This window comes from Bacteroides sp. 1_1_14 (assembly GCF_000162515.1).
Lineage (GTDB): Bacteria > Bacteroidota > Bacteroidia > Bacteroidales > Bacteroidaceae > Bacteroides > Bacteroides thetaiotaomicron.
In genome coordinates, this window is record NZ_GG774702.1 from 65,504 (window position 1) to 165,741 (window position 100,238).

The following is a 100,238-nucleotide window of genomic DNA, read 5'->3' on the forward strand; positions in this document are numbered from 1 at the left end:
TGAAAGCCAACGTTGCGGAGATTGCCGCCACCTATCAGGGCGGCGTATCCCAACGCGCGTATTCTGTACGCTTCGGAGAAGGACTTTTCGACTGCCAACCGTGTGCGCTTCTTCAATAATATAAAGAACAACGACTACGATTGTGTCATCATGTCGCACGACCAGTTCGGCAAGATACCGCAGTCGCCGGAGTTGCAGCAGCGCATCCTGCAAGCGGAGCTTGACACGGTGGAGGAAAACCTCGAAGTGCTGCGGCAGCAGGGAAAGAACGTGTCGCGGGCTATGCTGAAAGGTCTGGAGAAGCGCAAACACAACCTTGAAGCGAAGCTGGAGAAGGTGGAACATGCCATAAAGTCACGCACGGACGACGTGGTGGATTTCAAGCAGATGGGCATCGACCACATCTTCATAGATGAGAGCCACCAGTTCAAAAATCTGACGTTCAACACGCGCCATGACCGTGTGGCGGGACTGGGCAACAGCGAGGGAAGCCAGAAGGCACTGAACATGCTCTTTGCCATACGCACCATACAGGAGCGCACGGGCAGAGACTTGGGAGCGACCTTCCTTTCGGGTACTACCATCAGCAACTCGCTGACGGAGTTGTATCTGCTGTTCAAGTATTTGCGTCCGAAGGAGCTGGAACGGCAGGACATCCGATGTTTCGACGCTTGGGCGGCGATATTCGCCAAGAAGACGACGGATTTTGAATTTAACGTGACGAACAACGTGGTTCAAAAGGAGCGTTTCCGCTACTTCATCAAGGTGCCGGAACTTGCCGCCTTCTATAATGAAATCACGGACTACCGCACGGCGGAGGACGTGGGCGTAGATCGTCCCAACAAGAATGAGATACTGCACCACATACCGCCCACGCCGGAACAGGAGGACTTCATACAGAAACTGATGCAGTTCGCAAAGACTGGCGATGCCACCCTGTTGGGCAGACTGCCGCTTTCGGAAACGGAGGAAAAGGCGAAGATGCTTATCGCCACGGACTATGCCCGCAAGATGGCACTCGACATGCGTATGATAGACCCGAATTATGAAGACCACCCCGACAACAAGGCGAGTCACTGTGCCAAGATGATCGCGGAGTATTACCAAAAATACGACGCGCAGAAAGGCACGCAGTTCGTTTTCTCGGACTTGGGGACATATCAGCCGGGCGACGGGTGGAACGTCTATTCGGAAATCAAGCGCAAGCTGACGGAGGATTACGGCATACCGCCAAGCGAGGTGCGCTTCATTCAGGAGTGCAAGACCGACAAGGCTCGGAAGGCGGTGATAGACGCCATGAATGCCGGAACAGTGCGTGTTCTGTTCGGCTCCACCTCCATGCTCGGAACGGGTGTGAACGCACAGAAAAGGTGTGTGGCAATTCATCATCTCGATACGCCGTGGCGACCGTCCGACCTGCAACAGCGTGACGGACGCGGAGTTAGAGCCGGAAACGAAATTGCCAAGCATTTCGCCGGGAACAACGTGGACGTAATCATCTACGCGGTGGAGAAGTCACTGGACAGCTACAAGTTCAACCTCCTGCACTGCAAGCAGACTTTCATCAGCCAGCTCAAAAGCGGTGCTATGGGGGCGCGTACCATCGACGAGGGGGCAATGGACGAGAAATCGGGCATGAACTTTTCGGAATATATGGCGTTGCTATCCGGCAACACCGACCTGCTGGACAAGGCGAAACTTGAAAAGCGCATCGCCTCGCTCGAAGGGGAACGCAAGTCGTTTAACAAGGGCAGGCGTGATTCGGAGTTCAAGCAGGAGTCAAAGACCGGCGAACTGCGCAACAACACGGCTTTCATAGATGCCATGACGGAGGACTGGAACCGCTTCCTTTCGGTGGTGCAGACCGACAAGGAGGGCAACCGCCTTAATATGATAAAGGTGGACGGTGTGGATTCCGCCGATGAGAAGGTCATCGGAAAGCGTTTGCAGGAGATAGCGAAAAACGCCACTACAGGCGGGCTTTACACGCAGGTCGGAGAACTTTACGGTTTTCCGATAAAGGTGGTGAGCGAAAGGATACTCAAAGAGGGATTGGAGTTCACCGACAACCGTTTCGTGGTCGAGGGGAACTACAAGTACACCTATAACAACGGACATCTGGCAATGGCTGACCCGTTGGCCGCCGCCCGCAATTTCCTCAACGCTTTGGAGCGCATCCCCTCCATCATCGACCAGTACAAGACTAAGAATGAAGTGCTGGAACGTGAGATACCGCAGTTGCAGGAGATAGCGGGCAAGGTGTGGAAGAAGGAGGAAGAACTGAAACAGTTGAAGTCTGAACTTGCCGCACTTGACCGAAAAATACAGCTGGAACTTGCGCCGCCCACGCCCGAAGTCGCCGAAAAGGAGAACGAAGGGCAACAGGTCAAGCCGGAAGCGGAAGATGTACGGAACAGGCAGGCGCAATATTCCGAAAATGCACCGCCGCAAATACGCAATCCATCGGAAAGTATTATCGCCAATCACACCATAACTGGGCATCCGGGGCTGTATGCCAAGGAGGAAACCCGGTCCAAAGGATTGAAAATATAACCTTAGGAATTTTATCTGAAGTATTAATAAGGGCTATCCCAAAAGGTCTAAAAGTAAATTTTATCCTTTCTGCAAGTATCTGTAGGATGGCAACTGCATTTTTTTCTTTTTGGGCAGCCCTTATTAAAATTTATTCTTATTTTAGGTTATATACATTCATGTCCATTTATGTAAAAAATTCCTGCTGACCTTGTTTATGTCTTATCAGTCACCATTTGCAAAACCATATTTGACCCTCAAAGAGGCTGAATTTGATAAGTAACTTGCTACATACTCATAATAAGGAGCTAAATAGAACACGAATGGGAAATACTCAAATGCCAAACTAAAGAAGATATTGGCCAAAATAAACGCTATACCGAGAGAGAAACTTGATTCTTCAACTTCCTAAAACGGTGTTGTTCAAACGTTTCTACTTATTTGTACTTACCAGTTGAACCTACGCTTCCCTAATAAAATGTCTATGGTAAAAAGTTAAAAAATCCTCCCACTTTTGTTAGATATATTTTTTTGTGTAATTTTGTAATCGTTATGCGGCAGTAATAATATACATATTAATACGAGTTAGTAATCCTGTAGTTCTCACATGCTACGAGGAGGTATTAAAAGGTGCGTTTCGACAATGCATCTATTGTAGTATATTATTGCTTAATCCAAATGAATATTATAAATTTAGGAATTCTTGCTCACATTGATGCAGGAAAAACTTCCGTAACCGAGAATCTGCTGTTTGCCAGTGGAGCAACGGAAAAGTGCGGCTGTGTGGATAATGGTGACACCATAACGGACTCTATGGATATAGAGAAACGTAGAGGAATTACTGTTCGGGCTTCTACGACATCTATTATCTGGAATGGTGTGAAATGCAATATCATTGACACTCCGGGACACATGGATTTTATTGCGGAAGTGGAGCGGACATTCAAAATGCTTGATGGAGCAGTCCTCATCTTATCCGCAAAGGAAGGCATACAAGCGCAGACAAAGTTGCTGTTCAATACTTTACAGAAGCTGCAAATCCCGACAATTATATTTATCAATAAAATTGACCGTGCCGGTGTGAATTTAGAGCGTTTGTATCTGGATATAAAAACAAATCTGTCGCAAGATGTCCTGTTTATGCAAACTGTTGTCGATGGATTGGTTTATCCGATTTGCTCCCAAACATATATAAAGGAAGAATACAAAGAATTTGTATGCAACCATGACGACAATATATTAGAACGGTATTTGGCGGATAGCGAAATTTCACCGGCTGATTATTGGAATACGATAATCGCTCTTGTGGAAAAAGCCAAAGTCTATCCGGTGCTACATGGATCAGCAATGTTCAATATCGGTATCAATGAGTTGTTGGACGCCATCTCTTCTTTTATACTTCCTCCGGCATCAGTCTCAAACAGACTTTCAGCTTATCTCTATAAGATAGAGCATGACCCCAAAGGACATAAAAGAAGTTTTCTAAAAATAATTGACGGAAGTCTGAGGCTTCGAGACGTTGTAAGAATCAACGATTCGGAAAAATTCATCAAGATTAAAAATCTAAAAACTATTTATCAGGGCAGAGAGATAAATGTTGATGAAGTGGGTGCCAATGATATCGCAATTGTAGAAGATATGGAAGATTTTCGAATCGGAGATTATTTAGGCGCTAAACCTTGTTTGATTCAAGGATTATCTCATCAGCATCCCGCTCTCAAATCCTCCGTCCGACCAGACAAGCCCGAAGAGAGAAGCAAGGTGATATCCGCTCTGAATACATTGTGGATTGAAGACCCGTCTTTGTCCTTTTCCATAAACTCATATAGTGATGAATTGGAAATCTCGTTATATGGTTTAACCCAAAAGGAAATCATACAGACATTGCTGGAAGAACGATTTTCCGTAAAGGTCCATTTTGATGAGATCAAGACTATCTACAAAGAACGACCTGTAAAAAAGGTCAATAAGATTATTCAGATCGAAGTGCCACCCAACCCTTATTGGGCCACAATAGGGCTGACTCTTGAACCCTTGCCGTTAGGGACAGGGTTGCAGATCGAAAGTGACATCTCCTATGGCTATCTGAACCATTCTTTTCAAAATGCCGTTTTTGAAGGAATTCGTATGTCTTGCCAATCGGGATTACATGGATGGGAAGTGACAGATTTGAAAGTAACTTTTACTCAAGCCGAGTATTATAGCCCGGTAAGTACACCTGCTGATTTCAGACAGCTGACCCCTTATGTCTTCAGGCTGGCTTTGCAACAGTCAGGTGTGGACATTCTCGAACCGATGCTCTGTTTTGAGTTGCAGATACCCCAAGTGGCAAGTTCCAAAGCTATTACAGATTTGCAAAAAATGATGTCTGAGATTGAAGACATCAGTTGTAATAATGAGTGGTGTCATATTAAAGGGAAAGTTCCATTAAATACAAGTAAAGACTATGCCTCAGAAGTAAGTTCATACACTAAGGGCTTAGGCATTTTTATGGTTAAGCCATGTGGGTATCAAATAACAAAAGGCGGTTATTCTGATAATATCCGCATGAACGAAAAAGATAAACTTTTATTCATGTTTCAAAAATCAATGTCATCAAAATAATGGAGCGGTCAGGAAATTTCTATAAGGCAATACGGTTGGGATATATACTTATCTCCATTCTTATCGGATGTATGGCATATAATAGCCTCTATGAATGGCAGGAGATAGAAGCATTAGAACTTGGCAATAAAAAAATAGACGAGTTCTGAAAAGAAATAAACAATATCAATATTCAAATGATAAAATTTTCTCTATTGGGTGAAACGATACTGGAATGGAACGATAAAGATATCGAGCATTACCATGCACGGCGTATGGCAATGGACAGTATGCTCTGCCGTTTCAAGGTCACCTATCCAGCAGAGCGCATCGATAGTGTGCGCAGTCTTTTAGAGGATAAGGAACGACAGATGTTCCAGATAGTCCGGTTAATGGATGAACAACAATCTATTAACAAGAAGATAGCCAATCAAATTCCGGTTATTGTGCAGAAAAGTGTGCAGGAACAGTCCAAAAAGCCAAAACGAAAAGGTTTCTTAGGCATATTCGGCAAAAAAAAGGAAGTAACTCCAGCAGTATCAACTACTATCCTTCATTCGGTCAATAGAAACGTAATCAGTGAACAGAAAGTGCAGGGTCGCCAATTGTCGGAACAAGCCGACAGCCTTGCAGCTCGTAATGTTGAACTTAACAGACAACTGCAAGAATTGATTTGCCAAATAGAAGAAAAGGTACAAACCGACCTGCAAAGCCGGGAAGACGAAATAGTTGCCATGCGTGAAAAGTCATTTATGCAAGTAGGCGGTTTAATGGGATTCGTTCTTCTATTGTTGTTAATTTCCTACATCATTATACATCGTGATGCCAAAAGCATTAAACAATACAAGCACAAGACAACTGATTTGATAAGGCAACTGGAACAATCCGTACAACGGAACGAGGCACTGATAACGTCAAGGAAGAAGGCGGTGCATACTATCACCCATGAACTGCGCACACCGCTGACAGCAATAACAGGCTATGCCGGACTGATACGGAAAGAACAGTGTGAGGATAAGTCCGGGCAGTATATCCAAAACATACTGCAATCCTCCGACCGTATGCGGGATATGCTCAACACTTTGCTTGACTTCTTCCGCCTGGACAACGGCAAGGAACAGCCCCGTCTGTCACCCTGCCGGATTTCTGCAATCACGCACACACTTGAAACGGAGTTCATGCCTGTTGCCGTGAACAAAGGGCTGTCCTTGTCCGTGAAGACTGGACACGATGCCATTGTATTGACCGACAAAGAGCGAATAATACAAATCGGGAATAACCTGCTGTCAAACGCTGTCAAGTTCACAGAAGAAGGCGGTGTTTCTTTGATTACTGAATATGATAATGGAGTTCTGACACTGGTCGTTGAAGATACAGGTACAGGCATGACAGAAGAGGAACAGAAACAAGCGTTCGGTGCGTTTGAACGTCTATCAAATGCCGCCGCAAAGGAGGGTTTCGGGCTTGGGCTTGCCATAATGCGTAATATTGTGTCGATGCTTGGCGGAACAATCCGTTTGGACAGCAAGAAAGGGAAAGGCAGTCGTTTCACAGTTGAAATTTCTATGCAGGAAGCTGAAGAACAGCTTGGATATACAAGCAATACACCTGTTTATCATAACAATAAATTCCATGATGTTGTCGCCATTGACAATGATGAGGTATTACTTCTGATGCTGAAAGAGATGTATTCCCAAGAAGGAATACACTGCGACACTTGCACCGATGCTGCGGCACTGATGGAAATGATACGCCAGAAAGAATACAGCCTGTTGCTGACAGACTTGAATATGCCCGGTATAAACGGTTTCGAATTGCTGGAACTGTTGCGTTCGTCCAACGTGGGCAATTCACCAACAATCCCGGTGGTTGTGGCAACCGCTTCGGGCAGTTGTAACAAAGGGGAACTATTGGCAAAAGGCTTTGCCGGATGCCTGTTCAAGCCGTTCTCCATATCGGAACTGATGGAGGTTTCCGACAGGTGTGCCATAAAAGAAACACCGGACGGGAAACCGGATTTTTCAGCCTTGTTGTCCTACGGCAATGAAGCCGTTATGCTGGAAAAGTTGATGACGGAAACTGAAAAAGAGATGCAGACAATACGGGAAGCGGCAACAGAAAAAGACCTGCAAAAGCTGGATTCCCTGACACACCACCTGCGCAGCTCGTGGGAGGTGCTACGTGCCGACCAACCGCTGAATGTACTTTACAGATTGCTTCATGGCGATGTACTCCCGGATGGTGAAGCGTTAAGCCATGCTGTGACTGCTGTGCTGGATAAGGGAGCGGAAATAATCCGGTTGGCAGAAGAGGAAAGGAGAAAATACGAAGATGGATAAGACAACAATAATTGTGGTAGAAGACAATATCGTGTACTGCGAGTTTGTCTGCAACATGCTGGCGCGGGAGGGCTACCGCACCGTGAAGGCTTACCACCTCTCAACCGCGAAGAAACATCTACAACAGGCGACAGATAATGACATCGTGGTTGCCGACCTGCGCCTGCCTGACGGCAGTGGCATAGACCTTTTGCGCTGGATGCGAAAGGAGGGAAAGATGCAGCCCTTCATCATTATGACCGACTACGCCGAAGTTAATACCGCCGTGGAAAGCATGAAACTCGGCTCGATAGACTATATTCCCAAACAGCTTGTGGAGGATAAACTTGTCCCCCTGATCCGTTCCATACTGAAAGAACGTCAGGCAGGACAACGCCGTATGCCTGTATTCGCCCGTGAAGGTTCCGCCTTTCAGAAAATCATGCACCGCATAAGACTGGTAGCCGCCACCGACATGAGCGTGATGATATTTGGTGAGAACGGCACGGGCAAGGAGCATATTGCCCACCTGTTGCATGACAAGAGCAAACGTGCAGGCAAGCCATTTGTGGCGGTGGACTGCGGTTCACTCTCCAAAGAGCTTGCACCGTCGGCTTTCTTCGGACACGTCAAAGGTGCATTTACAGGTGCGGACAATGCCAAGAAAGGATATTTCCATGAGGCGGAAAGCGGCACGTTATTTCTGGACGAGGTAGGAAACCTCGCGTTGGAAACCCAACAGATGTTGCTCCGTGCCATACAGGAGAGGCGGTATCGCCCGGTCGGAGACAAGGCAGACCGGAATTTCAATGTCCGCATCATCGCTGCTACCAATGAAGATTTGGAGGTAGCGGTGAATGAAAAGCGTTTTCGGCAGGATCTGCTTTACCGCCTGCACGACTTCGGGATAACCGTTCCTCCGTTGCGTGACTGTCAGGAAGACATCATGCCGCTGGCAGAGTTCTTCTGTGATATGGCAAACAGAGAGCTGGAGTGTAGCGTGAGCGGGTTCAGTTCCGAAGCACGTAAAGCGTTGCTGATACACGCATGGCCGGGCAACGTGCGGGAACTTCGGCAGAAAGTTATGGGTGCTGTATTGCAGGCGCAGGAAGGTGTTGTCATGAAAGAGCATCTGGAACTTGCCGTGACGAAACCGACCTCTACTGTCAGCTTCGCCTTGCGCAATGACGCGGAGGATAAGGAGCGGATATTGCGTGCGTTGAAACAGGCAAACGGCAACCGGAGTGTCGCCGCAGAACTGCTCGGCATAGGCAGGACAACACTATACAGCAAACTTGAAGAGTATGGACTTAAATATAAATTCAAGCAATCATAGCCCGTAATTCACTGAAATTCCATATATTTGCAATATTAATTGAGAATATGAGAGTAGATAGAGAAAACCCCAACAAATATTTTGATGAAAGTGATGCGAGCTATGAAGCTCGCAGAATTTGGTATGCGTTCAAGGATGTTGTACTTTACAAAGATCGTTTTTTTGTAAAACATCAACTTTTGGATATACTATCAAAATATGTATCTGAGAATATTGTTGAGGTTCATTCTGGTCAAATATTCTTTAGGTCAAGAATTATTGATGATAGTTGTATAAATGACCATATGGTATATAAATGTTTTAGTGCACCAGATGGAGAACGGTTAGATATAAGCTATCATAATAAATCGAATTCATTCAAAGGGCTCACAAAAGAAGCCTCTTTTGTCCCACCTAAAAATGTGAAAGTTTCAGATGGACGTGCGAACCCTAAATATATCAAGTATCTTTATGTTTCAGAAAGTCCTATCACAACATTATTTGAGGTGCGACCATTTATATTCGATGCAGTGAATATTGCACAAATAAGAGTTAATAGCCCTCTCAATATTGCTAATATTGCTGTTGGACTTGACTTGTCAGAAAATAAAAATGCAACAGTAGAAATGTATGTTATGAGAATGATACAGAGTGCATTTTCTAAACCGACTAACAATTCTGACGATTATATTCCATCCCAGATAATAGCGGAATATCTTAAAAATCTTGGATATGATGGTATAAGGTATAATAGTTCGTTACATTTTGGAGGCGTAAATTTGACTATATTTAATCATGAGAAATGCGAAGCCATATCTTCTCAAGATTTTAGAATAGAAGATATCAAACTAACGGCAAGAGCGGCTTTTGGTTGTGCTGACAATCAGGGTGATTTAGCGTATATTAAAGATAATGAGCCTTTATATCTCGATTATGAAAAGCTAATCTCAATAAAAAGTAATATCAGGTCAAAATAACCTTTAGCGTGAAAAAGCATTCTTAATTAAGTAAGAAAAATATATAAATTCAAGCAATCACAGCTCGTAATTAACTGAATTGGGCTATCTTTGCATAACATTTGAGAAAAACGGCGATTTGCAGGAGCTATTCGCCGCCAACATATAGGATAAGACCGCAAGGCGTTTCAAGCGAAAATCTGGTAAATTTAGTTATATCTCAAAATTTCACATCTTAATATCTTATAAATTAACAATTTATATTGTGATGTGTTTTTATCAAGGAACAAATTAGGAACAGAAACACGAATTATCATATTTTCTTGTTTTTTTATTTGCACTACCTTTCTTTCTCTTCACTTGTTCGTACTTTGAGTATTTTTCCAAGTCATTTCACACGATTTTCATCCTCTCGCCAAGAGTGATTGTTGCAGTCATCTATGGATGAATAACCACAGCCAAAAGAAAAAAGGACAAATCTCTGTTTCTTTCAAGGAACATTGTTTTTTGCAAAGGTAACCATTTCCCTCAAAACACCTATACAGGCAGTCCAATATATCTGCCTATATTTAGTTTACTTTAGTTTAGCATATATATAAGCTAATAGACTAAACTAAACCTTTACCGAAGTTCTCCCCCTTACTTTTATATTCACAGTCAAAAGAGAAGATAATCGCACCGATATTTTCTTTTTTCGCTGCATCCCAATTTTACGGAAGTTCCTTTTATCGTAACTTCTGCCATAGGCATTTTATCCTCGCATCCCAACTTTCGGTCTGCCTGATGAGAATTGTGTCGCAAAGGTACTTGTCATGTCTTTCTTGTATTCAAGGTCACAGCCTGACGGTTCCCGACAAAATCTCCACGCTCCGCTTTGCAGAGGTCGTATTTGGTCGTGAAACCCTGCATAAAGAGCCATAACACCTTTTGAGGCGACATAATTTTCAATCAAGCCCGAAAGTAGCTGAAATGCTAAAAGAGGGAAAATAAAAAACTTAAAACTTAGGATTATGGCAAACTATGCAACAAACATTTTCTACGCAAGGACGGAAAACAAAGCAGACCTCGACAAGATAGAGGCATTCTTGGATGACACTTTTGACGGCTTTGTCAATAGACACAGCGATAGCGTGGATGCGGAGTTTACCTCTCGTTGGGTTTATCCGGAAGAAGAAATCGACAGGCTGATAGCTTCGTTGGAAGCCAAAGACAAAACTTATATCAAAATTCTGTCCTACGAATTTGCAGACGAATACGTGAGCTTCAGAATCTTCTCACAGGGTAAATGGGATATCAAGTTGTAACCCTAAAATGACAAGACTATGTACGAATACGAAAAAGATAGCGAAATTATAGGTGCGCACTGCACCCTGCTTACCCCCTATAAAGGCTACTCCGAGGGAACAGTTGTCGGCGACTTCGGCAATAAAATAGTGGTACGTCTTAGCAGTGGCAAAGAGGTGGTCGAGTACCGTGATGAAGTGATTATTTACGATTAAATCCAAGAGCGATGCAACAGGTAGCAATGAAATTCGTCCAATGGGACGTACCCGAATTAGAAAAGCTGAAAGGCTGCAGGGTTTACCAGTTACGGGAACAACTTGATAACGGAGACAAGTTGAGCCGTGAAGACAAGAACTGGATTACCCGAAACGTGAAAGAGTGCATCCATTTCAAAAGAGGTATCGCATTGATGGGCTACTTCTTTGATTTCTCCGATGTTCTCAAACGATATTTCGTGAAACAGCACGGACATATCACCGAGTATTGCGCCATTGACAAGACTGCGTTGCGCTCTGTCTTGTATGGTCGAATAGAAGACGTAGTAGAAGTATAATTAAAATCAAAGAAACATGAAAGCAACGATTGAGCATAGCTTTTGTCCTTATTGTGACGAGGTAACAGAACTCTACTTCCGTATCATCAACACGATTCTTTTCTCAACCGATGAAACGGAACTGCGTACCGGCATGGAACGCCTACAAGAAAAAACACGTCTTGATGATTATTTCGTCTTCGGCTATGGCAAGCATCACCTATGGGTCTGCCAAAGACGTCCCAGTAATCAAAAAAAGATTTTCGAGCATCGGGTAATCATGGCAGAATTTTGATGATACAGGCAGGAACGGGATAATCTTCCATTCCTGCCACGCCGCATTCCCTTTTTTACATCTATCTCTCTCTTTTGGCTGCGCCATATCCTTTTGTAAAAACCAGCCATTCGTGAAAAGCTGCCGTCCGCTTTTCCGAAAAGCAGGGTTCTTTCCTTTTTCCCTTTTGTCCCCTATTCTTTCTGCCGGACGGGAACATGGCAGCACCCCGATACCCCGTTCCGCCTTTTGTCGCCACTTCGTTGATATTCCCTTCTGCGGTATCGCCACCTGTTGTCAGTTCAGTGTTCTGTTTGTAGCCACCTCTATTCAGTCCGACCGAATTACACGAAAATCCCTGCCGATTCTGCGGACTTACAGCCGAAACGCGCACCATTGTGCCGGTGGACGGATTGCTCTTTCACTTCCCCTGCAACTACGGCTTTCCGCTCATTTTCAGAATAGTTTTCCGCCGAAGTCATCATCATTTTCCGATGCAAAGATAGTATGCAGACGGGAACGACTTTGGAAGTCTTGACCAATGGCACAGCCGTACAATCTTCCTTTATCGAGCCTTCTGGTTTTGCCTACGGACAAAAATAAAGAGTATTGATGCGTCCGGCCTTGGTGCATTCCCTTAACTGCACCTACTTTTTGAGGCAGCGTAAAATTGATTTAATAACTTCTAAAAACAATTCATTATGAAAAAGATTGAAAACAATTTCGTAGTAACCGGTTTCGTAGGAAAGGATGCAGAAATCCGTCAGTTCACCAACGCAAGTGTAGCACGTTTCCCTCTGGCAGTAAGCCGACTGGAGAATAATGGCGAGGAATCCAAACGCGTTTCCGCCTTTATGAATTTTGAGGCGTGGCGTAAAAACGAGAACACCGGGTCGTTCGACCAACTGACCAAGGGTACGATGCTGACCGTCGAGGGGTATTTCAAGCCCGAAGAATGGAGCGACCAAAGCGGTGTGAAACACAACCGTATCGTGATAGTCGCCGTCAAGTTCTATCCGCCCGTCGAGAAGGAGGAGACTCCTGAAAAGCCGGCCAAACCAGCGAAAAAAGGCAAGAAATAATCCTTGCCTTATCACAACAAAAGCGGCCTTTGGGTCGCTTTTGTTTTACTCATTACGGTGTTGTTGCACCATCTGTACTTTTATACTCTACTTGTTCTCTTTTACCGCATTCAGAAATGCTTTGGCAGGTTTGAATGCAGGGATGTTGTGAGCGGGAATTTTAATTGTCGTATTCTTCGAAATGTTCCGGGCCGTCTTTTCAGCTCTCCGTTTTATAACAAAGCTGCCGAAGCCGCGCAAGAACACCTCGTTTCCCGCAACCATCGACTCTTTTACATTTTCCATGAATGATTCCACCACAGTCATCACAACCGTTTTCTCTATTCCGCTCTGCCGTGAGATCTGAGCGACAATTTCCGCTTTTGTCATATTGTTCTTGATTTTAATGAATACGGTGCAAAATTAACAAATATCCGCCTGTTATAACAATCCAAACTTATTTGTCATCCCGAAAACTGCTTTTACTGAATCCGCCGAAGACGCCCCTCAAGAGCCTGCCCACTACCAAAAATACCAACAATAAAATTATAATATCTCCCATAGGTCTTATTTTTTATAGTTATATCCAACTTAAAGATACGAAAAAATAATGAATTACGCAAGTAATCTACTGATTTTCAATATCCATATTTGATTTATAAGTTCTATTTCCGGATGCCCGGCACGCGTCCCGGTGTTCGGTTAAGCTGAACCTTGTATTTATTGAGAATGCTGTACACGGTGCTTTTACTCCGGACACCGCTCTCTTTCCAAATATCACGGATTGAATACCCATTGTTATACATATCCACGATTTTTTTGTCCCGTTCAGTTTTACTCATACTTTTTTTGGTAATCGGAATACTGATACTCTGCTGCAGGCGTATAATCTTATCTGACGACTTCCGCAAAACAGCCACTTCCTCCGGTAATGCCCCGAACATGGCCAATACTTCCGCCGGTGTCGTGTCCGGAAACAATTTGTTGTCGGTGTCAATTTTATCGTGAATGGAGATAATACGCACGACCTTGATGCGGCATAGCTCGATCAATGCCGATAGTTCCCGTAAACCACGCACGGCATTGCTGAATTTTGACACCACCAATTCGTCGCCTCTTTCAAGATTCGACATCAGTTGTTTCCATCTCGGTCTGAGCGTCTCGTGTCCGACCGATTCTTCAACCACTTGTACACACCCGTACTGGCGCATCCATTCCTTATCCGCATCAAACGCATCGTAGGAATTCGCCTCGAATATATAACCGACTTTTGCCATATCAATATACAATATTCATGATAACAAGTGCAAATATACAAGTTTTATTCGAGTATCTGAATCATACTATATTAAAAAACGAAAATCGTACATTTTTCATGTTTTTATCTTCACTTGTTTTCATTGGTAATCATACTATTAAGTACGATATTAAAAAATGCGCAAAATACGGTTTTTCGGATGCGAAGTATCAAAAATAATATATAGTTTTGCACTAAATAGTACGAAATAATATAGTATGAAAACATCAAAATCGAACTTAAAACAGCCGATAATCTTTGCCAAAATAATTGCCGTTTCGATTGCCGTATTCCTATGCGCGTCATGCGACAACGGCAATGGCAAACGATTGGCGAAAGCCAAGAATGACCCTGCCGGAACATACAGGGAATACCTGTCTGACATACGCAGGCAGAAAAGACTCTCCATTAAAGAATTGACCGGACACCTCAAGCAATGGCAAACATTGAGGGATTCCGTATTCCTGTATCTCGAATGTGATACGCTTGGCCGGCTTCATTCCACTGTAAGAGAAGAGTGTGAACAGATACATGATTCCATCCGCATGGAATTTTCACGGATGGTGCTGTCTCAAACACGCACTTATAAGGATATACTGTGGGTAAAAGAACAAATCTCGCCGCATCTTGAAGACAAAGAGTTGCATCGTGTGGCTGAAACAATCCGGCCGTTCTTTGCCTCATTGGATAACCAGCCCGTCAGTCAGAGAAACCGACAACATATTCTTGCCACTTATCGAGCTACCCTTGCTGAAACGATTGATTACGGTATTCATTGTATGGCAGACCTGACGACCTTTATCGAAAAGGAGGATGCTGTGTACCGGGCATTCCTTTCACGTCTGCCTGATTTCGACGGCGAGAATCTTTCCGACATCACGCATGACACGGAACGATGCTGCGCACAGGTATTTCTTGCCGCCGAACGGAACGACATCACCTATCGCAATGCCATGATTTATTTGGCCATGCGCACCAACCGCAGGCTGATTCAGAATGTCCGAACCTGTATCGACGACATCTGCAATCAAAAAGTCAAGACACCGGCACAGGCACAAGCCTACATCTGGATGCTTCTCCAGCCTTATTCGTCGTTGGACGGTTTCTGCTTGGCGTTGCTTTCAGCCGAAGAAAGAGAGCAACTCGATATGCTTGCCTCGCAGACACCCGACGCTTTCAGAGAGTTGGGCAGGATGCTGCACCCAGGAGACAACCGCTTGGACGAGCTGCCCGGAATGCTGATGGAAGCATTCATACACACGCTGTAAAATATGACAACAGAAAAATATATGAATATGTTACGACATTTTTATAATGACTTCATGGCATTCGTCCCCCTGCAACTTCCGCAGTTGCTCGATGTGACGACGATGGAAGAACCGCAGTTCTACGGCGACTATGTGCTGCTTACGTTTCCGTTGCGCACCCCTTACGAACTGGACGAAGTAATGGATATGTTCGAGGACGACATGGAGTTGATCACGCTTTACCACCATATCCCGATGCGGACGGAAAAATTCGGTCATAGCACTTGTGCATACTCGAATCCCGCTTTCGGACAGATGTTCAAGATGAACGCCAAGACTGATACGGAGGGTAATGTAAACAGCATCCTTGTTACCATCTATGATTCTTTGGAGCAGATGTACGGGGACCTATGCCTCGATTTGGAACTTCACTCCAAAAGCGGGTTCCTGAAATACAAGAAAGACAAGTCCGACGTGCTGATGAATTTCATATGAGAGAAAGTTTATACCGACAGATGGTCTATTGCATCAACACCTACCGGACGTGGATAGAGGTTGCCGATGACAATCTCTACAAGGAGCATATCATCTCAAGAACCGACCGCACCGATTACCTCGTTTCCCGTACATTGGTGCTGCGTGCCTTCAAGACGAACGGCATACACGCCGAGGGTACGACATGGACTATTCCCGAACACGAACTGGACAAGGCTTTGGCCATCTACCGAAAGCAAGACAGTACATTCAAGCAGCGCATCAAGAAAGCGGCCATGTACTTTTCGCCCAAGGATGCCGAAACCCTTATCCGACTGGCGACATACGGTATTGTCCAGTTGGAACTCATTGTGCGCCCCACTCCCATACCCGAAAAGCCCTATTACTTATGTTACTGAATATCCTGCTACTCATTTTCTGCGCGATACCTTTCGGGGTATCAATGTCATTGTACAAGAACAACAAGCGGTTCATGACACCCTTTTACATGGCAATGGCACGAAGCGGCAACGCCCGTAAACTGTATGTGCAAGTATGGCTGATATGCCTGCTTCTTTTCCATTATGTATATGCCTGTGGACATATGGGTGAGTTTGGAATCCTACTCTCTACCGGTGTCTGTGCCGCAATGTTCTCGTTCCGATGGACGGACAACTGGTTACGCAGGTTGCTTGACCGCCCCGGTGCATTTGTCACACTCGCATCGGTCGCACTGGTCATCGGCTTTGTGCCGCATCTGTACACCTTGGCGATAACCATTACCTATCTTCTTCTGGCAGCCCTGTTCTATCCCTCCGTTCGGGTCATGTCCGAATGCAAGGACACGGGGACACTTTCCGGATGGGCAAAGCATCCCGGAATGCTGTCAGAATCCTATCACGACAATCATCACGCAAATCTGCCGCATGAAGCGGACAGCGGCAACACTGACATATCCGCACAATATGAATCATTAAAACCGAATGAAAATGAAAAATAACCAAAAGATACCTGTTTCCATATTGGCAGACAGGGAGGTATTCGAATATCTCAAGGAGAAAGGGGATGAACGCAAGACACGCACCGAAGCGTACTGTGACCTGTTGGACAAATCACTGGCAGGTTTCGTTTCCCCGTTTTTAAGAAAGAAGGACTACGTGCTGCAACCCAACCAGTGCTACCTGACCGTTTCCGACCTCGCATCGGAGTGGCATTGGCACAGGGCTACCGTCCGTTCTTTTTGAGTGCAATGGAGGCATTCGGCTTGCTGACCCGCATCCAGCTTCCCAAAAGCGTGGTCATTACCATGACCGTACAATCCGGTCAGGCAGCACAGCCCCGCGATGCACAGGAGCAGCCGGACTTTGCCGGACAGCTCCGTGAGGTATTGTCCGATTGGGTAATCGGCAAAACGACCGCTGCCGAAACTGGCGTAATGTGTGGACAACTCGTAAGTCTGGCAAAGGCTGAAATTGCCGACCGTGACGCCGGACACTGTTCGGACACCCATTCCATCACGACCTCCGCACATTCCGGCACTTTGGTCACGGAACATCGTGAAACAGCCCTGTGCTGCATCGCCCACGCCGCCCTGCAAAAAATCCTGCACAAGTCGAGATTCGATGACAGTTCGCCGCTTGTGGATTTCTTCCGGCTTGACCTCGGCGAAGAATGGGCAGCTTTCATCGAGTCCGCCAAAGACCTCGCCGGGCTGATTCTCGACACCGAGGCATCAGTGACGGACTTCGACATGGACGAAGACCAAGAACGCCTCAAATCGCTTCGCAAACCCTTTTTATCGCTTCTGGCGAAGGCACAGGCGATGGTGGATTGAACCGGGAGTCGAAAACAGATTGTATAACGCGAACAATCCGCCTCCATCCCTTAACGGTCATCCTGCCGGTTATAGGAGGCACACGGGCTTGCCCGTCTGCCACGAAACAAAGGGAAGGGGGAGCCTAATACCCCGACCGTCTATCGACCGTCGGGAGGCTGTCCGGGCAAGCAGCAAGCTGGGACAGGACGGATTGTCCGAAACAACACGAAAAGAGTATGGCAGATCAAAAACAGGTACTTGATGTGAAGGTGTCGAAAGGCATCACCACAGCCCAAAGTAACGAACACTTGCGTGATCGCAGTGAAAGGGCGGAAAAGTACGCTATGAATAAGGGGAATTACGACCCCACACGCAAACACCTGAACTTCGAGATTGCACCCGGAGGCAAGGTACGTCCCATCGACACGAGCCGCAACATTCCCGAACGGATGGCGGACATATTGGAGAGGCGTGGAATCAAAGACCCCAACGAAGGACTGGCAGAACCGAAGTACCGCACGGTGGTGAACTTCATTTTCGGCGGTTCCCGTAAGCGGATGCACGAACTCGCATTCGGCACGCAGAAAGTGGATTTCGAGAAAGATGCGGACAATATCCATATCAAAAGAGAAAGCGATATTGAACGCTGGGCGAAAGACGTCTATTCATTCGTGAGTGGCAAATATGGCGAGCAGAACATCGCCGCATTCATCGTACACCTTGACGAATTGAATCCGCACGTCCACTGTACGCTCCTGCCAATCAAAGACGGTCGCTTTGCGTACAAGGAAATATTCGCCGGTAAGGACAAGTTTGAATACAGCGCAAGGATGAAACAGCTTCATACCGACTTTTTCACCGAAGTCAATACAAGGTGGGGAATGTCGAGAGGAACAAGCATATCCGAAACGGGCGCACGGCACAGGACTACCGAAGAATACCGCCGTATGCTATCGGAAGAATGTACGACCATCGAGGAAAATATCAGCCGTCATCAAAAAGTTCTGGCTGACCTCCAATCGGACATCCGTCTGGCAGAGCGCAGGGTCAAGGGGCTTACGACAATGGTCGATAACCTTGAGAAGTCGAAAGCCGAAAAAGAGGCCCTGCTATCGGCAGCCGAACAGGATTTGAAAGCGAACAAGGGTGATGCTGAACAATTAGCCGCACAAGTGAAAAGTCTGGAAAAAGAACTGGCCGGAATCAACAGGCAACTGGCAGATAAGCAGGAGAAGTTACAGACGGCTGACCGGCAGCTTGCCGAGCTGAAAGAGAACATGGATGCCATTGAGGAACGTACCGGGGAACTCAAGGAGGAAGCCTACAAATACTCCCATGATGTACATTCCAAAGTGGACACGTTGCTCAAGGATGTCCTGCTGGAAAATGTGGTCGGCGAGTATAGGAACGTATCGGCACAGATGGACGTGGCGGAACGGCAACTGTTCGACGGCTCGCTCGTCCAGTCCATAGCGGAACAAGGTACAGACGTGATGCACTGCGCGACGATGCTGTTTCTCGGTATGGTCGATGATGCCACCACTTTTGCCGAAACTCGTGGCGGCGGAGGTGGCGGCAGCGACCTGAAATGGGGACGCGACGAGGACGAGGACAACCGTGCATGGGCACTCCGCTGCATGAGGATGGCGAGCCGCATGATGCGCCCGGCCATTGGCAAGAAACCCAAACGGTAAGTGGCGTACGCCTTATTACAAATCAAAAAGTATAACGAATAATATCATTGGAATATGACGAAACAGATCTTTTTTATATTGGCCGTGCTTTGCACGTTGCAGGCGCAGGCAAGTGTACAACCCGTACAGGTGGATACTGTACAACATACACCGTACTATAATGTCTCGGAGGAACGGCAACCGATACAGCCCGTCTATCTTGACGGAGTGGTACTTCCGGCATCCCGGACTGGCAACTGGTTTGTCAGCATTGCCGGGGGTACGTCCGCCTTTCTCGGCACACCTCTCGGCTGCGAAGACCTCTTCGGACGCTTGAAACCCTCGTACAGTTTCGCAGTCGGAAAATGGTTCACTCCGTCCGTCGGTACACGTATCAATTACAGCGGTGTGCAGTTCAAAGATGGAACATTGTCCAATCAGGAATACCACCATATCCATGCGGATCTGCTGTGGAATGTCCTTGGCCGCAGATATGCCCGGCAAGAACAGGTACGCTGGAATCTTGCTCCCTTTGCCGGTGTCGGCCTGTTGCACAATGCTTCTAACGGGAATAATCCCTTTGCTGTTTCGTATGGCGTACAGGGAGAATATCGGATTTCCAAACGAGTAAGTGCCATGTTGGAACTCTCCGGCACGACCACCTTTCAGGACTTCGATGGTTACGGACGCCCGAACCGCCTCGGCGACCACATGGTATCGCTGACCGCCGGTTTCACGTTTCATCTCGGAAAGGTCGGTTGGAAACGCGCGGTTGATGCAACACCTTACATTCGTCAGAATGAGTGGCTCGTGGATTATGCCAATGTCTTGTCCGGAGAAAACAAGCGTTATAAAGACTGGTACGACCGCAACCGACGGACGCTCGCAGAATTGTTGAAAATTCTGGAAATAGAAGGCTTGCTTGACAAGTACGGTCATCTGGTTAATGACGATGAGACCGACCGCCGTCAAGGTTATCCCAGAAATAATTACAGCGGATTGAACTCACTTCGGGCAAGATTGAAAAACCGGCATTGGGATGGAATCTCGCCACTTGATTCTGCAAGTATTATATATGGCAACAACGGAGATGATTCCGAACAACCGGGCATAATCGTTTCTGAAAAGACGGAACTCATACAAGCCGGAAATTGCATCGGGTCGCCTGTCTATTTCTTTTTTAACCTCAATACGGCGCACCTGACGGATGCTTCCCAAATGCTTAACCTTGATGAACTGGCTCGCGTGGCCAAGAAATACGGATTATCCGTGAAAGTGACCGGCGCGGCCGACAGTTCGACTGGAACTCCCGTGCTTAATGGTTCATTAAGCACATTGAGAGCGGATCATATCGTTGCAGAATTAGAAAAGCGTGGCATACCGATCGAACGCATCGTCAAGGTAAGCAGGGGCGGCATAGCTGACCATGTGCCGGTCGAAGCCAACAGGCATACGAAAGTGGAGTTATTCTTTTAGAGCTTGTTTAAATTTTCCTGTTTGAAATAAAAAGAGTGCTTCTTCCTTCCTCGAAAATGCTTATTTTTAGTTACCAAGCTTCAAATAATTATGTATTCGACGGATTTAGAAGAAACACAGTGGCAAGTTATCAAGAAAATCTTGAACTTGCAAGAAAGGAAACGAAAATATGATTTGCGTGAAATATGGAATGCTATTTTCTATGTAGTCAAAACCGGGTGTCAATGGCGTATGCTTCCCTCTGATTTCGCTCCTTGGGAGTTGGTTTACTACTATTATCGCAAATGGTCTTCTTTGGGTGAATTTGATTTATTATTGAATAACTTACGAAATAAAGTTCGTGTAAAAATGGGACAGAAGGCAGAAGCAAGTTTGGGTATCATGGATAGTCAAAGTGTACGTTGGGGTGATAACCGTTCTCTTAATGGTATTGACGGGAACAAGAAAGTAAAAGGCGTTAAACGTCATGTAGTGGTAGATAAAAATGGCTTCCTGCTTGCAGTCATGGTGACGATTGCCTGTGTGCATGATAGCAAGGCGGCTTATCTGTTGGCAAGGTGTCTGAGGGAACTCTGTTGCAATATCAAAGTCATATTGGCAGATGCCGGATATCGTGGAGAAGTAGCTGAGAAGATTAAAAATGCTTTTGGATACATTCTTGAAGTAGTCGTCAGTGGTGATAAGGTAAAAGGCTTTAAACCAATAGGTAAAAGGTGGATTGTGGAAAGAACCTTTTCATGGTTTGACAATTATAGAAGGCTTTGCCGAAACTATGAATTAACATTCGATTCGGCAGAGGAAATGGTAAAACTGGCATCCATTAGGATGTTATTGAATAAAATTTAAACAGGCTCTTAGTTTTTACATTAACTTTCATCAAGTCCCTCAATCTATAATCCGGATTGCAGGGACTTTTTTGTGAATGGCTATCATAACGTTATCAATGAGAGTAATAAGATTATAGGTTTCCTGAATCCGGATTACGCTTCGTATGACTGATAATATTTTCTGTCGAGTTATGAAATAATCCGCTTACGAGCACAAGATATTCTGGTAAAATATCATTCTTTCCCCAAAGCAGTTCTATCCCGAAAAGTTCCGAGAGGGTACGTGCTATATCGAATCCGAATGCTTCAAGCGAGGGACGTACTTTGTCCGGATGCAGGCAAGGACGGTTGCATTTGCGGGCGCATTCGGAATCTGGACAGTATAGGCATTTTCCTACATAGGCGAATGCCCTGCCTCCGTATCTGTGCTCCAGTTCCAGCAACTCTTTTTCTATCCTGATTCGTTCTGGTCTGATTAACTCTTGTGATTTGTCTATCGGGATGCCTTTTTCGATAGGAATAATTTTGGTAGCCATAAGATAGGCATACTTGTACTGGCGCAGAAATTCTCCGGTATCGAAATCAAACGGCGGACATCCCCAACTGTTACCGTAATTAGGGCATTGCCTGCAAAACTCGACAAACCGTTTCTCATCCCGGAAACGTGAAATATATTCATCCACGCCGATGCCTGCCGTGAAATTCTCTATGATATATTTTTCAGTCATTGCTTCACTTTAATGAATCCTATTGTAGTGTCGAACTTCACGCAATTATTTCGGAACAGCCGTTCTATACAGCCGCTCAGGCGCATCTCCTTCGTCAGCAGAACCGGTAAATCGAGAAAAGGGCTATAAAGGTAATATCGAGTTATGTGCCGGTTTATCGGCTCGAGTCCATTGCAATGGTAAAATATTTGTTTGAGCATGCGCGTATAAATCAGATGATTTGGGTGAATAGGTCGAGTTGGTGCAGGAGCGTGACGGTAAAGAAGATGCCGACGACCAGACTCAGCGCAATGAGCAGTGCATCGAGTACGTGGGCCGAGGGTTTCGTCGGCCGGTCGGCGTTGCTTCGGACATACTCCCGAAAGAAGATGTAGAGTGCAGGTACGGTACTGCACGCCAGCAGGTAGTCTTCGGGTATGCCGAAGAAGTAGACTTTCGACAGTCCGATCAGCGCCCAGTGGCAGAGGAACATGGCCAGCACGATATTGACCTGCTCCGAGAAGGCGAGCATCAGTCCAATGGTGAAAACCGCCACCGAACAGGGCATGACGGGCGAGGTCATCATGGGGAATTCGTGGCCCAGCGCCAGCGAGCAGAGGGGATATATCAACGGCATGGCAAGGAGCAGGACAGCGAATGCGTTGTGCTGGCCGGTGCGTTCGAGCGAGGCGTGTTTCACCAGCAGGTCATAAATCCAGATTCCACCCATGATGGCCCAGAAGAGTGCTAACATGCCGTGATATTCGCGCGGTCGGCAATAGATCATGTAATAGACTCCGGCAATCCAAAAGTTGAGCATCGCCATGAAACTCTTCATGGCGATGCGCACAGTGTTTGTCGGCCGCAGGCAGAGCAACAGAAGCAGCAGGGTTGCAATGCCCGTAAAGACAATCTGCGCAGGCCAGGTTGCGGCATTGTAGGCCGCGATCGTGTTCCAAAAAATTTCCATAACCTAACTATTTTTTCGTGTGCGTCGGGTCATAGAGAAGGCCCGGCGCTTGAAGATGAATATCGGCAGCGTGGCACCGGCGGCAAGCAGCGCAATGACACTCAGCGATACGGTGGCATTGAGAAAAAACTGCTGCATGTAGCGCATCCCTTCGTCAGCCCGATCGAGCGACTGGAGGAACATGATGAGCGAGAAAACCGTCTTGTAGGCGTAGATGCCCGGCACCATCGGCAGCAGAGCCGGGATGTAGAGACAGGTCATCGGGCAGCGGACACCGCGGCCGAGCCATAGGCTGCCCATACCGATTGCAAAGGCCGCGAAAAGCGATGCGGTGGCGATATCCAGTGCGGAACAGTGCATCAGCGTGAAACGCAAGGCGTGGCCTATGGCGGCAAGCAGGGCGATGCGTGGAAAGGCTCGCATCGGCGGATCGGAGATGGCCCCGAATCCGATGGCGGCGACAGCGGCGAAGAGTCCGTCGAGCAGAATATCCGTCACGATCATAGCAGCGAATCTTTAACCATTAACAAAGTGGCCGACAAACCGACGGCGATGCAGACGATCAGCAGCATGGCGTTGACCAGCCGGCTGACACCCATAAGGACGTGTCCTTCCATGATGTCGATGACCCCGTTGATGAGCGGCACGCCCGGCACGAGAAACAGCGGACTGGTGGCCAAAGTGATCTCGGCTGTGCAGTCGAAACGCAAGGCGGCCGTGGCGCAGAGTGACGCGACGAAAGCCGAGCAGGCGAAGACGAGAAAGTGATTGACTGCGTGAGCCTGCATGCGCTGTTTGACGGCGAAGCCCACGAGTGTCGCCGTGAAGACGATGCCCACGGCCGTCCAGTCGCCGCCGAAGAGCTTGCAGAACGAGGCGTTGGCCAGTCCGACGAACACGAGCGTGAAGATCGGGTCCATGCGCGGTTTGTCAACCAGCGTCCGGTAACGGCTGCGGATTTCGTCGAGCAAGAGGCCCTCGTCCAATGCGTCCCAGCTCAAGGCACTCAAATCAGAGTTCCGCTCGAAACTGATGGGGAGCGACGGGATTGCCACCACACGGGTTGCGGACTCGCCGCTCCCGAGGTCGAGCACAGTCAGTATCGTACTCTTTTGGAAACTCGACAACTGAACGTCCACGCCCAGCGCTTCGCCGATCCGGCGTGAATTGCGGACCGCCCGCGAGGTGTGAACTCCCGAGCCGAGCTGATAGGTGGCGTATTCGGCGATGAAACCGAGTATATCGCAAAGTTCCTGCTGCGTTTTCATATGCGGATCATTGTTTATCGGACTTTTACCACACCTGTCGCAGTATCGAACGTCACGCATTTATTGCGGAACAGCCGTTCGATGCAGCCGCTCCGGCGCATCTCTTCGGTGGGCAAGCATACCAGTCGGGGCGGGTCGATAAGGGCTATCGCATCGGCGAGCGACATGGCGATATCGAGTTCGTGGGTCGAAAACAGGATACATTTCCCTTCGTCGTGTGCCAGCTGTGCCAGCAGCGTACACAATTCATAGCGGTTGGGCATATCGAGGAACGAGGTGGGTTCGTCGAGCAGAATAATCGGTGTATCCTGCGCCAACGCCCGCGCGATCATGATGCGCTGGCACTCGCCGTCCGACATCCTGTCCATCGTGCGTTCCGCATAGTCCTCCATGCCTACCGAGGCGAGCGACCGCATAACGATTTCCGTGTCGGCCTTCTGCATCCTTCCTATCCAATTGGTATAGGGTGCGCGGCCGATAGCCACGACGTCCTCGCATTTGAGGTTGGCGATGCGTGTGCGCTCGGTCGTGACGAACGCCAGCGTTCGGGCCATCTCTGCGGTTCGCGTATCGGCGGCGGGGCGTCCGTCGAGCAGGATTCGACCGGAATAACGGCGGTTCAGCCCGGCAATAGCCCGGAGCAGCGTCGATTTGCCCGTACCGTTGCGGCCGATTAGGGCTGTCAGTTTGCCCTTTTCGATTGTGGCTTCTACCTCGCTGAGCAAGGTTCGATCCCCGTAGCCTATGGATAAATCGTGTAATTCTATCATGCCGTAACGGATTTATTGCGCAAGACCACCCACACCACGATGGGGATTCCCAGCAGCGCGGTGATGGCGTTGATCGGCAGGGTGAACAGTTTGGAAACGAGGTCGCAAAGCAGCAGCACGGAAGCACCCGAAAGAACGGTGCCCGGCACGAGCACCCGATGGTCACTGTTGCGGAACAGCATCCGCGTGACGTGGGGCATGGCCAGCCCGATGAAACCTATCGGACCGCAAAAGGCGGTCACCGTGCCGGCCAGCGACGTCGTGGAGAGGAACAGCAGTCCGCGTGAGCGACGGACGTTCAGCCCCATCGTCACGGCATACTCCTCGCCGAACAGCAGCAGGTTGAGCGGCTTGATGGTGATTACGGCCAACAACAATCCGGCGATAATCGACGGGATGAGTACCGCAAGCTGATTGAAGGTCACGTCGCCGAGCGATCCCATCGTCCAGATGACGAACATTTTCAAGGATTCATCGTTGGCAACATACTGCAATATTTGGACGACCGCACCGATTCCCGACGAGAACATCATGCCGAGAATCAGAATTACCATGATATCTTTGATGCGGTGTCCGACGGCGGCGATGACAACCAACACGATTGCCGCTCCGAGCCATGCCGCCCCAGCGATGCCTATCGACGAGCCGACACCGGCAAGTACGACGAGTGCCACGCCGAGGCTCGCGCCCGAACTGATACCGAGCACGTAAGGCCCGGCAAGGGGATTGCGGAAGAGGGTCTGCATCTGAAGACCGCTGACCGACAGGGCGGCTCCGGCCAGCAACGCGACCACCGCCTTAATCAGTCGGATATTCAGTATGATTTTCGCCGTCGCTCGCGGACAATCGCCACCCGTCAGGGCCGCCCAAACATCGCCGAGCGGCACGGCGACAGCCCCCACCGCCAAATCCAGCAGAAACAGGAAGAGGGTGAGGGCAGCCAGTGCGGTAAATAATAGGACGGAACGGGAGCGCATTTATTTCAATTGCTTGTAATAGACGAAATCTTCTGCGACCAGTTCGGGGTGGAATATCTTTACGAGGTCTCGTAGCACGAGGTCGGGATTCACCACGGCCGACTCGTAGTAGTCGTTGCCGCCGGCGGCATTCGTGCGGGCGTTGTTGTTATAGACGTATCCGTTGCGGAAGCACCGGGTGTCGGTGAACTTCGGGCAGGCGGCTCGCAGTTCGTCGAGCGTGTTCGCCATACCCACATGCAGCCACATATCGACTTGCGAGGCCAGCAGATACGCCTCTTCGAGGTCGATGGGCGCGGAAGCGTTTCCCGTGTTCTTCTTGTAGATGTAATCGCCTCCGGCATCTTTGATCAACCGGGCGACATAGCTTTCGGTCGAGGGCATGAACCAATTGTCGCCGTAAGGCGTGTTGAGCATCACTGAAGGGGCATCGATGGCTGCATCGGTTACTCGCTTTTTCAAAGCGTTATAGCGAACCGGAATCTCGGCAAACACTTTCTCTCCCTCTGTCCGTTTTCCTGCAACCTCCGCCAATGCCACCAGCCATTCGGCTTTGCCCAGCGGCGACTCTTCCAGGTAATCGCCGACATACATGAACGGGATGTTCAGTTCTTTCAGTTTCCCTTCCATCGAGCTGGCCCCGTTCACGCCGTAAAGCAGTACGAGGTCGGGATCGAGCGAGAGCAGCAGCTCATAGTTAATGTTCCCCTCATAGCCCACGTCGCCGACGCTGTCGCGTCGTGCCTGAATATCGGGATTGGAAATGTAGTCGATACCCGATACCCCGACCACGCGCCCCGTTTCGCCGATCGCGTCAAGCATGGCGATATGGGTCGAAGACATGCAGACGATGCGTCCGGCATTCCCGTTGAGTACCTGACCGGTGAAATCTTCGGGAGCGGCTTCGCCGTCACGGGCGATGAACAGGCACGTGGTAATGCTGTCGGCTCCCTGCCAAGGGTTCGTGACGGTAACCAATACGCTCTTTCTGCTGTCAGCACCTTTTATGTTAAACCCCGAAGCGTATTCAGGTGTATAGGCCGTTCGGTTGAAATCGGCAAGTTTGGAACTCTTATCATGGCAGCCTGTGAATGTCAGTACAAGCAGCAATATCAGGCTCAGATTTTTCAATGCTTTCATATTGTTACAAATTTGTATTTACGGATTTCTTCTTATTTTTTCCGAACTTCGGGGTGATGCCGATGAACAGTTCGAAGTTGATACCGGGCATGGGGCGCGAGAGCACCGAAAGGTAGTCCTCGTTGAAGAGATTATTGACTGCAAATTTCAATTGAACGTCCACCGGTTTGAAAAACAGGTTTTTCTCCAAGGAGACGTTGCTCATGAAATATTCGGGCAGGTGTCCTGTCAGCGTGTAGTCGTTGCTTGACATGGTGAAACGCTCCGAGTAGAACGCCCACTTGTAAAGGAACGCCCACGACCGCCACGACAACCGTCCTGTCAGCGAGGCGGAATGCTCCGGCACGTAGGGCAGCTGTTTGCCCACCGACTGGTCAGCAGGTGACATTTTCTCGCCCTCGTTGATAGAGGGTGTCCACGAATAAGAGCCGTTCAGGTCGATGAGCCAATCCTTTGCCGGCTGCACGGCCAGGTTCGCTTTGACCTCGATGCCGTAGGCGTGTACCTTCTTCACGTTGCGGGGCGAAAAGAATCCTTTGGTGGTGGGCAGCCAGATAATCCAGTCGTCGATGTAGGAATCGAACCAGTTCACGCCGCCGTTCAACTTATAGGCATTTTCTTTGCCGACCTCGAAACTTACACCTGCATCGTAGCTGAAACCATGCTCGTTTCTCAGATTGGGATTGCCACCGGGCAGGAAATAGAGGTCATTCAGCGTCGGGAAACGGTAATTGCGTGAAACAGAAGCTTTGAGCATCACATTCCCTTTCGGAGAAATGATGCCGTCAATAAAAAAAGCCGGTATAAGTGGAGCCCACTCGGAACCGTACATTTCTTCTCGCAACACAACCGACATGCCAAGCCGGTCTATCGGTTGCCACTTGGCAGATACGGAGCCGGAAAGTTCCACGCGTCCTTTGTCATAGCCCACGATGGCCTTGCCTCCGTCCTGCAAAATGATATTCTTGTCCTCACTGCGTACCAAATGCTGGTGAGCCGATACGTTAGCGGTGAAAAACCAACGTTTTGTTGGACTGTATTCACCTTCAGCCTGCCCGTAGAACGTATTTACCTTGCTGCGCGAACGGGTCATCGACGCCCAGTTATCAGGTGCGACCTCACGCTTGTAGTCGTAGGCCATCCATGTGTGTATGTAACCGCCTTTCACGCCAAGTTTCCAATTGCTTTTGATATGATCCCACGAAAGGACACTGCGGAAAGTCTGTTCCCGCTGGCGGTTCTCGAAGTCGGTTGCATCTCCGTAGTCGGTCGTCAACATCGGAAGTTCCCGGTTGGAGTTGATATACCATGCGTTCAGGCCTAATTTGTCGCCTTTGCGGGTGTTGTAATAGACTTCTTGAAGCAGGTGCAGGTCCTTGAACGCACCGCTTCGGTTGCGCTCTACGGGGTGATACTGCCCGATGATGTTCTTGTCCTCGTCGTAGATATTTATCTTCTTGTCGTGGTTGGTGTACTTGTAATCGTTAGGCGAGGAAGAATAGACCGCACGGGTAGAGCCGTGCCACCGCTTGCTTCCGTAGGTGAAGCGAGCGAACTCGTCGAAGGTCTTGAACGAGCCGATGCCCTGCACGTACTGGGCGTTGAACCCTTCGGCGACTTCGGGAGCCGTGCCGAGCTTGACTAAACCGCCCAGTCCGCCGCCCGTTTCGTTCACCGACGAAGTGCCGTGCAGCAGCGACGCTTGGTCGATGAAGTAGGACGGGATAGTAGAAAAGTCGGTCATGCCGAGCATGGGGTTGTTGATGCGCATCCCGTTCCACGTCACCTGCGTATGGCTGGGCGACGTGCCGCGGAAGGCAACGGTCGAGAGCGTGGCGCGGCCGTAGCTTTTGACAAACACGGACGAGTTGAATGTCAGGATGTCCGCCATTGAGAGGGCGATGTTCTCTTTCAGTGCGAGTGAATCGAACTTCGTCTTCTGCACGCCGATTTCTTTCATCGGCCGATGTCCGATGACCGTGACTTCCGGTATGGTGAGATGCCAGCCTGACCGCTTTTTGCTTTCCGTCTGCTGCGCAAAAAGTGCCGTGGGGAGACATGCCGCCAAAGCGAATAACAGATATAGTCTTTTCATATTGCCTCCTTTCTTATTTCCAACAAAATGCACCAGGGATAATCCCAACATAAAATTCATCAATCAGTTCGCCGTCAAGTGAGTAGCGGTATATCATGCCCTGCTGTTGGTAGTCGATGGCATCAGCGATGTACACCTCCCCGTTAGCGGGGTTCACCGTCAAGCCGTAATAAATCGTACCGCTGTATTCGAGGAACGGGCGCACCGGCACACGGCTCGCCGTCACGTCCATGCACCAGATGTCTTTGTTAATCCAGTAGAGTTTGTCCCTGTCGCCGTTGAGCTGCACCTCCGAGGGCCAGTCGCCCAACTTGAACTTGAACTGCTTCTCCACAGTGAAGGTCTCGGCGTCGATGCGGTAGAGCGAGGGGGCTTCGTAACCGTAGGGGCTGCCCTCGTAGCCGCCGTCGGTAATCGTCCACATCTTGTTATACTTGTCCATGACCAACGATGTGGGCTGGATGCCGATTTTCAGTTCATCGACAACTTGGTCGGTCTCGGTGTCGATTTTGATGATACGGTTCTGGTAACTCCAACAGTTGCAATAGACGTATTTGCCGTACTGCACCATCTGCTCCGTCGAGCCGCTTTCCATCGTCATGTCCGGCACTTGGATATGCCCGGTGATTTCATACGTTCGCGGATTTATAATGAAGATGCGGTTGTCCCACAGTTGGGTGACATAGGCTTTCTCGTCGCTCAGGAAATGGATATAGCGCGGGGAGGTCAGATTCTCGATGCGTCCCACCTCCTTGAAGGTGTTCAGGTCGATGGCGAAAATCACGTGGGAGTTGTTCACCACGACCCAGCCCTTGTTGTCGTAGATGGTCATCGACTGTGCCACGTCGCCGAGCTTCATGCCGTTGGCACGGAAGAAGACCTCGTTCTGCACCTGTTTGGTCTCTGGGTCGTAGTAGCTCAGCGAGGCGTTGCCGTACTGGAAGTTGCCCTCGTTGGTAATGAACAGTCCGGCTCCCGTGGCGTTGAAATCCTCCACGGCATCGCCGTAGTCCCACTTCATGCAGGCGGTTAAGGATAGTGTCGCTCCGACAACTACGCTCCATAGCAGATATTTCAATTGGTGATGGGTCATACCGTTGTTTTTATAGTTAATCCCCGGTAGTCTTACCTTACGGCAAGCATACCGAGGATTGGCAGAAAATTTATTGTTTGGTTATCTATTCAGCGGGCTTGTACTTCCCGTCTATCATGTCTTGGTAGGTGGGGTTGTATTTGCAGCCACTTACAATCCAATTTGGTTCAGTAATTTGATTATCCTTGATAAAAGGCTCAAATATAGAAAAATCAGAAAAAGAAGTAAGCTTAACGAAATTCACTCCTGATAAACTTTTAAGCTTCGGCATATCAAAAGATGTTAATTTGGAAGCAGCATCTGCACTTAAAGATCCAGCTATAGAGACTAATTCAGGGCATGAGAAAGCGGAAAATCCATGAATCGTTATTCCCGCTCCTCCAACTTTTTCAAGCACAGGAAAAAGCTCATAAGTGGTTGTAGAACGGATATCTAATCCTCCATATGGAAGGTCGTCGGTTGACCACTTACCTTCTTTTGCATATGATGGATTTGAATTGCAACAAATCGATTTTAAATTACTAAAATTATGAACCATTTTAGGAGTATTAAGTGCCCCCTCCATAAAAAATTGACCGCCAATTTTTTCAAGTTTTGAAAATTCTAAGTTTGATGCCATCATATTAATTTTGAGATGCATATAGCCGTCAACAAATTTGAGATTATTTGCAACGATGCCAGATTTCATCCCTGCACCAAAATAAAAGTCGCCGTGTACCTCTTCAATTGGAAGGGTAAAAACTTTTTTGTCTGGTGTTATGTATGATAAATTCTTTACCTTTTTAAAATTGAAATCAACATAGTTATTCGCCCAGGCATCAATATAAATAGAAACATTCGAAAGATCATCTTTCGTTATAAGTTTTTGTAGTTTCTTACATTCCGAGATGCGTATAATGGATTCCTCTGAATCTTCATTAGAAAAACAGCATCACTAATGTCTATAGGAGAAGAACAACTTATTAGCTTCTCTAATTTTAACGATCCTATTCTTTTTAAGTTTTTAAGATTTGATAATGATGAAAGTTCATAGAAATAACAAATTGAAAGAAGGCCTGTTACGGTTGCCAGATTCGACATTTCATCAAGATTAGTAAGAGAAACATTTCCTGTAGTGGAAAACAAATCTCCTTGAATATAGTTCGAAATAATAAAACAATCTCCATTAACAACAGAAAGTTTGGGCATTGATAATTTTTCAAACTCGATAGGCAAAGATGAAAAATTAATACTTCCTGTTTCAATAAGCTCAGGGAAAGAGATAGATTTTAAAGTCGAAATCTCATTAATGCTTAACGAATTTTTAACAGTCTGTACTTTGGGAAATACCAATGTGCTAATTGCACCTTTACCCATACCGAAAATGTTTAATGCCCCTCCGACGTTTATCAGTTCGGGTATTTGAAGCGTTGTCAATGTGGACGAACTGATAACAAAATCACCCTCAATAGCTTTTAGCAGATCAAACTGAACGAATTTTACACCATTGTTGTACACATGGATATTGCCCGTTACCTCGTTCAATTTGGTCATGGAGACCATCTCCAGCGTTTCGTTCGCAGCCGGGTTTTCCTCCGAACCAATCGACAAACCGCCGATTTTGGTAATGTTGTCCAAACCGGTCAGCGTTCCACCGGTATAGCTGTTCTTTATTGTGATGGTTCCTTCGACTTCTTTAATAATACTAAGTCCAGAAATATCACTGATATTTTCTGCATTTTCTGCGTCCGAACCAATAATAAGATTACCTTTTATGATTGTAACGCCAGATTCAATAAAAGCAGCTACTTCTGAGTTTTTTTTCAGTTCTACATCACCCTCACTTCTTATCTCATCCTTCACAACAACATAAGTATAGTCATTGGTAGCTCCATTAAAAGAAGTAACACGGAAAGTACGTTCAGTGTTCCAATCAGTTATGGATGTTGGATCAGGGAATATCTTTGCAGAAGGTGTGTAAATGAAAGATGCCTTTGCTCCATCAAGAGAAACTGTGTATGGTACAGTCATCGTAATTGTGTTGTTCTCAATGACAGCATCATATGTCTTATCATTCACACTCAGTACCACGGATGTGATGAAATTATCATCAGCATCAACTGGAATTTCGTTCTTATCGGAACAGCCGACAGCCAAAATACCGAAGAAAAGGCCGAACAGCAAGTTAAAATTGATTGGTTTCATTTGTAATATGTTATTATTGTTTTTACTTTATGTTTAAATCTTGGAACGAAAATACTTCGGTAGAGATTTCTCCTAAAACGCCGCTTTTAGCCAAGGCTCCATTCTGAACTTTTATGAAGTCGATGTATTGGAGATTTACCGGAGAGCCGTCGTGATACATGGCATTAGATATTTTGAATCCGTTTTTCTGTCCAGAACCGTCATACGAATCACCAGCCAACATATCGGAACCGCAATTATCCACATACCCCCAGTCATAAGGAGAGTTACTCCAGTAACCTGTGGATGGACTTTGTGAATTGCGTGGCAATAGTCGAGTACCGTACAAAGTGTAGGAGTCGGCCGTAATCCACAACGGATAATAGTAAGGTTGCGTGTGGTAGGCATTGAAATCGACCCAGCCAGTGTTTCCCAAATTGTCAATCCAATAAGTGTGTGAACCATCCGAGGCCGGTCGGAAATAGGTCACCTCATAATCTTGAATGGTGGTGGGTTTCCCTGTTTCGCTGCCCCGCAGTTCGTACCACTCATCATCGGGAAGTCCATTGCCGTTGACATCCTGCATCACCCACACTATCCCCGGTTCATTGGAAGAATCAAAGGCATTGCCCTGAATAGCAAAATCATATCCACCCTTATTCTGAATGCTGTGGTCAAACCCTACTATGATGTAACCGCCAAAGGAGCCGAGAGATACATAACTTTGCTTGGCAATACGCTTGGAAGCATATTCGACGGCCGCTTCTCGGGTCGATTCGCTACCGGTAAAACCACCAGTATTGGTTTCGTTGATGAATTGTCCGGGAGCCGGCGTATATTCATACACTCTGTTGGAATAGGCCGAACTCGCACCTGAAGCAGCACGATATCCGGAAGATTCCGACCCGTTCACGCAAACTACGGTGACGGCGGATTCCACGGATATGCTATTTTGCATTTCGGTGACAGAGACGGTTATCCGGTATTCTCCGGCGGACGAAGGGGTGAACTTATACACCCGACCGGTTTCACCTTCCACGGGCTTACCGTCTATGCTCCAGCGGTATTGCGGATTCTCGAAATAGTCCAGCAATGGACGCAAGAACACTGGTCGCCCGGCAAACGTATAGCGTGTGGAAACAGACTGCTCATAAGACGGGGCAGGGAAAACAACCTCATAAGGCATATTCTCGACCACCTCTATCTCCAACTCTTTCTTGGTTTCACCATCCTCGTTGGATGCTGTTATGGTAATCGGAAAAACTCCCACCTGATTTTCCTTAAACGTATAGGTCGTATCGGTGGATACCACAACCCCTGCACGTACCCATTCCACCTTGAAACCGGCAAGGTCGCGATGGGCAATCACGGCAGTCAGGGTATTCTCTATGCCTTTTTGTACTTTCAATCCTTTGGCCGGCACATACAGATTGATGGCCGGGGGCAACAAATCCCTCACTTCCACTTTCACCTCTTCTTCGGCATGACCGTTTTCGTTGTCCACCCGCAGCGTAATAAAGACCTCCCCCGATTCATCCCACGTGTATTTCAGGGTCGGGTCTGTGGAAATCAGTTTCCCCTCTATGGTCCAGGCAAACAAGGCATGGTCTGCGTACCGGTAAGTCGGTGCGATGACCAGTTCCCGGCCAATCTTGACTGCATAGATACCGTCTTCACTATCGAGTTCAATCACTGGGGCTTGTCCGGATTCTGCAACGACAACCTCATCCCGATTGCAGGATATGAATAATACAGCGAGTGTAAAAAAAAATAATTTTTTGATTACCATGAATACAAGCTGGTTAGATTAAAAGACAACCACCACTTCCAAGTTTAAATTTCCTTGAAAGGGGTGGTTATAAAATTAGTTTTCAAAAACAATATCATCAATACAGAGGTATGCAGGGGTATTTAAGCCATACTCTCCTGTGTCGGAACCTGAAAAGTTAAATTTCACAAATCCTACTCCAGCTTGATTAATAGGCCAATATGTCCATGTAGTAACGGGATTTTCGTTCTTCCCATTTCTATAATCGGCTAATACCTTGGTGTATGTAGCTAACTTATTACCAGCAAAATCATAACATTCAAGTTCAACTTGGAAATACCCAATATGGTTTCCGCCTGCATCGACTTGTGCTGACAGCGGAGTAGCTACACCGGATGCGCCGAATTTATTACCATGCATGATTACACCATAGGTATATGATGAATTACAGAACCATAAACCTTTTAGAGTATATTCGCCTGTTAAATAGAATTCGGGTTGAGCCATCCATTCGGTATTATATTCATCAGAATAACCATAAACAACAGCAAAATTATTTCCGCTATGACCTGCACCTTCGTTAGAGCCATTAACAGAAGTCGTATCATAAACACTCATTTGATTGTTATAGGAATACCACCAATCACTCGGTATGGTATCACCGGTAATCGTAATTCCTTCGGCAGAAGATGGATTGGTACGGTAATTCCATTTAGACAATGCTAATCCACCACAAGAGAAATTGTTGAATGTTCCATAATTATTAGTCACAGTGTTAATCTCAGACATGAACACTCCATCTGGATCAGCAATTTCTTTTACTTGGGTATACGAACCCACATTTCCATAATAATTAGCACCGTAGGAAGTTGTCATAGCCATCATCGAAGAGGCAAAATCATCAAACGTGATGGTAGTCGTTCCATCGGGGTTAGGTGTTGCGCGGGTTTGAATCGCACTTTCTTCATACGGAGTAAGGAAGTCATCGTCGGACGAACATCCGGTGAACACTGTGGCGGCCATTGCTACAACGGCCATTGCCATAAACCTAAAATTCTTTTTCATAACTCAAGTATTAAAAGTTAAACAAAAAGTTTAATTACACATTCGTTTTCCTTGCGATAGATTTGCAACGAATGAGAAACCGGTTATCAAAAAGAATACAGGTGGTCTTTGGATGAGCCTCTGTTCATTTTGATCTAATGCCAATTATCCCGTGGTCACTAAATCATATCTTATCAAGCAGGTCTTCTGGCTCATCCCGCTTATCGCGCCTTCCCAGCTTTCACCAGTGGCAAAGAGTGCGATAAACTTTAATAGGACTTACAGCTGCGAGTACAGCTCCGGATTTTCACCGGGATTCCCTTTTAATTCCAATCGACACTTCGATAGGAAACTTAACTGGTGCAAAGTTAAGAGTTATTTTTTATATAATTTCTTTTTTCTCCATTTTTTTCTGATAACAGCTTTTATGAATATAAAAATGTACTCTTTCTACCATTTTTTAGTTGCGAATAACGATATGCCATTGCCCAATCATTTATTTTTTAATTCGTCTTCTCCCCTTATGTCGGCAATTCCTGTCGGGTGATTTTTATGCAAAGGTACAGCGTTCGGTCAATTGCCAAGAGCCGCAAATGCTAACGTTTTGCGAATTTTACAGCAGCCTTCCGCAAATCGCAGATTGGGGTATTCCGTAAAATCCGCCCGCCGTTCACTTGTCTTATTTGCCTCGATCCGTCTGTCAGTCCTGCATAAAAATCATTCCCCAACGAGAAGCCGAAAGAGCTTCAAGAAGAGGGAAATAAAAAGTTTAACAAATTAAAATTTACAATTATGCACAGCAGGATTTTTCAAATTTCAACGGAGCCGATAGACAAAGAAAACTATCTGAATGAGGACACACTCCAGCAAGGAGACGGGAGCTTCTATGACTATTGTTCAGAAATAGACGAGGAAAACCGTAAAGAGGATATTGCCAATTTGGTCAATTATGCCTTACCCAACGGAATGTTCGAGCTTATATCCGATGACACCATGCGCTATAATGGTGGCATAGAGCAATGGAAAGAGGAGTATGTCGCCAATATCAAAAAGAGAGCGGATGCTCTTACGGCAGATAATATGTTGGAATGGGGGTCGACCTATTATCTCAAACAGGCAGTGGAAAATCCGTTGGATGTCGCCTATCATTTCTATTTGGATGGCGACGGCTGCCAATCTTTTGCCGAACAGTCCTTTGCGTTTATGGAGTTTGTTTGTAGGCTTGAACCGGGAACGATACTCTACATCGGAGGAGTTGTTGATTACCACTTCTGATGTTTGTCCGAAACATTGGCAACCACCCGCTTTTGAGGCGGGTGGTTACTCTCTTTTTTGCACAGGCTCACCGGTTACTTTTATAAATATGCTCTGCAGAGCTTCCGCCACCGGTTTCACTGCCGGTATATTCCTTTTTTAAGGGTATAATCCCTTCACTACCCCGACATACGCCACAGGCTTGTTTTCGTGTGCAAAGGTACGGTGGACGAACATGGTTCAAGTACCGCTATCGCTACCTGAAATAAAATTTGATGACAACTTTCCGTAATCGGAGATAACGGTATTTCATAAAATTTCATCGCAGGTTCCTTGTCCGTCGTTCTTGTATCCCCCGTTTGGAACGCACATGAAAACAACCCTTTTGGGCGAAGTCAGAAGACTTCAAGAAAAGGGAAATAAAAAATCAATAAATCAAAAGACAATGAGCAAGTACGATTTCATCAAGCAAGGCAACCTCCTTTATTGGCACACTGCCGATAACGATGTAGAATGTCGAATTATCTCAACTCCCGAAAAAGTGGATAGCGACAGTATTATTTTAATCGCAACAGGTTCTTCAGAGATTGAAGTCTTGGCATCGGAGCTATCACCTATTGGCTCATCGAGAAGCCACAAAGAGGAATTTTTGCGCTGGAAAAAAGAGCGTGAAGCCGAGGGCATGGAGTTTTTCAACCGTCTTTCCGAAGTCATGGAAACAGACAATGATTTGGCTGTAGGCGATATGGTGGCGTTTACTAACGACTACGGGGTGGTATTTGGCCCCAAAGAAGTATTAGCTTTCAGAAAGCCTTGGAATGGCGGTAGATGCGTATATATCGACAGTGATGCCTATTGGTTCCCAGACCGTCCCGGACAACTCACCATACTCAGCAAAGGAGGTACAGAATGACAAACGAAGACAAAATCTTAAAACGGCTTTGCGGCAATATTGCCGCAGGTCGTTTCAACTGGCGGAAATACTGCACACCGCAACTTTACTTCGGTTGGGAGATTTGTGTTACCCCTCTGCATTGCTCTTACGGACAGATAGGTTACACCGTTCATTTCCCTTATACCAATATACCGGAAGTGGAATACGATTGGGAAATGGGCAAACTGACCATTGACGGCGAGAAGTGGAAAAGTTATTTGCGGAACGAATAATAAATATCAATATGGCACAGAATTTTTATACCAAATGGCAGAACGCTATCCTTGCAGATGCAGGAGGCTATGTTTCAAAAGAGTATCGCAGTTTCCAGACAGCATTGGTACGTGAGATTTCCAAATATGCAACGGCGGTCGGTGCACAGGTGGCATCCAACTTAAAAGGACATTATGATACCTCATGTTTCATCGAGCGCAACGGCAAGTTCGTTTACATCAGTCACTCTTCCACGTTAGCCCGAATGGGCGGCGGCGTAAGAGTTGAACTTGATTCGTTTCTGATACGGACAGCCCAACACGCAAAAGACTACAGAGGAGGATATAACCAATATTGTGACATGGCAAATTTGCAGTCCATGATGGATGATTTACTGAAAGAATAAAAAACCGAAAACAAGAAAAGATGCGGAGCCAACCGGTTCCGCATCTTTTTCTTTCCATCCTTACCGGCGCATACCGACGCTGTATTCAGCCTCTTGTAGCTCTGCCCGATACTCTTCCAGTTCGTTCAGCTTCTCGTTCACGGCTTGCAGGTTGGCATCCAACCCGATATTGTGGTCGTAAGGGAAACGATGCTGCGCGACCAGCCCGGCATTGGTGGGCTGCCCGACATCAAGCATATCGGAGTCCTTGTTATATTCGACATACAGCACGTCGCCGTTCGGCATCTCGAAGGCCGGAATCTTTTGATGCGCCAAAGCGGAGAACTGTTCCGCCGCCATCTCCCTGGCAACCTCTTTTATCGTCTCTCCGGCAATATCGACACCGTAACGCCGGATATGGTCGCGAATTTCCTGCTCCGTGAATTTCAACATCACCTCGTAGGTTCCCCCGACACTCCCGTTGTACACGACAGCGAAATTCTCATCCTCGGCAATTAGGCTGTCACCCTTGTTGTTCGTGGCTGATAAATAAGTATGCTGTTCGTTGATGCCGTTGCCGTCGTAATACTCCTTGGCAAGCGTCAGCAATCCCTCGCAATCGCCTTTCTCCCGGAGTTCGTCAAGCGGCCTCGTGTCATCCGAAAATTGGAGATACGCGACAGAGGAATAAAATGTCTTCTCCTTTGCCGCCGCTCCGTTTTCCTGCTTCTCGCCGACATTTTGTTCCAGTTCTTGCGCTATCTTATCCACCTTCTGGGTAATTATCGAGGTTGCCCTTTTCACGTCCAGGAGCGTTGTCTTGATGAATTGCGGCGATTCCTTCAGCTCATCGAGCCATCCTTTGAGGTATGCACAACTTTCTTCCTTGATATGCTTGGTCATGCCGTAACGCTGTGCGACCAGTGCGCTACCTAACTCTGCCACCAGTTCCTCACGGGCATATTCAGGAGAACCGAAGGTAGTCGGCTTGAACCGATCGAGAACACCCTCCGCACCGGTCGAGTGCGTCATCTCATGGAACAGTGTCCCGTAAAACGATTCTCCCGATCTGAACTGTTCCTTTTCCGGCACGATGATTTCATTCTTCGTGATGGAATAGTAGGCGTCATTCTGATATTTCGGCGTAATCGGACAAATCCACAGGTTATCCCTTATCATCGTATCGACTGGGGCAAAACTGTAATGCTCGCCCTCCTCGATTGCCGGACGCGAATTTTCCTGCTCCAGTTTTTGCCACAGCTCCGGTCGCGCTTCCTGCAAATTGGTCTGCGCAACATTGAAGACCCTGAAAACCTGCATCTTCGGATAAACATTGTACTGTTCCTTTTCGTCATCGGAGAGTTTCTTGTAATCGTCATACTTGATTTTCTCCTTGGTCTCCTTATGGATACAAGTGAACGTGGTGAGCATGACCGGAAAGGACTTCTCGCCACGAAGCACGGAGACACGCGGCAGTTCCTCTCCATCCTTGCCGGACTTATTGAGCTTCTGAACACAATCGAAGGTGCAGAAACGGGGAATCTTGTACCCTTCTTTCTCGCAGTGCAAAAGCAGCATAAAAGCATTCATCCCGTTGTACTCGCGCCCGTGAAGGTTGCGAGGCCACTGCAACGCACCCTCGGTAAACCAAGGCTTTTTCCAGTCCTTTTGAATGCCCTCGATTTTCTCGATCATCATTTCGGCGAACAGGTCGAGAGCCTTGTCCTCGCTGTTCGGTCCGTCGGCATTCTTCTTTCTGTAACCGGCCATATTACTTACTGATTATAGTTAGACGAATCCGCCACATATTGCGTCAGTTCCTCCACCTTGCAGGAAAGATTGATTTTCCCGTTATGTGCCGACAGGTTCATTTCACCTATGGCATCCACCTTTATACCCGGCTGTAGCCACGCATCGCGCTCCTTGCCGAAACAGAAGAAGCGCACCCACTGGTATTCGAAGCCGTCATCGACCTTCTCCGCACTGAACGCCGAGAACACCGTATAAGGCTGGTCTTTCTTATCCCTTTTCTCCTCGATATTCTGGCCGACTTTACCACGAAATGCCAGCTCACCCTTGACGCAATCCGCATCATCCGTAGCGGCATTGCAGATTTCATCGGCGAACAGGTTGAAATAGAGCTTGTCACCCCGGCGTTTGAGATACATCGTACCCCTCACTTCCACACGGGAGCCGTTCCGATAACCGGTGGCTTCTTCCTGACTGCACTCCTTGCGGACATCCACCTCGATAGTATGCCGTCCACCCGTTGCCGGAATCTGTACCCGGAGCGGAAATGCCATAAACTCCTTTTCCTCTCTGTTCTTGCGAACCGACGCATCGCGGCCGATAACGCCGCATACCGTAACATTACATTTAATCATCTGTTTTTTGTCTTTAATGATACATGGATCATCCGACAAGTGATACATGGGTTGATTGATGTTGAACTGTTGGAGGGTACGGTCAGTCAGGCGCACGTATCATCGCCCAGACCATCCATCCGGCGATGGCTAATTGCACGCCCACGACAACGAGCGTCCCGATCCACCCCAACAGCAGGTAGCAGAACCGGACGTGCAACGCAAGGATGGAGACTCCCGCCAGACATTTGCATAGCTGTATCATCACGCATTTTACCATATCGCCATGCCTTTATCTTCGCAGGTTTTCCGTCTGTCCCTGTTGCCGGGACATCTCTTGCTCGAAATTCTGTGAGGCCGCTTCCGACAGGATAACCGTATTCAGCATACCGGTTACACGCATCCGTTTGGTCTCTTCCGTGAGTGTGCCGTTGTTCAACGTGGCAGACAACCGGTTCAGCTCGGAAGCGGTCAGCTCCCGCGAGACACGCAGTTCCCCATTGTCCGCTTTCAGAATGGCCTTGCCGTTCTCGCCGATAGTCAGGTCGCAGTTCTTCATATTCGGCAACAACGGCTTCAGGTCGATGGTACGAAGATCCATCGCGGTGGATATCATCGCCTTCTGTTCCTCTTCGTTCCGGTTGTCAATCTGTGTGGCCAGCAGCATCAGGGAGGCGAAAGCGGTCATCGCCATCTCCACAATCGGGTCGTTGCATCCCGACATTCCCACACCGCTATCCTCCGACGAAAGGAGTTTTTTCATCCATCCGTCGGGCGAAAGGTTCTTTTCAGGCACGGTATCTTCCGCCGCCTTGTATTTGGCGAGCAGGTCATTCCCGTTGTGCAGCATTTGCAATTTGATATGTCCTTTCTGTGCGATTTCAGCCAGATACGCCGCAGGGTCTATATCCCGTTTCGTCCCGTCGGCATAGATATTCTTCACACCGAAATGCAGATGTTCCCCGGTCGTCCGTGTTCCCGTATTGCCCGATGTGCCGAGCCGTCCGCCGGCCTGTACCGTATCGCCGACCTTGACGGAAATCTCCTTGAGGTGCATATAGGTACATTGTACCTTGCTGCCGTCCGTCCGGGCATATTCCACCGTCAGCGACTTGCCGCCGGGCGTATTCTTGTTCTGGTTTACCGCCACGACCTTGCCGCCGTTCTCCGTAGCCAGTACCGCATCGCCTTTGCAACGTATATCCACGCCCTTGTGCATCTGTTGCTTTGTGCCGTCCAACGGGTCTTGCCGTGTTCCGAACGGAGAGGTAATGAACAGAAATTCCTCCCGTTCCACCGGGAACGAATACCCCGTTCCATGTTCCGCACCTTCGGAGGTCTGGAGCGGATTGTGTTCTACCCCGAACTGCCTGCCTTGTGCCGCCATCTCCTGCATCACCTGCCTGTCATACTTCTGCAAGCCGTTCTGCTCAATGATTTTTTGCAGGTTCTCGGCATACTTGCCGCCTGTGGCGTAACCGGCTTTCTCAATGCTTTGTGCCCAGCCCTTGTAATCGTCCGGGGAGAGTTTGAAGCAACCGGCATAGCGGCTGTTCTCCTTCAAAAAGCGGGAGTGATGCTCGTATGAATCACCCACGCTGTCATAGCTGCAGAACTTTTCATTCGGCTTATCATCGGTGTAGATTCCGTATTTGCCGCCTCCGGCAATCCACGAGGGTGTCGCCTTGATGCCGAAATGGTTGTTCTCGTTCCTCGCCAGACGGCTCTGTCCGTTGCTGCTTTCCAGTATGCCTTGCGCCAATGTGACGGAAGCCGGAATGCCATACCTGCGCATCTGTGCCATCGCATAATCCGCGTATTGCAGTGCATATTCCTGATTCTTGCTCATAATCGTCACTCCTTATCTATGAATACCCCTATGTGTTTCCTGCTCGTCCTGCCGTTTATCCTGTAGCTCTATCTCACTGATGGCGACACGCTCACCGGCACGGACAAGTTTGGGCAGATAGCTGTCCAGTTGCGTCCTTGGGAACTCTGCGAAAGTCGAAAATCCATGTTCCGGATATTCCTTGACCGTAATTCCCAGTATTTTTGCTCCCTTTGCCGCATCCTCATTATAAAGCCGGTACACTTCTCCTGCACGAATCAGATACAGGGCGTCGGGATGCTTTTCCTTGAGGTTGTCCCAAAACTGCCGTTTCGGAGACATATTTTCATCATTCGTCTCTTCCGACCGATTTTCCGGCACCGTCTCATTCTGTTGCCGTACCTGCTCTTCCGCTTTCTGTTCCCCGACGGATTGTCCCTTTTGCAGCACATCGGCAAACAGCGTGGCCGCCAAATGCCGCTTGTAGCCGTCCCGGTCTTCCGCCACCCACATCCGTTGCCACTGCTGTGGAGTGACGCTGCGGGGCTGCAGCTTTTGTCCGTCGATGGTTGCCACACACTGGATTCCATCCTGCCTGGTCTTGAAGATGGCAACACGCTGAATACGGTTCAGGTCAATCTCCGGCGTATCGCTGCCGAACAAATCCACTTTCAGGTCGGGCTTGACCTCCGCCAGTGCATAATACTTGTGCGCCAGCTCCATCCGTACCTTGTCGATGTTGTCCATCGCCTGCTTGAGCGTGGAGAAAAAACGGTTCACATCCTCCTTATCGGGATAGACGCTGTACCCCTCCTTGTTTTCCGGCTTGATATAGAGTGCCCAACGGTTCTTGTCGTCCTGAATCATCTGCACGGCATCGAACCCGACCTCATTCGCCCGTCTGACCGCCTCCGACACGTCCAGCGTGGAGAGCTTTTCCAACGTGTAGTTCCTTAACCGGGCCAGTGTCACCATTTTTTCATTGAAATAGCTGTCATCGGGTCTGTAGCCCAATGCACCGTCAGTATTATAGAAACGCACCTGCTCGATACCCTCTTTCTGCAATGCCCGTTCGATACGTCCCTTGTTCATGCCGGGAATCTCGTTGTTCGCCTCGGTCGAAGCTCCTGCCGGCAAAATGACATCTGCCGATTTTGCCTCCCGGTCTATGACGAGGACGATGCTTTTCGCCGCCTTGTCCGGGTGCTGGCGGATTTCATTCGCCACAAAGTAATGCTTGTGCATCTGTTCCTGCATGGTCGTGGTCTGCCGTCTGTTTCGCAGGGTGGCGTACTCAATTTTCTCGCCCCGTTCCGCTTTTCGGATAACATCAAGCGCATTGTTCACGTCGCTTTCGAGAGCGTCCATCATACACGGATTTTCCTTGAACTCCCGGCACCAGTAATCCACCGTCTTCAGGCTTGCATCGGACAGACGGGCGGGCAGTCCCAGTTCCAGCATTTTGATACCCGAAGCCAGTTCCACGACCAACCTTTCATATTTTACCGCATCCTCCGACGGGGCCACGCCGTTCTTCATGACCATGCCTTCACGGGCGAGCCGCTGTTGATGCCCCGTAGCACTCACGATCTGCCGCAAGGCTTCCTGCATATAATCGTGGTAATGTTCAAAATCCTTTTGACGCGGCATATAGACCGCATCTTTGTCCGTCTCGTAATGAGGAACTCCGCTACCGTCCGAGCGCACGGGAACGAGGTTGTCCCGCATCTTCAATAGAAAGTCGTTGAACCGGGTGCGCAACCTGCGGTTGTCCGCCTCGGTATATCCTCTTTCCTGAACACTGCCATCCTGCTTTACCGCATCCTCGTAAGCCGGCTTGTCAACGTAGGGCAACGTCGTCTGGTCGATATTGAAAAGCGTGCGGATCTCCCGGTTGTGGACACCCTTGAACTGTGCCTTATGCTCTTCGTCCAATTGGAGATAGGCGGTACGGTCGATGGTCTCATCCGGATTGTTCCGGTTGACATACTTGTTCCAGTTATAGAACAGGAACGGTACGCCCTGCTCATGCTCCCGCACCGCAGCACCCCGTACCTTGGTTTCACTGTAAAGCGTGAACAGGTTGGTCTTGCATCCGTTATTGTCCGAATGCAAGGCCATAAAGAGGGCATTGAACGGGCTGGCCGAGACCCCTTGCGGATAGAGCCGGGGAAATCCCTTGCCCGATACGTTGAGCCAATGGCCGCCAGCGTTCGACGCCCCGCTCAGTGCGGCAGACAGCAGTTCCGCCTGCCTTGCCTCGGCTTTCTTCTCGATTTGCGACTTTTCTTTCATATCATCATGCTTTTATTGTTCATGGAATTATTGGATGCCCCGTGTACGCACGACCGTTTCCCGCTGTCCGTCATCGTAATTCTGCGAAGCGATATGGCGCAACTGGTCGCTCTTGGCAAGCACGGCGTTCGCCAGCGTGTTCAGCGGCAATGCCCCTGCACGGTAAGCCTCCGCGACGGTCGGCGTGAGCTGGATGGTACAAGGCACACGGTCTATCGTGGCGATGAGCGTACTGCCTTGCAGTACCGGGTTCACAATACGGGGATTGAGCGGTTCATCGGGATAACGGCGGTACTGGTTCTCCGTCTGTTCGGCAGCGGACGGCATGGGTCGCCCCAAAGCCTCGTGTCCCGCCTTGTTCAGCAGGTTTGCGCCGCCCAGACCGACAAGGAGCATCTTCAGCAGCGGGTTACGCACGAACAGACCGGCCACAATACTCGCTATCGGCAGCAGGTTGTCTCCAAAGCGCAACGATTGTGTCTTGCCGGTAAAAGCCCCCAACAGGATGTCGGGCAGCATGGCCATGACATATCCGAGGTTGCCCGTGATATCGCCCAATCCCTCTAATCCCAACGTACTGAGCAATCCGCTCCATCCGTTCGTGTTGGTCTGCACAGCCTCTCTCTCTTGCTTTTCTTCCTCACGTGGAATAACCACCTGCCGTTCCTCTTTCTCCACTTTTTCCCTCTGTTCCGTCTCCGGCTGCGTTGATTCCTTTTTGGCAGTTACAGCCGTTGCATTCTTATATTTCTCCAAATGCTTCAAATAGGCTTCTTCCTGTCCGGGAGCGACGACCAGCGGCACATCCTTGTACCGTTCGGCACGTTCATTCTTCTTTTCAGGGTGTCCGGGTATTTCTGGCATTTGGAAAGGGGTAAACTTTGGTGTCTGCATCCACTTCGGGAAACTGAAATCCATCACCGGTATTTTCTTCTTCAACCGCTCGTTGGCGGCCACGATGAGCGCACTGTCACCCGTCTGTACCGTTGCAGCCTCCTTGCGGAAGTCCGTAAATACGTTCCGTTCGCTGCCGAACACCCCTTTGCTTATACACTCTTCCACAGAAAGCGTATCAGGCTTTTCAGGCTCGAAGCGTGAGGCGACTGCCGAGATAGCCACGTCCGCCCCGACAAACTTCGCCAGTGTTGCCCACGAACCCACGCCTCCCATCATCACGGTATCTGCCGTTGCGCCCAGTACCCGACCCGCGCCTTTTTCCCATCCTTTCGGACGGTAGGCGGCTTCGCCCCGTGCCTCGATTTCCACAGCAAGCGGCGAGCGGTTGAAGGTCTGCGAAAGTCCAAGCAGGCTTGATTCTGCGGCTTTGCGGATGATGTAGTCGGCTGACGATTTCGGCATACGCTCCTTGACCAGCCGGTCGATCATCAGTTCCTCCACCCGGTAGTCCATATAGGCATAGGCAAGGTCGCCGCCTAATTGTTCCGACAGTTCATCGTAACGCTTGCGCCCGATTTCCTGCACGACAGTATCGCGCCATTGCCCGGCCATGTATGCGAGGTCTTGCTGTATCTCTTTGGAGCCGGTAATCTCCGCCTTGCACATTCCGATATAGTCCTCCGTTGTCTTCGAGTTCCATTCGCCCGTGACCTTGAGTACCTGGTACGGGTCGCCCATCGGCTGTGCCGCAGACGCCATCGCGCTGAGTATGCCGCCCAAAGAGGTGGAATACTCCCTCATTTCCTCGCCCTGTTTCTTCGTGAGGTAAGCCTGTGTCTTCGACATGACGGGCGCAAGGTGGCAGTGGAAATAGTCGCTCACGAGGCGTTCCATTTCTGCGAATTGCCGGCTATGTTTGATTCCATCCATATTGTGTATTATATATTTATCTGTTTCAATAACTGTTCTTTCGTCTGCTCGATGGCGTTGTGGTAAACCTCCATCTGCCGGGGAAAGAACTCTTCCAGCCATGCGTCCTTTTCGATGTTGTCCTGCATGAACCGTATCGCCTGCTCCCGTTCGATTTCGACGGATGTCTCGCCCTCTTCCCTGTTGTTGAACCATGCCTTCGTCCACCAGCGCACACCCGCCCGGTCGGGATAGACCGTGACAAGCCTCGGTATGTCGAAACTCTGTATGTCGATGTCCAGTTCCGCCAACGGGTCTATGATGCCGCCATAGGTCAGGGCTTCGTCATGGAGTTTTTTTTTATGTCACTGCCCGCAGTGGAGAGGTACACATCATGCCGCAGGGCGAGGTAATGCAGGAAATCCGCAATCAGGAGGTTCTGCACCTTGCAGGCCAGCGGCATGGCCTTATGTCCCAGTCCGAGCGGATTGGCCATGCTCGGCATATTCTCGTAGAAATACTCCTTCATCGCACCCACCGTGAAGATGTGGCGTAGCGACTGCTCCGTATTTCGGGGCAAGGTGTATGCTCCATGCCGCAAATCCTCCATATAGTGCGGCAGGAAGCGCAGCATCAGTTCCTCTATCTCTCTCTTATCCCGGTCATAATCGGTTCCCAGTTCCATCTCTACACCGGAGGGATAGTCGGTTTCGTGTCCGCCGGCCTGACGCATTGCCTGGATATTCCCGTACAGCATTGTCAAGAATTCCAACGGATTCAGTTCCTCGCCCTTGAAGCGGACGGTCATGTGCAGTTTGTCACCGCTCAAAGCTACCGTCTGTCCGGCCTTTACACGCTGTCCGAATTGGGCGAAGACATTGGACAGGTTTCCGTATGTCACCTCATATTCCCCGTAGCGGATGGTCTGGCAGATGCCGTGTCCGGAATCGTTGCCCACGCCCGACACAATGCCGCTGGCAAGGGCGGAAAGCATATAGCACCGCACGTTGAAGTCAATGCCGTGATGAAAGAATTTCTCGCCCGTCACCGGGTCGGTCTGTTCGCCGTAGCCGAGCGACAGCTCCACGTCTTTGCCCTGCTGTTCCTCGAAAGGCATACAATAACCGCTATCGGATTGCAGGATCATTTCTTCTGTATATTTCATGCTGTTTCCATTTTGATTCGTATTCTATCTTCTCATTCCTCCGCCATGTGCCTGTTCCCCTGCCGAAAAGTCAGGTGTACGGGTACGTTGCACGTTTTCTGTCTCCGGCGTGCGGAAGACACCCGCATTGTTGCCGATGAGCATCATGCCGAGAAATGCGCCGGCAATCTTGCCCAGCCAGCCGAAGCGTCCGAATATGAGGAACGCCGCCGCAACCAGTCCGGCGATGCTCAACCCTGACACGTTGCCGCTGCCAAGGTTGCGGAAAAAGTTGCCGAACATATCAAGACCTCCGCCACCGGAGGCCTGTCGCAAAAAGTTCGACACGCCGTTCAGTTTGTTGTCGATGCCGGTTACCGCACCGCTGACCGAACTGACGGCTTCTCCGGCCTTGCCCGTTAGTTCACGCACGCCGTCCGCCGTGCCTGCAATGGTATCCGTGACGGATTCGCCCACAACGGCATCGCTCACGATACGCACCACGCTTTTGTCGGTGGTCAGCTTCTCCCAGCCCACATAACCGACCGCACCGCCGATAGTCGCTGTCTTGACTGCCTGTCCTGCACCACGCAAGGTCTGCGAAGGGTGCAGCACTGCCTTACCCATACTTTTGCCGGTAGCCGCCGTTGCCGTACCGACACCTTTTGCGGCCTTGCCGCCATATTTCAATAGTGTACTCCAAACGCCCATACATTGTCTGTTTTTTAAGGTCTTACATTTCTTCCAATCTGCCGCCAGCGTCGCTTGGCAGCTTCCACTATGTCCCGTTTGCCGGCCACCGGACGTGCTCCCTCGTCGATTTCACGCCAGATGTCGCCCATTGTCGTGTACTTCACCGCCTTGGTCAGCCGTTGCAGTTTCTTGTTCATCATCTTGAGCTTCGGACGGATGCCGAATACGATTTCCATGCGCTCTTTCTCCGTCATCTTGTTGTCCGAAAGGCACGCCATGCGGATGTCGTTCACAATCTCCACGCTGTTCATGATCAGTTCCCGGTAAATCCGGTTTCGTTGCGTGGAGAGGGCGACGGCCAACGCATGGGAGCTGTTCCGGCTCACCTGTCTGGTAAAGTCACCCATGTTATCCGTCAGCTTCGATATTTCGTGATAGAAACCGTATATCTGCGCCGCGTAGCAGACTATCGACCGGAAAGAGTCCAGATAGCTGTTGAACTCCCGTTGCAGGTCGGTCGTGGCTTTCACTTCCTCTTTCGTCCACAGGTGTCCGGTGGTCTGCATCAGCATGACTTTCTCCTGGTTCTTCAGCTCCTTTTCCGCCTTGTCGGTATAGAGCAGGATCATTCCGGCCAGTACAGGGTCGTTTTGTGCCCGTGCCTTGCCGATGCCGATGCACAACAATAAGATGCCTATCCAAATCGTCCGTTTCATTGTCAGTTCCGTTTTTATCGTGCGAGGACGGCAGCCCTGCGCCAACGGGTCATGGCCATCCGTGCCGCCTCCCCATTGTTGCGGTCGAGCATCCCGGCCGTCACATTGTTCCACATGTCATTGAGGGTATAGTATCGTATGCTCAGGTAGAGCAGGTGTAGCTTCCGGCTGAAAGCCGAAAGTTTGTCGTTCAACGCCCACAGGGTCTTGCTGCGTTCCGCTCCCGTGAGCATATTCTCTTTGCCGCCCTTGGCCACTGCGTCATTCAGGAGTGTGAAGACCGATACCAGTTCCGTTGCCGTCTCGATATAGAGGTTGTTCATGCTTATGGAGGCAATGATGCCCTGCGGGTTGTTCCTGATGGCGTTGCCCAGTTTCCCTAACGTGAGAAAGATTCTCACGCCGTCGTTGTAGAGGTGGGTGCAGGCTTTCAGCGACGAAGCGTAGCCGCTTGCCGTCTTGAGATAGCTGTTATATTGCTTCTCCCATTTGTGAATGCGGTTGAACTCGGCGGCGATGCTGTTCTGCAGCATCGCTGTCTTCGTCTGACCGTTTATCTGTTTCTCTATCTGGTCATTGATGACCTCGTTGCCCTCGGCCAACGCCATCCATTCCAACGGATTGGATGCCGTGATTTGTGCTTTCGCCCAGTGTGGCATCATGCAGACGGCAAAAATGACCAGGCTAATGATTCGTGATTTCATATATTCCCTTTTTTCGTTTGTTATACTCGACCCGTTCCCGGATAAGCGTTACCACATCGAAGTTGTGTCTGATACCTACCAAATCAAGCCGGGGCGTATTCCTGTCCATCGAGAATATGCGTACCGTCTTCAATCCGCAAAGCTGCTGCATGAGGTTTTGGTGTTCCACAAAGTCCACGATACGGTATTGTTCCATGTAGTCCGTCTTCCGGGACAGCACCCCATGCCTGCTGATAAGCTGCTCGCTACCGATGTGGTAGCGTGTCCGGCGCAGATAGATGAAACGGTACAGCAATACCAAAGCAAGCAATGCGGCAACCGATACGGCAAGAGCTGTCAGAGGCAGTCCCTCCATGCCACCATACACCCATGCTGCACAGCACAATACGATTGCGGGCAGCTCGTCGATAACGAACTGTCCGGCGTGCGGTTGCAGCACGATACTTTGGAAATGTCCTGTGGGTGCATCGGTCATCATCGGCGAAAGTGTGTTTGTTGTTCCTCTTCCGGTGACTGTTCTCTCGCCTGTGTCTCATCGACCGTCTCTTCCTGTTTCTGCTCGGCCAAAAGCTGTTCGTTCCAGTCCTTGTTGGGATAGGTAGGCTGTTCACGGACAAAAGAGGCGTCATTCGCCTTGTCCAGACCGAGGAACTCCCGCAATCCTTCACGGAACTCCTTGTAATTTCCGTTCATGATATCCGTCTGTTCCCGTATGTCGTCCGGATGGCACAGGCCGCTCGAACGCATCGACATGGCTTCTTCCCATGCGGATTCATATTTCCCGTAGCTCGACCGCAAAGCGTCGGGCAACAGGTCTATGTCACCTTCATCGAGGTTCTTGCCGTCAGTAACGGAATCCAGATAAGGCTTCCGCTCCGGTGTCTCCTCGATGGTGGAACGGACAACCCGGTACATCTCCTGTTGCAGGTTCTTGGCAAACTCGATTCCCGCAAGGTCGGTATCGAAACAGATGTGTTGCTTGGCAGGAAGCGAGAGCGTGAGGACACCCCGCATCTGTTCCACCGTCGGGTTACCACCGGTAGATATGAAGACCGCTTTCCGCAAATCCTTGTCGTTGGCCTGATGAAGCTGGTAATAGGCCATCGCGTCGTATGCACTCTCGAACCAGTAGATATGCTTGGCTTCGGTAAGCGTAGTTTTGGCTGGGCTGGCAATCCATAACCCTTGGCTCGAATTGCTCCCTTCCGCCTTCCCTTTATAACTGCCGCTGCCATCCATGCGAGGGCGACCTCGCTCTTCCAGACCGACAACCTGTCCCGTATCTTTCGGAACGGTCAGCGGAAAGGCGAGGTTGGTGTATTTCATGCCGTCCTCACGATGCTTCGTCGCCAGACAGAAGTTCCGATGAAAGGCATACTGCGTGTAAAGGTCGATGCCCCGATGCTTGAAGAACGGATAGAACTTCTTTTGTGTCGCCCGATCCTGCGGATTGAACTGGTGAATGTCGTAATCCGCCATGTCAAACGGCTTCACATCCCGTTTAGGCTGGATAATCCGGATGTCCCGGTCAGCGACGGGATGGTTCAGCAACCGGTTACAGACAAGGTTTACCAGTCGGTCGGGAGACACGCCTGTACGGTATTCCGCAAAAAAATGCGGATGCTCCTTGATAAAGGAAATGATGTTATACGACTTCTGCTGTTGCGGTTTGAAACAGCATTTCCCTTGCTGCGTGACAATGAACTTGTCGTTGCGGATGCGCCGCCCCTCGCTGTCCAACCGGACATACGAGGGATAGCGCAGGCCGTCGCGCCGGTTCAGGTGATAGCCCGCGTCGATAAGCACGTCCTGAATGTTCAGCCTGCGCAGAAAATCGTCATAAGTCAGTTCGCCCTCTCTCATGGTTTACCTCCCCATTCTCATATCATTGATTTCACGGTTCATCTCTGCCTCGAAACAACGGATGGCCATATCCCTCGGTGTATCGACCCCCAGCTTGATGTACGGGCGTGGCGGACCGCCGAAACGCTCGCCGTAGAACTCCGGGGCATGGCAGTGATGGTGGATGCCGTGCGCGACACCCGCCGCGACTACCGTACCTGCGGTGAGGGCGGCAAAGATTTTCGTACCGAGCCCCCGTTGTGCTTCCGGGCGTGTTTTCATGTCCACTTCGCTGAAAATCTTGGAAAAGAGCTTCATCCGGTGATAATCATCCACAGCAAGGAACTTGTCGTAATCCCGTTGGGTTATCTCATGGCTGATAGCCTGACCGTCGATAACAGCGGTCATCCTGTATTTCCCCTCGGTTTGTGCCGGTTGAACGGCTATCTGGCTCACTTCAACTTCCCGCCCGTGCTTCTCTTCCCGATACCATCCCTTGTTTTCATTCAGAAACTGGAGGTCACGCCCGTCCACTGCCGCACCGACATAGCCCTGTATGGATTCCTCTTGCTGTTGCAGCGAGGTTTCCACCGGCATGAAAGCCTCCTGCTCCTGCCGTTGGCGTTGTTCCAAATCCTGCTGTACTTCGGGATGCAGGCCGATAGCGATGCGTTGATCGCTGTTGAGAGCCTCCATCGTCACTTTGTCGGAAAAGTCAGCCCCGATAATGCCGTTCAGCAGTTCCAGACGTTTTTCTACGGGTTGTTCCTCGATGGGTGCGGCAACCAGTGTCCTCACTTCCTTTTCCGTCAGGTCATAGACCATATCGGCTTGGACGCTTTCCGACTGCACAGTCAGCGTCCGCCTTTCCGCATCCACGACAAGACCGTGCGAGGCAAGGCACTCCGCCAATTTCTCGTTGGAAAAATAGACCGGAGAGGCTATAAGCTCCTTGTACGACCGTGCCGGTTCCCCGCTGCGCGGACGGCTGACCATCGGCGTGATGACCGCCTGCAAGTCCTGCAGAACGTCCCGTTGCTGTACGGGTTGCGCCTGTTGATGCCCCTTGTAATAGAATCCGTAACCGCCCGATTGCAACTCGCCGGGCTTCATGCGCCCGTCGGGACGTTCGGGTACGATGGACGGCCCCGGAAAGAACAGTTGGCCGCCGACCCTGCGCAGGTGCAAGCCCCACTGGTTGCGTGGCGTCCAGCCGAGGAACGGCGGGGGCATTCCCATCCGTCCCATGCGACCGTACTCGCCGATGCCGATGCGGTAGCCGTGCAGCCCCATAGCCACACGCCCGTTGGCATTGCGGGCATGGACGAAGTTCTTGGGCATATAGAAGTCTTTGCCCACGATGCTCGTGAGCACGTTGTAGGCTTTCTTGTTGGCCGTATTGGTTCCCCAGTCCGTGAGTGCCAACATCTGACGTTCGCTTATCGGATAGACCAGCAGCGGAGAATTATGCCCCTGCACAATCAGCCGATACCCTGAACCATCAAGCGCAACATGGGCTTGCAGGCCGTTACGCATCAGCATATTGCGCATTTCGGGCTGCAAGTCCATCTGCCGGGGATTGGTATTCGTTCGTATCGCCATAGTCGGATTGTTTTCGTTATGCGTCGCCGCGTTCCATTGCTGCCTCCAGCTGTTCGTCCTTGAAGCGGACAAACTCGGCAGCGGATTCGTTGCCGACAGCAAGCCCCTTTTCCTCGCAGTAACGGGCGTATTCCTCCTGCCAGTCGGCGGAGAAATGATTGACGTAATCGAGCCAGCCGTATTCGCCGCTCTGCATCTTCCCGACAAGTACCTCTTCGGGATAATATTCGTTTTGTGCCATAATCTACGGATTGATTGTTTTTACTTGTGGAGGGCTGCCGCACGGTTGCGTTCGCCGCTCTTCTTCTGTTCGTTCCACAACTCCTCGGTGTAGTCCTCTTCCGAAACGTAGTCAAGGTTGCCGTCATCGTCCATGATCCAGCAACCGTAGCACCCGAAGGTGTATTTGTCCCACTCGCGCTTGGGCTGGTTGCGCCATTGCTGCGCGTCGCCCGAACAGAAGCGGATGCCGGTCTTGGCATGAAGGTCTATGCCCACTGTAGCAGACTCGCCGTCCACGACGACCGTCAGCGGCTCGCCGTGCTGCATCCCGTTTACCTCCACCGCACCGAGGCGCATGACCTCGGCCAGCACTTTCAGGTTGCGTGCGATGATGGGCGTGGGGACATACATCACCTGTTTCGTCTCGGTGTCAATCTGCACGAAAGCCTTGCTGCTCCGGCCGTCCGCCATTTCCACGTCGGCGACAATCGCCTTGCCGTCGAGCAACTGTTTCTGCTGCGCTTCGTCATACCGTTCCAACGGAGAGGATTTCAGTGCCGGATAGAAGACCACATCCACCTGACCGTTGTCCATGCGGATAAAGGCAAAGCGGCTACGGCTCTCTATTTGCCCGCCATGCTCGTCCGTGACACGCACGGGAAGCACGGGAGAATGCCGACCATCGCAGATGTCGTCCAACACACGCATCGGCAAATCCTCAATCATCTCCCGTGTGAGACCGAATCGTTCCAGTGTCGGAAAAGGTAATTCATCAAATTCAATCTGAACTTTTTTCATACTATATTCATATTATAAAATTGTACTATACAAAGATAGAGACATCTTATTATGACGGACAAAAATACAGCTATATAAATGGTTATAATATGCTGTTTTTATCTTCATTAGTACGATTATTCAATTCAAATCGTACTAATAGACGCAAAATATCAAACCAATACAAGAAATGACGGCTGTTTGTTTCCGACATGAAAACTCCCGTTATAACTTTGCCGAATGAGAAAAATTTTACTGATAGCAATATCGGGTGTTTCATTCTGCACGATGCCCGCTCAGGCGCAGTTCAACACGATTGCCAAGACACCAGAAAGATACAAGGTAGAAGCCTTGCAGGAGGGTATGAAAAAGCCGGAGCCGACACCCGAAAGCATGGCTCCTGTACAGGAGACTTCGACAAAACCTGCCGATGAAAGTAAGAAGTTGTGGATTGACCGTTATCTCAGTGTGTCTTATCCATTGCAGCGCATCAGAATTACATCACCATACGGCTACCGGAAAGACCCGTTTACCGGAAAGAGGAAGTTTCACGGCGGTATCGACCTGCACGCACGGGGCGAGCAGGTATTGGCCATGATGGAGGGGGTGGTCGTCAAAGTGGGACAGGACAAGACGTCCGGCAAGTATGTGACCCTGCGGCACGGAAATTACACCGTCAGCTATTGCCACCTTTCACGGGTGCTGACCGCCAAGGGTACGGTAGTCCGTCCCCGTGATGCCGTCGGTATTACCGGCTCGACCGGACGAAGTACAGGCGAGCACTTGCACATAACCTGCAAGCTAAATGGCAAGAGTGTCGATCCGTCGGTCGTTTTCGATTACATCCGGACTACACAGCAGGAGTGCATTTCAGCTTTGAGCAGACTGTTGTAAGAGTGTTTATGTCGCCAAACGCTAATCGAAAAGAGTGTCATTAGGTGATGTGGTTTTCGATTAAAACAGGGAACTTTTCATTTTGGAACTTATCGTAATTTTTTATTTGAATGATTGTGAAACCAAGACCGAGTAGGGAGATCGGACTCTAACGGTCTATCCCGTTGCGGGAGAGGACGCCTTCCGTGTAATAATGTTTGACTTCTCGCATCTCCGTGACCAAGTCGGCTATGTCGATCAATTCTGCCGGAGCGTACCGTCCCGTGATTACCAACTCTGTCCCGGAATGTCGTCGAGAAATCGCCGTCAATACCTCCTCAATAGAAAGCAACTCGTAATACAGGGCAATGGTTAGTTCATCGAGCACGACCAGATTATACTCTCCCGAAGCGAGAATTTGTTTGCAGCTTTCCAATCCCGCATAAGCTGCGTCAATATCTTCTTGTGCCGGCTTCTTTTCAATAAAGCACCCCCGACCGAATTGCTGGATGCGGACGTTGTTAAACAGATGTTCGATCTTGGTTTCATTATATTTCATGTTCTTTACGAATTGTCCGATGAAGACGCTTCCTCCGGCACACAAAACTCGAATGGCAAGCCCAAATGCGGCCGTTGTCTTTCCTTTCCCGTTGCCAGTATAGACATGTATATATCCTTTGTTTTCCATATTGTTGATTTATGATTGCAAATGTAATCCGTGTTATGGTTCGGCGGAAAGATGGGCAAAACAATAAGTATAGGTTTGAATCGTGCCATCCTCAAGCCGGATGTCATAACTTTGGCTAAAGGGAGTTCCCAGTCGGAAAAGTACGGGTGAGGAGAATATCGGTCCGTCGTAGCAGAACGTGTGGTATTCTCCGTTTTCTCCGTTGTGATCCATTTCCTTGGGGAGAGAGGCAATAAAGTCGGCATCTACCTCGCGACCGATGGCATCCATTCCCAAGCCATCGGCTTGCGTGGTCACGATGACCGTCTTCAGTCCGGAAGCGAGGTATTGCTGCATGACGATTTCCGAGGAGACTACTCCCCATAACGGCTCCACAACCTCTATTCCGAGTGGTGCGAGTTGTCGCTCCCTGTAGGCACGGACATCGTGCAAGTAAATATCCCCGAAAATAAAATGGGTTACTCCTTGCTCCTTGAAATGTAGGGCTGCGCAAGTCATGGCCTCTGCGTAATTTTCAAGGTTCCCCTGGGGTGTGAGATTCACGATATGCAGGGGAATACCTATACTGTCTGCTTGTGCCTGAAGCAAGGGGAGTGGGATACCGTGCATGGTGGAGCGTTGCGAGTCACGATTGATTGTGGTGAGCAGGGCAACGATGTCGTATAGCTCCGATTGACGAGCTCGCCAAAGGGCATGCGCGGAGTCTTTTCCCCCGCTCCAGTTGAATACGGCTTTTATCTTTTCCATTCGATGTTCGTAAAACTTCATGCTTCCAATAACTCACTCGTTTTTGCCCAATAGTAGTAGGCTTCCGGTAGGTTGCTTCTCAGCTTATTCAGTTTGTTGGGCAGCGAAGGTCGGATGACCATATCCTTTATATCGGCAGGGTTGTTGGAATAAGATTCTATTTCATTGATTCCCTTTTCAATTAACGTGGCTAAATAAGCCGCTCTTGCTGCATCAATAATGGCATGGTCTATCAGATAACGCTGCTTGTACATGAATGATTTGACACGGATGATTCCGTCTTGTATCAGGTCGAAGTCTCCTTCTCCGGCTTTTCCCCGTGTGGAGATACAAAGTGCCGTTTGGCGGATGTCATTGAAAACTTGCCCTATGTCCGTTCCGAAAGACCGGTATGAAAGTTCGACCACCGCAATCTTACGGAACGCTTCTTTGGTAATCTGCAGGTCTGAAACATTTTCAAACAGCCGCCCCACATCATAAAGCTGTTTGGCTATCTCCATCGAACAGGACCTTCCATTCTTGTAATAAGGTATTCCAGTTGTGTTGGGAGCGAAAGCCGTCAGTTTATCGCCCAAAATATCTTCTGCGGACGGGACTGTTACCATCAATGGTTTTCCTTCCAACCGTATGAACGGGCAGTTGATAGCTATTTGTTGGGTACGGAAATAATGAATGTCCTCGTAGAGTACATCCAGCAGGATATAGGATTGTGCATCGGTGTCATTTCGGTATGCAATCTGATAGAAAAACTTGGAATGGCTCTTGGGAATATCCGCATCATCCCGTTGCTTGCGTTCCACAAGTTCCAGATTGATGAAGCCGAAATCGGCAAATGATTTCAGATAGTCTTCAATGTTGGTTCCAGGGGGACAGATAAGATCAATGTCGATTGACAGACGATGAGCAGATTTCCCAAGTATGAGCATAAGTGCCGTTCCTCCCTTAAAAACCAGTGGACACCCGGCTTTAACCAGCATTTCAAGCAGGGACAGGGCACGGATTACTTTCTCTATCAGATTTTTATCATTATAGTGCAATTCGGATGAAACCTGTTCGATCCATTCTGCCGTAAAACACTCCTTCTTTATCATTTTATGTTCAGATTTTCTAATATGGACAATATTTCTTCTTTTGCCTTACGTCTGCCGGCATACCTGAATAGCCGATTTCGATTGACAGCGTACAGATTAAAGGCATTTTCAAAGATATGCTCGCTTTCACTGCCTTGTAGGTAGAAGAAATCCGCATCCCTCAATATATCCACCAACAGCTTTTCCAGTGTAGGCATCGGTACATCTGATACTTTCTGCAAAGGAGCTTCCGAGACCAAATTTTTCACAAAAAAGACACGGCTGTCCATATCTACATATCGGTAAATCATATCTTTGTCCGGTCGCAGATAGACGTCACGGTTCCCGTCTTTCAAAAAGTTGAAAACCGTTTCTGCCGAATCCCTGTCTGTTTCCACATAGACAACACGGTTGGAAGAAAGGTGATGCTGCAAGGTTGCGATAATATCCCCCTGATAGACGCAGAACTTCGCAAATGGGAAATTGACCAGCAACGAATCGTAAATTTCTCTTACTTCACCTATGAGTTTAGGAACAAAGGACTGTTTCATGACTTTAGCATACATTCCGCGTCCGGTTCTGACCAATGCATTTTCATTCACGAGCTTGAACAGATACCATGACAAGGAAGACTTGCTTATGCCAACCTTTTCGTGAAGATAGGCAAACAAGTCATCCATGCTGAAATCACGGTGTACTTCAGCGTATTCAAGTATGGATGTCGTTGTTTTGTTACTCATATTATATCCTGTTTTTGCCTGCAAATATAGCAAATTTTCGGCACTATTCAGAAATAGTGCCGAAAATTTGTATTTATTTAAAACAATCTATATGTAAATAACCTTTTGTCATCATCTACTAAATATCGGCACTAAATTAAAATTGTGCCGATATTTAGTGATTGTTCAATATTGTACAATGACAATTTACCAAATCGTATTTTCCTGTTTTATTGTTGTCACATCTCGTTTATCGGCAGGTCATTCTTTACTCTTTTCGTCGGCGAATGTAGGACGAAGCGCATAATCGCCAAGCCGCATTGCATTCGGATGACGAAAACAGACTGTTGCACGGTCGGTTTTCTATCCGGGTTTGGCTTATGATGCCACAGCTTCATCCTCTGGCTGCCTCAAAAAGCTGAAAACAAACCTGCACGGCAAACGAAAGCAGGGAAAAATAAAAATCAGCATGATAGTTCAACCAATTAAAAGTAAACAAGTATGGTAGAAGAAATTAGACAAGACGGCAGAGTGATATTGTCGAGCGAAGACGGTTTTTCCGTCCCTATGATTTTCAACAACCTTTGTGGAAAGAATTTCATTGGCAAAGAATACAAGGACTATATCAGGCATATAGCCTTTGAGGAAATGGGACTTAAGCCGGGTATCGTGTCCCATTATCGGAACGGTGTTCTATATAAGAACGGCACAATCCCGGAACTTTGAACAGGTAAACCAAAATAGGAACAGCAAAAATCAAAATTTATACAAATTTATACAGATATGGAAACAACAACAATTCATCCGGCAGAAGCCTATCTACGCAACGAACAAAATCCTACATCCTTATATGTAAGGATTGCAGGAAAACGCAGACGGCTGTTTATCAACCGCAACGAAAACGTCATCGGCATTATCGCACTCGGAAAACGCAAAAGCGGGTACATCTTCACAGATTGGGCAAGCATTGAGAAGATATACTATCCGTCATCCTCTCCCGAAGATGCAGCGGACATAGAAAAGAAACTGGTCTTGAAATACCAGAAACTTGCCCGGCTTGCCACGCATACGAATGATTGGCTTCGCAAAATCGCTAATGCCGATTTGGATAAATCCCTCTACGAGAACCGCATCACGACCGGCACACGCATCGACGGCAAGTGTATCGGACTTGCCACCATCGAGAAGTATTGCGGCAGTTGGGATATGGCTCGTTTCAGAACGGCACTGAAGCAAGGTGAAAAGTTTTCCACCGGACGCTTCGACTTTTGCGGCTATGACGGTACGCTGTGGTGCGAGCCACGCGAAAATGGCGATATGGCGGCAGGATTCAGCAAAGAGTACCGGAATTGTGGCAACGGCTACTATTATCTGCTTATCAACGATGAATACATGATAGGCTATGACATAGACTGAGTTATATGCAGGGCAACGACAAGACCGTATCGGGCAAAGTCTCGGTACGGTTTGTTGTTCCGATCGACCAACGACCTTTTATAAAACTCCTGTTCTCCCTCTTATAGCCTTACATCCTGCGGCCAGTTTGCTTCAAGCAACCTCACGCATTTTGTGTAACATGTTACATAAAGTGTGTGAAGCCCCTTTTTGCAAAAGGACGGACACGGACAGACTTGGCATTACAGGGGGCGGGATAAATCCTGCCCTCTGTAGTCCCAAGACAGTCCGTCGGAAAGTCCGTCCCGGCTGACCGCTTCACTCTTTTACCCATAATCTTTCCTTTTCTAACGGATTCCCATTAAACCCAAGTCCGCTGCCGTGCGACCTACGGGATAGAATTTTCCGCAAAGGTAACCGACCGTGCCAATCTTGCCAATGCCGACGTGCCGCCGCGAGTGACACGCAAAAATCTTCCTCTCCCTCTGTCGAGCGTATTTTTCCGGTTCAGCCTTGTCCGATTGTCCCTCGCCACCTTCCGAAAGCAGAAAAATCTTCCCGGCGGTCGCAAACAGACCGAACAGAGGGAAATAAAAAGAAAGGTTAAATATGAGTTACAACAAATTGAAATCATTGGTGGCAAACGTGGAAGCGATAAAGACAGCGTTACAAATCCACATTCAAGGCAGACAAGCCACACCAGAGGAAAAAGAAACCTTATCCCAATATTCGGGGTTTGGCGGTATCAAAGAAGTGCTGAACATCGGCACGGACAAGCCTGTAAGTGGCGACATGGAAGAACCGATAAGGCGGTTGCAGGAACTTATCGACACCTATCCCTATTTCACGGAAGCCATGAAAGCCTCTGTCCTGACAGCGTTCTACACCCCGAAATTCCTTATTGATGTAGTCGCAAAGCAGATACACGCCACATTCAAGGACAATGAGCTGCAAATGCGCTCATTCCTCGAACCGAGTGCAGGCATTGGCGGTTTCCTCCCGGTAGCCATGTCCGACACCTGCGGCTATGCCATTGAAAAAGACCCGGTTTCGGGTCTGATACTCTCCCTGCTGAATGACAACACGGTTACACGGACAGCCGGGTTTGAAACGATAGACGAACAGGGTTTTGAACATACGAAATTCGATGTCATAGCCTCCAACATCCCTTTCGGTAACTTCCGTGTGTTCGATGCGGAACTCTGGAAGAAAGGCGGCATATACGAGCAGGCTACCAAGACCATACACAATTACTTTTTTGTCAAGGCTTTGGAGCTTTTGAACGAGGGCGGCCTGCTGGCTTTCGTCACATCAAGAGGTGTGGCCGATACACCAAGCAACAAATTCGTGCGTGAATACCTTGTGAACCATGCCGATTTGATTAGTGCTATCCGTATGCCCGACACGCTTTTCATGTACACAAGCGGCATCGAGGTAGGCAGCGATTTACTGATCTTCCAAAAGCATACTCACAAGGCGGCACTCTCGCAGAGGGAACAGCTCTTTTTACAGGTCGGCAGGGAAAAGGCAGACACGACAGGCGCAATGACCGAATACGCCAACAAACTTTTCACATTACCGAAAACCACCCTCGCCACAGGCAGCCGCATTGCGATGAACCAGTACGGCAAGTATGTACGCAAATACCAGTGGCAGGGTGATGAAAACGCCATGTCGCAGTATCTCGCCGCATTGCTCAAACTCGACTTTGGCCGCTATTTCCGCAAAAGCCTTTTCACAAGTGAGGGACAGGACGGCATACACACGCAAATGTCCCTTTTCGGCAGTGTGGCCGTTAAGCAGCCACCAAAAGGCAGACGAGCCTATACGGACGAGCCGGAAGCGTGGATGAAAGAGGGTGCAATGGTACTGTTTGAGGGGCAGGTGGGCATTATCCGATACCGCAAATCCGAACTATACCAAGAGACGGCCACCGATTTTGTCCCGGTGGACGAGGGCAAGGTGAACACGGAGAGGGCTAACGACTATTTCTCTATCCGCAAGGCATATTTTGAACTTGCAATCAAAGAGCAGGAGGAACAGACGGAACAGCCGCATTTGCGTGAACGGCTGAACGCTTGCTATGATGCTTTTGTCGCCAAATGGGGCTTTTTCCACTCTAATGACAACAAGGAGTTTATCATGCTTGACAGCCTCGGCGTGGAAGTGTTCACGATTGAAATGCAGGTCAAGGGCGACATATTCAAATCCGACATCATGCGTGAGCCTGTAGCGTTCAAGAAGATAGACACGACCGTGCAACTGACACCGGGCGAAGCGTTGGCAAGCTGCCTTAACTTTTACGGCTGTGTGGATATGGACTATCTGATGCAGACCACAGGCAAGGACGAGGACGAGGTTATCGACGACCTCAAAGGCGAGATATTCTATAACCCTGCCACCGGAGAATGGGAACACAAAGGCAAGTTCATAGCCGGAAACGTCATCGCCAAAAGCAAGGAAACAGGCTCTTATCTTCCCGATCTCACAGGCAAGGAAAAGGACTGGACGGAAACCGCTGTAAAGGCATTGGAGGAAGCCATACCCGAAGCGATACCCTACGAGGAACTCGACATCAACATGGGCGAGCGTTGGATTGACACGAAGCTGTACGCCGATTTTGCCACAGAACTTTTCGGAACGGAAACCGATGTGATGTATTTTGACGTGAACGACACCTATTTAGTGCGGCTACAAGGATATTCCCCTGTAGTCTATAACACCTATTCCGTAAAGAATTACAACGGAGAGGATTTGTTCGTACACGCCCTGCAGGACACCGTTCCCGAAATAACCAAAGAGATAGAGCGGAACGGCGAAGCGGTACGAGTGCCGGACGAGGAAGCCATACAGGAAGCGGCCACCAAGATACAGGAGATAAGAAACCGTTTCAACCAGTGGCTCGACTGTCAGCCGATAGAGGTAAGGGACGAATTGGTAAGGGTGTACAACGAGCGGTTTAACTGCTATGTCCGTCCGCATTATGACGGCTCGGCACAGACCTTCCCGCAGCTCTCTTTCGAGAATTTTCCGTATGACAGCCTCTATCCCTCACAGAAAGATGCCATTTGGATGATTAAGCAGAACGGCGGCGGTATCTGCTGGCACGAGGTAGGCACGGGCAAGACGATGATAATGTGCGTTTCCGCTTACGAAATGAAACGCCTCGGATTGGTGCAGAAACCGCTCATTATCGGCTTGAAAGCCAATGTTCACGAAATAGCCGACACGTTCCGCAAGGCTTACCCCTCGGCAAAGGTGCTTTATCCGGGCAAAGAGGATTTCACTCCTGCTAACCGCAAAGAGGTATTCTCGAAAATCAAGAACAACAACTGGGACTGCATCATTCTGACACACGACCAGTTCGCCAAGATACCGCAATCGGAACAGACCATGATAGATATATTCACCGAAGAACTGGCCGATGTGGAGCGCAATTTGGAAGTCTTGGAACAATCCACCATGCGCTACCGCAGCGGAAAGATGCAGGACGGTCTGGAGAAGCGCAAACAGAACCTCGCAGCCAAACTTAAGGAATTGAAAATGAAAATCAACGAGCGGAAAGACGATGCGGTGGACTTTCACTCGATGGGCATAGACCACATATTTGTCGATGAATGCCACATTTTCAAGAACTTAATATTTCAGACACGCCACACGAGGGTTGCCGGTATCGGCAATACCAAAGGCTCGCAAAGGGCGATGAACCTGCTGTTTGCCATCCGTGACATTCAGCACCGGACAGGACGTGACCTCGGCGCAACATTCCTTTCGGGCACGGTGGTTGTGAACGCCCTGACCGAACTGTATGTGATGTTTAAGTACCTTAGACCAAGAGAATTGCAACGTCAGCAGATTTCTTGCTTCGATGCGTGGGCGGCGATATTTACGCAGAAAACAGCCGATTATGAACTGAACGTGACAGGTGCAATCAAGCGTAAAGAGCGTTTCCGCACCTACATCAAAGTGCCGGAACTGGCAATGTTCCTGCGTGAGATTACCGACTACCGCACCGCCGACATGATAAACCTCGATGTACCGGATAAAAATGTGCGCTTTCTTTCTCATGCGCCCACTATCCAGCAGGAGGAAATGATAGGCCGTTTGGTTTCCTTTGCACACAGCGGACAGTGGGAGGATTTGGGACTTGATACGCCCGAACCCGACAATCTCGACAAGGCAAAAATGTTGGTAGCTACCAATGTGGCACGAAAAATGGCTCTCGATATGCGTTTGTTGGGCGACAAGTTCAGCGACGATGCCGAAAACAAGGCTTCAATCTGTGCAAGAACAATCTATGAATATTATATGCGCTCAAATGAAAACCGGGGTACGCAGTTCGTGTTCAGCGACCTCGGCACATACAAGCCGAATGAGTGGAACGTATATACCGACATCAAAGAAAAGTTGGTGAACCTCGGTATTCCGACCGATGAAGTGCAGTTTATCCAGTGTGCTACCACCGAAAGGGCAAGAAAACGCCTGTTCGAGGACATGAACAACGGCAAGGTGCGTGTGCTTTTCGGCAGCACCACCATGTTAGGAACAGGGGTGAACGCCCAGCAGAGGGCTGTAGCGGTGCATCATTTGGAGATTCCCTGGCGACCGGCTGACATGGAGCAGCGCAACGGCAGGGCGGTACGCAAGGGCAACACCGTGAAACTGTGGGGCGGCAACGTGGTGGATGTGGTGATTTACGGCACGGAAAAGACACTTGATGCCTACAAATTCAATTTGCTGAAAAACAAGCAGATGTTCATCAACCAAATCAATAACGGCACAATCGCCGTGCGCCGTATCGACGAGGGCGGCATGGACGAGGACAACGGCATGAACTTCGCCGAGTTCGTGGCAATCCTTTCCGGCAACACCGATTTGCTGAACAAGGCAAAACTCGACAACAAGATTATGCAGTTGGAAAAGGAACAGACCATTTTCAAGAAAGAACGCATCCGTGCCGAGCGGAAAATAACCGCCGGACAGGAAGATATGGCAAAGACACAGCGTACAAAGGCCGGTTTCATCAAGGATTGGGAATACTTCAACTCTTACGAGGGGACAAAAGTAACACAACTTCTCAACCTGCCACAAGCTACAGCCGAGGAAACAGGCCGGGAATTACACCGCATCGCCAAAACCTACCGTAGCGGAGCGTATGGTACGATTGGCACGTTTACAGGGCTGAATTTGCTGGTACGCAGCGAGTACAGCATAAACGGTACATTTGACCGAAACACGTTCTTTGTCGAGGGGACAAGCGGGCTTAAATACCGTTGTGGACTGACAGGTGCGTTACCGCTTGGCTTCGTGGAATCTGCTCAATATCCGCAGGCTACACTAAACAAATTGCCCTCACTTATTGAGAAGCAACAAAAGACGGTGGAGCGGATTGAAAGCGAAATCCCCATATTGCAGGACATCGTTGGCCGCCAGTGGAGCAAAGCCGATGAATTGGTAAAACTCAAACTGGAGTGCAAGGAGCTGCAGCGGAAGATTGACGAAAGTCTCAAGGATGCGGAACGCTCTCTAACTCCATCCGAAACAACGGCTGCCGAATACGAACCTACTACTAAGGCCGCTTAAACCATAATCATATCTTAACCTTTTCCCTCTGTTCGGTTGCGATAACTCGACAGGGGGATTTTTCTTGTACTCCGATCTGATGGCGGCAATATCCATTTATATACACCTCCCAAATAGGCTTTACTTCACTGCTATACAGTCGATACTAAATGTAGTACATACTAATGTTAGTAAAGTAGGATATCAGGAAATCTCCCGTTGCAAAGGATAGTATGCACTACATTTAGTCAATCAGTATTTTAGTATAGTAGTAGATACTACGATACTAAAATGTAATAAAGTAGTAAAATAGTACACACTAATCATAGTAAATACTAAAAATAGTAGTATCTTTGTATCAGAAATAAAGATAGGAATTTATGGCAAAGATAATCGCTGTTTTGAACCACAAGGGCGGTGTCGGAAAGACGACCACCACCATCAATCTTGCTGCCGCATTGCAGCAGAAGAAAAAGCGTGTACTGCTCATCGACATGGACGGTCAGGCAAACCTCACGGAATCCTGCGGTCTCTCCATCGAAGAGGAACGGACGGTGTACGGAGCAATGAAAGGTGAATACCCGTTAACGGTATTCGAGTTAAATAATGGCCTTTCCGTTGTACCGTCCTGCCTTGATTTGTCAGCGGCAGAATCCGAGCTTATCAATGAGCCGGGGCGGGAATTAATACTGAAAGGGCTGATTGCAAAATTGCTTGAAACCCGTAAATTCGACTATATCCTGATTGACTGTCCGCCCTCGCTGGGTTTGCTGACACTCAACGCACTTACATCTGCGGATTTCTTGATTATCCCGGTACAGACGCAATTCCTCGCCATGCGCGGAATGGCGAAGATTACAAATGTGGTCGAGATTGTCAAAACCCGTTTGAACCCGAATCTGAACATCGGCGGAATTGTCATCACACAGTTTGACAAGCGCAAGACGCTCAACAAGAGTGTTGCGGAACTCATCAACGAATCATTCTGCGACAAAGTGTTCAAGACCGTCATCCGGGACAATGTGGCATTGGCCGAAGCTCCGATAAAGGGTCTGAACATCTTTGAATACAACAAGAACAGCAACGGGGCAAAGGACTACATGGAGTTAGCAAAAGAAGTGTTGAAATTAAAGTAAAGACGATATGAGCAAAAGTGATTCATTGAAAAACGGCATGAGAAGCGGACTGGACGGCTTGCTGTCATCCACCGGGAAGTCCACGCAAAAGAAAGAGCCTGCACCGGTCAAAGCGGAAAAAGAACCTGCCGTGCATTGCAATTTTGTTATCGACAAGAGTATTCATACCCGGATGAAATACCTCGCTATCGAGAAGAATATGTCGCTCCGAAATATTGTGAACGAGGCGATGAAAGAGTATTTGGAAAAGCACGAGAAATAACCGGGGCGGCAATCCGCCCAATCAACTTTTATACCATACCGCTATCTTATGGCACATGTCCACAAGGTAGCGGTTTTCCCGTTTATACCCCTGGCTGTTCTCCTGCTCTATTCGCCTCTTATAGCTGCAATGCTGCATTTCCCCTTTCTATCCATTCCTCTTGCCGCTTGTCCGGTCTCGTTCCTGCCATCGCCGGTTGGTTTTCCAGACGCAAATTTGGACTGCCGCGCTTGATTTCATCGCTTTGAAGTGCATTTCTCGTAAAATTCTTCCTTTCCGTGAAAGAGTAATTTTCCGGAAAAAGCGTTGAAAATAGCTTGTTCGTCAGTCCCTTGAAGCATCTGTAAATCCCAAGCGGTTCAGGCAGAAAAAAGAACCGAAAAGAGGGAAAAATAACAAAACAAATATCAACCAATTAAATTTTATGATTATGGCAACAACAGCAGTTCAAGCAGTAGAGAAGAACATCACATCGGTAGCATTGGCAGACATTCAGCCGAGCAGTTACAACCCACGCAAGAACTTTGACGAGACAAGCCTTGCGGAACTTGCCGAGAGCATCCGTCAGCAGGGAGTGCTTCAGCCTATCGGTGTGCGCCCTATTGCGGACAACCGTTTCGAGATTGTCTTTGGAGAACGCAGATACCGTGCTTCCCTCATGGCTGAATTGGCGGAAATTCCGGCTACCGTCATGGAAATTTCAGACGAGACAGCCGAGGAAATGGCAATCACCGAGAACCTGCATCGCAAGGATGTTACCCCGATTGAGGAAGCCAATGCCTACCAAAAACTCATAGACAGCGGTCGCCACGATGTCCAATCCTTGACCGTGCAGTTCGGCAAGACGGAAGCGTATATCCGTACACGACTTAAATTCGTTTCCTTGATACCCGAAATCGCCGTGCTGTTGGAACAGGACGAAATCACAATCAGCGTGGCAAGTGAAATCTGCCGTTATGGGGAAGAGATACAGCGTGAGGTGTACGACCAACATCTGAAAGAGGGGGTGCAGTACAATAGTTGGCGAGGCATGAAAGCCTCCGAGGTGGCACAGAGCATCGAACGGCAATATACCGCAGACCTCAATCGCTATTCATTTGACAAAACCCTTTGTCTTTCATGTCCCCACAATACCAATAACATGATGTTATTCTGTGAGGGTAGTTGCGGAAATTGCGCCAACCGTGCTTGTCTTGTGGAAATGAACACATCGCACCTTACCGAAAAGGCTATGCGGCTCATGGAACAGCACCCTGCCGTTCCCCTCTGCCACGAAAGCTACAATTACAATGAAGCCGTCGTCGACCGACTTACCGCTATAGGCTACGAGGTGGAAAGTCTTAAAACCTATGCAACGAAATACCCCGAATGCCCCCAAGCTCCTCAAAAAGAGGATTACGATACCACCGAGGAATACGAGGAAGCAGTAAAGGATTACGAGCAGAAATTGAACGGCTACACCGAGAAATGCGAAGCAATCCGCACCCGAAGCGAAGCAGGAGAAATCTCCCTCTATCTCCGTATTGAGAGCAACGACATTACACTGTGCTATGTTGCAAATACCGCTACAACCGCAAACGGTACGGCAACCAAAATGCCGCTTTCACCTATCGAGAAGTTGGAAAAGCAGGACAAACGCAACAAGGAGATTGCCCTCGAAAAGACCGTTGAAGACACCAAAAAGCGGATTTTAGAGGTCGATATGTCAGAGCGCAAATTTGGGCAGGACGAGGAGAAAATGGTGTATTTCTTCCTGCTCTCCTCACTCCGCAAAGAGCATTTCAATGAGGTGGGAATTGAAGATAAAGGCTCTTATTACTACCTTACGAGCGAGGACAAAATGCGCATCATCGAGAACCTTACCGCCAAGCAGAAAGCCGTTATCCGCAGGGATTATCTGATTGCCAATTTCAAGGACGCATTCGGTAACAACGCCACAGCCTCCCTGTTGCTTGACTTCGCTCAAAAGCATATGCCCGAAGAACTTGCCAATATCCAAGACGGATATAATGAAGTGTACGAAAAGCGACACCAACGCATCGAGGAAAAGAAAGCCGCTTTGCAGGAACAAGCCACGCAGGAAGCGGAACAACCCGATGAACCGCAACCCGAAGCGGAAGCACAGACCGAACCGCAAGCGGAAGAAATAGCTGCCTGACAAATGTTGTTGTCATAACGGATAGGGGGAGGGAGAAATCCGCCCTCTATTCATTTTTGTATGCTCCGGACAAAGGACCCAAGTACCTCTTCTAACTTTCTGACGAACCCGTCACCACCCGCCCTTCCTCCATTCATAGCTTCCGTTTCCTCTCTTTTTTACCATTTTCAACTTCCCTTTTATAGCGTTTCCCCGGCTTCGTCCCCTGTCAGCCCCGGTTTGGTTTTATCAGATGCAAAGGTCGGCCGTCGCGCTTGATCCGGCGGCTTAAAGTGAATTTCCTGCAAATTCTTCCTTTCCTCAGAAAGAGTAATTGGCAGGAAAAGCCTTCCGTATGAAGCTGTACCGACAACCGTGTACCGCATCCATAAAATCCCAAAGCGGTTCCGACAGAAAGGAACCGAACGGAGGGAAGAAAAAAACAAATCATTAAAATTCAAGATTATGGACAACATCAAGGAAAGCAAGGAGTACCAGCTCGCCAAAGACTGGGAAAGGGCAGTGAACGATTACGGCTTCAACCCCAAACGGTTTGCAGCCGCTATCCCCGAAATGCACCCCACACTGCAGCAAAGCCTTTACAGGTTGGTAAAAGAGTGTATCGTGGTCATGGCGGACGAGACACGCAACTACGACGACCGCAACCGTGCATCGCACGAGGAAGCGAAGTGCATCATGGAATACCTCAAGGCTCACGGGAAACACATCCCATTAAGATAACAGATGTATGAAAACGAAAGAACTACAATTTGACGGCAATATCTACATCTGCCGTATCGTGAAATCCAACGAAGGTGAAGAATTACTTATCGGCTCTACCGCTCTGCTCGATGCACTTCATCCGGGCAGTTTCGAGGACGAAAACGAAGGTTTTGCAAGTAAGGAAGCCGAACAAATATATGACGAGGTTTTCTTTTTCACCGATGCGAAAACCCTCAAATTACCGGACGATGAACTCATCACGGAATTAAAAGAGGATAACCCCGAATGGTTCAACTAACATAAATCAATAATCATATTAAAAATCAAAGTTATGGATAAAGAGTATGTAATGCACATCGCACAGACCATCAAAGAACAATTGGTATCACTTACACCCATGCCCATTCTTATGTCGTGGGGAATCGGCGATTTTGTCGCTACGGTATTCCGGGATTTGCCGGCATTGCGGATTAAAGTAAACGGGCGGTTGCACGCCGGAAATGTCGTTATCGCACTCAACGGCTCCGATTATTATGAGGTATATCTGCTGAAAGAGAACGGTGCGGAGTGCGTCAATGAGGAAGTATGCTTCGACGAGTTGGGCGATGTCATTGACCGAGCCGTCGAAAGCGGTACGGACAAAGAGGAATACGACAAATTCTGCGACCGGCAACTTGCCGTACTTTTAAGCGGTACACGAGCCTGAATAAGCGAGCGACCGAATAACACCGCCCATTTTTCTACGTGGGCGGTGTTTTCGTGTGCGGTTGGATGCGTCCAAGCCGCAATATCCTATTATAAACTCACTTTTGAAGTCCTTGTTCCACTTTTACCGTTGTTACGGCTTGTGGGATTGTCCGGCTCCGTCATTTCCAATACCCCTGTACCAATCATCGGATTGATATAGACCTCCATAAGATTTTCCCTATCTTTCAATCCTAAATGTTGCAAAATATCAGATAGGTATTGCGGCTCAACACAGAACTCCAAGATTTGCTCTTTTCTCAAATCCTGCTTGCGAGGTTTTCTTGCGGGTTTTCTTGTCGGGTTTTCATCCCTAACTGCAAGGTCAGCACAACATAGTCCGGACGTGTTTCCTCGGCTACAGTAGGAAGCGGCCAACCCAAAGACTGCCAACCGCTCACAATCTTATCCACACCGCTACCAGCTTTCTCGGCACGCCCCAGACGCATGAACATCTGAGTGAGTAGATTGGCAGCAAAGCGAGTGCAAGACACCGGAACGCTAAAAATACCGAATAAGACCCACGCGGCACTATAATATGTTGGCATTCTGCCCTGTATATCCCGTATTTTTCGTACCTTTGCGGCACAAAAACGTATGTATATGGAACAACAGGTTATCCCATCGGATTATACACAATATGCAGAGGCAGTAGAGATAATCAAACATGCCATCGAACGCTGCCGGTATAGAAGTGCGGCTGCGGTCAACAAAGAAACTCTCTCGTTGTATTTTGGAGTGGGGAAATTCGTGTCTGAAAATTCCCGCATCGGCTGTTGGGGTACTAAAGCATTGCCTACCATATCAAAGCTCCTTCAACGGGAGTTGCCCGGTCTGCACGGCTTTTCTGAATCGGGGTTGAAACGGATGCGCTCATTCTATGAGGAATGGAGGACGTTTTTAATTCGTCCAACAGTGTTGGGCGAATTGGAAAACCATTCGTCGGAAAAGGGTACGGCTTTAATTCATCCAACAGCGTTGGGCGAATTGGATATTGACGAGCATCTACTGCTGCAACTTATCGGGCAACCGGTCAATACCGAATTTACCTGGGACGATTTTGTCAAGATCAGCTTTTCACATCATATTGAAATCCTGACTCGTTCAAAAGACATCGCGGAACGGTTGTTCTATATCCATTGTGCCGCTCAAAATGCGTGGTCGCTATCCTCTCTCAAAAATTACTTGAAAGAAGACATCTATTCAAATCGCGGATCTTTGCCGAGCAACTTCCTTCAAGTGCTGCCCGAAGCCATTTATGCCGTAAAAGCGATATTGGCGTTCAAGGATGAGTATATGCTCGAAATGGTTAATCTGGAGAATGTGGGAGAACGCGAACAGGACTGGAACGAAAAGGTCATCGAAAACCAAATCGTAACCAATATCAAGCAGTTCATTCTCCGTTTTGGAAACGACTTCACTTTTATCGACAGTCAGCATCGCCTGATAGTTGCCGGAGAAGAAATGTTTGCTGACCTTGTATTCTTCAACAGAGAACTGAATGCCAGCGTAATCGTGGAGTTGAAACGGGGCAAGTTCCGCCCGAATTATCTCGGACAGCTTAGCGGCTACCTGACGGTGTATGACATGACCGACAAGAAACCGCACGAGAACCCTTCAATCGGTATTGTCCTATGCCAGGATGCCAACCGCAAGTTTGTCGAAATCATGGTGCGCGACTATGATAAGCCTATGGGCGTGGCGACATACCGCACAGCCCAAGAAATGCCGGAGAATCTGCGCAAGACTCTACCGGACATCGACAAATTACAAAATCTGCTATCGGAAAACGATTCCAAATCGGAAACTGTCAGATAATTCATTTACGTCCGTAAAACCGGCTTTATGCCCACAAGATTTTGGGTAACTGAAATTGAATATAAAAATCCCTGCAATAATTTCGTGATTATTGCAGGGATTTTGATTTATTTCGCCCCACGCTTGTTCAGTACATCCGTTATCATGTCTTTTACATCCTGTCCGACTTGTATGAAATTTTTATACAAGATGCGTTCCCGTTCCTCCCTCGACTTAAAGGTGTAGAACTTCGGTAGCGGTACATAGGCCGCTTCCTCCGCTTTTATCTCCTTCATATCGAAATCCGTCTTGCAGAAGAACTTTGTAGTCTTGAACTCTTCCGATTCCTGAATGTTCATCGAGCCTCCTGTACCGGTTTTCGTCTTCACGAAATCCCTGGCCGTCTGTCCGCAAATCCATCCCGTCGCCATATCCGAAATTTTCGAGGCGGGTACAAGGCTGTCCATATTCTCATTGAGATTGATGCTCGTCTTATCCCGGTCGATGGTCACGCCCTTTTTGACCTGTACTACCTTGCCGAAAATGTCATTCGACAACCATTCCAGTGTCTCTTTTGCGCGAGCTGAACCGCTTACCACGTTGCCCACTGTCGTGATGATTTTTTGCATTCCCACTTTTCCGTAGTCAGCCTCCAACTGCGGCAACTCCTGAAAACCCAGCGTTACGCTTACCTTGTTGCTTCTCGCCGTACCTATCAGTCGGTCTATCTTGTGGAAATACAGTGTCGGCAGCTCATCCACGATGATGCTGACCGGAATATTCTTCCCCTGCCCGGTGTTCACACGGGTAACGAGACGGTTCAATATCAGAGCGTTCAACGCTCCGATGATACTTTCCATTTCCGGATCGTTGGCTATCAGCAGATAACTGGGTGACTTGGGGTCACTAACTTTCAGGTCGAAGTCGTCCCCATCCTTGTGGAATATCCAGTAGGATTCCTTGGTGGCCAAACGGCTGGTATAGACACGCAGCGTACCAATCATACCCTCTAATTGTTCCATTGCCTTGTTCTTGAAGGCCGTCTGGAACGGGCCGAGCAACGGCGCGACCTCGTTGTCCGTCTCCAGTACCTCAAAAATAGTCTGGTAGCTCTCATTGAGAAATGAAAGGATATGCGGCATATCCGAGTATTTTCCCAGCCAATAGGCAGGTTCCACGATGCTGCCACCCTCACGGTCACGAACGACACCCGTCGGCTTCCAGAACTTCGTCTGCGGATCTTGCCGTTTCTCCGCATATAGTTTCTTTCCGTTTGCATCGTAGGGTTCCCGCTCGTAGTTCACGAAAAAGTAGATACAGGCGGCAAGAAAGTTCACGGCAGAAGTCTGAAAGAACTGGTCACTGCCTCCGCCTCCCTCTTTCTTGCCTTTCTGCAGGGATTCCAACAGGGTTTCCGCCGTTTCGCTCGCCGCCGCAAGATTATTGATGTACTTTGCCTGAATGGGATTCACCCGTTTGCTGTACTCCACATCCACGAAGTTGATGATGTTGAACTTGCACCCTTTGGGCAGTTTTCCGAGCTTCTGGTTTTTCTTGTAATGATAGTAAAGTTTAGTGGCAAGTGTCGGAAATTTGTAGTCATAGACCACCATCGCAAAGCCCTTGGCACTATGTTGGCGGATGAACGGTTCTATGATGCTGAACGTCTTACCGCTGCCCGGAGTTCCGACTACCCATGTTCCTCTGAAACAGTTGCTTATCGACACCCATCCCTTGCGAAATTTACCTTTGTAATAGTACCGCATCGGTATATTCACGCTATACTGGTTCTCAACCTTCTCTTCGCTCTGCTCGAAACTTTCATTCTCAAAGTTGAACCGGTCTTTACCCAGTCCCTCCTTGATGAACTTCGAGATGTTATCCAGTGCGATATGTACCAATATCACACCGACAAGCGTGGTCGCCATGTAGAAGATGATATTTAGTGGCAACGTGTAGAGCCTCGTTTCCATCGGATGATGGTACAACCACACGGAGAACACAATCAGGAACAGTCCGCTGATTAGCGGATATAACACCTGTCTCCGGGCATCGAACTCCAGATGCTTCTTGTTCCTCGTACCGATACAGGTGATGCAGATAAGCAGGAACGTCGCAATCTTGCTGTACACAAGATTACCGTCATTGTAAATCATCCACTGCTTGATGCGCCCGTGAATATCAATCAGTATGCCACCCCAGTGGTCGAGCATGGCAGGGTCGATGGCATACTCGAAGAACTCCATCAGCACGGAGATATAGATGACCGCACGGAATATCTTGTAGAACCCTTGTAATTCTTTGCTCTCTTCCATGAATCAATCCGTTGTTAATTCTTGTTTCCGACGATACCAACGGTCGTTGATTCGTATGACATCCATACCGAACCACACACCGTTTTCGTTCAGTTTCGTCTTTATTCTTTCAAGTGCTACCGGTCCTAAACCCCAGATTTCCATGAGATATTCCTCGTTGAGCTGAATCAGGTCGCCGACATACAATATCCCATGAGATTCGAGTTTGCTTCTGACTATAGGCGTCATTTTCATGCTGAATATCGGCTGTGAGAGATAATGCACCTCTTCTGCCTGAATGTTGTCCAAGGCTATCTCAAGCCCTTCTTTGACTCTCTGGACAGAATTGATGTATTCTTCCTGCTGTTGGATTTTAATTTCCTGTTGCTGTATCTCATCACGCAATTCAGAAGCCTTCCTTAAAAGTTCGGCATTGCTTCGCTTCAATTCGTCATTAACATCCGTCATCGACCGGTTGTTTAACTCAAGTTCCTTGCGTTTGCCGTTCAACTCCTTGACAACTTCCTCCAATTTGGCAATCTGGCATCTCAGAGCCGAACCTTTCCCATTGTCTGCCGCCATGTTATCCAAAAGGTAGCTGAAGCGTTGAATCAGATAATCAATGTCCTTTTTATCAGACGCAACAGAATCGGCGAGCTTTTTCAGTTTTTGCCGAGGTGATTCATCTTTGATGGGATAGTATATGAGGAAAGCCCCCAATACCATCAATACTATACAGAAAAGCATATCTATATTCATATCGTTGCACATTTTATTTGTTCATGGTAATTATAGGCCGCAGCTTATGCGCCTGTGTCTTAGGTGTCTCCTGCATCGCGCCGCTTCCTGTCGAGTAAAGCCACGCTTTCGCCGTCTCTTGTCCGGACACTTCCGTCGATGTCCAGTACCAGCAATCGTATTCATCCAACGGCAACGGATGACCGCCGCACCGTTCAATGACAGGATTGACGGTTTCCCGGACAGCATACAGCAACCGCATCTGTGCTACCGACGGGATATAGGCACTCTGTCCGTACCGCCACAGGTCAAAGACCGCTTCCGCCATAGGCGAAGCCGTCTCCCTTGTGTCGTACAGCGCAAAGGTGTTCATGTTCCCGTCCAATGCCCCGATGTCGGCCGACGTCCCTTGTGCGACACCGAGGCTGTCGGCGAATGCCGCCGGAGCAATGTCCCACAGGTAAACCGCATAGCCGTTCCCTTCCGTTCCTTCACGGCGTTCGGTATCAAAGACAACCGCTATTGCCCGCTTCCCCGATTGTTCATACTGCGCATAGGACAATGCCGTGCCGTCCTCGCAGAGAATATGCCCCAGACGTACCGCCGTATCGGGTACGTCGATATGGGCGTCACAGGCAGCGCACAATACCGCCGCCACTACCATTGCAATCCATTGAATCTTTCGTATCATGTCATTTCCGTTTTTTGTTTTTCCTTTATTTTATCGGCAGTTTTACACCCAGCACGATACCTGTCCGCAGCAAATCCGCCCCTTTTATCATCATGTCACTCTTGACCTGCCAGTACAGCGTCCATCCCGACCGCAGCTCATAATTGTGCTCGTAACCCACATGGATTCCGGCAAGAAACTTGTTCGTGTCGCTCCCTGCCGAAGCTCCGATACGCAAGTTGCCGTAATGGTTGCGTCCACGCACCACACAAGGTTTGTACGCCACACCGAAACCATAAGTGCGGTAGTTGCGCCAGAAGGATTCCGGACAAATATGACCGCAAGATTTACATTCCGTCCATTTCAGATAGCCGTTGGCGAAGAACTCCCACGCATGACGGTAGTTCATTTCATGCTCGTAAGCAAGCGTTACGTCCATGCCGTTCTCATACAGCAATCCCACGCCGAGCGAGAGGCGGCCGCCGTTGCGTTGCGCATGGGCATTGGTGGCAAACCCTATGCAGACAAGCATCAGTAACAAAACTGTTTTCAATGTCTTTTTCATCGTCATTCCTCCTCCAATAAAGCGGTGTTAAATGAATCGGCCGACAGCACATCCTCGTAGTCGATGTTCAGGCTGATATTGCGCCCGCTGATTTGTTGTTCCGTCATTTCGATAGTCAGCAGCTTGTCGTTCGGAAAGGTCATCTTTTTCACGACAATCACGTTCCGGTAGCCGTGCTTGAACGTCTTGCCGTGTTCCAATACCAGGGCAGGAGTCAGCTCGATGGTCTGCGCGTTAGTTGCCTTCGAAAGTTTCTTGTCCGACAGTTTCACCCGTATCTCGTCGATGTCGAAACGGATGTTCGTTTTGTTCTCGATGGAAAAGTCGATGAAGAAGTAGTCGCCCACCGAGTAAATATTGTTCAGGCGCATCACCATTCGGTGCGCCTTGGTCGCCACGTTGCGGATTTTCGCGGGCGAGTTCCACACCCGTCTTGCAAAACGCACCATGTCGGCTGTGGACATCGAGACCGTAGGATTGTTGTAGGCATCCCGTTCCTGTAGCTGAATTTCCTTGTCTGCCACCGCCTCGCTTATCCGCGTGGTGTAGATGAGTGCATACTGCGTGCGATAGCGTTCCGTTACGATGGTGACGATGGCCAGCACTTCACCGTCCTCGTGTCCCGTCTCTTTGGGCTTTAACCGGATGATGTTCTCAATGGGTTGGTCGCCCGCCACCTTGTCTGTGGAAATATCCACGAAGCGGACCGGTTCCGAGGCTGTGATGACGGTCGTTACCTGTTCATTGACAGTCAGCCGTTCCATCTCTTCGTATGTACGCTGAGCCTGTGCGTTCCGTGTGGCAAAAAGTCCTGCCGCCAGAAGAAATGCAGTTATAATTATTTTCTTGTTCATATCGTTTCTGTTGATATTTTTTTATTTCTTTATTTCCCTTATTTCGCTTTCTTTAATCCCATGACCACGTTCCAGTTCCTCCCGAATCCGTCGTCCGGCAATTTCGCAATACGTCGGTTCAATCTCGAATCCGATGTAATGCCGTCCCGTGCGGATGGCGGCAATGGCGGTCGTACCCGAACCGATGCAGTTGTCCAGCACCACATCGCCCTCGTTGGTATAGGTGCGCATCAGGTACTCTATCAAGGCTACCGGCTTCTGTGTCGGATGATAGAATGCTCCTGTCTTGTGTTCCTTGGGTATGGAAATGACAGAGGTCGGGTACTTGTCTTCGGCAACACGCACCGGAGCCAGTTTCATTTCACCGTAACAGCGGTTCGTGAAACCGTCCGTCTTGCGCCGTCCATGATTTTTCCGTTCCGGTGGACACGGCATCATCTGAGGATGATATACCGGCTGACGGTCGTAGAACACGATGATGTCCTCATGCTGGCGTAGCGGCATCCGGTTGGCATTCAGGTGACCCGTTACCCGGTCTTTCCGCCACACGAGGTTATACCGCCACATCCGGGGTTGCGAGAGCATGAGCCGCGCCGAGAAGATGCCCTGCGCAAAGAGGATAACGGGGCTTCCCGGCTTGGTGATCCTGCGGTACTGTTCCCACAACGCTTCGAGCGGTATCTGCCTGTCCCAGTGTACCGCCTTGTTGCTACGGTTCAACACGCCGTAAGGCAAATCCGCTATCACGGCATCGACACTGCCGTTCGCCATGAGCTTCATGCCCTCGATACAGTCCATATTATATATGTTGTCAATCTCTATCATGGCTTCCGTTTTTACTGTTTCTCACGTCCGTTCACCAGATAGACGAAAGTGCCGTATTTCAGCTTTACCTTATTTTTTTTTGATAGCTTTGCCGATGGCATTGCTCGTTTTCTGGTAGGCATTCGTAGCGGCTTGCATTCCCCATTGCGAGAGACTGTTGCCGTAACTGCCGGTATTCATGTTCAGATTCCCCGACACCGCACCGCTTGCCACATCCTTGCTCGTTTCCCGGAACTGGCTGTTCGGTACATAAAGCCCCTCCATGCCGTCCGTGTCGTAAAGGGACAGGCTGACCTTCACCAGTTCGTCCTCGATGAGAATGCTGGTGATGTTCCCCTTCACACGCCCCGACGAGAAGCCGCTCATGGTGGCATACAGATACGACCCTCGTTTGACCACGCACTCGTTGATCTCCACGTCGTCGAGCAGACGCAACCGCACACGCGAGCCGTCCACCGCTTTGATGTCCTCGTCGATAATGGCCTTTATCAGTTTCGGTTCACGGGCATTGACCGCAAGCGTATTGAAGTAATCCGAAGCCGTCTTTACCTTGCGTACCACTTCGCTGGGCGGTTCGTTCTCTGACGGGGCTTTTACCGAACGGCTCTCTTCCTCTATTTTTCCCTTAACCTCTATGGTTGCCGTCGGGGGTTGCGCCGATGCGGTACTGTCCGTATCGGTCGCCGGTAATACCTCATTGCGTCCTCTCAACCTTGCTTCGGCAAGGGCTTTCTCCAGTTCCGCGAGAGCTTCTTGCTCGCGCGTCTTGGCATCGGCAATTTGCGCTGCCGCAGCCTTTTCCTGCTGTTGCTCATCGAGCAGGGCGATGTCGTCCACCGTGTATTGCGATTCATATTCTTCCTTGTTGTCATCGGGTTCATCTCGTTCTATGTTATCCACTGCGGAGTAATCCTGTATCTTACCCCATGATTTGGCCATGTTCTCGTACTTGCTGCCTATGCCGTCACCGCCTTTAAGCCGGGCATCCGGCAAATCGGGGTTCAAAAACTCCGTTGTCTGCAGCGTCTTGTCCGGAATCTCCGCCGTTTCGGTCTGAAACAGGTCGAAGATGAAGTACGATGCAACCAGAAGCGGGATATACAGGACAGCCGGAAGCATATACTTCGGCTCCCTGAAATTGATTTTATCAAATATCTTCATCATACATCTTTTAATTGAGTTGTACATACTTGCCTTCAATGCTGCAGTTTTTCAGCACTTCTGCGTTTTCCACTCCGAATGCGATCAGGATGCTGCCGCAACCGGGAGAATCGCCGCGTGTTCCGTCCGGGCGGTAAAACCGGATGCGGTGGCGCAGGAATTTCATGCCCGTCGCTTTCTCGAAAATGACGTCCTGAAACATTTTGGAATCGCAACGGTTGAACAACAGCGCGATGCCGTTGCCGTGTTCCGCCAACTTTCGGACAAACTGTTCGATAAGGGGACGCGAGTACGGAGGATTGAGCCATACACGCCCTTCCCATTTCAGGGACAATCCGTCCATGTCCCGGTCATACATGACCTCGGCGGTCGGCCACAACGGACGGACAGGGGCGCAAGGGTCAAGGTCGAACCTGCCTAACGCTTTCAGCACCTCCTTCGGGGTGTACCATTCGTCCGACGAGCGGACTGATTTTTCAAATCGTGTATTCATAAGCACTCCTTTATTGCGGTTCATATTTCTTGTTCTCGTTCCGATTTTCCCTTATTTCACCCCCTTGCAGCCTCTTGTGTCTTTCCCGCAGCACCGAATCCTGCATTTCCGTCGCCGTGCGTGTCGGCCGGCTGTTGCGGTATGCCATCGTAATGCGATAGATGTTCCAAGTGAACCCTCCGATAGCGAAACCGAAGACGATGACCAGAAAAAGTATCCGGTGCGCGTTGGCGAATCCCTGTACCTTGGCGGCAGCCTTGTCGATACGTGTCGCTTGGGCGAACTTTCGTCCGGCGGACACCTCCCGCTCGTAACGGTCTTTGTATTTCGGATCGTTCTTGTCCGGCATCTTTTCACCGAAGAGCATCCGCCTGAATCCCTTGATATTCATAAACTCCGTTGTTTAGTAGTTGATCTTCGTTTTCTGTTCGATGTCCTTGTTCAGCAGGGTACGCCAGTTCACGATAAGCAGCCCATGCGGATTGTTCTCTGTTCGGGGTACACGCTTGAGCTGTCCTGCCGTCACCAGTTCACGCATCAGGATATTGCTCCGTCGCTCGATGCGCTGCCGTCCGTAGTAGGTGAACTCCATCTTCTCCTTGTTGAAAGCCACGCTGTCGCAATAGATGGAGAACACCGAACTCGTACCCAAAATGTTGGAGTAGAAACCCTTTTCCTTGAGCGTGTTGTATTGTGCCAACCCCGTCTCATCGACTAAATACATCGCTTTTTCCATCGTATAGCGGATATATTTGTCATCCGGCGGTAACGTGAAAAAATAATGATGAAACATCTCCACATGGCTTTTGGCTTCCACATCAAGCGTTTCGTCCATTGTCGTGCGATTCACGAGGATAGGCACGTTGCCGTCCAGCACATACACCTTCTTCTGCGCATCCGAGACCATCGTCCGGGCTGTCCAGATGCTTGACAAGCTGATGATGACACATCCCACGAGAAAAGCGGTACAGATGATGCCCACCAGTCTGATTTTGTTTTCCAAATTCTTGATGACCATCGGTTATTCCCTTTTACCGTTCAACATCTGTACATATTCCGTGTGCAGCATGGGTATGACCGCATCCCGAAGTTCCGTCAAAAGATTCTCGAACTCCGCCGAGAATATCTCCACGTAATAGCCCTGCATCTCCACATGGACAAGCACCCACCAGATTCCTCTTTTGCGCTTACCAGCGTTCCGCTGCAGCAGGGCAAGACGCAGCTTGTACGTTAGGTACGTCACTAAGGGGGCGATGTACCGGTCGTCGTACTCGAAGGCTTCGTCCAGTTCTTCATACTGCGGGTCGATGCGGTGGTTCTCCGCCACCTCGCAAACCTCTTTTCTCGCTCGTTCCTGTGCAAAGGACATAAATTTCTCATCCTTGCACCAGCTTTTGATTTTCTCTTGCAATTTCATGTTGTTATGATTTTTATTGGGTTTATATTATCTTTTGCGGATTATCTCATGATGCCGCCCAACCCTCCGGTTGCCGTCATCTTCGCCTGCTGTGCCACGCCCTCGCCGAAGTTTCGGGTAGAGAATGCCGTGTCGCCCTCCGGTATCATCCATGCCGCCAAGTCCGGAACAAGGTTCAGGCACTTGAGAGCTACAATCGAAGCCGCCATCAGGTAGCCCGCCGAGAAGAACGAGTTCTGCAGGTAGGCGGCCATCGTCTGCTCGCTGGCGGTTATCGCCGTCAGGTTCTCGATTTGGATGCACAATACAATGTCAAAGAGCAGCAGCACGTAGAAGCCCACGAAGTAGAGCATCGCCCCGTAGAAATGCACCGTCAGATAGCGTGTCAGCCACTTCGCCCAAGCACCTTCCCATTTTGGCAGGATGCTGAACGCCCACTGTATCGGCCCGAAAATCGTCAGCATTCCCAACAGGATTTGTTGGCAGTAAATCGTAGCCCACCAACCGATTCGGAACACCACGAGGGCAATCAGCATGATAATTTTGTCTATCCCCACGATGACACCTGCCGTCAAAGACGTGAACCACAACTTCGCCGCATCCTTTTCCATGTTCGTCACTTCGTCCACACCGGTCTGCTCCATTGTCGCCTCTATCAGATTGGGATCGGATGTGCCTGTGTGGGCGACATCCGCCTGTGCCTGCAGGTTCGTGTACATCGTGTCACGCACATGGATGAGCTGCTGAACTTCCTCGAACCTGTCCGATATCTGTGAAGCTTCGGCTTCATACAGGTCATGGGTGTACGAACCTATGCAGTTAGGGATGTAGGACAGGAAATCGAGAAAACACCAGTTGTTCCGGCTCCCCGCCATACCCGTGTCCGCAGGCGGATACCACCAGCAGATGATAATCGACACGGCAAGCGGCCTAAACAGCTTCATCACGTCCAACGGCTCGTGCTTTACCATCATCTTGTAGGCGATACCTGCCGCCATGACGATGGAGAACAGTGCCGCGAGTGCCATGCACATCTGCAATATCCACCAAAAAGGTCCCTGCGCACCGGTAAAAGTCGCGTCAGTCAGAAACTCGTTGGTCTGAAAGATGACATCATCTATTTCCTCCTCCAACAGGTTGATGCCGAAATCCGAAAGTATATCTCCGTTTGCCATAGCCCTGTCTTTTTATTTCCCTCTGTTTACACTCTCGTTGTCATCTTCGCCGTTTCCGTTGCTGCCCGATTGCGAACCACGCACCGCAAGGCGTGATTCCTGCCACCGGCTCATGGCATTGCGGACAATACCGCCTTTATGCAGGGTACGGTTGTCCGTTGCGTTCAGCAGTGCATTCGTCACCGTTGCGTTCTGACGCTTGGCAAGGTAGCCCACTAAAATCTCGTTCTGCCGTGCCACATCCTCGTAAATGCGCAGATACTCCTTCTTTCGCTGGGCATTGGGCATATAGGCGTCTTTCGTGGCTTTGATGGCACACTGATAGACGTGGTAGTATTCCGTCCACCGTTCCTTGTCGGCCGGAGTGCCACCGGACAGGAGAATACGGTCGATGTTGCGCCGGAACCGCTCCATCTGTCCGCTGACCTTATCGCCCTCGGCAAGCCATGCGATGTCCACCTGCCGGTCGGCAACGTTCAACGCCTCGACCTTCGCCCGCTTGACCAAGGCCGAATCAATGGCTTCCGCTTCGTCCACCTGGTTGTAGAGATTGATACCGGCAAGCGTGCGGAACGAGAGCTTGTTTTTGGCCGCTGCCGACTTCTTGTATTTGTTGTGCAGCACGGAATAATAGAGGTCGGGCGAGAGTGCGCCCGTACCGGTCTCCATGACCGTTACCTGATTCTGCTTCGGCGAATCATGGTTGTACGTTACATACTGTGCGTGTACGGCTGTCGTTACGGTGACCGCCACCGCCATGAGTAATAGTTTTCTGTTCATATTCTTCTCTTTTTGTCGTTAATAATCCAGTCTTCCGGCTCCGCGCCAACGCCCGAAGGCGTCATCGAGAATCTCCCGCATGGTGCGGGAGCGATATACCTTTGCCTTCCAATAGCCGATACGCACCTGTATATACCGCCATGTCTCGAAATACGCACGGTTCAGATGCCGCTCGATGTTGTCCAATGAGCGGTTGATGGCCTCCAACACCATCAGCAGGTCGGAGGTCGAGCAGGCTGCCGCTCCGGTGGCATACAGCACGAGGTCGCTCACGGACTTGTAGAGCTGTTCCCCCTCACGGGCAATCGCCCTCAGCCCCCTCGCATTGATGGAGATAATCAGGGTATCTGCGGATTCGATGCGTCCCCGTTTCAATATCTTCGCATTGAAATCCTCCAACAATGATTTATAGTCGCCGATACGGTCGCTGACCGATGTGTAGGTATTCTTGACGTTCAGCACCGTGCGCAACGACTGGTACATGACGTCGATGACATCGAACGCACGGGTGTACCGGTCAAGGTCGATATTCAGCTCTTTATAGCCCCCGACTTCCTTACAGCTGTATTCGTGCAACAGTTTGTTGCTGTACTCCAAGGTACTGCGGGCCAACAACAGGCTGCGCTGCTTCTTGTGGTCGTTGATGTAGGCTTCGACGGAGACTATATCGAAAGTCCACTGCGCCTTGGCGATACCGGGCAGCAGGAAGAGCAGCAATGCGGCTATCCGTAAAATGCGTTTCATGGCCGCACCTCCTTTCCGCCGTTTCTGCCGCCATCGTTCCGAAACGTCCGTGCGCTCTCCACCCAGCGGTCATGGCATTCCTCCACGAGCGTCAGCCTGCGGCCTTCGTCCGTGTCCAGTCCGGGCAACACATCCTTCATCACGTCAAGGATGCTCCGCTTGTAGTGCATCATCTTTTCCAGCGATACCAAGTCGGCGTATATCCTTGTGATTCTGCTGTCCACCTCCCTCGCGATTTCGAGGCGGTCGCTCGACCACAGCAGATGGTACACGTCGCCGGACGGAGTTTCCTCCAGCGGTGTGCTGCGGGCGTATTCCGTCGTGATTTTGCAGGACGGGTGTTCACGGGCGATTTCGGCGATGCGGTCGTTCACTAATTTGGTTTTCTCCGCATCCGAAAGCCCCGGATCGAGTGTCAGCACATCGGCGACGTGCGTGTCCGTATAGACCGAGGTCAGTTCCCATTGGATTTGGATGATGGCACGGTGAATCTTGATGCCGAGAAAATATTTCGGCTTGCGGGCAATCGAGACCGTAGCCTTGAATGTGATGATGCCGTTGATGTTCGGCATTGTCGCCTTGCGCACATACGAATAGCCGTTCCACGATCCGCCGTCCTGCCATGTCAGGCCGTAGGCAGCCTTGCAGTCTTGCATGATAGCTGGAATGCGGTAATAGTCATCCGTCGCTACGCTGTTGTCGTCTGCGGCTTCCGACTTCGCCTGAGCATAGTCGGACTGTTTCTTCTTCCACTCCGCGAGTTCGCCTTTCAGACGGTCTATCCGTGTCTTGTTTGCATTATACTGCTGTCGGTAAGCCGCCGCATCCTCAATGCTCGCCGTACTGATTTTCTTCAGCAGGACAGCGTTCTCGTTTTCCAATGTCCCGATTTGCGCTTCAAGATTGGCCGCTTGGCTGTTTGCCTCGTTCAACAGCGCATCCAGTTCCGAAAGGTCGAGGTTGTTTTCCGTCACCGAGGTCTGCATGGCGCACTCCTTGGTGTGGGCATTCAACGAGCTGCCGCATTTACGGCACTTGTATTGTGTCGAGCCCTGTCCGAGCGTAACCCCGTCGGAACAGGTCACGCTGATGGTCACGCTCTCGCATCCCTTCAATTTGGCGGCGTCCGTTGCTTGGTAATAGTTCCGCGTACCGGAAGATATATAATAGGTGTAGCCGTCCTCGTTTTCGTTGAACTCCGCAAGTCGGACATTCAGTTGCGCCCGAAACGTATTCAAGTCCATCGAGTAGGAATCGAAGACTTCCTCATAGACAACTTCTTCCTTATTCCAGCTTTTGCTCACATGGATTTCGTATGCGTATGCCTTTTTGGTCTGCTTGTTTTTCTTGCTGATGATATAGGCACTCATCCAATAGTTGATGCTGTAGCTGAACCCGTCGTTCTGGTTGTTCAACTGCTGCACGCGGTTTCTTGACCAACCGGCATATCCTTCCGAGTTGGCAAGTACCTGTTCCCGTTGCGAGGCGTTGGGATAGAAATTCGGGTCGCTCGTGTTGAACCGCACCCATGCGCCCCCGTTCAGGATGCTGTTGTCGTCCGTCGGAGGATAGTAGTCGCACAGCGATACGCTCCCTTGGTCACGCCGGGCAATGTACCACCGCTGCGTGTAATAGTTCCCCATCGCTTCGTCCAGGTAGTCGGTCATCCATGCCGTGAGGTTGTAGTTGCTGAAGTTGAACAGACCGGCCACGTTGTCCGGACCACCCACCATGTCAATCAGCAAGCCGCCGATGTCATGTTCCGCCTGCTCGAATAGACTCCCGTAGTGTTCATACAGGTTGCCGATTTCTTCAACCTTTCCGCCCATCAGGTCATGGAACGAGCTGCTTTGCAACAGGGCGTCACCGAGATTGGCAATGCCTGCCGTTGCAAGGCCGACACCCGTGTTATAAAGGTTGTCGAGGTCGCTTTTCAGGTTCTCGTGCGTGAAGTTGCCCGGTATGTGGGCGAAGTTGTCCATCATCCGCTGCCAGTCGATGTTTCCCGTTTCGGAGAGCTTTAGCAAGGGGGCAATCTCCGGATTGATTTCGAGAAAGGCGATGTCCGAAAAGGTCAGCGTGCTGTTGGTCACCACGCTCTCGAACTGCATACACAGACTTTTGGTATCGTCGCAGACTTTCATCAGGTAACTGCCCCAATAGATAGCCGTTTGCGGCGAATGGAGCATCTGCTTCGCCACCACCCATATCTTGGGCATGATTTTCTCCGCCACCATCCGGTAGATGCGCCGGTAGTAGTAGTTCTCCGTGCGGCTGTTCCAGATGCCGAGGTCGCTCAGGGCTTTATGCTCCAAGAACTTGGCCGCGAATATCCCGGCGGTAGCGACCTCCGCTGCCGTGTAGTGCTTGAGGATGTCATCGACCTGCTCCCGGTAGTACCCTTCGGCGACCGCTTCCGTACCGAAGGCGGCCACCATCGCCGCAACGGTACGGGTGTCGTAGTTCACGCTGTAATACTGGGCGTGAACCGTCTGGCAGAGTGCGACCGAGGCGATGGTCAGGATAAGGAGTAGTCGTTTCATGGCTGCAATGCTTATTTGGATTCATACACGGGACGGAGGTTGAGCACACGCCCCGTCTCGTTTACTTTTTGTGCAAAAGGCAGGGACTTCCCGATACCGCTGGCATCCCAGTCCCGGCAATATGCCTCGATAGCTTCCTGGTGGCTGCACCGAAGTTCCTTCTTGTAAAGCTTCAGTGCCTCCTTTTCCGCCCGTTCGGTCGTGTAGGTCATGTAGCACTCGTGCGGCTCTTCCACGCCATACACGCCGCTGGTCGTCCCCCGGCGGATGAACACTTCGCGGAAGAAGCTGCGCCCATCCTTGTTCTCCAAGCGGTTGATGGTAAATATCTTCTTGCAATCCACCTCGGTCAGACCAAGAATCTTTCGGATTTCGTCAAAGCGTTCCTTGAACTTGCTTTGATCCAGCAGCATCACCACGTCCGAGTTGTTGATGATGGCCTCCTTCACGATTTCGCTGCCGATGATGTCCTGTATCTCCTGCGTCACCACGCCAACAGAAGCCCAAAATTTACGGGCGGTCTTGTACATGAACTTGATGTATTCCGCCATGAGCGGGCTGGCAATGGCCTTCCACGCTTCCTCGATGACAAGGACTTTACGGTTCTTCTTGATGCGCATTTTCTGCAGGAACACGTCCATGATAATCAGTGTGACAATGGGAAACAGTTTCTTATTTTCCTTGATTGCATCCACTTCAAAGACAATGAATGTCTCGTCAAACAGTGCCGAATCCACTGTCTCGTTGAGAATTTTCTCATACGCACCGCCCTTGTAGAACGGCTGCAGCATGGTCGAATAGGTCGAGTAGCTGATTGTCGTGATGTCGTTTTCGGTGCAGATCTGCTCCAGACGGTCGAATGAGTAGTCAAAGAATGAGTTGAAACTCAGCTCCGTCACTTTGAGGGCCGCCCGCCGTGCCTCAAGCACCTCTATCTGTTTGCGCACCATCTCATCCACCTCTCTGGGTGGTTTGTTTGGGTTCTTTCGGCTGGCCGCCGCAAACAGGTTTTTCAGCAGTACCTCCCGTTGCTCGTCGGTGTATCTTGTAAATCCGTTGAAATAGGCATCATAGTAGTCTATGATTATCTGCTCGACAATGCGGAACTCAATTTCGGGGATTTGGCTGTCCGACCCTTTCCAAATCATCAGGATAAGGTTCTTGAGGAAGTCTATCTTCTCGATGTTGTATTCCTCCCGGTTGATGCGAAACGGATTCATCGTGATAGGCCGTTCTTCGGTATAGCTGATATACTTGCCGCCCAGATACTCGCACAGTCCCTCGTATGAGTTTCCCGTATCGACCATGACCACATCCGTTCCCTGCTCATGGAGCTGGCGCACGACCGAGTTGATATGAAAGCTCTTGCCACTCCCAGAAGGCCCCAGACAAAAGAAATTCGAGTTGTCCGTCAGCTTGTTCTTTCCCTCTTTTCCCGTGATGTCAATAGCCACCGGCACACCCTGACGGTCGGTGTAGTAAATCTTCAGCGGTGTTTCCTCGCTGTGCAGCACGCGCTCCTTGTACATCAGGCACATCGCCGCATCGGAAAGGGTCAGGAAACGGTCGTATTCCTCATTGAGCGTGTAGCAGTTGCCCGGAAACGAACCGACGAACAGTTCCAGTTGGTTGTACGCCCGCTTGCTGATATGGATGCCCATGCGCCCGAATGCGTTTTCCAAGTGGTTCGTACACTTTTGCAGGTCTGCACCGGCAGATACGGCTACCACCATGTTGAAGTGCGTATATACCAGTTGCTTGCTTTCACGGGCAATGACCTCCTGCACACGCTTGATGTCCTCGACCGCCATCTGGTTGTTCGGGTTCGGAATACTCGCGTGGCGGTTCTTCTTTTTGTCGAGCATCGCCAGTTCCCGTTTTTGGTTGGGTAGGAAGATGACTTGGTTATAGACCACCGTCTCGGCGTCCGGTATGTTGTCCACCACCGAAGCCAGATCGACCGGCATTTCCGTGTTGTTCACCTCGATGTTCGTGTACGGACGTATCATCGAGGGCAGTGCGGCACAGTCCACGTCCACAAGGCTGTACACCTTGCAGCGTTTGTCGCCCATCGACACCGTTTCATCGTCCGCCTTGAAGTTCGTCATCGACACGGTGCGGTCTTTGAAGTTCATGGCGAAGTAGCGGTCGACATACTCGCTCGCCTCGGCTTTGTTCAGGAACCTGGCCTGTACGCCGCTGTCATGCAGTTGGTCATGCACCTTGCGGATTTTCACGAGGAAATCGCGCCACTTCTTGTTGTCGAACGAGAACAGGCGGCTCTTTTTCGCCTCCTGCGTGATGGTCAGGTAGCAAAGGCTGTCCGTGTAGGGACGCCCTTTGAAGTAGCGGAAATACGACGCCGACAGGAACTCCTGCCCGTCAGCCGGTTCGCTTGCAAACTGTTTCCTGACGAAGATATCCTGCTTGTGGATGGCGTACCCTTCGCCTAAGGTCTGCGCAAGGGCGGTGAACAGGTGCGTGAAGTCGTAGTAGCTATCTATGTCCGCCGAATATTTCTGTACCGGATTCTCTATCTTAAGTACGGCGGAATATTCGCCGGTCTTGGTGTACAGCACACCCACACCGTCCGTTTCCTCCGCTGAGAAATAGATGTCCTGAAAGATTCGCTTGCGCTTGCCGCCCGTACCGAACGCATAGACCGACAAGGCCATACCCGCGCACAAAGCGACAAAACATAAAATGATGTATAGGGTCATTTCGATATACGTGTAATTAAATAGGGGCAGGTTCGCCTTGCTTCAAGACAAACCCGCCCGCGTTCAACAATCAATAAAGCCATGCACATTGCCGTGATGGTTTTTCTTTCGTCAGATCTTGCGCGAGTGGGCATACACATACACACCCGGAGCGACCTTCTTGCTATGCAGTCCTTTCCGCTGTTTGAGAAGGATGAGCACGATACCGACCGATACGACGGTAGCCAGCACGACAAGCCCGGCAATGAAACCGAGCAGGCAGTAGGCGGCGACAAAGCCGACAATGGCTCCGCACGTCGTCACCGCCGCCCAATATATGTACCGGCCTTGGATGCCCAAAAACTCAAGAGGCCGTTGCAGTCCCTTGAACAGCGGATAGTCCGGATAGCGTTCGTCCTTGCTTTTCATACTTATCCTTGATGTTTAAGCGGCAATACCGAAGAACAGAGGCAACGCCTTGGCCGCCGCAATGAGGAAGATACATGCTCCCACGACCATCATAATCTTCTTCTTGACGTCCTGCTCCTCGTTGTTCATGGCGATATATACCGAGATTGCACCCACGATGGCCACAACGCCGGCAATGGCGTAGCACAATTTCACCATAATAGGCACATACTTGGCAATCTCATCGGCGACAGTGGATAATGCGCTCGTACCGGCGGAATAGTCGCCTGCGGAGTTCTGCGCTTTCGCCACCATGCCGGACAGCAGCATGAAGGAGAACATCATTACTTTGGTAGGGATTCCGTTGACGAATCCGAATGCCTTGCGGCACAGCTGTTTGGTTTTCTGAAACATACGTTTACTTTTTTAGTGAATACTTTATTTGTCTGCGACCTGATACAAGTAAGGTTATATGCGGTAGCCGAAGAAAGCCGGGAAAACATAGAATGCCCCGATCAGGAACAGGCACGCGCCGACAAGCGTCATTATCGACTTGGTGATGCCGTCCTCGCCCGTGTTCATCTTGATGTATATCTGACAAACGGACACGATGACGTAAACCCCGGCTATGGTGCAACAGATATACTGGACATAGAGCATCATCGTCACCACGAAGTCGTGCATCGTGGCCAACGCGTCCGCTCCCCAGCTATAGTTCACGCTGCCGCTTTTGGCAAAAGCCGTGTAGGGGAACGGGAGGCACAGCGCACATAGAATCTTTTTAGCTTTCGACATCTCACAACCGGTCTTGAATTGGGTTCCACTTTATTTCCGGTCGGTTGTCTAACCGTCCCTTGGAAATCATAGCCTTGTACATCTCCTCCGACGTGCGTGCGTCCGACAGGTAAGGCGTGGTCTCTTCCATCTGTTCCTCCGCCTCGGCCTTCAGCCGTTCCAGTTTCTCCTGCGCCGTTCCCGGTTTGTCCTTGATGTCCTCCTCAGGGGATGTTTCGGAAGAGGTAGCCGTACTTTCCGTCTCGTAGTTCTCGCTACCGATACTGAAGCCGCTCTCGCTTTCCGTGACAGCCACACTCTCTTCCTCTTCCGGTGCGCCGAGGTCGAAAACTTCCTCGTCCGGTTTGTCCGTCCCCTTTTTCCCGTAGAGGTCATGCGCTATGATGACGGCGTAGTAAATGATGTAGGCAACCGTCAGGACAATGGCAAAAATGAAATATGAGTTCATGTATTTAGTATGAATATTAAAAATTCGTATTAGTATGATTTTGCAAAGAAACGCACGAAATATAAAACCATAAAATAATTGAGCATTAAACATCTGTTTCGTTAATGAGATTTGTGTAAGTTTCAAAAATCGAACTATTAAATCGTACTATATTGCAGTCTCTATGGTGGGAAATGGAGAAATCGGGGCATAAAAAAAGCTCTCGTGGTGGAGAGCTTTAGGTGGCAAAAGAGAACATTGAATATCAGCGTTTCTTTCCGCGCAGGTAGTCGTTCAGGTCTTTGTATTCCGCATAGTGGCAAGATTCATCGCTGACACGTCCGCCATACATCCCGGCAATGGTCTCTGTGGTTCTCTGCCCGGCAAGGTCATTGTCGAGATAACAGTGAATGTCCGAATACTCCTGTAAACGTGCCAGCGTCTTTTTCAAATTGTTTACCGAGTTCATCACGAGGTAGTCGCATGGTATGGCAAGACAGACCGTCCGGTCGCCTGCCAGTTTCAGTGTCATATAAGAAAGAAAATCCATGAATCCCTCGAAGACACAGACGTTTTCCTGTGTCTCTTCTGTCAGATGTCTTATCAATGAGATGTCCTTGTTATTCAGGCATCCCTTGTAATAGGCGTTTCGCACCTCGTAACCGCCTGATATATTGCCGAATGCGAGAGCGAAGTAATGACGGCCTCGCAGTTCGTAATGCACCTCCTTGCAATACATACGGCTGATGTCCGCGTCGATAAGCCGGGATTGGAGGTAAGAGAACAGGGCGTGATGACGGAGTGGAATCACGATCACGTCTTTCATTTCAGCCTCCACCGGTCGGGGTGGAGCGGTCAGCATACGGGTTCTCGGTAGTGATGCGCCATTCACAAGCCTCTCTATATACGCCAGGGCCTCGCTCACGCAGTCCGTCCGGCAAATGTATTTTGCCAGTTCCACCAGGTCGCCACCGGTCGCCTCGCCGAAATCGTACCATTCATTGATGCGGTCATTCACTTTGAACGACGGGGTACGCTCGTTCCGTAACGGTGAGAGATACCAGTATTGTCCCGATTTTATGTGCTGCGTATGGTGACCGAGACGTGCCAGAAAATCCACGATACGCACTTGTTTTGCTTCTGCTATGGTCATGTCTTTTTTCTTTCACTTGGTTTCACGAAAATGGTTTAGTTTAGTTTTTTCCTATATATATAAATACTAAAGTAAACTAAATCATACAGGCCCGCGCCCGGCATCATTCTTCATCAAAAAGCATGGCCTCGGTAGGCGTCATGTCATAATAGAACAGCTTGTCCCGTTTGATGATGAGCTTGAGGTTGTCTATCAGGTATTGCATCAGTTTTATCATGACGCTCCGACCACGTTTGAACCCGATTGCCTCATAGGAGACCATCAGGCTTTGCAACAGGTTGTCGAATCCCCGGATAGGCTTTTCCCCGAAAGCGGCGGAGAGGGCTTCCCGGTGCTGTTCGATGCTCAGCTCCGTGAACCCCGTCCGAGCCTTGGGCTTCGGGGGCTCTCCGAACGAGTGTCCTTCCGCAATGACGGGCAGCCCAGTCTCGTTGATGGTGAACGCAAACGGCTTGAACTCCTTTTCCCGGATATGGAGCGCATGGACTTCGCTGATACCGGGATTCTCGTTGCTCTTGCTGATGACAAGCACGGTTTCCGCCTTGTTGCTCATTTCCGTACCAATGTGTCCCCGCACATTATTATCCCCTTTGTTCAAATGGAGTACACAATGGATATGCAGGTCGTACCTTGAAGACCATTCCATCATCCGGTTGATGACTTCCACCGATTCACCGGTGCTGTTGATGTCAAGCATCAGGTCGCGGATGCCGTCAATGATGACCAGCCCATAGCCTTTGTTCTGACGCAGCGCATAGTCGATGACCTCGACACGCACCGACGGCGAATATTCACGCAGGCAGAAGAAGTCGAGATTCTCCGGGTCGGTTGTCGTGGGCAGCCCGGCCAGCCGCAATATGCGCTCCAATACCGAGCGGCAATGGAAACGGCTCTGTTCCGTATCGACGTACAGAATCCGCTGTTTGCCTTCGGGCAGATGCGCACGGTAGTTCAACACTTGTTTCCCGGCCAATGAAGCGGCGACAAGCGCAGAGACATTAAACGTCTTCTTCGACTTTGCCTTTCCTGTCGATGCACTGAAATTGCCGAGCGTGGCAATCGTCGAGTTGTCTATCCAGATGATTTGCGGCGGGGTCTCATAAATGTCCGTTGCCTTGATTTGCGAGGCCAGAAGGATGTCCGACAGGCGGTGTTCATCCATTCCCATATCGGCTGAGCGGTCAGTCTTTCTTTCGTTTTCCATTGCGTCTCTTATTAAGGAACGGTTCTGTGGCGGCGGCTTCCGTCGCCATGCGCACGGCCTCGTTCACTGTAGGTTCATAATTCTGCAACAGCCATTCGTCCAATTCCTCCTTGGCGAAATAGACCATTTTACCGCGCGGTTTGTAGTGCGGTATCTCCTTGCTCGATGTGAGCTTGTACAGCATACTTTCAGAAACCCCGATATACATACAGGCTTCCTGAAACGTGAACACTCTCTTGGTCGTGAAGATGGTATTTTCCAGCAACGTGATACGCTCCAAGAGACTTTCGACCGGTTCCAATTTCTTTAGTACCGATTCGATGGCGGCGAGCCGTCCGCTCATCCGCTCCATGAATGTCATTCTATTCGGCATAATAACATGGTTTGATTTTTGACAATGGAGATGCAACCTCCGTTATGCAGCGCGCTAACGGAGGTCAAAGGTATGTCCGGTAAACGAAGATGCCGTGATTTGGGGAATGATACTATGCGCGTATCATTGCAACTCTCATGCTTTTACCTTTCACATACTTCGCTTCTTGTCACTTCCTGTCATTCTTTCAGCCGGTCAATGGTCTTTCGGATGCCGTATGCGACCGATGTCATGTTGTTCTTGATGGATGACAGCGCGGAAGACAGGGTCGATACCGAAACGGAACGTGTCCCGTCCTTGGACTGCAGGAATGCACCCTTGCCGAGAACATTCTGCCACCGGGACTGGATAAGCGAGTTTTCAAGAAGCGCGTCGAACAGGATTACCACACGGCGGATATTGTTCACTCGGATGGAAAAGCCTTTCTTACAGGCGAAAAGAGCCTCCATGTCTTCAATGCGTACAGAAACACAGAACAGATGATAAGTATTGGCACAAGCCACAATACTTTCCATCTGTTCCGGGGTAAAATCACAGCCAAAAGAAAGGGAGAGATCTGCCGGTCGGTCAATGTGGGGCGGACCGAGCGGAGGCAACGATTCCGAGGTATCATACATCCGTTTCAGCTTCATGCACTCGTCAAACGTGAAATTCGGCGTAGCAAAGCAAATCTGGACGAAACGGGCGTACTCGGTCAGCAGCCCCTTGACGATGTGGATGTTCATTTCGTGGCAGTTCCGGCAGGCCGCATGGTCGCAGTCTATGTACCGGTGTCCGTTTACGAAATCGTCCACATAACGGTGGTACTGTTTACCACCCGACACAACATCGTGGAGATAAACTGTTTTTGCTTCGGTTAGCAGGGCGAAAAGTTCATTCGCCACATCCTTCTCCGCAGCGAAGTGCTGCAGGTGTTGGCTCCCTCCAAAAAGAGAGAAGGCCGTCTTCAGGTCTTTTCATGTCGATTTACCTTTTTGAGTTTATAATATGTGATGAAAGCATTAACTTCGGTTGCGTTCACAACCGGAGCAATGCCATAAATTGATGTTTGTAAATTAGACATGAACCACATAGTGCCGTCAATTAGTGAAACAAACCGTTTACAAGATTCACTGCCTCGTCCTTCTTCTTGTTGATAATCTTGGCATACACCTGTGTCATTTTTACGTCGGCATGACCGAGCAACTTCGAGACGGTATATAAATCCGCGCCGAGCGTCAGCATCATGGTGGCGAATGTATGCCGGCTGGTGTGATAGGAGAACCGCTTGGAGATTCCGGCTGCTTTCGCCCAAGGTTTGAGCTGCATCCTGATTGTATTGGCGGACGGCAGGTCGAACACATTATCTTCCGATGATTTTCCCCCACGTTCCGGCATCCACTTCAACGCTTCAGGAGAGAGGGGCAGGTAAATAGGCTCTTTGGTCTTTTTCATGGACACGGCCAAACGGTACTGTCCCCGGTCAACGAACACGTCTTTCCATTTCAACTTGATTATATCGCTGATGCGCAATCCGCAGAAGCAGGAGAACAGATACGCGCATTTTACTATCTCGTATTCCTCGTGGGGCATAGGAGTGTCAATCAACGCCTGTACCTCTTCGATGGTCATGTACGACCGCATACTCTCCGGCTTACGGATTTTCTCCGACTTCTCAAGCTCGTTGAAAGGGTTGGCCTTCATCTTTTTCTTCCTGACGGCAGAGTTCAACGCACCGTTCAACGCACGGTAATAATTGTGAAGCGTGTAGTTTGATATGTCCTTGCCTTTCGGATGATATTCCGTCAACAGATAAGTGATGTAGCCCCGGCAGAAGTCCCCGTCAATCTGATCCAGTGTGACCATTTCTCCGGCATAGTCTTTCAGTATGCGCATGGCAATCTTGATTTGGTTGCCGTCTTTCTTGCCCGCACTCTCTTGGGCTTCCATGTAAACCTTCATCCAGTCCAACAGATAAGTCTTGTCCTTACGGAATACGATTCCTGCCTCATTGCTGGTCAGTTCGATAATACGTTTCGACTTGATGGCATTGGCGGCATCCATTGTCGCCTGATTCTGCCTACGGGCATTATTATCCGTCTCCGGGATAATATACATCTTGAGGTATTCATACGTCCGCTTTCCATCGCGGTATATATCCAGATATAGACTCTTGCTGCCATCGCTCAACGGCTTCATCCGAAGACGAATCGGCTCTTTGACTTTTGTATGATTCTTAACTCGTGCCATAGGGATTCCTTTCTCATTTTTCCTATTGCAAATATACGGATAAGTATCGAGATTAAGAAACAAATAAGAAACAAAATTGCACCAAATAAGAGCCAATTCACTGAAAGTACTGAAAACAACTGAAAATAAAAATAGGCTTATAAAACACTGATTTATAGCTTATTTATTATCACTTTATTGGGTGTTGTTTGCATTTTGTATATATACTGCGTAAATCTGGTAAATTGGAACTACGGAGACGATTGCGTGATGCTTATGCTATGCTTACGCATAGCGTGCATTCACGTACTCTCCGTAAAGGCTTTACCAGAGCCATCGCTTGAAGGTAGTGTGAATTGCACGCTACTTTTTTGCCCTTGCCTAATGAAAGGTAACGATTATGGGTAAAGTTCAGATTCTCGCCGTACTGACGATGGACGGATGTCTTTCTTCAGAGTTATATGATAAAGCACATCAGGATTTGTGCCTTGACCGTTGCGGTCTTGATGAAATCAGGAAGAAAGCTCTTTACCGTGTGACACCGGACTATTCCATTTCAATGCTGCACGAATGGAGAAAAGACGGCACAAACATCTGCTATCTCGCGGAAGCCACACCGGACACGGCAGACTATATAAATGGACTTCTGCGTATGCACGCTGTGGATGAAATCATACTATACACCGTTCCTTTCATATCCGGAAGCGGACGACATTTTTTTAAGTCGGCTCTGCCAGAGCAACACTGGACGCTTTCCTCCTTGAAAAGCTATCCCAACGGTGTATGTCGCATTATCTATATCCTTGATAAAAAAGCAAGATAACCAAAATGTGCGGCAAGCATACATTTCTATTTTCAGGAATAGAATAAATGTTCTGATTACAAACAATTTAAGTCGGAGATAATTTGTCCTTGTGAAAAAATACTGAATTTTACACCTCTGAAATCCAGCACTTTGTAAAATTGAGTGTTGGATTTTTTATTTTCTGCCGCGTTTTTTGCCAATTATATTCATGTGCGCACGCAGAAAACAAAGTGTAATTTTCAAAATTGACAGAACCATGAATTATTTCTTGCTGGCGGAAACCGACTTTTTCCGCCTGATAAACGAAGCCGGCGACTGCAATATGGAAACGGCATACACGGCTTTCGCCACCCAAGTGATCGAACTGTGCAACGGCGGCATGGACATGAACCTTACCGTCATCGCGCTTGCCTACATCGAAATCGAGTTGCAGCACCATCCCGTGCGTAATCTGTCAGAAGAAAAAAGAGAGATTGCCGCCTACGTCAGCAAGGCTCTGTCTTTCGTAAGAAAGATGCAGAAATTCCTTGCCACGCCTCAAGTGTCACCACTAATATCCGCCAATAACGCAACAGAAACCACCGCCAGCCTTCTTCAATGGACGGGCAACGCCATCGACCTCGTGGAACTTATCTACGGCATAGACGTGATGGGCTGCATCAACAACGGCAATATGCCGCTCAAACAACTCGCTCCACTTCTCTATAAGATATTCGGGGTTGATTCTAAAGACTGCTACCGCTTCTACACTGATATCAAACGCCGGAAGAACGAAAGCCGCACCTACTTCCTTGACAAGATGCAAGAGAAACTGAATGAGAGGATGCTGCGTGATGAGGAACTGGAACTAAAAAGACGGTAAGTATTTCTATACCTTTTCATCGTTTGAATGAAAAATCGGCTTATTTTTTGTCATTACATAAAAAAGTCTTATCTTTGCATCTATAATTAAGAAGATATGCGGTTCTGACCGTGTTCAACGATAACAGTACCCGTTTGGCATACCGTAAGATCTGCCGGCGGGTCATTCTTTTTTTATAACGGTATGGCAAATAAGGAATCACGTTCCATTGATGAACAAATAGAACTGCTCAAACAAAGAGGAATGCTTGTCGGCGATGAAATTTTCGCTGCCCGGCATTTGGCTCATATTAGCTACTATCGTTTGAAGGGATATTGGTGGGACATGCAGTCCGATAGAGCCAATCATCTGTTTCAGCCGGATTCCAAACTGGAAGATGTAATCACACGCTATTATTTCGACAAAGAACTGCGCCTTATTTTATTTGACGCCATCGAAACAATAGAAATCACGCTGCGTACAAAGATGATTTATCATCTTTCACAGTCCTACGGAGGGCTGTGGTATCGTGACCCGAGATTGTTTGCAGATGTCACTTTTCACACACAGCACCTCAAAGAGCTGACAGAAGAGTTTTTACGGAGCAATGAGATTTTTGTGAAAGACTACAAGCGAAAGCACCTTGTGACTGATGCAAGCGGTGAAAAGACGCTTGACGAACACCCGGATGCGTGGATTATATTTGAAGTGGCCACATTCGGCACACTTTCCAAGATATACAAGAACCTTAACCACCAACTGCCCGAAAAATCAGCAATAGCCAATGATATGGGGCTGAATCTGCACAATGAACTTTCGGGATGGCTGGAAGCCATTTCATATATGCGCAACATAATCGCGCACCATTCCAGAATATGGAGTCGGAATATGGTCAAACGGCCTTGCGAAATTCATAATCCGCGAATGACATGGCTTTCCCGTCCATTGACTGAGGTACAGCAGAAAAAACCGTTCTATGTGATTACGGCAATGTTATATCTCTGCAATGCCATAGACGAGGGGCATACGTTCAAAGAGAAACTGCTGGCATTGTTTGAGGAGTATGCGGATGTGCCCATCTACAAGATAGGCTTCTTCAACCGCTGGAAAGAAGAGCCGATTTGGAAATGAAAAAAGTGCCTGTTTACAGGTGCGGAAAAACAAAAAGAGAAACAATCAATAAGCCTCCCGAGCGCGTCGCAAGACAGCATACTTGGGAGGCGTTCTTCATTTTAAGAGGTGACGGAGATTTTTTTCCGCCACCTCTGATTTTTTTATTTCTGCTGCAACAGGTGCTTTAGGTTTTCGTCGCCCGCGATGCGTTCCAGTTCATCCTGAACAATCAGTTTCACCTCTTCCTTGATGCGCCGGTAGTTCGCCTGCACCGTCTCTTTCATGCGGTCGTTGCCGTCCTCGTCCGTGAAGTCGGTAATGACAGGGATTTTCTTGTAGGCACTTTCTTCCCGTTTCACCTTCTCGGCATCCACCACAATCTCACAGTGAAAAATCTTCTGTTCGATACGTTCGTTGAAGTTGTCGGACACCGAGCCGACAAACATACCCTGCGTAAGACCGGAAATCTTGCTCGGCGGGATAAGCGCGTCCATCTGCGTGTTGATGGAGGTGGAAACATCCTGCCGGTTGATGGAAATCGACTGCCGTTTCTGCAACACCTTACCGAACCGCTCCGATAGTGTCTTAGCCGTTTCTCCTACCACCTGCCCGGAGAAGATGTTACCGACGGTATTCATCACTACTTTCGCCTCCTTGTCCCCGTAGTCACGCACCAGCTGGCTGAAATCCTGAAAGCCCAGACACACGGCAACCTTGTTGCTTCGGGCGGTAGCTATAAGATTGTCCAACCCTTTGAAGTATATCGTGGGCAGCTCGTCGATGATGACCGACGACTTCAGCATCCCCTTCTTGTTGATGAGTTTCACGATACGGGAGTTATACAATCCGAGAGCCGCGCCGTAGATGTTCTGACGGTCGGGATTGTTGCCCACGCATAGGATTTTCGGCTCTTCGGGATTGTTGATGTCCAGCGTAAACTCGCTGTCCGACATCACCCAATAAAGTTGCGGGGAAATCATCCTCGATAGCGGGATTTTCGCCGACGCTATCTGCCCCATGAGCTGCTCCGCAGCCCCTCCAAGCCAAGCGTCCATGAACGGCGAAAGGTAGTTCTCCAGTTCCGGGTAAGAGGTAAGAATCGGGAAAATATCCTCGTACCGACGGTTCAGAAACTCGATAGCATGGGGAAACGTGCAAAACTTCCCGTTCTGATAGATTTTAAGATACCAGATAATACTGGCAAACAGAATGATAGGTGACTCCACGAAGAAGTCGCCCTGCTTTTGCACATCGGGTAAGTCAAGGGCATTGCTGCCCCCTTCTCCCCTAAGAACCGTACATGAGAGTTTCCCCTCATACGGCTCAAGCAACTCAATATTTCTATTTGTTGTTAGAAATCGGCTCATACTTTCAACATTTTCGTTTATTTCGCTTGTAGCAGTTGTTGTGGACAAGTTGCCGTACAATCGAACCACCAACAGATATTTCGTTGACGTTCCATGCTTTTGTACAATCTATTTCCTTGCCGCATAACGGACAATCCGGTTCTGCTTGTTCCATAAATATAAGAGAGACTTACGTCCCTTGAGAGATTCCCAGCATTTTGTTGCTCCTTTCGCTGAAAGAATATCATCGTATTCCGGGTCGAAAGGGTTTGCCTCACCTTTTGATTTTGCTTTGTACGGGGTATAATGTATATCC

The 100,238-nt window shown here is 49.2% G+C and carries 96 protein-coding genes, 6 pseudogenes and 1 riboswitch; of the genes and pseudogenes, 36 read left to right on the forward strand and 66 right to left on the reverse strand.

The genetic code is table 11. From position 1 onward, the window contains the following. From HMPREF9007_RS25610 to HMPREF9007_RS24185, 5 genes and pseudogenes are all read left to right on the forward strand, one after another. A pseudogene (locus HMPREF9007_RS25610) lies at positions 1–2,553 on the forward strand (helicase-related protein); the annotation flags it as partial. Between the two features lie 657 nt (positions 2,554–3,210). After that, positions 3,211–5,136: a tetracycline resistance ribosomal protection protein Tet(Q) gene (tet(Q), locus tag HMPREF9007_RS24200; RefSeq protein WP_005802293.1), complete on the forward strand. Its 1,926-nt coding sequence runs from the start codon at positions 3,211–3,213 to the stop codon at positions 5,134–5,136. After that, positions 5,136–7,454, forward strand: a pseudogene (locus HMPREF9007_RS24195) (ATP-binding protein). Before tet(Q) ends, HMPREF9007_RS24195 begins: the two are co-directional and overlap by 1 nt. After that, complete coding sequence (locus HMPREF9007_RS24190) at positions 7,447–8,769, forward strand: sigma-54 dependent transcriptional regulator (protein ID WP_008759623.1); 1,323 nt, start codon at positions 7,447–7,449, stop codon at positions 8,767–8,769. The pseudogene HMPREF9007_RS24195 and the gene HMPREF9007_RS24190 overlap by 8 nt, the downstream one beginning before the upstream one ends. Before the next feature lie 47 nt (positions 8,770–8,816). Further along, positions 8,817–9,725: an RES family NAD+ phosphorylase gene (locus tag HMPREF9007_RS24185; RefSeq protein WP_005680578.1), complete on the forward strand. Its 909-nt coding sequence runs from the start codon at positions 8,817–8,819 to the stop codon at positions 9,723–9,725. A gap of 789 nt (positions 9,726–10,514) precedes the next feature. Here the strand turns inward: HMPREF9007_RS24185 and HMPREF9007_RS27360 are convergent. Further along, complete coding sequence (locus tag HMPREF9007_RS27360; RefSeq protein ID WP_004301204.1) at positions 10,515–10,643, reverse strand: hypothetical protein; 129 nt, start codon at positions 10,641–10,643, stop codon at positions 10,515–10,517. Between the two features lie 71 nt (positions 10,644–10,714). Here HMPREF9007_RS27360 and HMPREF9007_RS24180 point away from each other — a divergent pair, with 71 nt between their 5' ends. From HMPREF9007_RS24180 to HMPREF9007_RS24165, 4 genes are read left to right on the forward strand one after another with little or no spacing between them, the layout of a single operon-like run. Then, positions 10,715–11,008, forward strand: a complete 294-nt coding sequence (locus tag HMPREF9007_RS24180; protein ID WP_004301205.1) for a hypothetical protein — start codon at positions 10,715–10,717, stop codon at positions 11,006–11,008. Between the two features lie 18 nt (positions 11,009–11,026). Next, entirely contained in the window at positions 11,027–11,203 is a 177-nt protein-coding gene (locus tag HMPREF9007_RS24175) for a hypothetical protein (RefSeq protein ID WP_004301206.1), read from the forward strand. An 11-nt stretch (positions 11,204–11,214) separates the two neighbouring features. Further along, a complete protein-coding gene (locus tag HMPREF9007_RS24170) occupies positions 11,215–11,541 on the forward strand; it encodes a hypothetical protein (RefSeq protein ID WP_004301207.1) in 327 nt (108 codons plus the stop codon). Positions 11,542–11,557: 16 nt separating this feature from the next. Further along, a complete protein-coding gene (locus tag HMPREF9007_RS24165) occupies positions 11,558–11,815 on the forward strand; it encodes a hypothetical protein (protein ID WP_004301208.1) in 258 nt (85 codons plus the stop codon). Between the two features lie 61 nt (positions 11,816–11,876). Here the strand turns inward: HMPREF9007_RS24165 and HMPREF9007_RS27365 are convergent, their stop codons facing one another. Continuing rightward, complete coding sequence (locus tag HMPREF9007_RS27365; protein WP_004301209.1) at positions 11,877–12,191, reverse strand: hypothetical protein; 315 nt, start codon at positions 12,189–12,191, stop codon at positions 11,877–11,879. Between the two features lie 304 nt (positions 12,192–12,495). Here HMPREF9007_RS27365 and HMPREF9007_RS24155 point away from each other — a divergent pair, with 304 nt between their 5' ends. Continuing rightward, complete coding sequence (locus HMPREF9007_RS24155; protein ID WP_004301211.1) at positions 12,496–12,876, forward strand: single-stranded DNA-binding protein; 381 nt, start codon at positions 12,496–12,498, stop codon at positions 12,874–12,876. Positions 12,877–12,963: 87 nt separating this feature from the next. Here HMPREF9007_RS24155 and HMPREF9007_RS24150 read toward each other — a convergent pair whose 3' ends face one another. After that, entirely contained in the window at positions 12,964–13,257 is a 294-nt protein-coding gene (locus HMPREF9007_RS24150; RefSeq protein WP_256596129.1) for an HU family DNA-binding protein, read from the reverse strand. Positions 13,258–13,520: 263 nt separating this feature from the next. After that, a complete protein-coding gene (locus HMPREF9007_RS24145; protein WP_004301218.1) occupies positions 13,521–14,132 on the reverse strand; it encodes a recombinase family protein in 612 nt (203 codons plus the stop codon). 238 nt (positions 14,133–14,370) lie between these two features. Between HMPREF9007_RS24145 and HMPREF9007_RS24140 the strand changes: the two genes are divergently transcribed. The 8 genes and pseudogenes from HMPREF9007_RS24140 to HMPREF9007_RS24105 all read left to right on the forward strand — a co-directional run bounded on the left by HMPREF9007_RS24140 (position 14,371) and on the right by HMPREF9007_RS24105 (position 21,684). Further along, positions 14,371–15,420 (forward strand): hypothetical protein, encoded by a 1,050-nt coding sequence (locus HMPREF9007_RS24140; protein ID WP_004301222.1) that lies wholly within the window; start codon positions 14,371–14,373, stop codon positions 15,418–15,420. Between the two features lie 27 nt (positions 15,421–15,447). Beyond that, a complete protein-coding gene (locus tag HMPREF9007_RS24135) occupies positions 15,448–15,894 on the forward strand; it encodes a hypothetical protein (protein WP_005680025.1) in 447 nt (148 codons plus the stop codon). After that, on the forward strand, positions 15,891–16,292 hold the full coding sequence (locus HMPREF9007_RS24130) for a hypothetical protein (RefSeq protein ID WP_004301227.1): 402 nt from the start codon (positions 15,891–15,893) through the stop codon (positions 16,290–16,292). The genes HMPREF9007_RS24135 and HMPREF9007_RS24130 overlap by 4 nt, the downstream gene beginning before the upstream one ends. Beyond that, positions 16,283–16,873, forward strand: a complete 591-nt coding sequence (locus HMPREF9007_RS24125) for a hypothetical protein (RefSeq protein WP_004301229.1) — start codon at positions 16,283–16,285, stop codon at positions 16,871–16,873. Before HMPREF9007_RS24130 ends, HMPREF9007_RS24125 begins: the two co-directional genes overlap by 10 nt. Then, positions 16,863–17,707, forward strand: a pseudogene (locus HMPREF9007_RS24120) (MarR family transcriptional regulator). Before HMPREF9007_RS24125 ends, HMPREF9007_RS24120 begins: the two are co-directional and overlap by 11 nt. A gap of 218 nt (positions 17,708–17,925) precedes the next feature. Continuing rightward, the gene (gene mobV / locus HMPREF9007_RS24115) at positions 17,926–19,383 is read left to right on the forward strand and encodes a MobV family relaxase (protein ID WP_004301236.1); all 1,458 of its coding nucleotides are present in this window, start codon (positions 17,926–17,928) and stop codon (positions 19,381–19,383) included. Positions 19,384–19,437: 54 nt separating this feature from the next. After that, on the forward strand, positions 19,438–20,838 hold the full coding sequence (locus HMPREF9007_RS24110) for an OmpA family protein (protein WP_008759624.1): 1,401 nt from the start codon (positions 19,438–19,440) through the stop codon (positions 20,836–20,838). A 90-nt stretch (positions 20,839–20,928) separates the two neighbouring features. Next, positions 20,929–21,684, forward strand: a complete 756-nt coding sequence (locus tag HMPREF9007_RS24105) for an IS5 family transposase (RefSeq protein ID WP_008759625.1) — start codon at positions 20,929–20,931, stop codon at positions 21,682–21,684. Between the two features lie 112 nt (positions 21,685–21,796). Here HMPREF9007_RS24105 and HMPREF9007_RS24100 read toward each other — a convergent pair whose 3' ends face one another. The 14 genes and pseudogenes from HMPREF9007_RS24100 to HMPREF9007_RS24045 all read right to left on the reverse strand — a co-directional run bounded on the left by HMPREF9007_RS24100 (position 21,797) and on the right by HMPREF9007_RS24045 (position 35,660). Next, complete coding sequence (locus HMPREF9007_RS24100; protein ID WP_008669449.1) at positions 21,797–22,393, reverse strand: DUF2284 domain-containing protein; 597 nt, start codon at positions 22,391–22,393, stop codon at positions 21,797–21,799. Then, a pseudogene (locus tag HMPREF9007_RS28005) lies at positions 22,390–22,494 on the reverse strand (ABC transporter ATP-binding protein); the annotation flags it as partial. The gene HMPREF9007_RS24100 and the pseudogene HMPREF9007_RS28005, both read right to left, overlap by 4 nt. Positions 22,495–22,604: 110 nt before the next feature. Next, positions 22,605–23,342: a DUF6064 family protein gene (locus HMPREF9007_RS24095; RefSeq protein ID WP_004301245.1), complete on the reverse strand. Its 738-nt coding sequence runs from the start codon at positions 23,340–23,342 to the stop codon at positions 22,605–22,607. A 3-nt stretch (positions 23,343–23,345) separates the two neighbouring features. Further along, the gene (locus HMPREF9007_RS24090; protein WP_004301247.1) at positions 23,346–23,846 is read right to left on the reverse strand and encodes a threonine/serine exporter family protein; all 501 of its coding nucleotides are present in this window, start codon (positions 23,844–23,846) and stop codon (positions 23,346–23,348) included. Next, on the reverse strand, positions 23,843–24,610 hold the full coding sequence (locus HMPREF9007_RS24085) for a threonine/serine exporter family protein (RefSeq protein ID WP_008759626.1): 768 nt from the start codon (positions 24,608–24,610) through the stop codon (positions 23,843–23,845). The genes HMPREF9007_RS24090 and HMPREF9007_RS24085 overlap by 4 nt, the downstream gene beginning before the upstream one ends. Positions 24,611–24,624: 14 nt before the next feature. Continuing rightward, on the reverse strand, positions 24,625–25,380 hold the full coding sequence (locus HMPREF9007_RS24080; RefSeq protein WP_004301252.1) for an ABC transporter ATP-binding protein: 756 nt from the start codon (positions 25,378–25,380) through the stop codon (positions 24,625–24,627). Next, a complete protein-coding gene (locus HMPREF9007_RS24075) occupies positions 25,377–26,357 on the reverse strand; it encodes an iron ABC transporter permease (protein WP_008759627.1) in 981 nt (326 codons plus the stop codon). Before HMPREF9007_RS24075 ends, HMPREF9007_RS24080 begins: the two co-directional genes overlap by 4 nt. Continuing rightward, positions 26,358–27,497, reverse strand: coding sequence for an ABC transporter substrate-binding protein (locus HMPREF9007_RS24070; protein WP_004301256.1), 1,140 nt, complete (start codon positions 27,495–27,497; stop codon positions 26,358–26,360). A gap of 4 nt (positions 27,498–27,501) precedes the next feature. After that, complete coding sequence (locus HMPREF9007_RS24065; RefSeq protein WP_008759628.1) at positions 27,502–29,592, reverse strand: TonB-dependent receptor; 2,091 nt, start codon at positions 29,590–29,592, stop codon at positions 27,502–27,504. Positions 29,593–29,605: 13 nt separating this feature from the next. Beyond that, positions 29,606–30,685, reverse strand: a complete 1,080-nt coding sequence (locus tag HMPREF9007_RS24060) for a glutaminyl-peptide cyclotransferase (RefSeq protein WP_004301261.1) — start codon at positions 30,683–30,685, stop codon at positions 29,606–29,608. A gap of 85 nt (positions 30,686–30,770) precedes the next feature. Then, positions 30,771–31,373, reverse strand: coding sequence for a hypothetical protein (locus HMPREF9007_RS25635; protein WP_128567760.1), 603 nt, complete (start codon positions 31,371–31,373; stop codon positions 30,771–30,773). Positions 31,374–31,540: 167 nt separating this feature from the next. After that, complete coding sequence (locus HMPREF9007_RS25640; protein WP_128567761.1) at positions 31,541–32,869, reverse strand: hypothetical protein; 1,329 nt, start codon at positions 32,867–32,869, stop codon at positions 31,541–31,543. Between the two features lie 22 nt (positions 32,870–32,891). Then, positions 32,892–34,637, reverse strand: a complete 1,746-nt coding sequence (locus HMPREF9007_RS24050) for a PKD-like domain-containing protein (protein ID WP_008759629.1) — start codon at positions 34,635–34,637, stop codon at positions 32,892–32,894. Positions 34,638–34,712: 75 nt separating this feature from the next. Further along, positions 34,713–35,660: a DUF4465 domain-containing protein gene (locus tag HMPREF9007_RS24045; RefSeq protein ID WP_008759630.1), complete on the reverse strand. Its 948-nt coding sequence runs from the start codon at positions 35,658–35,660 to the stop codon at positions 34,713–34,715. Positions 35,661–35,839: 179 nt separating this feature from the next. Then, positions 35,840–36,032: riboswitch (cobalamin riboswitch) on the reverse strand. 420 nt (positions 36,033–36,452) lie between these two features. On the opposite strand from HMPREF9007_RS24045, the gene HMPREF9007_RS24040 reads away from it, so the two are divergent. From HMPREF9007_RS24040 to HMPREF9007_RS24025, 4 genes are all read left to right on the forward strand, one after another. Beyond that, on the forward strand, positions 36,453–36,935 hold the full coding sequence (locus HMPREF9007_RS24040; RefSeq protein WP_004301275.1) for a hypothetical protein: 483 nt from the start codon (positions 36,453–36,455) through the stop codon (positions 36,933–36,935). Between the two features lie 424 nt (positions 36,936–37,359). After that, positions 37,360–37,827 carry a hypothetical protein gene (locus HMPREF9007_RS24035; protein WP_008759631.1) on the forward strand — a complete coding sequence of 156 codons (468 nt, stop codon included), beginning with the start codon at positions 37,360–37,362 and terminating at the stop codon, positions 37,825–37,827. Next, positions 37,824–38,081, forward strand: coding sequence for a hypothetical protein (locus HMPREF9007_RS24030; protein WP_004301283.1), 258 nt, complete (start codon positions 37,824–37,826; stop codon positions 38,079–38,081). The genes HMPREF9007_RS24035 and HMPREF9007_RS24030 overlap by 4 nt, the downstream gene beginning before the upstream one ends. An 11-nt stretch (positions 38,082–38,092) precedes the next feature. Then, positions 38,093–38,467, forward strand: a complete 375-nt coding sequence (locus HMPREF9007_RS24025; RefSeq protein WP_004301285.1) for a hypothetical protein — start codon at positions 38,093–38,095, stop codon at positions 38,465–38,467. A 60-nt stretch (positions 38,468–38,527) separates the two neighbouring features. Here the strand turns inward: HMPREF9007_RS24025 and HMPREF9007_RS24020 are convergent, their stop codons facing one another. The 15 genes from HMPREF9007_RS24020 to HMPREF9007_RS23950 form a co-directional block, all read right to left on the reverse strand. Then, the gene (locus HMPREF9007_RS24020; protein ID WP_004301287.1) at positions 38,528–40,216 is read right to left on the reverse strand and encodes a zincin-like metallopeptidase domain-containing protein; all 1,689 of its coding nucleotides are present in this window, start codon (positions 40,214–40,216) and stop codon (positions 38,528–38,530) included. Positions 40,217–40,221: 5 nt separating this feature from the next. Further along, positions 40,222–40,830, reverse strand: a complete 609-nt coding sequence (locus tag HMPREF9007_RS24015; RefSeq protein ID WP_005944254.1) for a hypothetical protein — start codon at positions 40,828–40,830, stop codon at positions 40,222–40,224. Between the two features lie 271 nt (positions 40,831–41,101). Beyond that, positions 41,102–42,658: a glucosaminidase domain-containing protein gene (locus HMPREF9007_RS24010; protein WP_004301292.1), complete on the reverse strand. Its 1,557-nt coding sequence runs from the start codon at positions 42,656–42,658 to the stop codon at positions 41,102–41,104. Between the two features lie 12 nt (positions 42,659–42,670). Continuing rightward, positions 42,671–44,932 carry a zincin-like metallopeptidase domain-containing protein gene (locus HMPREF9007_RS24005; protein WP_004301293.1) on the reverse strand — a complete coding sequence of 754 codons (2,262 nt, stop codon included), beginning with the start codon at positions 44,930–44,932 and terminating at the stop codon, positions 42,671–42,673. A 27-nt stretch (positions 44,933–44,959) separates the two neighbouring features. After that, positions 44,960–46,759 carry a hypothetical protein gene (locus HMPREF9007_RS24000; RefSeq protein ID WP_004301294.1) on the reverse strand — a complete coding sequence of 600 codons (1,800 nt, stop codon included), beginning with the start codon at positions 46,757–46,759 and terminating at the stop codon, positions 44,960–44,962. Between the two features lie 8 nt (positions 46,760–46,767). Further along, positions 46,768–47,049: a hypothetical protein gene (locus HMPREF9007_RS23995; RefSeq protein ID WP_004301295.1), complete on the reverse strand. Its 282-nt coding sequence runs from the start codon at positions 47,047–47,049 to the stop codon at positions 46,768–46,770. Positions 47,050–47,072: 23 nt separating this feature from the next. Beyond that, entirely contained in the window at positions 47,073–47,903 is an 831-nt protein-coding gene (locus HMPREF9007_RS23990; RefSeq protein ID WP_004301296.1) for a M23 family metallopeptidase, read from the reverse strand. A gap of 24 nt (positions 47,904–47,927) precedes the next feature. Beyond that, positions 47,928–48,593 carry a hypothetical protein gene (locus HMPREF9007_RS23985; RefSeq protein ID WP_008759633.1) on the reverse strand — a complete coding sequence of 222 codons (666 nt, stop codon included), beginning with the start codon at positions 48,591–48,593 and terminating at the stop codon, positions 47,928–47,930. A gap of 14 nt (positions 48,594–48,607) precedes the next feature. Continuing rightward, on the reverse strand, positions 48,608–49,291 hold the full coding sequence (locus HMPREF9007_RS23980) for a hypothetical protein (protein ID WP_008759634.1): 684 nt from the start codon (positions 49,289–49,291) through the stop codon (positions 48,608–48,610). Between the two features lie 14 nt (positions 49,292–49,305). Further along, positions 49,306–49,995: a hypothetical protein gene (locus tag HMPREF9007_RS23975; RefSeq protein WP_004301299.1), complete on the reverse strand. Its 690-nt coding sequence runs from the start codon at positions 49,993–49,995 to the stop codon at positions 49,306–49,308. Continuing rightward, positions 49,976–50,473 (reverse strand): PH domain-containing protein, encoded by a 498-nt coding sequence (locus HMPREF9007_RS23970; RefSeq protein ID WP_004301300.1) that lies wholly within the window; start codon positions 50,471–50,473, stop codon positions 49,976–49,978. The genes HMPREF9007_RS23975 and HMPREF9007_RS23970 overlap by 20 nt, the downstream gene beginning before the upstream one ends. Then, positions 50,470–51,858, reverse strand: a complete 1,389-nt coding sequence (locus HMPREF9007_RS23965) for a toprim domain-containing protein (RefSeq protein WP_004301301.1) — start codon at positions 51,856–51,858, stop codon at positions 50,470–50,472. Before HMPREF9007_RS23965 ends, HMPREF9007_RS23970 begins: the two co-directional genes overlap by 4 nt. A 3-nt stretch (positions 51,859–51,861) precedes the next feature. After that, positions 51,862–53,439, reverse strand: coding sequence for a hypothetical protein (locus tag HMPREF9007_RS23960; RefSeq protein ID WP_008759636.1), 1,578 nt, complete (start codon positions 53,437–53,439; stop codon positions 51,862–51,864). Between the two features lie 16 nt (positions 53,440–53,455). Beyond that, positions 53,456–53,680: a hypothetical protein gene (locus tag HMPREF9007_RS23955; RefSeq protein ID WP_004301303.1), complete on the reverse strand. Its 225-nt coding sequence runs from the start codon at positions 53,678–53,680 to the stop codon at positions 53,456–53,458. 20 nt (positions 53,681–53,700) lie between these two features. Next, complete coding sequence (locus tag HMPREF9007_RS23950) at positions 53,701–54,459, reverse strand: DUF4099 domain-containing protein (protein ID WP_004301304.1); 759 nt, start codon at positions 54,457–54,459, stop codon at positions 53,701–53,703. Positions 54,460–54,678: 219 nt separating this feature from the next. Here HMPREF9007_RS23950 and HMPREF9007_RS23945 point away from each other — a divergent pair, with 219 nt between their 5' ends. Further along, on the forward strand, positions 54,679–55,332 hold the full coding sequence (locus tag HMPREF9007_RS23945; RefSeq protein WP_005944242.1) for a M23 family metallopeptidase: 654 nt from the start codon (positions 54,679–54,681) through the stop codon (positions 55,330–55,332). A gap of 148 nt (positions 55,333–55,480) precedes the next feature. Here HMPREF9007_RS23945 and cobO read toward each other — a convergent pair whose 3' ends face one another. From cobO to HMPREF9007_RS23925, 4 genes are read right to left on the reverse strand one after another with little or no spacing between them, the layout of a single operon-like run. Further along, on the reverse strand, positions 55,481–55,999 hold the full coding sequence (gene cobO, locus HMPREF9007_RS23940) for a cob(I)yrinic acid a,c-diamide adenosyltransferase (RefSeq protein WP_004301307.1): 519 nt from the start codon (positions 55,997–55,999) through the stop codon (positions 55,481–55,483). 33 nt (positions 56,000–56,032) lie between these two features. Beyond that, positions 56,033–56,767, reverse strand: coding sequence for an ATPase (locus HMPREF9007_RS23935; protein WP_008759637.1), 735 nt, complete (start codon positions 56,765–56,767; stop codon positions 56,033–56,035). After that, positions 56,764–57,837 (reverse strand): nucleotidyl transferase AbiEii/AbiGii toxin family protein, encoded by a 1,074-nt coding sequence (locus HMPREF9007_RS23930; RefSeq protein WP_005944240.1) that lies wholly within the window; start codon positions 57,835–57,837, stop codon positions 56,764–56,766. Before HMPREF9007_RS23930 ends, HMPREF9007_RS23935 begins: the two co-directional genes overlap by 4 nt. Further along, entirely contained in the window at positions 57,834–58,556 is a 723-nt protein-coding gene (locus HMPREF9007_RS23925; RefSeq protein ID WP_004301310.1) for a DUF6577 family protein, read from the reverse strand. The genes HMPREF9007_RS23930 and HMPREF9007_RS23925 overlap by 4 nt, the downstream gene beginning before the upstream one ends. Before the next feature lie 480 nt (positions 58,557–59,036). On the opposite strand from HMPREF9007_RS23925, the gene HMPREF9007_RS23920 reads away from it, so the two are divergent. The 9 genes from HMPREF9007_RS23920 to HMPREF9007_RS23875 all read left to right on the forward strand — a co-directional run bounded on the left by HMPREF9007_RS23920 (position 59,037) and on the right by HMPREF9007_RS23875 (position 70,456). Further along, a complete protein-coding gene (locus HMPREF9007_RS23920; RefSeq protein ID WP_004301314.1) occupies positions 59,037–59,261 on the forward strand; it encodes a hypothetical protein in 225 nt (74 codons plus the stop codon). 57 nt (positions 59,262–59,318) lie between these two features. Further along, a complete protein-coding gene (locus HMPREF9007_RS23915) occupies positions 59,319–59,951 on the forward strand; it encodes a hypothetical protein (protein ID WP_004301315.1) in 633 nt (210 codons plus the stop codon). Positions 59,952–60,539: 588 nt separating this feature from the next. Next, positions 60,540–65,513, forward strand: a complete 4,974-nt coding sequence (locus tag HMPREF9007_RS23910; protein ID WP_005944238.1) for an N-6 DNA methylase — start codon at positions 60,540–60,542, stop codon at positions 65,511–65,513. A 359-nt stretch (positions 65,514–65,872) separates the two neighbouring features. Then, on the forward strand, positions 65,873–66,628 hold the full coding sequence (locus HMPREF9007_RS23905; RefSeq protein ID WP_008759638.1) for a ParA family protein: 756 nt from the start codon (positions 65,873–65,875) through the stop codon (positions 66,626–66,628). 7 nt (positions 66,629–66,635) lie between these two features. Beyond that, a complete protein-coding gene (locus HMPREF9007_RS23900; protein ID WP_004301320.1) occupies positions 66,636–66,890 on the forward strand; it encodes a hypothetical protein in 255 nt (84 codons plus the stop codon). Between the two features lie 430 nt (positions 66,891–67,320). After that, positions 67,321–69,048: a ParB/RepB/Spo0J family partition protein gene (locus tag HMPREF9007_RS23890; protein ID WP_032850087.1), complete on the forward strand. Its 1,728-nt coding sequence runs from the start codon at positions 67,321–67,323 to the stop codon at positions 69,046–69,048. 444 nt (positions 69,049–69,492) lie between these two features. After that, positions 69,493–69,768: a hypothetical protein gene (locus HMPREF9007_RS23885; RefSeq protein WP_005944231.1), complete on the forward strand. Its 276-nt coding sequence runs from the start codon at positions 69,493–69,495 to the stop codon at positions 69,766–69,768. A gap of 7 nt (positions 69,769–69,775) precedes the next feature. Next, positions 69,776–70,048, forward strand: a complete 273-nt coding sequence (locus HMPREF9007_RS23880) for a hypothetical protein (RefSeq protein ID WP_004301325.1) — start codon at positions 69,776–69,778, stop codon at positions 70,046–70,048. Positions 70,049–70,081: 33 nt separating this feature from the next. Continuing rightward, entirely contained in the window at positions 70,082–70,456 is a 375-nt protein-coding gene (locus HMPREF9007_RS23875) for a hypothetical protein (protein ID WP_004301326.1), read from the forward strand. Positions 70,457–70,545: 89 nt separating this feature from the next. Here HMPREF9007_RS23875 and HMPREF9007_RS28010 read toward each other — a convergent pair whose 3' ends face one another. Continuing rightward, on the reverse strand, positions 70,546–70,665 hold the full coding sequence (locus tag HMPREF9007_RS28010; RefSeq protein ID WP_018452185.1) for a hypothetical protein: 120 nt from the start codon (positions 70,663–70,665) through the stop codon (positions 70,546–70,548). Between the two features lie 89 nt (positions 70,666–70,754). Next, the gene (locus tag HMPREF9007_RS23865) at positions 70,755–71,042 is read right to left on the reverse strand and encodes a hypothetical protein (RefSeq protein ID WP_004301328.1); all 288 of its coding nucleotides are present in this window, start codon (positions 71,040–71,042) and stop codon (positions 70,755–70,757) included. Between the two features lie 55 nt (positions 71,043–71,097). Here HMPREF9007_RS23865 and HMPREF9007_RS23860 point away from each other — a divergent pair, with 55 nt between their 5' ends. Beyond that, entirely contained in the window at positions 71,098–72,312 is a 1,215-nt protein-coding gene (locus HMPREF9007_RS23860; RefSeq protein ID WP_004301329.1) for a PDDEXK nuclease domain-containing protein, read from the forward strand. Positions 72,313–72,419: 107 nt separating this feature from the next. Here HMPREF9007_RS23860 and HMPREF9007_RS23855 read toward each other — a convergent pair whose 3' ends face one another. The 25 genes and pseudogenes from HMPREF9007_RS23855 to HMPREF9007_RS23740 all read right to left on the reverse strand — a co-directional run bounded on the left by HMPREF9007_RS23855 (position 72,420) and on the right by HMPREF9007_RS23740 (position 95,838). Then, positions 72,420–74,606 carry a type IV secretory system conjugative DNA transfer family protein gene (locus HMPREF9007_RS23855; protein WP_004301330.1) on the reverse strand — a complete coding sequence of 729 codons (2,187 nt, stop codon included), beginning with the start codon at positions 74,604–74,606 and terminating at the stop codon, positions 72,420–72,422. 3 nt (positions 74,607–74,609) lie between these two features. Then, positions 74,610–75,356, reverse strand: coding sequence for a DNA-directed RNA polymerase subunit alpha C-terminal domain-containing protein (locus HMPREF9007_RS23850; protein WP_004301331.1), 747 nt, complete (start codon positions 75,354–75,356; stop codon positions 74,610–74,612). 1 nt (position 75,357) lies between these two features. Continuing rightward, positions 75,358–76,014, reverse strand: coding sequence for a hypothetical protein (locus HMPREF9007_RS23845; protein ID WP_008759640.1), 657 nt, complete (start codon positions 76,012–76,014; stop codon positions 75,358–75,360). 25 nt (positions 76,015–76,039) lie between these two features. Continuing rightward, positions 76,040–76,564, reverse strand: a complete 525-nt coding sequence (locus HMPREF9007_RS23840) for a hypothetical protein (protein ID WP_004301333.1) — start codon at positions 76,562–76,564, stop codon at positions 76,040–76,042. After that, entirely contained in the window at positions 76,561–77,412 is an 852-nt protein-coding gene (gene traN / locus HMPREF9007_RS23835; protein ID WP_005944228.1) for a conjugative transposon protein TraN, read from the reverse strand. Before traN ends, HMPREF9007_RS23840 begins: the two co-directional genes overlap by 4 nt. A 21-nt stretch (positions 77,413–77,433) precedes the next feature. Continuing rightward, positions 77,434–78,237, reverse strand: coding sequence for a site-specific DNA-methyltransferase (locus tag HMPREF9007_RS23830; protein WP_004301335.1), 804 nt, complete (start codon positions 78,235–78,237; stop codon positions 77,434–77,436). 11 nt (positions 78,238–78,248) lie between these two features. After that, a pseudogene (gene traM / locus HMPREF9007_RS23825) lies at positions 78,249–79,398 on the reverse strand (conjugative transposon protein TraM). A 10-nt stretch (positions 79,399–79,408) separates the two neighbouring features. Then, positions 79,409–79,891 (reverse strand): DNA N-6-adenine-methyltransferase, encoded by a 483-nt coding sequence (locus tag HMPREF9007_RS23820; protein WP_005944225.1) that lies wholly within the window; start codon positions 79,889–79,891, stop codon positions 79,409–79,411. A 10-nt stretch (positions 79,892–79,901) separates the two neighbouring features. Next, positions 79,902–80,282 (reverse strand): hypothetical protein, encoded by a 381-nt coding sequence (locus tag HMPREF9007_RS23815; RefSeq protein ID WP_004301338.1) that lies wholly within the window; start codon positions 80,280–80,282, stop codon positions 79,902–79,904. A 12-nt stretch (positions 80,283–80,294) separates the two neighbouring features. Further along, positions 80,295–80,909, reverse strand: coding sequence for a conjugative transposon protein TraK (gene traK / locus HMPREF9007_RS23810; protein WP_004301339.1), 615 nt, complete (start codon positions 80,907–80,909; stop codon positions 80,295–80,297). 3 nt (positions 80,910–80,912) lie between these two features. Beyond that, positions 80,913–81,308 (reverse strand): hypothetical protein, encoded by a 396-nt coding sequence (locus HMPREF9007_RS23805; protein WP_004301340.1) that lies wholly within the window; start codon positions 81,306–81,308, stop codon positions 80,913–80,915. A 41-nt stretch (positions 81,309–81,349) separates the two neighbouring features. Then, on the reverse strand, positions 81,350–82,483 hold the full coding sequence (locus tag HMPREF9007_RS23800; protein WP_004301341.1) for a hypothetical protein: 1,134 nt from the start codon (positions 82,481–82,483) through the stop codon (positions 81,350–81,352). A 12-nt stretch (positions 82,484–82,495) separates the two neighbouring features. Next, the gene (locus HMPREF9007_RS23795; RefSeq protein ID WP_004301342.1) at positions 82,496–83,263 is read right to left on the reverse strand and encodes a DUF5045 domain-containing protein; all 768 of its coding nucleotides are present in this window, start codon (positions 83,261–83,263) and stop codon (positions 82,496–82,498) included. 18 nt (positions 83,264–83,281) lie between these two features. Next, a complete protein-coding gene (locus HMPREF9007_RS23790; RefSeq protein ID WP_004301343.1) occupies positions 83,282–84,007 on the reverse strand; it encodes a hypothetical protein in 726 nt (241 codons plus the stop codon). After that, positions 84,004–86,550, reverse strand: a complete 2,547-nt coding sequence (locus HMPREF9007_RS23785) for a hypothetical protein (RefSeq protein ID WP_004301344.1) — start codon at positions 86,548–86,550, stop codon at positions 84,004–84,006. The genes HMPREF9007_RS23790 and HMPREF9007_RS23785 overlap by 4 nt, the downstream gene beginning before the upstream one ends. 11 nt (positions 86,551–86,561) lie before the next feature. Then, on the reverse strand, positions 86,562–89,270 hold the full coding sequence (locus HMPREF9007_RS23780) for a hypothetical protein (protein ID WP_005944216.1): 2,709 nt from the start codon (positions 89,268–89,270) through the stop codon (positions 86,562–86,564). Positions 89,271–89,381: 111 nt separating this feature from the next. Next, complete coding sequence (locus HMPREF9007_RS23775) at positions 89,382–89,678, reverse strand: hypothetical protein (RefSeq protein WP_005944213.1); 297 nt, start codon at positions 89,676–89,678, stop codon at positions 89,382–89,384. A 15-nt stretch (positions 89,679–89,693) separates the two neighbouring features. After that, entirely contained in the window at positions 89,694–90,071 is a 378-nt protein-coding gene (locus HMPREF9007_RS23770; protein WP_004301347.1) for a DUF4134 domain-containing protein, read from the reverse strand. 54 nt (positions 90,072–90,125) lie between these two features. Beyond that, positions 90,126–90,452, reverse strand: a complete 327-nt coding sequence (locus HMPREF9007_RS25655) for a DUF4134 domain-containing protein (protein WP_004301348.1) — start codon at positions 90,450–90,452, stop codon at positions 90,126–90,128. Position 90,453: 1 nt separating this feature from the next. After that, entirely contained in the window at positions 90,454–90,900 is a 447-nt protein-coding gene (locus HMPREF9007_RS23765; protein ID WP_018452175.1) for a hypothetical protein, read from the reverse strand. 244 nt (positions 90,901–91,144) lie between these two features. Beyond that, positions 91,145–92,032, reverse strand: a complete 888-nt coding sequence (locus HMPREF9007_RS23760; protein ID WP_004301350.1) for a toprim domain-containing protein — start codon at positions 92,030–92,032, stop codon at positions 91,145–91,147. Positions 92,033–92,135: 103 nt separating this feature from the next. Next, positions 92,136–93,236 (reverse strand): AAA family ATPase, encoded by a 1,101-nt coding sequence (locus HMPREF9007_RS23755; RefSeq protein WP_004301351.1) that lies wholly within the window; start codon positions 93,234–93,236, stop codon positions 92,136–92,138. Continuing rightward, positions 93,214–93,588: a helix-turn-helix domain-containing protein gene (locus tag HMPREF9007_RS23750; RefSeq protein ID WP_005944205.1), complete on the reverse strand. Its 375-nt coding sequence runs from the start codon at positions 93,586–93,588 to the stop codon at positions 93,214–93,216. The genes HMPREF9007_RS23755 and HMPREF9007_RS23750 overlap by 23 nt, the downstream gene beginning before the upstream one ends. Positions 93,589–93,788: 200 nt before the next feature. Beyond that, the gene (locus tag HMPREF9007_RS23745; protein WP_004301353.1) at positions 93,789–94,493 is read right to left on the reverse strand and encodes a hypothetical protein; all 705 of its coding nucleotides are present in this window, start codon (positions 94,491–94,493) and stop codon (positions 93,789–93,791) included. Positions 94,494–94,692: 199 nt separating this feature from the next. Further along, positions 94,693–95,838 (reverse strand): site-specific integrase, encoded by a 1,146-nt coding sequence (locus HMPREF9007_RS23740; protein ID WP_004301355.1) that lies wholly within the window; start codon positions 95,836–95,838, stop codon positions 94,693–94,695. A 379-nt stretch (positions 95,839–96,217) separates the two neighbouring features. On the opposite strand from HMPREF9007_RS23740, the gene HMPREF9007_RS23735 reads away from it, so the two are divergent. The 3 genes from HMPREF9007_RS23735 to HMPREF9007_RS23725 all read left to right on the forward strand — a co-directional run bounded on the left by HMPREF9007_RS23735 (position 96,218) and on the right by HMPREF9007_RS23725 (position 98,594). Continuing rightward, complete coding sequence (locus HMPREF9007_RS23735) at positions 96,218–96,640, forward strand: dihydrofolate reductase family protein (RefSeq protein ID WP_005680579.1); 423 nt, start codon at positions 96,218–96,220, stop codon at positions 96,638–96,640. 238 nt (positions 96,641–96,878) lie between these two features. Further along, on the forward strand, positions 96,879–97,484 hold the full coding sequence (locus HMPREF9007_RS23730; RefSeq protein WP_005796944.1) for an RteC domain-containing protein: 606 nt from the start codon (positions 96,879–96,881) through the stop codon (positions 97,482–97,484). Between the two features lie 183 nt (positions 97,485–97,667). Next, positions 97,668–98,594 carry an Abi family protein gene (locus tag HMPREF9007_RS23725; RefSeq protein WP_005796943.1) on the forward strand — a complete coding sequence of 309 codons (927 nt, stop codon included), beginning with the start codon at positions 97,668–97,670 and terminating at the stop codon, positions 98,592–98,594. Positions 98,595–98,737: 143 nt separating this feature from the next. Here HMPREF9007_RS23725 and HMPREF9007_RS23720 read toward each other — a convergent pair whose 3' ends face one another. Continuing rightward, a complete protein-coding gene (locus HMPREF9007_RS23720; RefSeq protein ID WP_128567762.1) occupies positions 98,738–99,943 on the reverse strand; it encodes a TraM recognition domain-containing protein in 1,206 nt (401 codons plus the stop codon). A 4-nt stretch (positions 99,944–99,947) separates the two neighbouring features. Then, a pseudogene (locus HMPREF9007_RS25660) lies at positions 99,948–100,238 on the reverse strand (group II intron reverse transcriptase/maturase); the annotation flags it as partial.

Bases quoted from the DNA above. Each gene is read 5' to 3' on its own strand.
- HMPREF9007_RS24015 (WP_005944254.1), bottom strand. From the start codon at position 40,830: ATGATTAAATGTAATGTTACGGTATGCGGCGTTATCGGCCGCGATGCG.
- cobO (WP_004301307.1), bottom strand. From the start codon at position 55,999: ATGGAAAACAAAGGATATATACATGTCTATACTGGCAACGGGAAAGGA.
- HMPREF9007_RS23935 (WP_008759637.1), bottom strand. From the start codon at position 56,767: ATGAAGTTTTACGAACATCGAATGGAAAAGATAAAAGCCGTATTCAAC.
- HMPREF9007_RS23905 (WP_008759638.1), top strand. From the start codon at position 65,873: ATGGCAAAGATAATCGCTGTTTTGAACCACAAGGGCGGTGTCGGAAAG.
- HMPREF9007_RS23960 (WP_008759636.1), bottom strand. From the start codon at position 53,439: ATGGCGATACGAACGAATACCAATCCCCGGCAGATGGACTTGCAGCCC.
- traK (WP_004301339.1), bottom strand. From the start codon at position 80,909: ATGGTCATCAAGAATTTGGAAAACAAAATCAGACTGGTGGGCATCATC.
- HMPREF9007_RS24125 (WP_004301229.1), top strand. From the start codon at position 16,283: ATGTTACTGAATATCCTGCTACTCATTTTCTGCGCGATACCTTTCGGG.
- HMPREF9007_RS23855 (WP_004301330.1), bottom strand. From the start codon at position 74,606: ATGGAAGAGAGCAAAGAATTACAAGGGTTCTACAAGATATTCCGTGCG.
- HMPREF9007_RS24180 (WP_004301205.1), top strand. From the start codon at position 10,715: ATGGCAAACTATGCAACAAACATTTTCTACGCAAGGACGGAAAACAAA.
- HMPREF9007_RS23910 (WP_005944238.1), top strand. From the start codon at position 60,540: ATGAGTTACAACAAATTGAAATCATTGGTGGCAAACGTGGAAGCGATA.
- HMPREF9007_RS23880 (WP_004301325.1), top strand. From the start codon at position 69,776: ATGAAAACGAAAGAACTACAATTTGACGGCAATATCTACATCTGCCGT.
- HMPREF9007_RS24030 (WP_004301283.1), top strand. From the start codon at position 37,824: ATGACAAACGAAGACAAAATCTTAAAACGGCTTTGCGGCAATATTGCC.
- HMPREF9007_RS24065 (WP_008759628.1), bottom strand. From the start codon at position 29,592: ATGAAAAGACTATATCTGTTATTCGCTTTGGCGGCATGTCTCCCCACG.
- HMPREF9007_RS27360 (WP_004301204.1), bottom strand. From the start codon at position 10,643: ATGTCGCCTCAAAAGGTGTTATGGCTCTTTATGCAGGGTTTCACGACC.
- HMPREF9007_RS24035 (WP_008759631.1), top strand. From the start codon at position 37,360: ATGAGCAAGTACGATTTCATCAAGCAAGGCAACCTCCTTTATTGGCAC.
- HMPREF9007_RS24100 (WP_008669449.1), bottom strand. From the start codon at position 22,393: ATGACTGAAAAATATATCATAGAGAATTTCACGGCAGGCATCGGCGTG.
- HMPREF9007_RS24090 (WP_004301247.1), bottom strand. From the start codon at position 23,846: ATGATCGTGACGGATATTCTGCTCGACGGACTCTTCGCCGCTGTCGCC.
- HMPREF9007_RS23750 (WP_005944205.1), bottom strand. From the start codon at position 93,588: ATGGAGCGGATGAGCGGACGGCTCGCCGCCATCGAATCGGTACTAAAG.
- HMPREF9007_RS24165 (WP_004301208.1), top strand. From the start codon at position 11,558: ATGAAAGCAACGATTGAGCATAGCTTTTGTCCTTATTGTGACGAGGTA.
- HMPREF9007_RS24185 (WP_005680578.1), top strand. From the start codon at position 8,817: ATGAGAGTAGATAGAGAAAACCCCAACAAATATTTTGATGAAAGTGAT.
- HMPREF9007_RS24075 (WP_008759627.1), bottom strand. From the start codon at position 26,357: ATGCGCTCCCGTTCCGTCCTATTATTTACCGCACTGGCTGCCCTCACC.
- HMPREF9007_RS24080 (WP_004301252.1), bottom strand. From the start codon at position 25,380: ATGATAGAATTACACGATTTATCCATAGGCTACGGGGATCGAACCTTG.
- HMPREF9007_RS24190 (WP_008759623.1), top strand. From the start codon at position 7,447: ATGGATAAGACAACAATAATTGTGGTAGAAGACAATATCGTGTACTGC.
- HMPREF9007_RS24050 (WP_008759629.1), bottom strand. From the start codon at position 34,637: ATGGTAATCAAAAAATTATTTTTTTTTACACTCGCTGTATTATTCATA.
- HMPREF9007_RS24145 (WP_004301218.1), bottom strand. From the start codon at position 14,132: ATGGCAAAAGTCGGTTATATATTCGAGGCGAATTCCTACGATGCGTTT.
- HMPREF9007_RS23955 (WP_004301303.1), bottom strand. From the start codon at position 53,680: ATGGCACAAAACGAATATTATCCCGAAGAGGTACTTGTCGGGAAGATG.
- HMPREF9007_RS23795 (WP_004301342.1), bottom strand. From the start codon at position 83,263: ATGAACAGAAAACTATTACTCATGGCGGTGGCGGTCACCGTAACGACA.
- HMPREF9007_RS24135 (WP_005680025.1), top strand. From the start codon at position 15,448: ATGTTACGACATTTTTATAATGACTTCATGGCATTCGTCCCCCTGCAA.
- HMPREF9007_RS24045 (WP_008759630.1), bottom strand. From the start codon at position 35,660: ATGGCAATGGCCGTTGTAGCAATGGCCGCCACAGTGTTCACCGGATGT.
- HMPREF9007_RS24105 (WP_008759625.1), top strand. From the start codon at position 20,929: ATGTATTCGACGGATTTAGAAGAAACACAGTGGCAAGTTATCAAGAAA.
- HMPREF9007_RS24025 (WP_004301285.1), top strand. From the start codon at position 38,093: ATGGCACAGAATTTTTATACCAAATGGCAGAACGCTATCCTTGCAGAT.
- HMPREF9007_RS23815 (WP_004301338.1), bottom strand. From the start codon at position 80,282: ATGAATATCAAGGGATTCAGGCGGATGCTCTTCGGTGAAAAGATGCCG.
- HMPREF9007_RS23760 (WP_004301350.1), bottom strand. From the start codon at position 92,032: ATGACCATAGCAGAAGCAAAACAAGTGCGTATCGTGGATTTTCTGGCA.
- HMPREF9007_RS23925 (WP_004301310.1), bottom strand. From the start codon at position 58,556: ATGAGTAACAAAACAACGACATCCATACTTGAATACGCTGAAGTACAC.
- HMPREF9007_RS25640 (WP_128567761.1), bottom strand. From the start codon at position 32,869: ATGAAACCAATCAATTTTAACTTGCTGTTCGGCCTTTTCTTCGGTATT.
- HMPREF9007_RS25655 (WP_004301348.1), bottom strand. From the start codon at position 90,452: ATGTCGAAAGCTAAAAAGATTCTATGTGCGCTGTGCCTCCCGTTCCCC.
- HMPREF9007_RS23975 (WP_004301299.1), bottom strand. From the start codon at position 49,995: ATGAAATCACGAATCATTAGCCTGGTCATTTTTGCCGTCTGCATGATG.
- HMPREF9007_RS24140 (WP_004301222.1), top strand. From the start codon at position 14,371: ATGAAAACATCAAAATCGAACTTAAAACAGCCGATAATCTTTGCCAAA.
- HMPREF9007_RS25635 (WP_128567760.1), bottom strand. From the start codon at position 31,373: ATGAAATCTGGCATCGTTGCAAATAATCTCAAATTTGTTGACGGCTAT.
- HMPREF9007_RS23845 (WP_008759640.1), bottom strand. From the start codon at position 76,014: ATGATACGAAAGATTCAATGGATTGCAATGGTAGTGGCGGCGGTATTG.
- HMPREF9007_RS23790 (WP_004301343.1), bottom strand. From the start codon at position 84,007: ATGAAACGCATTTTACGGATAGCCGCATTGCTGCTCTTCCTGCTGCCC.
- HMPREF9007_RS23890 (WP_032850087.1), top strand. From the start codon at position 67,321: ATGGCAACAACAGCAGTTCAAGCAGTAGAGAAGAACATCACATCGGTA.
- HMPREF9007_RS23820 (WP_005944225.1), bottom strand. From the start codon at position 79,891: ATGAATACACGATTTGAAAAATCAGTCCGCTCGTCGGACGAATGGTAC.
- HMPREF9007_RS23860 (WP_004301329.1), top strand. From the start codon at position 71,098: ATGGAACAACAGGTTATCCCATCGGATTATACACAATATGCAGAGGCA.
- HMPREF9007_RS23780 (WP_005944216.1), bottom strand. From the start codon at position 89,270: ATGACCCTATACATCATTTTATGTTTTGTCGCTTTGTGCGCGGGTATG.
- HMPREF9007_RS23755 (WP_004301351.1), bottom strand. From the start codon at position 93,236: ATGGAAAACGAAAGAAAGACTGACCGCTCAGCCGATATGGGAATGGAT.
- HMPREF9007_RS27365 (WP_004301209.1), bottom strand. From the start codon at position 12,191: ATGGTGCGCGTTTCGGCTGTAAGTCCGCAGAATCGGCAGGGATTTTCG.
- HMPREF9007_RS23900 (WP_004301320.1), top strand. From the start codon at position 66,636: ATGAGCAAAAGTGATTCATTGAAAAACGGCATGAGAAGCGGACTGGAC.
- HMPREF9007_RS23865 (WP_004301328.1), bottom strand. From the start codon at position 71,042: ATGCCAACATATTATAGTGCCGCGTGGGTCTTATTCGGTATTTTTAGC.
- HMPREF9007_RS24175 (WP_004301206.1), top strand. From the start codon at position 11,027: ATGTACGAATACGAAAAAGATAGCGAAATTATAGGTGCGCACTGCACC.
- HMPREF9007_RS24000 (WP_004301294.1), bottom strand. From the start codon at position 46,759: ATGGATGGAATCAAACATAGCCGGCAATTCGCAGAAATGGAACGCCTC.
- HMPREF9007_RS24040 (WP_004301275.1), top strand. From the start codon at position 36,453: ATGCACAGCAGGATTTTTCAAATTTCAACGGAGCCGATAGACAAAGAA.
- HMPREF9007_RS24155 (WP_004301211.1), top strand. From the start codon at position 12,496: ATGAAAAAGATTGAAAACAATTTCGTAGTAACCGGTTTCGTAGGAAAG.
- HMPREF9007_RS23735 (WP_005680579.1), top strand. From the start codon at position 96,218: ATGGGTAAAGTTCAGATTCTCGCCGTACTGACGATGGACGGATGTCTT.
- HMPREF9007_RS23980 (WP_008759634.1), bottom strand. From the start codon at position 49,291: ATGAAACGGACGATTTGGATAGGCATCTTATTGTTGTGCATCGGCATC.
- HMPREF9007_RS23770 (WP_004301347.1), bottom strand. From the start codon at position 90,071: ATGTTTCAGAAAACCAAACAGCTGTGCCGCAAGGCATTCGGATTCGTC.
- HMPREF9007_RS24005 (WP_004301293.1), bottom strand. From the start codon at position 44,932: ATGAAAGAAAAGTCGCAAATCGAGAAGAAAGCCGAGGCAAGGCAGGCG.
- HMPREF9007_RS23950 (WP_004301304.1), bottom strand. From the start codon at position 54,459: ATGAAAAAAGTTCAGATTGAATTTGATGAATTACCTTTTCCGACACTG.
- HMPREF9007_RS23785 (WP_004301344.1), bottom strand. From the start codon at position 86,550: ATGAAACGACTACTCCTTATCCTGACCATCGCCTCGGTCGCACTCTGC.
- traN (WP_005944228.1), bottom strand. From the start codon at position 77,412: ATGAACAAGAAAATAATTATAACTGCATTTCTTCTGGCGGCAGGACTT.
- HMPREF9007_RS24060 (WP_004301261.1), bottom strand. From the start codon at position 30,685: ATGACCCATCACCAATTGAAATATCTGCTATGGAGCGTAGTTGTCGGA.
- HMPREF9007_RS23765 (WP_018452175.1), bottom strand. From the start codon at position 90,900: ATGAACTCATATTTCATTTTTGCCATTGTCCTGACGGTTGCCTACATC.
- HMPREF9007_RS24085 (WP_008759626.1), bottom strand. From the start codon at position 24,610: ATGAAAACGCAGCAGGAACTTTGCGATATACTCGGTTTCATCGCCGAA.
- HMPREF9007_RS23945 (WP_005944242.1), top strand. From the start codon at position 54,679: ATGAGAAAAATTTTACTGATAGCAATATCGGGTGTTTCATTCTGCACG.
- HMPREF9007_RS24070 (WP_004301256.1), bottom strand. From the start codon at position 27,497: ATGAAAGCATTGAAAAATCTGAGCCTGATATTGCTGCTTGTACTGACA.
- HMPREF9007_RS23930 (WP_005944240.1), bottom strand. From the start codon at position 57,837: ATGATAAAGAAGGAGTGTTTTACGGCAGAATGGATCGAACAGGTTTCA.
- mobV (WP_004301236.1), top strand. From the start codon at position 17,926: ATGGCAGATCAAAAACAGGTACTTGATGTGAAGGTGTCGAAAGGCATC.
- HMPREF9007_RS23965 (WP_004301301.1), bottom strand. From the start codon at position 51,858: ATGAGAGAGGGCGAACTGACTTATGACGATTTTCTGCGCAGGCTGAAC.
- HMPREF9007_RS24170 (WP_004301207.1), top strand. From the start codon at position 11,215: ATGCAACAGGTAGCAATGAAATTCGTCCAATGGGACGTACCCGAATTA.
- HMPREF9007_RS23830 (WP_004301335.1), bottom strand. From the start codon at position 78,237: ATGATAGAGATTGACAACATATATAATATGGACTGTATCGAGGGCATG.
- HMPREF9007_RS23970 (WP_004301300.1), bottom strand. From the start codon at position 50,473: ATGATGACCGATGCACCCACAGGACATTTCCAAAGTATCGTGCTGCAA.
- HMPREF9007_RS23840 (WP_004301333.1), bottom strand. From the start codon at position 76,564: ATGACGATGAAAAAGACATTGAAAACAGTTTTGTTACTGATGCTTGTC.
- HMPREF9007_RS23920 (WP_004301314.1), top strand. From the start codon at position 59,037: ATGGTAGAAGAAATTAGACAAGACGGCAGAGTGATATTGTCGAGCGAA.
- HMPREF9007_RS23885 (WP_005944231.1), top strand. From the start codon at position 69,493: ATGGACAACATCAAGGAAAGCAAGGAGTACCAGCTCGCCAAAGACTGG.
- HMPREF9007_RS23805 (WP_004301340.1), bottom strand. From the start codon at position 81,308: ATGAAATTGCAAGAGAAAATCAAAAGCTGGTGCAAGGATGAGAAATTT.
- HMPREF9007_RS23875 (WP_004301326.1), top strand. From the start codon at position 70,082: ATGGATAAAGAGTATGTAATGCACATCGCACAGACCATCAAAGAACAA.
- HMPREF9007_RS24095 (WP_004301245.1), bottom strand. From the start codon at position 23,342: ATGGAAATTTTTTGGAACACGATCGCGGCCTACAATGCCGCAACCTGG.
- HMPREF9007_RS23775 (WP_005944213.1), bottom strand. From the start codon at position 89,678: ATGAAAAGCAAGGACGAACGCTATCCGGACTATCCGCTGTTCAAGGGA.
- HMPREF9007_RS24010 (WP_004301292.1), bottom strand. From the start codon at position 42,658: ATGAGCAAGAATCAGGAATATGCACTGCAATACGCGGATTATGCGATG.
- HMPREF9007_RS24110 (WP_008759624.1), top strand. From the start codon at position 19,438: ATGACGAAACAGATCTTTTTTATATTGGCCGTGCTTTGCACGTTGCAG.
- HMPREF9007_RS23740 (WP_004301355.1), bottom strand. From the start codon at position 95,838: ATGGCACGAGTTAAGAATCATACAAAAGTCAAAGAGCCGATTCGTCTT.
- HMPREF9007_RS24020 (WP_004301287.1), bottom strand. From the start codon at position 40,216: ATGGCCGGTTACAGAAAGAAGAATGCCGACGGACCGAACAGCGAGGAC.
- HMPREF9007_RS23730 (WP_005796944.1), top strand. From the start codon at position 96,879: ATGAATTATTTCTTGCTGGCGGAAACCGACTTTTTCCGCCTGATAAAC.
- HMPREF9007_RS23720 (WP_128567762.1), bottom strand. From the start codon at position 99,943: ATGAGCCGATTTCTAACAACAAATAGAAATATTGAGTTGCTTGAGCCG.
- HMPREF9007_RS23850 (WP_004301331.1), bottom strand. From the start codon at position 75,356: ATGTGCAACGATATGAATATAGATATGCTTTTCTGTATAGTATTGATG.
- HMPREF9007_RS23915 (WP_004301315.1), top strand. From the start codon at position 59,319: ATGGAAACAACAACAATTCATCCGGCAGAAGCCTATCTACGCAACGAA.
- HMPREF9007_RS28010 (WP_018452185.1), bottom strand. From the start codon at position 70,665: ATGGAGGTCTATATCAATCCGATGATTGGTACAGGGGTATTGGAAATG.
- HMPREF9007_RS23985 (WP_008759633.1), bottom strand. From the start codon at position 48,593: ATGGGCGTTTGGAGTACACTATTGAAATATGGCGGCAAGGCCGCAAAA.
- HMPREF9007_RS23800 (WP_004301341.1), bottom strand. From the start codon at position 82,483: ATGGCAAACGGAGATATACTTTCGGATTTCGGCATCAACCTGTTGGAG.
- HMPREF9007_RS24130 (WP_004301227.1), top strand. From the start codon at position 15,891: ATGAGAGAAAGTTTATACCGACAGATGGTCTATTGCATCAACACCTAC.
- HMPREF9007_RS23990 (WP_004301296.1), bottom strand. From the start codon at position 47,903: ATGAAATATACAGAAGAAATGATCCTGCAATCCGATAGCGGTTATTGT.
- HMPREF9007_RS23725 (WP_005796943.1), top strand. From the start codon at position 97,668: ATGGCAAATAAGGAATCACGTTCCATTGATGAACAAATAGAACTGCTC.